The organism is Paractinoplanes aksuensis (genome assembly GCF_024137025.1).
GTDB lineage: Bacteria > Actinomycetota > Actinomycetes > Mycobacteriales > Micromonosporaceae > Actinoplanes > Actinoplanes aksuensis.
This window is the reverse complement of the sequence record NZ_JAMYJR010000013.1, coordinates 344,046-455,859: the sequence shown is the minus strand read 5'-3', so window position 1 is coordinate 455,859 and position 111,814 is coordinate 344,046. Positions and strand designations below refer to the sequence as shown.

General features: G+C 69.3%; 96 protein-coding genes and 1 riboswitch (1 of these 97 running past the window's edge). Of the genes, 30 read left to right on the top strand and 66 right to left on the bottom strand.

Annotated features, from left to right (window positions below):
- Window positions 1-151: 151 nt before the first annotated feature.
- Window positions 152-928 (top strand): inositol monophosphatase family protein, encoded by a 777-nt coding sequence (locus M1L60_RS14760; protein ID WP_253237974.1) that lies wholly within the window; start codon window positions 152-154, stop codon window positions 926-928.
- Here M1L60_RS14760 and M1L60_RS14755 read toward each other — a convergent pair.
- The 5 genes from M1L60_RS14755 to M1L60_RS14735 are packed head-to-tail and all read right to left on the bottom strand — an operon-like array spanning window position 864 to window position 5,973.
- Window positions 864-1,808 carry an alpha/beta hydrolase family protein gene (locus tag M1L60_RS14755; RefSeq protein WP_253237973.1) on the bottom strand — a complete coding sequence of 315 codons (945 nt, stop codon included), beginning with the start codon at window positions 1,806-1,808 and terminating at the stop codon, window positions 864-866. The genes M1L60_RS14760 and M1L60_RS14755 overlap by 65 nt on opposite strands.
- Window positions 1,805-2,275 carry a hypothetical protein gene (locus M1L60_RS14750; RefSeq protein WP_253237972.1) on the bottom strand — a complete coding sequence of 157 codons (471 nt, stop codon included), beginning with the start codon at window positions 2,273-2,275 and terminating at the stop codon, window positions 1,805-1,807. The genes M1L60_RS14755 and M1L60_RS14750 overlap by 4 nt, the downstream gene beginning before the upstream one ends.
- A 1-nt stretch (window position 2,276) precedes the next feature.
- A complete protein-coding gene (locus tag M1L60_RS14745; protein ID WP_253237971.1) occupies window positions 2,277-3,443 on the bottom strand; it encodes a macrolide family glycosyltransferase in 1,167 nt (388 codons plus the stop codon).
- Window positions 3,444-3,493: 50 nt separating this feature from the next.
- The gene (locus M1L60_RS14740; protein WP_253237970.1) at window positions 3,494-5,287 is read right to left on the bottom strand and encodes a sensor histidine kinase; all 1,794 of its coding nucleotides are present in this window, start codon (window positions 5,285-5,287) and stop codon (window positions 3,494-3,496) included.
- Complete coding sequence (locus tag M1L60_RS14735; protein WP_253237969.1) at window positions 5,284-5,973, bottom strand: response regulator transcription factor; 690 nt, start codon at window positions 5,971-5,973, stop codon at window positions 5,284-5,286. Before M1L60_RS14735 ends, M1L60_RS14740 begins: the two co-directional genes overlap by 4 nt.
- A gap of 92 nt (window positions 5,974-6,065) precedes the next feature.
- On the opposite strand from M1L60_RS14735, the gene M1L60_RS14730 reads away from it, so the two are divergent.
- Together M1L60_RS14730 and M1L60_RS14725 are read left to right on the top strand one after the other, a co-directional pair.
- Entirely contained in the window at window positions 6,066-7,118 is a 1,053-nt protein-coding gene (locus tag M1L60_RS14730) for a peptidoglycan-binding protein (RefSeq protein ID WP_253237968.1), read from the top strand.
- Window positions 7,115-8,293 (top strand): ABC transporter permease, encoded by a 1,179-nt coding sequence (locus tag M1L60_RS14725; RefSeq protein ID WP_253237967.1) that lies wholly within the window; start codon window positions 7,115-7,117, stop codon window positions 8,291-8,293. The genes M1L60_RS14730 and M1L60_RS14725 overlap by 4 nt, the downstream gene beginning before the upstream one ends.
- A 158-nt stretch (window positions 8,294-8,451) precedes the next feature.
- Here M1L60_RS14725 and M1L60_RS14720 read toward each other — a convergent pair whose 3' ends face one another.
- Both M1L60_RS14720 and M1L60_RS14715 read right to left on the bottom strand, forming a co-directional pair.
- Window positions 8,452-8,967, bottom strand: a complete 516-nt coding sequence (locus tag M1L60_RS14720; protein ID WP_253237966.1) for a hypothetical protein — start codon at window positions 8,965-8,967, stop codon at window positions 8,452-8,454.
- Window positions 8,967-9,530 carry a hypothetical protein gene (locus tag M1L60_RS14715; RefSeq protein WP_253237965.1) on the bottom strand — a complete coding sequence of 188 codons (564 nt, stop codon included), beginning with the start codon at window positions 9,528-9,530 and terminating at the stop codon, window positions 8,967-8,969. Before M1L60_RS14715 ends, M1L60_RS14720 begins: the two co-directional genes overlap by 1 nt.
- A gap of 257 nt (window positions 9,531-9,787) precedes the next feature.
- Here M1L60_RS14715 and M1L60_RS14710 point away from each other — a divergent pair, with 257 nt between their 5' ends.
- Entirely contained in the window at window positions 9,788-11,122 is a 1,335-nt protein-coding gene (locus tag M1L60_RS14710; protein ID WP_253237964.1) for a GH1 family beta-glucosidase, read from the top strand.
- On the opposite strand, the gene M1L60_RS14705 is transcribed toward M1L60_RS14710, so the two are convergent.
- The 3 genes from M1L60_RS14705 to M1L60_RS14695 form a co-directional block, all read right to left on the bottom strand.
- On the bottom strand, window positions 11,091-11,861 hold the full coding sequence (locus tag M1L60_RS14705; protein WP_253237963.1) for a SigB/SigF/SigG family RNA polymerase sigma factor: 771 nt from the start codon (window positions 11,859-11,861) through the stop codon (window positions 11,091-11,093). The genes M1L60_RS14710 and M1L60_RS14705 overlap by 32 nt on opposite strands.
- A gap of 147 nt (window positions 11,862-12,008) precedes the next feature.
- Window positions 12,009-13,022, bottom strand: a complete 1,014-nt coding sequence (locus tag M1L60_RS14700) for a 1-aminocyclopropane-1-carboxylate deaminase (RefSeq protein ID WP_253237962.1) — start codon at window positions 13,020-13,022, stop codon at window positions 12,009-12,011.
- Entirely contained in the window at window positions 13,019-13,651 is a 633-nt protein-coding gene (locus M1L60_RS14695; protein WP_253237961.1) for a GntR family transcriptional regulator, read from the bottom strand. Before M1L60_RS14695 ends, M1L60_RS14700 begins: the two co-directional genes overlap by 4 nt.
- Before the next feature lie 137 nt (window positions 13,652-13,788).
- Here M1L60_RS14695 and M1L60_RS14690 point away from each other — a divergent pair, with 137 nt between their 5' ends.
- Complete coding sequence (locus tag M1L60_RS14690) at window positions 13,789-14,745, top strand: LysR family transcriptional regulator (protein ID WP_253237988.1); 957 nt, start codon at window positions 13,789-13,791, stop codon at window positions 14,743-14,745.
- 103 nt (window positions 14,746-14,848) lie between these two features.
- Here M1L60_RS14690 and M1L60_RS14685 read toward each other — a convergent pair whose 3' ends face one another.
- The gene (locus M1L60_RS14685) at window positions 14,849-15,502 is read right to left on the bottom strand and encodes a CPBP family intramembrane glutamic endopeptidase (RefSeq protein ID WP_253237960.1); all 654 of its coding nucleotides are present in this window, start codon (window positions 15,500-15,502) and stop codon (window positions 14,849-14,851) included.
- Window positions 15,503-15,556: 54 nt separating this feature from the next.
- On the opposite strand from M1L60_RS14685, the gene M1L60_RS14680 reads away from it, so the two are divergent.
- A complete protein-coding gene (locus tag M1L60_RS14680; protein WP_253237959.1) occupies window positions 15,557-16,132 on the top strand; it encodes a TetR/AcrR family transcriptional regulator in 576 nt (191 codons plus the stop codon).
- Window positions 16,133-16,134: 2 nt separating this feature from the next.
- On the opposite strand, the gene M1L60_RS14675 is transcribed toward M1L60_RS14680, so the two are convergent.
- From M1L60_RS14675 to M1L60_RS14640, 8 genes are read right to left on the bottom strand one after another with little or no spacing between them, the layout of a single operon-like run.
- Entirely contained in the window at window positions 16,135-17,403 is a 1,269-nt protein-coding gene (locus tag M1L60_RS14675; protein WP_253237958.1) for a VWA domain-containing protein, read from the bottom strand.
- Window positions 17,390-18,526 (bottom strand): SRPBCC family protein, encoded by a 1,137-nt coding sequence (locus M1L60_RS14670; protein ID WP_253237957.1) that lies wholly within the window; start codon window positions 18,524-18,526, stop codon window positions 17,390-17,392. The genes M1L60_RS14675 and M1L60_RS14670 overlap by 14 nt, the downstream gene beginning before the upstream one ends.
- Complete coding sequence (locus tag M1L60_RS14665) at window positions 18,523-19,383, bottom strand: AAA family ATPase (protein WP_253237956.1); 861 nt, start codon at window positions 19,381-19,383, stop codon at window positions 18,523-18,525. The genes M1L60_RS14670 and M1L60_RS14665 overlap by 4 nt, the downstream gene beginning before the upstream one ends.
- Window positions 19,380-19,952 (bottom strand): nucleotidyltransferase family protein, encoded by a 573-nt coding sequence (locus tag M1L60_RS14660; RefSeq protein WP_253237955.1) that lies wholly within the window; start codon window positions 19,950-19,952, stop codon window positions 19,380-19,382. Before M1L60_RS14660 ends, M1L60_RS14665 begins: the two co-directional genes overlap by 4 nt.
- 3 nt (window positions 19,953-19,955) lie before the next feature.
- Window positions 19,956-20,990: an XdhC family protein gene (locus M1L60_RS14655; RefSeq protein WP_253237954.1), complete on the bottom strand. Its 1,035-nt coding sequence runs from the start codon at window positions 20,988-20,990 to the stop codon at window positions 19,956-19,958.
- 8 nt (window positions 20,991-20,998) lie between these two features.
- Entirely contained in the window at window positions 20,999-23,392 is a 2,394-nt protein-coding gene (locus M1L60_RS14650; protein ID WP_253237953.1) for an aerobic carbon-monoxide dehydrogenase large subunit, read from the bottom strand.
- Window positions 23,389-23,880: a (2Fe-2S)-binding protein gene (locus tag M1L60_RS14645; protein WP_253237952.1), complete on the bottom strand. Its 492-nt coding sequence runs from the start codon at window positions 23,878-23,880 to the stop codon at window positions 23,389-23,391. The genes M1L60_RS14650 and M1L60_RS14645 overlap by 4 nt, the downstream gene beginning before the upstream one ends.
- A gap of 2 nt (window positions 23,881-23,882) precedes the next feature.
- Entirely contained in the window at window positions 23,883-24,770 is an 888-nt protein-coding gene (locus M1L60_RS14640) for an FAD binding domain-containing protein (RefSeq protein ID WP_253237951.1), read from the bottom strand.
- A gap of 351 nt (window positions 24,771-25,121) precedes the next feature.
- Window positions 25,122-25,274: riboswitch (cyclic di-AMP (ydaO/yuaA leader) on the top strand.
- Between the two features lie 5 nt (window positions 25,275-25,279).
- On the opposite strand from M1L60_RS14640, the gene M1L60_RS14635 reads away from it, so the two are divergent.
- Window positions 25,280-25,747, top strand: coding sequence for a C40 family peptidase (locus M1L60_RS14635; RefSeq protein WP_253237950.1), 468 nt, complete (start codon window positions 25,280-25,282; stop codon window positions 25,745-25,747).
- 36 nt (window positions 25,748-25,783) lie between these two features.
- Window positions 25,784-26,161: a VOC family protein gene (locus tag M1L60_RS14630; RefSeq protein WP_253237949.1), complete on the top strand. Its 378-nt coding sequence runs from the start codon at window positions 25,784-25,786 to the stop codon at window positions 26,159-26,161.
- On the opposite strand, the gene M1L60_RS14625 is transcribed toward M1L60_RS14630, so the two are convergent.
- Together M1L60_RS14625 and M1L60_RS14620 are read right to left on the bottom strand one after the other, a co-directional pair.
- Window positions 26,149-26,559, bottom strand: coding sequence for a TIGR03618 family F420-dependent PPOX class oxidoreductase (locus M1L60_RS14625; RefSeq protein WP_253237948.1), 411 nt, complete (start codon window positions 26,557-26,559; stop codon window positions 26,149-26,151). The genes M1L60_RS14630 and M1L60_RS14625 overlap by 13 nt on opposite strands.
- Before the next feature lie 9 nt (window positions 26,560-26,568).
- Window positions 26,569-27,426: a helix-turn-helix domain-containing protein gene (locus M1L60_RS14620; protein ID WP_253237947.1), complete on the bottom strand. Its 858-nt coding sequence runs from the start codon at window positions 27,424-27,426 to the stop codon at window positions 26,569-26,571.
- A gap of 101 nt (window positions 27,427-27,527) precedes the next feature.
- Between M1L60_RS14620 and M1L60_RS14615 the strand changes: the two genes are divergently transcribed.
- Window positions 27,528-28,262: an SDR family NAD(P)-dependent oxidoreductase gene (locus M1L60_RS14615; protein ID WP_253237946.1), complete on the top strand. Its 735-nt coding sequence runs from the start codon at window positions 27,528-27,530 to the stop codon at window positions 28,260-28,262.
- 28 nt (window positions 28,263-28,290) lie between these two features.
- Here the strand turns inward: M1L60_RS14615 and M1L60_RS14610 are convergent, their stop codons facing one another.
- The 11 genes from M1L60_RS14610 to M1L60_RS14560 all read right to left on the bottom strand — a co-directional run bounded on the left by M1L60_RS14610 (window position 28,291) and on the right by M1L60_RS14560 (window position 40,352).
- Window positions 28,291-29,616, bottom strand: coding sequence for an AMP-binding protein (locus tag M1L60_RS14610; RefSeq protein WP_253237945.1), 1,326 nt, complete (start codon window positions 29,614-29,616; stop codon window positions 28,291-28,293).
- On the bottom strand, window positions 29,613-30,191 hold the full coding sequence (locus M1L60_RS14605; protein ID WP_253237944.1) for a hypothetical protein: 579 nt from the start codon (window positions 30,189-30,191) through the stop codon (window positions 29,613-29,615). The genes M1L60_RS14610 and M1L60_RS14605 overlap by 4 nt, the downstream gene beginning before the upstream one ends.
- 9 nt (window positions 30,192-30,200) lie before the next feature.
- On the bottom strand, window positions 30,201-30,761 hold the full coding sequence (locus M1L60_RS14600) for a TetR/AcrR family transcriptional regulator (protein ID WP_253237943.1): 561 nt from the start codon (window positions 30,759-30,761) through the stop codon (window positions 30,201-30,203).
- A gap of 421 nt (window positions 30,762-31,182) precedes the next feature.
- Window positions 31,183-32,370 (bottom strand): esterase-like activity of phytase family protein, encoded by a 1,188-nt coding sequence (locus M1L60_RS14595; RefSeq protein ID WP_253237942.1) that lies wholly within the window; start codon window positions 32,368-32,370, stop codon window positions 31,183-31,185.
- Between the two features lie 67 nt (window positions 32,371-32,437).
- Complete coding sequence (locus tag M1L60_RS14590) at window positions 32,438-33,367, bottom strand: glycosyltransferase family 2 protein (protein ID WP_253237941.1); 930 nt, start codon at window positions 33,365-33,367, stop codon at window positions 32,438-32,440.
- 478 nt (window positions 33,368-33,845) lie between these two features.
- Window positions 33,846-34,193 carry a hypothetical protein gene (locus tag M1L60_RS14585; protein ID WP_253237940.1) on the bottom strand — a complete coding sequence of 116 codons (348 nt, stop codon included), beginning with the start codon at window positions 34,191-34,193 and terminating at the stop codon, window positions 33,846-33,848.
- Window positions 34,194-34,227: 34 nt separating this feature from the next.
- Window positions 34,228-35,406 (bottom strand): cytochrome P450 family protein, encoded by a 1,179-nt coding sequence (locus M1L60_RS14580; protein ID WP_253237939.1) that lies wholly within the window; start codon window positions 35,404-35,406, stop codon window positions 34,228-34,230.
- A 17-nt stretch (window positions 35,407-35,423) separates the two neighbouring features.
- Entirely contained in the window at window positions 35,424-36,485 is a 1,062-nt protein-coding gene (locus M1L60_RS14575; protein ID WP_253237938.1) for a winged helix DNA-binding domain-containing protein, read from the bottom strand.
- A gap of 14 nt (window positions 36,486-36,499) precedes the next feature.
- Window positions 36,500-37,198, bottom strand: coding sequence for an alpha/beta fold hydrolase (locus M1L60_RS14570; RefSeq protein WP_253237937.1), 699 nt, complete (start codon window positions 37,196-37,198; stop codon window positions 36,500-36,502).
- Between the two features lie 98 nt (window positions 37,199-37,296).
- Window positions 37,297-38,679, bottom strand: coding sequence for an alpha-amylase family glycosyl hydrolase (locus tag M1L60_RS14565; RefSeq protein ID WP_253237936.1), 1,383 nt, complete (start codon window positions 38,677-38,679; stop codon window positions 37,297-37,299).
- The gene (locus M1L60_RS14560) at window positions 38,676-40,352 is read right to left on the bottom strand and encodes a SulP family inorganic anion transporter (RefSeq protein ID WP_253237935.1); all 1,677 of its coding nucleotides are present in this window, start codon (window positions 40,350-40,352) and stop codon (window positions 38,676-38,678) included. Before M1L60_RS14560 ends, M1L60_RS14565 begins: the two co-directional genes overlap by 4 nt.
- A gap of 160 nt (window positions 40,353-40,512) precedes the next feature.
- On the opposite strand from M1L60_RS14560, the gene M1L60_RS14555 reads away from it, so the two are divergent.
- Window positions 40,513-40,881 (top strand): hypothetical protein, encoded by a 369-nt coding sequence (locus M1L60_RS14555; protein ID WP_253237934.1) that lies wholly within the window; start codon window positions 40,513-40,515, stop codon window positions 40,879-40,881.
- Between the two features lie 3 nt (window positions 40,882-40,884).
- Here M1L60_RS14555 and M1L60_RS14550 read toward each other — a convergent pair whose 3' ends face one another.
- From M1L60_RS14550 to M1L60_RS14540, 3 genes are read right to left on the bottom strand one after another with little or no spacing between them, the layout of a single operon-like run.
- Window positions 40,885-41,490, bottom strand: coding sequence for a hypothetical protein (locus M1L60_RS14550; protein WP_253237933.1), 606 nt, complete (start codon window positions 41,488-41,490; stop codon window positions 40,885-40,887).
- A 10-nt stretch (window positions 41,491-41,500) separates the two neighbouring features.
- Entirely contained in the window at window positions 41,501-42,388 is an 888-nt protein-coding gene (locus tag M1L60_RS14545) for a pentapeptide repeat-containing protein (RefSeq protein ID WP_253237932.1), read from the bottom strand.
- 10 nt (window positions 42,389-42,398) lie between these two features.
- Complete coding sequence (locus tag M1L60_RS14540) at window positions 42,399-48,470, bottom strand: polymorphic toxin-type HINT domain-containing protein (RefSeq protein ID WP_253237931.1); 6,072 nt, start codon at window positions 48,468-48,470, stop codon at window positions 42,399-42,401.
- Between the two features lie 111 nt (window positions 48,471-48,581).
- Here M1L60_RS14540 and M1L60_RS48270 point away from each other — a divergent pair, with 111 nt between their 5' ends.
- A complete protein-coding gene (locus M1L60_RS48270; RefSeq protein ID WP_369077226.1) occupies window positions 48,582-48,728 on the top strand; it encodes a GntR family transcriptional regulator in 147 nt (48 codons plus the stop codon).
- Here the strand turns inward: M1L60_RS48270 and M1L60_RS14535 are convergent.
- Entirely contained in the window at window positions 48,660-48,830 is a 171-nt protein-coding gene (locus M1L60_RS14535; RefSeq protein ID WP_253237930.1) for a hypothetical protein, read from the bottom strand. The genes M1L60_RS48270 and M1L60_RS14535 overlap by 69 nt on opposite strands.
- Before the next feature lie 553 nt (window positions 48,831-49,383).
- Here M1L60_RS14535 and M1L60_RS14530 point away from each other — a divergent pair.
- Together M1L60_RS14530 and M1L60_RS14525 are read left to right on the top strand one after the other, a co-directional pair.
- On the top strand, window positions 49,384-50,433 hold the full coding sequence (locus M1L60_RS14530) for a helix-turn-helix domain-containing protein (protein ID WP_253237929.1): 1,050 nt from the start codon (window positions 49,384-49,386) through the stop codon (window positions 50,431-50,433).
- Between the two features lie 32 nt (window positions 50,434-50,465).
- Window positions 50,466-51,005 (top strand): HD domain-containing protein, encoded by a 540-nt coding sequence (locus M1L60_RS14525; RefSeq protein WP_253237928.1) that lies wholly within the window; start codon window positions 50,466-50,468, stop codon window positions 51,003-51,005.
- Between the two features lie 180 nt (window positions 51,006-51,185).
- On the opposite strand, the gene M1L60_RS14520 is transcribed toward M1L60_RS14525, so the two are convergent.
- Window positions 51,186-51,704 carry a hypothetical protein gene (locus tag M1L60_RS14520; RefSeq protein WP_253237927.1) on the bottom strand — a complete coding sequence of 173 codons (519 nt, stop codon included), beginning with the start codon at window positions 51,702-51,704 and terminating at the stop codon, window positions 51,186-51,188.
- A complete protein-coding gene (locus M1L60_RS14515) occupies window positions 51,701-52,462 on the bottom strand; it encodes a DUF7662 domain-containing protein (protein ID WP_253237926.1) in 762 nt (253 codons plus the stop codon). Before M1L60_RS14515 ends, M1L60_RS14520 begins: the two co-directional genes overlap by 4 nt.
- Window positions 52,463-52,667: 205 nt before the next feature.
- Between M1L60_RS14515 and M1L60_RS14510 the strand changes: the two genes are divergently transcribed.
- Window positions 52,668-53,237, top strand: a complete 570-nt coding sequence (locus M1L60_RS14510) for a DUF6642 family protein (RefSeq protein ID WP_253237925.1) — start codon at window positions 52,668-52,670, stop codon at window positions 53,235-53,237.
- A gap of 28 nt (window positions 53,238-53,265) precedes the next feature.
- Here the strand turns inward: M1L60_RS14510 and M1L60_RS14505 are convergent, their stop codons facing one another.
- The 8 genes from M1L60_RS14505 to M1L60_RS14470 form a co-directional block, all read right to left on the bottom strand.
- Window positions 53,266-55,395 carry a UvrD-helicase domain-containing protein gene (locus tag M1L60_RS14505; protein ID WP_253237924.1) on the bottom strand — a complete coding sequence of 710 codons (2,130 nt, stop codon included), beginning with the start codon at window positions 55,393-55,395 and terminating at the stop codon, window positions 53,266-53,268.
- Window positions 55,392-56,846: a serine/threonine-protein kinase gene (locus M1L60_RS14500; RefSeq protein WP_253237987.1), complete on the bottom strand. Its 1,455-nt coding sequence runs from the start codon at window positions 56,844-56,846 to the stop codon at window positions 55,392-55,394. The genes M1L60_RS14505 and M1L60_RS14500 overlap by 4 nt, the downstream gene beginning before the upstream one ends.
- Before the next feature lie 65 nt (window positions 56,847-56,911).
- Window positions 56,912-59,098 (bottom strand): UvrD-helicase domain-containing protein, encoded by a 2,187-nt coding sequence (locus M1L60_RS14495; protein WP_253237923.1) that lies wholly within the window; start codon window positions 59,096-59,098, stop codon window positions 56,912-56,914.
- Window positions 59,095-65,538 carry a DEAD/DEAH box helicase gene (locus tag M1L60_RS14490; RefSeq protein WP_253237922.1) on the bottom strand — a complete coding sequence of 2,148 codons (6,444 nt, stop codon included), beginning with the start codon at window positions 65,536-65,538 and terminating at the stop codon, window positions 59,095-59,097. The genes M1L60_RS14495 and M1L60_RS14490 overlap by 4 nt, the downstream gene beginning before the upstream one ends.
- Window positions 65,535-70,466: a DNA methyltransferase gene (locus M1L60_RS14485; protein WP_253237921.1), complete on the bottom strand. Its 4,932-nt coding sequence runs from the start codon at window positions 70,464-70,466 to the stop codon at window positions 65,535-65,537. The genes M1L60_RS14490 and M1L60_RS14485 overlap by 4 nt, the downstream gene beginning before the upstream one ends.
- The gene (locus M1L60_RS14480; RefSeq protein WP_253237920.1) at window positions 70,463-73,231 is read right to left on the bottom strand and encodes a helicase-related protein; all 2,769 of its coding nucleotides are present in this window, start codon (window positions 73,229-73,231) and stop codon (window positions 70,463-70,465) included. The genes M1L60_RS14485 and M1L60_RS14480 overlap by 4 nt, the downstream gene beginning before the upstream one ends.
- A 13-nt stretch (window positions 73,232-73,244) precedes the next feature.
- Window positions 73,245-74,306 carry a serine/threonine protein kinase gene (locus tag M1L60_RS14475; RefSeq protein ID WP_253237919.1) on the bottom strand — a complete coding sequence of 354 codons (1,062 nt, stop codon included), beginning with the start codon at window positions 74,304-74,306 and terminating at the stop codon, window positions 73,245-73,247.
- An 80-nt stretch (window positions 74,307-74,386) separates the two neighbouring features.
- Window positions 74,387-76,216, bottom strand: coding sequence for an N-6 DNA methylase (locus tag M1L60_RS14470; protein ID WP_253237918.1), 1,830 nt, complete (start codon window positions 76,214-76,216; stop codon window positions 74,387-74,389).
- Window positions 76,217-76,341: 125 nt separating this feature from the next.
- Here M1L60_RS14470 and M1L60_RS14465 point away from each other — a divergent pair, with 125 nt between their 5' ends.
- From M1L60_RS14465 to M1L60_RS14435, 7 genes are all read left to right on the top strand, one after another.
- Window positions 76,342-76,914, top strand: a complete 573-nt coding sequence (locus M1L60_RS14465; protein ID WP_253237917.1) for a DUF4352 domain-containing protein — start codon at window positions 76,342-76,344, stop codon at window positions 76,912-76,914.
- 157 nt (window positions 76,915-77,071) lie between these two features.
- Window positions 77,072-77,479 carry a hypothetical protein gene (locus M1L60_RS14460; RefSeq protein WP_253237916.1) on the top strand — a complete coding sequence of 136 codons (408 nt, stop codon included), beginning with the start codon at window positions 77,072-77,074 and terminating at the stop codon, window positions 77,477-77,479.
- Window positions 77,480-77,613: 134 nt separating this feature from the next.
- Window positions 77,614-79,419: a hypothetical protein gene (locus M1L60_RS14455; protein WP_253237915.1), complete on the top strand. Its 1,806-nt coding sequence runs from the start codon at window positions 77,614-77,616 to the stop codon at window positions 79,417-79,419.
- A gap of 10 nt (window positions 79,420-79,429) precedes the next feature.
- Window positions 79,430-80,023 carry a helix-turn-helix domain-containing protein gene (locus M1L60_RS14450; protein ID WP_253237914.1) on the top strand — a complete coding sequence of 198 codons (594 nt, stop codon included), beginning with the start codon at window positions 79,430-79,432 and terminating at the stop codon, window positions 80,021-80,023.
- Window positions 80,020-83,130: an ATP-binding protein gene (locus tag M1L60_RS14445; protein WP_253237913.1), complete on the top strand. Its 3,111-nt coding sequence runs from the start codon at window positions 80,020-80,022 to the stop codon at window positions 83,128-83,130. Before M1L60_RS14450 ends, M1L60_RS14445 begins: the two co-directional genes overlap by 4 nt.
- A gap of 9 nt (window positions 83,131-83,139) precedes the next feature.
- Window positions 83,140-84,009: a patatin-like phospholipase family protein gene (locus M1L60_RS14440; protein ID WP_253237912.1), complete on the top strand. Its 870-nt coding sequence runs from the start codon at window positions 83,140-83,142 to the stop codon at window positions 84,007-84,009.
- Window positions 83,999-84,577, top strand: a complete 579-nt coding sequence (locus M1L60_RS14435) for a hypothetical protein (RefSeq protein ID WP_253237911.1) — start codon at window positions 83,999-84,001, stop codon at window positions 84,575-84,577. Before M1L60_RS14440 ends, M1L60_RS14435 begins: the two co-directional genes overlap by 11 nt.
- On the opposite strand, the gene M1L60_RS14430 is transcribed toward M1L60_RS14435, so the two are convergent.
- The 3 genes from M1L60_RS14430 to M1L60_RS14420 all read right to left on the bottom strand — a co-directional run bounded on the left by M1L60_RS14430 (window position 84,574) and on the right by M1L60_RS14420 (window position 85,801).
- On the bottom strand, window positions 84,574-85,101 hold the full coding sequence (locus tag M1L60_RS14430) for a nuclease-related domain-containing protein (RefSeq protein ID WP_253237910.1): 528 nt from the start codon (window positions 85,099-85,101) through the stop codon (window positions 84,574-84,576). The two genes, M1L60_RS14435 and M1L60_RS14430, sit on opposite strands and share 4 nt — an antisense overlap.
- A gap of 131 nt (window positions 85,102-85,232) precedes the next feature.
- Window positions 85,233-85,595 carry a hypothetical protein gene (locus M1L60_RS14425; RefSeq protein ID WP_253237909.1) on the bottom strand — a complete coding sequence of 121 codons (363 nt, stop codon included), beginning with the start codon at window positions 85,593-85,595 and terminating at the stop codon, window positions 85,233-85,235.
- Window positions 85,596-85,603: 8 nt separating this feature from the next.
- Entirely contained in the window at window positions 85,604-85,801 is a 198-nt protein-coding gene (locus tag M1L60_RS14420; protein ID WP_253237908.1) for a hypothetical protein, read from the bottom strand.
- Window positions 85,802-85,872: 71 nt separating this feature from the next.
- On the opposite strand from M1L60_RS14420, the gene M1L60_RS14415 reads away from it, so the two are divergent.
- Window positions 85,873-86,946 (top strand): hypothetical protein, encoded by a 1,074-nt coding sequence (locus M1L60_RS14415; protein WP_253237907.1) that lies wholly within the window; start codon window positions 85,873-85,875, stop codon window positions 86,944-86,946.
- Between the two features lie 9 nt (window positions 86,947-86,955).
- Here M1L60_RS14415 and M1L60_RS14410 read toward each other — a convergent pair whose 3' ends face one another.
- Window positions 86,956-87,129, bottom strand: a complete 174-nt coding sequence (locus M1L60_RS14410; protein ID WP_253237906.1) for a hypothetical protein — start codon at window positions 87,127-87,129, stop codon at window positions 86,956-86,958.
- Between the two features lie 247 nt (window positions 87,130-87,376).
- Between M1L60_RS14410 and M1L60_RS14405 the strand changes: the two genes are divergently transcribed.
- Together M1L60_RS14405 and M1L60_RS14400 are read left to right on the top strand one after the other, a co-directional pair.
- Complete coding sequence (locus M1L60_RS14405) at window positions 87,377-87,646, top strand: hypothetical protein (protein WP_253237905.1); 270 nt, start codon at window positions 87,377-87,379, stop codon at window positions 87,644-87,646.
- 245 nt (window positions 87,647-87,891) lie between these two features.
- On the top strand, window positions 87,892-88,812 hold the full coding sequence (locus M1L60_RS14400) for a toll/interleukin-1 receptor domain-containing protein (protein WP_253237904.1): 921 nt from the start codon (window positions 87,892-87,894) through the stop codon (window positions 88,810-88,812).
- A gap of 15 nt (window positions 88,813-88,827) precedes the next feature.
- On the opposite strand, the gene M1L60_RS14395 is transcribed toward M1L60_RS14400, so the two are convergent.
- Complete coding sequence (locus M1L60_RS14395) at window positions 88,828-89,253, bottom strand: MarR family winged helix-turn-helix transcriptional regulator (protein WP_253237903.1); 426 nt, start codon at window positions 89,251-89,253, stop codon at window positions 88,828-88,830.
- 115 nt (window positions 89,254-89,368) lie between these two features.
- Here M1L60_RS14395 and M1L60_RS14390 point away from each other — a divergent pair, with 115 nt between their 5' ends.
- Window positions 89,369-89,944 carry a maleylpyruvate isomerase family mycothiol-dependent enzyme gene (locus M1L60_RS14390; RefSeq protein WP_253237902.1) on the top strand — a complete coding sequence of 192 codons (576 nt, stop codon included), beginning with the start codon at window positions 89,369-89,371 and terminating at the stop codon, window positions 89,942-89,944.
- On the opposite strand, the gene M1L60_RS14385 is transcribed toward M1L60_RS14390, so the two are convergent.
- On the bottom strand, window positions 89,934-90,527 hold the full coding sequence (locus M1L60_RS14385; RefSeq protein ID WP_253237901.1) for a hypothetical protein: 594 nt from the start codon (window positions 90,525-90,527) through the stop codon (window positions 89,934-89,936). The two genes, M1L60_RS14390 and M1L60_RS14385, sit on opposite strands and share 11 nt — an antisense overlap.
- Before the next feature lie 200 nt (window positions 90,528-90,727).
- Here M1L60_RS14385 and M1L60_RS14380 point away from each other — a divergent pair, with 200 nt between their 5' ends.
- Complete coding sequence (locus M1L60_RS14380; RefSeq protein WP_253237986.1) at window positions 90,728-92,875, top strand: ATP-dependent Clp protease ATP-binding subunit; 2,148 nt, start codon at window positions 90,728-90,730, stop codon at window positions 92,873-92,875.
- A 33-nt stretch (window positions 92,876-92,908) separates the two neighbouring features.
- Here the strand turns inward: M1L60_RS14380 and M1L60_RS14375 are convergent, their stop codons facing one another.
- From M1L60_RS14375 to rfbB, 7 genes are all read right to left on the bottom strand, one after another.
- Window positions 92,909-93,118, bottom strand: coding sequence for a hypothetical protein (locus tag M1L60_RS14375; RefSeq protein ID WP_253237900.1), 210 nt, complete (start codon window positions 93,116-93,118; stop codon window positions 92,909-92,911).
- 147 nt (window positions 93,119-93,265) lie between these two features.
- Window positions 93,266-94,018 (bottom strand): glycosyltransferase, encoded by a 753-nt coding sequence (locus M1L60_RS14370; protein WP_253237899.1) that lies wholly within the window; start codon window positions 94,016-94,018, stop codon window positions 93,266-93,268.
- A complete protein-coding gene (locus M1L60_RS14365; RefSeq protein WP_253237898.1) occupies window positions 94,015-95,076 on the bottom strand; it encodes a beta-N-acetylglucosaminidase domain-containing protein in 1,062 nt (353 codons plus the stop codon). Before M1L60_RS14365 ends, M1L60_RS14370 begins: the two co-directional genes overlap by 4 nt.
- A gap of 2 nt (window positions 95,077-95,078) precedes the next feature.
- A complete protein-coding gene (locus tag M1L60_RS14360; protein WP_253237897.1) occupies window positions 95,079-95,807 on the bottom strand; it encodes a hypothetical protein in 729 nt (242 codons plus the stop codon).
- A 264-nt stretch (window positions 95,808-96,071) separates the two neighbouring features.
- Entirely contained in the window at window positions 96,072-98,660 is a 2,589-nt protein-coding gene (locus M1L60_RS14355; RefSeq protein WP_253237896.1) for a hypothetical protein, read from the bottom strand.
- 148 nt (window positions 98,661-98,808) lie between these two features.
- Window positions 98,809-99,645, bottom strand: a complete 837-nt coding sequence (gene rfbD, locus M1L60_RS14350) for a dTDP-4-dehydrorhamnose reductase (protein ID WP_253237895.1) — start codon at window positions 99,643-99,645, stop codon at window positions 98,809-98,811.
- On the bottom strand, window positions 99,645-100,613 hold the full coding sequence (gene rfbB, locus M1L60_RS14345; protein ID WP_253237894.1) for a dTDP-glucose 4,6-dehydratase: 969 nt from the start codon (window positions 100,611-100,613) through the stop codon (window positions 99,645-99,647). The genes rfbD and rfbB overlap by 1 nt, the downstream gene beginning before the upstream one ends.
- A 46-nt stretch (window positions 100,614-100,659) precedes the next feature.
- Here rfbB and rfbA point away from each other — a divergent pair, with 46 nt between their 5' ends.
- The 3 genes from rfbA (at window position 100,660) to M1L60_RS14330 (ending at window position 103,919) form a co-directional block, all read left to right on the top strand.
- Window positions 100,660-101,532, top strand: a complete 873-nt coding sequence (gene rfbA / locus M1L60_RS14340; protein WP_253237893.1) for a glucose-1-phosphate thymidylyltransferase RfbA — start codon at window positions 100,660-100,662, stop codon at window positions 101,530-101,532.
- Window positions 101,529-102,155: a dTDP-4-dehydrorhamnose 3,5-epimerase family protein gene (locus M1L60_RS14335; protein ID WP_253237892.1), complete on the top strand. Its 627-nt coding sequence runs from the start codon at window positions 101,529-101,531 to the stop codon at window positions 102,153-102,155. The genes rfbA and M1L60_RS14335 overlap by 4 nt, the downstream gene beginning before the upstream one ends.
- Before the next feature lie 285 nt (window positions 102,156-102,440).
- Window positions 102,441-103,919, top strand: coding sequence for a sugar transferase (locus M1L60_RS14330; RefSeq protein ID WP_253237891.1), 1,479 nt, complete (start codon window positions 102,441-102,443; stop codon window positions 103,917-103,919).
- Window positions 103,920-103,963: 44 nt separating this feature from the next.
- Here M1L60_RS14330 and M1L60_RS14325 read toward each other — a convergent pair whose 3' ends face one another.
- From M1L60_RS14325 to M1L60_RS14295, 7 genes are all read right to left on the bottom strand, one after another.
- Window positions 103,964-104,449 (bottom strand): CAP domain-containing protein, encoded by a 486-nt coding sequence (locus M1L60_RS14325; protein WP_253237890.1) that lies wholly within the window; start codon window positions 104,447-104,449, stop codon window positions 103,964-103,966.
- A 166-nt stretch (window positions 104,450-104,615) separates the two neighbouring features.
- Window positions 104,616-105,746, bottom strand: coding sequence for a non-hydrolyzing UDP-N-acetylglucosamine 2-epimerase (gene wecB, locus M1L60_RS14320; RefSeq protein ID WP_253237889.1), 1,131 nt, complete (start codon window positions 105,744-105,746; stop codon window positions 104,616-104,618).
- Between the two features lie 2 nt (window positions 105,747-105,748).
- Window positions 105,749-107,005, bottom strand: a complete 1,257-nt coding sequence (locus M1L60_RS14315) for a nucleotide sugar dehydrogenase (protein ID WP_253237888.1) — start codon at window positions 107,003-107,005, stop codon at window positions 105,749-105,751.
- Window position 107,006: 1 nt separating this feature from the next.
- Window positions 107,007-107,762, bottom strand: coding sequence for a WecB/TagA/CpsF family glycosyltransferase (locus M1L60_RS14310; RefSeq protein ID WP_253237887.1), 756 nt, complete (start codon window positions 107,760-107,762; stop codon window positions 107,007-107,009).
- Between the two features lie 5 nt (window positions 107,763-107,767).
- On the bottom strand, window positions 107,768-108,955 hold the full coding sequence (locus M1L60_RS14305; protein WP_253237886.1) for a pectate lyase: 1,188 nt from the start codon (window positions 108,953-108,955) through the stop codon (window positions 107,768-107,770).
- Between the two features lie 306 nt (window positions 108,956-109,261).
- Window positions 109,262-110,155 (bottom strand): glycosyltransferase, encoded by an 894-nt coding sequence (locus tag M1L60_RS14300; protein ID WP_253237885.1) that lies wholly within the window; start codon window positions 110,153-110,155, stop codon window positions 109,262-109,264.
- Window positions 110,152-110,988, bottom strand: a complete 837-nt coding sequence (locus M1L60_RS14295) for a glycosyltransferase family 2 protein (RefSeq protein ID WP_253237884.1) — start codon at window positions 110,986-110,988, stop codon at window positions 110,152-110,154. Before M1L60_RS14295 ends, M1L60_RS14300 begins: the two co-directional genes overlap by 4 nt.
- 195 nt (window positions 110,989-111,183) lie before the next feature.
- Between M1L60_RS14295 and M1L60_RS14290 the strand changes: the two genes are divergently transcribed.
- Window positions 111,184-111,814, top strand: the 5' portion of a protein-coding gene (locus M1L60_RS14290; RefSeq protein ID WP_253237883.1) for an MFS transporter. The gene runs 593 nt beyond the window's last position; 631 of the gene's 1,224 nt are visible here — the first part of the coding sequence; the start codon lies at window positions 111,184-111,186; the stop codon falls past the right edge of the window.

Here is a 111,814-nt window from a genome sequence, read left to right as displayed (position 1 = left end):
GGACACACTGGCCGAGGCTGTACTCGCCCGCGCCGCCACGCTGACCACCCCGACGCGTGCCCTGGCCGAGGTGGCGTGGGGGGGGGGGCGCCCCGGGGCCCCCCCCCCCCCCCCCCCGCGACTGTGCCCGCGGCCCGATAGCGTGGCCGGCATGGAACGAGATCTTTCCGGCGTACGGGAACTCGCCTCTGACCTGGCCGTCCGGGCCGGGCGGTTGCAATTGGAGCGGCGCGACACGCTGCGGGTCGGCGCGCCCAAGGCCCACGCCAACGACGTGGTCTCCGACGTCGACATAGCCAGTGAGCGGCTGATCGTCGACGCGGTCCACGCGGCCTGGCCCGACGACGCCATGCTGGCCGAGGAGGGCAACGGCCGCAGGGGCACGAGCGGCTGGAACTGGGTGATCGATCCGCTCGACGGCACGCGCAACTACATCAGCCGTACGGGACCCTGGTCGGTCTGCATCGCGCTGTACCACGGCGACGAGCCGCGAATGGCGGTCGTCCACGAGCCGGTCGCGAACGAGACGTTCAGCGCGATCGCCGGCGGCGGGGCGTTCCTGAACGGCGAGCCGCTGCGCGTGGCGGGCGGCCCGCCGCTCGAGAAGGCGCTGGTCGGCGTCAGTTTCCAGCCCAACCCGGCCACCAAGGAGCGCGCGGCGCGGGTGATCCGGCAGTTGCTGCCCGTGTCAGGCGACATCCGGCGCCTGCCGGCCGCGCTGAACCTGGTCTACCTGGCCGCCGGCCGGCTCGACGGCGGCCTGGCCCTCGACACGAACCTGTGGGACATCGCGGCCGGCGCGCTCGTGGCCCGCGAGGCCGGCGTGACGCTCGGCGGCCACGGTACCGACTTCACCCCCGAACTCACGATCGGGGCCGCTCCGGAACTGTGGCCGGCACTGTCGGAACTGGTCCGCTCGGCGGCGTGATCGCGCCGATGATGGCCAGCACCTCGGTGATCGTGCTTTCGAGGTGGGCGTCGCTGAGGTAGCCGCGCGGGCCGACGTGGGTCCAGCCGGCGAAGCGGTGGTCGGTGACCAGGCCGGCCCGGCGGGCCCGGTTCCACGCGCTGCGCCGCCACACCGGCCAGCGCCGCGGGAAGATCCACGAGCCGACCCGCTCGACCCGGTCGCCGCTGCCGGTGATCCGGTCGACCCGGGCCACCTGGCTCAGGTCGTTCGTGCCGCTGTGGAACCCGCCGAGCAGGATCACGTGGATCGGGGCCCGCAGCCGGTTGTGCAGCGGGGTCACGGCGCCGGTGGCGAGCTGGGCGCCGCCCGAGTAGCCGGCCAGCACGACCGGGATGCCACTGTCCTCGCGATAGCCGGCCAGCCGCAGCTGGGCCGCGATCTGGTCGCCGACCGCGTGGTTGTACATCGGCCGGTAGCGGCGGTCGGCCGCGATGAAGACCTGCATGGCGTTGTGCACGAACAGCAGGACCCCGGCGTGGCGGCGCAGCCACCGCCACCCCGGGCGCTCGGCCAGCGGCGAGACCATCGGCGAGTACGGCAGCACCTGGCCGAGCACGCGCACGCCGGGCGCGCGGTCGACGACCGCTTGGACCAGGCGCCCGCTGTCGCGGCTGTCCCGGAAGCGGCGTTTGCCGATGCCGTCCAGATAGACCAGGTAAGCGGTGGGCGGCCGGTCCGGGCCGGCACCCCGGGCGTACGCCATGCCGTCGGGCCCTGCGATGGGCGGGCGATGCCATCCGGCCTGGTAGGCCAGCACCTCGTAGCGGGCCAGCAACGCCTCGGCCAGCAGCACCGGGCCCACTGCGAACAGCAGCAGCGTGACCAGCACGTCGGTCATCGGGTGGCCACCCGCACGGCGACCCGGCGCACCACGTCGATGGTGAGGCCCAGCCCGAGCCCGGCCCCGGCCACGCAGGCCGCGGTCGTCCACCAGCCGAGCCCCGTCGCGGCGGCCAGCGGCCCGGTCAGGCCGACCCCGACGACGGTCATGAGCAGCAGGTGCAGCAGGGGGCCGAGCAGCGGGAACGCGAGAACGGCGGCGAGCATGAGCGGGGCCGCCAGCTCCGGGGTCCAGGAAGGTGGTTCGGGGCCGGCCGGGGCGGCGGGCAGCAGCAGTTCGGCCAGCGTCCACGAGGTCAGCGGCCACAGCGCGAACACGGCTGCCTCGATCAGGCCACCGGTCAGGATCAGGCCGATAACCACCGGGCGGGCGATGCCGGAGCGGCGGGCGATCAGCGGCACGACGCGGCCGAGAGCCTCGGAGATCCCGGCCACGACCAGGACGACGATGACGGTCGCGGTCATGTCAGGCCGGCGCGAACTTCTGCAGTTCGTCGGCCGCCCGCCGGTAGCCGCCCGCCTCGCGCTGCTCGACGGCGAGCGCGGCCGCCGACTCGCGGAAGCGGGGCTCCTGCAGCAGGCGGCGGGCCTGGGAGCGTACGTAATCGGTGGTGACCTCGGCCGGGGTGATCGACAGGCCGGCGCCGAGGGTGGTGACCCGCTCGGCGACCAGGGGCTGGTCGGCGCCCTGGGGAATGACCAGCATCGGCACGCCGGCCGCGAGCGACTCGTTGACGCTGTTCATGCCGCCGTGGGTAACGAAGAGTGACGCCCGGTCGAGCACTTCGAGCTGGGGCACGGACCGCCGGGCGATCACATTGGCGGGCAACGGGCCCAGGGCGGCCGGGTCCACGCTGCCGGTCGAGATGATTACTGTGCCGCCCAGGGGTGCGAGGGCCTCGGCGAACAAGCGCAGCGGGGCCGGGCCGGCGTCGAACACGGTGCCCAGCGACGCGTACAGGAAAGGGCCGCCGGAGGGCAGGGGCTCGAAGTCGTGCGGGCGGGCGCCGAGGCTGGGGCCGACGAACTTGTACGAGTCGTCGAACGTGCCCGGCTGGAAGCGCCGCGACGTGTAGACGAGGTTGAGGTCGCCGCGGATCGTGCCGATGTCGACGAGCGGCACGCCCGTGCCCGGGTAGCGCCGCTGCAGTACGGCCCGCGAACCCGCGTAGCTGACCAGTTCGCCGGGCTGCGCCAGCACCGACTTGAGCATTGACCAGGAGAAACGTACGGGACTCGGCACGGTGTCGTTGAAAGCGAACGTCGTGTACGAGCAGACCGACGGGATGTCACGCACCCGGGCCGCGATCAGCCCCCACAGGCAGGCACTGTCGAAGACCACCGCGTCGGGCCGGTTGCGGTCGAGGTCGGCCAGAATTCCGGGCAGCACCCGGCGCGAGATCCGCGCGACCTCGGCGACCAGCCCGGCCGGCGTCGGCGGGTCGGGCAGCCGTTGTTCCCCACCGGCGTACGGAAGAACAGTCGCGCCGGTGGCCGCGATCTCACCGGCGAAGGCCGGGGTCGCGTGATACGTCACGACGTCCCCCCGCCGGACCAGCTCGGCGACGATCGGAAGAGTCGCGTTGACATGCCCGTGCATCGGAATGCTGAAGAAAGCGAAGGAGCTGGCCATGCCCCTATAGATCACCGCCCGCCCCGTTTCGTGACAGCGGCCGGCGGCGCTCAGGGCAATTCGAGGGTGAAGGTGGTGCCGGCGCCGGGGGTGCTGGTGGCGGTGAGGGTGGCGTTGTGGGCGTCGGCCAGTTGGCGGGCGATGGACAGGCCGAGGCCGCTGCCGCCGGTGGCTCGGCTGCGGGAGGTGTCGGCGCGCCAGAAGCGGTCGAAGATCTTCGGCAGGTGGTCGGGGCTGATGCCGATGCCGGTGTCGCGGACGGTGATCGTGGTGTCGTGGGCGTGGACCGTCACCGTGCCGCCGGCGGGGGTGTAGCGGATCGCGTTGGAGACCAGGTTGCCGAGCAGCTGCCGCAGACGGACGGGGTCGGCCGTGAGCACCGGGTCGCCGTCGGTCGCGGTCTCCAGGCGTACGCCGGCATTGTCGGCGGCGGCGCGGTGGGCCTCGGCCACCTGGGCCAGCAGGTCGCGCACCACGACCGGCGCGGGGTGCACCCGCAGCGTGCCGGCGTCGGCCGCGGCCAGGTCGCTCAGGTCGTCGATGATGTGCTGCAGTTGCACCGCCTCCTCGTGCAGCAGGGTGAGCAGCTGACCGTCCGTGGGGGCGAGGTCGTCCTGGGCCGCCTCGAGCCAGCTGCGGATGTTGGTCAGCGGGCTGCGCAGCTCGTGGGCGACGTCGCTGACCATGGCGCGGCGCTGGGTCTCGGCCCGGTCGCGGCGCTCGGCCGAGTCGTTGAGGGCGCGGGCCAGCCGCCCGATCTCGTCGTTGCGGGTCACGGGCACCGGCCGGTGCTCGTCGGCGGCCACCGTCAGCGCGCGCAGCGGGCGGACCAGGCGGCGCCCGACCAGCACGGTGACGACGATCGTGACCAGCAGGACAGCGCCGGTGGTGGCCACGATCCGGGTCGTGTTGGCCGGCGAGAGCGTGAACCGGGTCTGGTCGGCCCCGGCCTGGGGGTCGGTCACGAACAGCAGGGCCGGCGGGGCCACGTACTTGGTCAGCATGGCCCGCCGCGATTTCTCCACACAATTGCGTACGCGGGTGGCGCCGGCCGCGTTGGCCGGCTGGAACAGGGCCTCGGAGGCCACGAAGTCGGTGCTCGGCTTGTCGTCGTAGATCCCGGACTTGGCCAGCATGGGCGTGAAGTCGGGGCTGACATAGACCGTCAGGCTCACGCCGAAGTTCAGGCACTTCGCGGTCGACTCGCCCAGTTTCCGCAGCGCCTTGGCCTCGCTCGGCGTGGTCGTGTCGGACAGCGACGAGGCGCAACTCGCGGCGTCGGCATCGGCCACGGTCAGCACGATCGTCGGCCGCCCGTTCGGCAGCTGCTCGATCTGGCCCTGGCCGCGGGTCTTGCGGAGGCACGACATGGCGTCCTCGGCCGCTTTCTGCAACTGCGGCCGCTCGCCCGGCCGCACCCGGAACGGGCCGGCCGCCCGCGGGTCGATGCGGTCGTCGCCCCCGACCAGGCCCACGTCCAGGTTGAGCGGGTCGACCAGGGCCGACGGCCGGGCCGTACGCAGATCGGCCCGCCCGCCCGAGTCCGCGATCACGGTCCGGTCGGCCGTGGTCAGCGTGATCCGGCGCCCCAGCTTGGCCGCGCGCTCGTCGATCAGGGTCTGGGCGCCGGACCAGCGGGCGTGCGTCGCGGCGTAGCCGACCAGCAGGTCGTAGACGCCCTTCTCCTCGGTCAGCGACCGGCCCTGCTCCTGGGTGATGGCCCGGGTCGCCGTGCGGGCGGCCAGCCACGCCGTGGCCCCGATGGCCGCGATCGCGATCAGCACCGAGGTGGCCAGCAGCCGGGTCACCAGGCTGTGCCGCAGCGGCACCCGGGCCGGGGTCACGGCGTACCGGAAGCGAGTTTGTAACCCACCCCGTAGACCGTGACGAGCTGCGTGGGCTGCTGCGGATCGGCCTCGATCTTGCGGCGCAGGTTGAGCACGTGCATGTCGATCGTGCGCTCGGTCGAGCTGCGGTCGATGCCACGCGTGTGGTGCAGCAGCTGGGCCCGGGTGAACACGCGCTCGGGCTGGTCGGCCATGGCGGCCAGGATCGCGAACTCGCCCCGGGTGCACTCGACCGGCTCGCCGTCGACCGTCACGTGGTGGCGGGTCAGGTCGACGGTGAGCCGCCCGATCCGCCGCGAGCCGGACTCCTCGGGCCGGGCCGGCGCGCGGCGCAGCAGCGTACGGACCCGGGCCATCAGCTCGCGCGGGCTGTACGGCTTGGTCAGGTAGTCGTCGGCGCCGAGCTCCAGACCGAGCAGCAGGTCGTCCTCGGTGGCCCGGGCGGTCAGCATCAGGACCAGCACGTCGGACTCCTCCCGCAGGGTGCGGCACACGCGCAGCCCGTCCAGGCCCGGCATCATCACGTCGAGCACCAGCAGGCCGGGCTGCCAGCGGCGGGCCTCGTCGAGCGCGGCCCGGCCGTCGTGCACGACCAGCGTCTCGTGACCGGCCGCGGCCAGGTAGCGCCGCACGACCTCGGCCTGCCGGGGGTCGTCCTCGGCGACCAGCACTTTCGCGCACATGGCGGCGATGATAGGTCGCCCGGCAAAGCCCCGGGCCGGGTTGCGGCGATACCTGACAGGTTCCTGATGATCGCCGGACACGCTGATCGACCATGTCCTACCGCAAAACCATCACGGGCGCGCTGCTCGTGCTCGCCCTGACCGGCGCGGCGGCCTTCGTCCTGACCCAGGACCGCGAGCCCGGTCCGGCCCCCGTGGCCGAGCAGACCGAGCAGGTCGCGACGGTCAAGCTGGAACGCCGGGACCTGTCCACGACGACCTCGTTGTCCGGGCAGGTCGGCTTTGGCGCGGCCCGTCCGCTGGCCGGGCACGTCGCGGGCACGGTGACCTGGCTGCCCAAGGTCGGCGCGACGATCGAGCAGGGGCGGCAGTTGTTCCGGGCCGACGACGCGCCGGTGGTGCTGTTCTACGGCAAGATGCCGCTCTACCGGCCGATCGCCACGCCGCTCATGTCGGGCCGGGACGTGCGGATCGTCGCCGACAACCTGCGGGCGCTGGGATACCGGGTCGGCCCGCGCCCGGCCGGCACGCCGGCCGGCGAGAGTGTGCTGACGCCCGGCCTGGTCGCCGCGATCAAGCGGTGGCAGCGCGATCTGGGCCGGCCGGTCACCGGGACGGTCGCGGTGGGCGAGGTCGAGGTGCAATCCGGGCCCGTACGGGTGGAGTCGCTCACCGTGCAGCCGGGCGCGGCGGCCGCGGCCGACCTGATGACCGTCACCTCGACCCGCAAGCTGATCACGGTGTCGGCCGAGCTGGCCGACGCGGCCAAGCTGACCGCGGGTTCCCGGGTGATTGTCGTACTGCCCGACGATCGTACGATCAAGGCCCGGGTCAGCGCCGTCGGCCGCGACGCGACGGGGAACGAGGGCGACGCCCCCCGGCTCACGGTGTCGGTGACGGTCGACAACCCGGCCGGCCTGGCCAAGCTGGACTCGGCCGAAGTCAAGGTCAACTTCCCCGGGCGTACGGCGAAGAAGGTCCTGGCCGTGCCGATCGAAGCGCTCGTGGCCCTGAGCGAGGGCGGTTACGCCGTCCAGGGACCGCAGGGCCTGGTGCCGGTCAAGGCCGGCCTGTTCGCCGACGGCTGGGTGCAGGTCAGCGGGGCCGGCCTGACCGAGGACATGGACGTGGTGGTGGCCTCGTGAGCCCGCTCGACCTGCTGGGGCTGGGCGTGCTCGGGCTGCGGACCCGGCCGGCCCGGGCTGCGCTGTCGGGGCTGGGCATCGCGATCGGCATCGCCACCATGCTCGTGGTGACCGGCATCCCCGCGTCCAGCCAGGCCGCCCTGGTCGAGGAGCTCGACGCGCTCGGCACCAACGCCCTGCAGGCGGTGGCCCGGCCCGACGTCGACCCGCCGGCCCGGCTGCCCGAGTCGGCGGTCGAGATGGTCCGCCGGATCGGCCCGGTCACGGCGGCCAGCGCGGTGGCCAACACCCATACTTTCGTACGCCGGAACGACCGCACCGACCCGGCCGACGGACTCGGTCTGACCGTGCTCGCGACCCGCCTCGACCTGCTGCCCACGATCGACGCCCGGGTGCGGGCGGGCCGCTGGCTCACCCCGGCCACCGAGCGTTTCCCGGCCGTGGTGCTGGGCTCGGTCGCGGCCACCCGGCTCGGCCTGACCGAACTGGTCGCGGGCGCGCCGACCCCCCAGGTGATGATCGCCGACACGAAGTTCACCGTGGTCGGCATCCTGGCCACCACGCCGCTGTCGCCCGACATCGACCGCTCGGTGCTCGTCGGCTGGCCCGCGGCCAAGGCCCAGCTCGGCTTCGACGGCAGCCCGACCGTCCTGTACGTGCAGTGCGACGAGCCCGAACTGGAAGCGGTGCGGGCCGTGCTGGCCGAGACGGTCTCGCCGGAACGCCCGGGCGCGGTGGTGGTGACCCGGCCCTCCGACGCGCTGGCGGCCAAGCGGGCCACCGAGAACAGCTTCTCGGTGCTGTTCCTGGCCCTGGCCGGCGTGGCGCTGGTGGTCGGCGGCATCGGGGTGGCCAACACCATGGTGGTGTCGGTGCTGGAGCGGCGCTCCGAGATCGGGCTGCGGCGGTCGCTGGGCGCCACCCGCGGGCAGATCCGCAGTCAGTTCCTCACCGAGTCGGTGCTGCTGGCCACGCTGGGCGGTCTCGGCGGCACGACGCTGGGGCTGCTGGCCACGGTCGGCTACGCCCGCTGGCAGGACTGGCCGCTGGTCGTCCCGGCCGAGGCGGCGGTGGCCGGGGTGGCCGGCGCCGTGGTCATCGGGGTGCTGGCAGGCGTGTACCCCTGCGTCCGGGCGGCCCGCCTGACCCCCACCCAAGCGCTCGCAACCGTCTGACGACAAAGGTGCGGCGGCCGGTGTACGGCCGCCGCACCTTCGCAGTTCCGCGCCGGCCATCCGGCCGACTGCTGCACCTTCGCTATTTCGCGCTGCTGCACCTTGGCTATTTCGCGGCGGCTTCTCGCTCGCAATCCGGCCGGGCGCCGCCCCTTCCGCTACTTCGCGGCGGCTTCGCGCTCGCAGCCCGGCCGGGCGGCCAGGGCTCGCTGAACTTCCTTCTGGAAGGAGACCGTCACCCCGTCGGGTTCGATCGAAGCGTCGATCCCCTGAGCTTCCAGGCACTTCACCACCGCACGGGCGAAGTCCGCCGCCTCGGGATTGGTCGGGTCCTTCTCCCACGGTGGCAACGGATAGTAGAGCGGCTCGCAGATCCGGTCGGCCGCCTCGCCCTTCGCGACCTCGTCGGCCGTCATGGCCTTCTTGCGGCCGTTCGTGGCCACCCGCACGGCGAGAGCACCCTTCTCGTCCATGCACTTGTAGTAGCGAGTGAGCATGGCCTCGAACTCTTCCTCGGTGGTGTCGAGCCGCTCCCGCGGCCGCTCCGGCGGGGCCGAGGCCGGCGCCTGGCTGCTCAGGGTGGCCACCTTCGGCGCCGCCCGCTGCTCCGGCTCCTGACCGCAGGCCGACAGCGCGGTGAGGGCGACGGCGACCAGCGCATACCGCTTCCGCATCACTTCGCCCCGGCCGCGACCTGCCGCTCGCACTCCGGCGCGAGCTCCAGGCCCCGGCTGATCGAGCGGGAGTCGTTCTGCTCGCCGCCGAGGGCGATGCTGATGCCGTCGTCGGAGACCTCGACGTACTTGATGCCTTTGCCCTTGAGACAGGCGACCACCTCGCGCGCGAAGTCCCGTGCCTCCGGGTTGGCCGGATCCTTCTCCCACGGCGGCAGCGGCAGGAACTGCGGCTCGCAGATCCGGTTGGCCGCCTCGGTCTTGTCCATCTCGGCCTTGGTCGCGGGCCGCAACCCGCTGCCCGAGCCGGCGTCACCCTTCACGAAGCCGCCCTGCTCTTTCATGCATTTGTTGTACGGCCCGAGCATGGCCTCGTACTCCTCCGGCGTGGTGTCGAGCCGTTCCCGCGGCCGCTGCGGCTTGGCCTTCGCCTTGGCCGGGGCCGACGCCGCCGCACTCTCGAGCGTCGCCACCTTGGCGCCCTGTTTCGGCGGCGCCGTTTCGCCACCGCATCCCGCCAGCGCCACCAGCGCGATCGCGCCCACCATGAGGTGCCTGCGCATGGACCGTCCTCGCTTCCCGCCCGGGCCACTCCCGAGGCTTCGAACCCGGGGCGATCCCGGGCCGAGCGGTCAGCCTGGCGAGCGGAAGTCAGGAAGCTGTCAGACGCGGCGGGCGATCCGGTGGGCCGGGACTACGCGTCACACGGTGGCCTGCCCGATCGTGTCGCGGTCAGCAGCGTCCAGGGAGCGCTCGTCCTAGGCGAACAGGCCTACCCGGAACGTTGGACGGCGGCTCGGGAAGCCAATAGCCTCGGGGCATGGTCGATGCGCTGCCCCGCTTTCCCGAGGGTTTTCTGTTCGGCTGTTCGACGGCCTCCTACCAGATCGAGGGGGCGGTGCACGAGGACGGGCGCGGGCCCTCCATCTGGGACACGTTCGCGCACACCGACGGCAAGACGCTGAACGGTGACACCGGCGACGTGGCGTGCGACCACTACCACCGCTACGCCGAGGATGTCGAGCTGCTGGCCGAGCTGGGCGTCGGGGCCTACCGGTTCTCGATCGCCTGGCCCCGGGTGCAGCCGACCGGGTCGGGGGTGCCGAACGCGGCCGGGCTCGACTTCTACGACCGGCTGGTCGACGCGCTGCTCGCCAAGGGCATCGTGCCGGTGCCGACGCTGTTCCACTGGGATCTGCCGCAGACCCTGGAGGACAAGGGCGGCTGGCTGACCCGGGACACGGCCTCGTACTTCGCCGACTACACCTCGCACGTGGTGACCCGGCTCGGCGACCGGGTCCGCCGGTGGATCACGCTCAACGAGCCGATCGTGCACATGGCCCAGGGGTACGCGTACGGCAGCCACGCCCCGGGCCGCACGCTGATGCTCGACGCCCTGCCGGTCGCGCACCACCAGCTGCTCGGTCACGGGCTCGCTGCCCGAGCGCTGCGCGCGGCGGGCGCGGCCGAGGTGATGATCACCAACAACTGCACGCCGGTGTGGCCGGCCGCCGACGACGCGGGCGCCGTGACGGCCGCGGCCGTCTACGACGCGTTCCACAACCGGCTGTTCAATGACCCGGTGCTGCTCGGCTCGTACCCGGACTTCCTCGGCGCCGCGCTGGGCGACGTGGTCCGCGACGGCGATCTCGAGCTGATCAGCACGCCGCTCGACGCGCTGGGCATCAACTACTACAACCCGACCCAGGTCGGCGCCCCGGCCGAGGATTCACCGCTGCCGTTCGACCTGCAACCGATCGAGGGCTACCCGACCACCACGTTCGGCTGGCCAGTCGTCCCGGCCGGGCTCACCGAGCTGCTGACCGGGCTGCGCGAGAACTACGGCGACGCGCTGCCGCCGATCCACATCACCGAGAACGGCTGCTCGACCGCGCCCGGCGTCCACGACCAGTTCCGCGTCGACTACCTCGACGGCCATCTGCGTGCCGTGCACGACGCCATCACGGCCGGGGTCGACGTGCGCGGCTATTTCGTCTGGTCCCTGCTCGACAACTTCGAGTGGGCCGAGGGCTACAGCCAGCGGTTCGGCCTGGTCGAGGTCAACTTCGACGACCAGGCCCGTACGCCGAGAGACTCGTACCGCTGGCTGCAGTCCGCTCTTGTCACTGCTCGCCGAGGTGGCCCTTCAGCTTGACCAGGGCCCGGTTGAGCAGCCGGGAGACGTGCATCTGCGAGATGCCGACCTGCTCGGCGATCTGGGTCTGGGTCAGGTTGCCGTAGAAGCGCAGGTGCACGATCCGCTGCTCGCGCTCGTTCAGGGTGGCCAGGGCGGGCCCGAGCGCGACCCGGAACTCGGCCGCCTCGAACTCGCGGTCCTCGCCGCCCAGCGTGTCACCGAGCTCGGTCGTGCCGTCGGCGCTGACCGGGGTGGACAGGCTGGTCGCGTTGTAGGCGCGGGCGCCCTCCAGGCCCTCCAGCACCTCTTCCTCGGTGACCCCGAGGTGGGTGGCGATGTCGGCCACGGTGGCGGCCCGGCCCAGCTCGTTGCTCAGCGTCGCGTTGGCCGCGGTGATGGCCAGCCGCAGCTCCTGCAGCCGCCGCGGCACCCGTACGGACCAGGTCTTGTCCCGGAAGTGCCGCTTGATCTCGCCCACGATGGTCGGGATCGCGTAACCGGCGAAGTCGACGCCGCGCTCGGCGTCCCAGCGGTCGACCGCCTTGATCAGGCCGACCACGGCCACCTGGAACAGGTCGTCGGCGGGCTCGCCGCGGCCGGCGTAGCGCTGCGCGAGGTGGCGGCCCAGCGGCAGCCAGGCCTCGATCGCCCGGTCCCGCAGTTCGGCCCGCTCCGGATGCCCGGCCGGCAGCGCGGCCATCGCCGTGATCAGCTCACTGGCGGTGTCCGTGTCGGCTGAGACGGTGAGGACAGACATGTACGAGGCTCCTTCTCCGCGGGCGACCATCCCAGGCCACCGGCAACGCCCGCACCACTTGCCCGCCCCACCCCCTCCCTCAAACTCACCCGATCAGGTGGGAGATCACGAAAACCGTCCCATTCGCGGATCAGCCGAACGGCCCACTCAAGAGAACAGGGCGCTGTAGCCGTTCAGGGCGGGCTGTCCGCCCAGGTGGGCGTACAGAACGGTGGAGTCGCGGGCGATCTCGCCCCGGGACACCAGGTCGATGAGGGCGGCCATCGACTTGCCCTCGTAGACGGGGTCGGTGACCATGCCCTCGGTGCGGGCGGCCAGGCGCATGGCGTCCAGCGTGGCCTCGTCGGGGATGCCGTAGGTGCCGCCGTGGTAGCGGTCGTCGAGCAGGATCTCGTCGTCGTCGAGCTCGCGGGTCACGCCGATCAGGGCGGCGGTGCTGCGGGCGATCCGGGCCACCTGGGCGTGGGTCTCGGCCGGCTTGGCGCTGCCGTCGATGCCCAGCACGCGCCGGGGGCGGGAACCGGCGTCACGCAGGGCGGCGAACCCGGCGATCATGCCGGCCTGGGTGCTGCCGGTGACCGAGCACACGATGATCGTGTCGAAGAAGACGCCGAGCTCGGCTTCCTGCGCTTCCACTTCGTACGCCCAATTGGCGAAGCCGAGACCGCCGAGCCGGTGATCGGACGCGCCGGCCGGGATGGCGTACGGTTTGCCACCGGCCGCTTCGATGTCGCGGAGGGCCTGCTCCCAGCTCTCCTTGAAGCCGATGCCGAACTCGGAGCGGACCAGGCGCACCTCGGCCCCGGCCAGGCGGCTGATCAGGATGTTGCCGACCTTGTCGTACACGGAATCGGGCCATTCGACCCAGCTCTCCTGCACGAGCACGCACTTGAGCCCGGCCCGGGCGGCCACCGCGGCGACCTGGCGGGTGTGGTTGGACTGGACGCCGCCGATCGAGACGAGCGTGTCGCAGCCCTGGGCCAGCGCGTCGGCCACCAGGTATTCGAGCTTGCGGGTCTTGTTGCCGCCGTACGCGATGCCGGAATTGCAGTCCTCGCGCTTGGCCCAGACGGCGGCGCCGCCGAGGTGGTCGGTGAGACGGTCGAGCCGGTGCACCGGGGACGGGCCGAACAGCAGGGGGTAGCGCTCGAAGTTGATCATTCGGTTCCCTCTTCCAATGAGCGCCAGATGAGCGCCGTGAGGCGGGTCGCCTCGCTGACATCACCGGCAGCAGCGGCGGCGATCAAGTCGTCGTGCCGCTCGACGGAGCGGCGGGCGTGGTCGCGGCCGAACTGCAGCCGTTCGAGCCGGCGGATCAGCGGCGTGTAGCGCTCGATGGTGGCGGCCAGGGCGCGGTTGCCGCTGGCCCGCACGAGCACGCCGTGCAGGTCGTCGTCGGCCGTCATGGCGGCGTCGATGTCGCCGCGGCGGGCGGCGGACTCGAAGCGCTCGTTGGCGGCGCGCATCTCGGCCAGGTCGGCCGACGTGAGCGAGCCGACGGTGGCGGAGGCGGCCAGCTCATGCATCGCGCGGACGACGGCGGCGGCGTCGCGGACCTCGCTCGGCGCGACCCGGGTGACCCGGGTGTAGCTCTGCGGCTTGGTCTCGACCAGGCCCTCGTCGGCCAGCCGGGACAGGGCGTCACGCACCGGGGCCCGGGACAGGCCGAGCTGGTCGGCGAGCTCGGCGCTGTTGACAGCGGCGCCGGGCGCGAGATCGCCGCGGACCACGGCGTCACGAATCGCTTCGTAGGCCGTCTCACGCAGCAGCCGGCGGGGCACCCTCTCCACAACTGAAATGTTAGATGTCAGCTGATCCGCCTGTCCAGCCCTCGGATCTTGGGGCAGCTGGCGCCCAGGTAACCGCGATAGATTGCGAGAGAGACTCGGGAACGGCCTTGGGGGCGGAACATGGGTGAGCGCCGGTGATGACTCCGACCCAGCTGCGCGCCTACTCCGCCGTCGTCCGGCTGGGCTCGGTCAAACAGGCCGCGGCGCACCTGTCGGTGTCCGAGTCGGCGATCTCCCTGCACATCGGCCAGTTGCGGCGCGAGCTCGGCGACCAGCTCTTCTCCCGTACGGCGGCCGGGCTCGCCTTCACCCCCGGCGGTCTGCGCCTGGCCAGCCGGGCCACCGAACTGCTCGGCCTGCAAGACATCACGGTGCTCGAAGTGAGCGCGGCCGGCCGCGGCCGCCGTCTGCTCCGCGTCGGCGCCTCGAGCCTGTTCGCCGAGCACGCGGCCCCCGGCCTGATCGAGCGCTTCGCCGCCCGGGCCGACGACCTGGACCTGGAACTGAGCGTCCGCGACCCCGGTTCGTTCGAGGCGTTGCTGCTGAGCCGCACGATCGACATCGCCATCGGCCCGCCGCCCACGGTGCTCGACCCGGCGCTGACCGCCCGCCCGGTGATGAACTACCGCGTCGTGGTCGTGGCCGGCCCCGACAACCCGATCGTCCACCTGCGACCGTCGGCGGCCCAGCTGCGCGACCAGACGTGGCTGCTGGGCCCGTCGGCCACCGCCAGCTCGGGCGCGATCCCCGACCTGCTGGCCCGCCTGGGCGTCCCCGAGGATCGTCAGCAGATCTACCAGAGCAACGCCGGCGCCCTCGAGGAGGCCAAGCGCGGCAAGGGGGTCGCCCCGGCCCTCTCGTTCGCCGTGGCCCCCGACATCCGCAACGGCACCCTGATCCAACTGCCCAGCCCGCACGCCACCCTCGAGACCGTCTGGCACGCCCTGACCCGCCTCGACCAGGGCACCCCTTCGGCCGCGGCCGAACTGTGCCGCTTCGCCTCCACCCCCCGAGCCATCCAGGCCATGATGCGCGGCGCCGGCGCCAAGGCCGGCCACTTCCGCCCGTCGGTCCACGTGACCCTCTGGAGCTGACCCCTCGCCGCCCCCTCCGCGGGAGGCGCCGCTCCCGCCTGCCGGAGGCGCCGGTCCCCTCCGGCGGAGGCGCCGGTCCCGCCTGCCGGTGGCGCCGCTCCCCTCAGCGGGAGGCGATCGTGGGAATCAGGATGGGCAGGTTGATGGCCAGGTGCAGCAGCATGCAGGCGATCAGGTTGCGGCGCCGGACGAACAGCACGAAGAGCGCCACCGTGCCCGACGCCTGGTAAAGCAGCCACGACGGTGAGAAGAACACCAGGTGGGGCAGCACGAACAGCGGGACCGTGAGGGCCAGCGCGACCCAGGCGCGGCCGGTCAGCTCGGTCAGGCGCTCGATGGGATAGCCGCGATACAAGACCTCCTCGAAGACGGCGGCCGACAGGATGAGGGCCAGCACCGCGAGGACGGGCATCGCGGTGATGGTCGCGGTTCCCTCGTCGGGCGGGGGCGGGCGGATGACGCGGGCCAGCCAGGTCCAGGCCATGTGGCAGCCGAACAGGATCAGCGCCCACTCGAGGTCTTTGCCGCCGGGGCGGACCAGGCGGATGGAGTCGAGGCGGCGCCGCTCCACCCCGAAGATGTAGGCGACGAGCAGAGCCACCGCGAGGACGTTCCAGACGATCGACGCGGCCGGGCCGCCGACACCGAGGTCGGCGCCGGCCAGCCGGGCCAGCGGTGGCAGCCACATCGGGAGGTAGGCCAGCACCAAACCGACCAGCACGGTCACGGTCCGGCGGCTCCCCGCTTCGACTTTCATTTTGCTAGAGTAGCGGCTCTAGAGCGAATGCTCTACTAAAAGATGGGAGGCGGCATGGGACGCATCGTCGACGAGCAGCGTCACACCGAACGGCGCGAAGCCATCCTGAGCGAGGCCTACCGGCAGTTCGCCGTCTCGGGCTACGACCGCACCAGCACCGCGTCGATCTGTCGTGGGGCCGGCATCTCATCGGGCACGTTCTTCCATTACTTCCCGACCAAACTCGACGCCCTGGTCGGCGTCCTCACCTCCGGGCTCCAGCAGACGCGCCAGGCGCTCTCCCTGATCGAGACCGACGGCGGCGGCCTGCGCGCCGTCCTGGCGTACGCCGAGGGCCTGCGGGCCGAGATGGCCGACCCCCACTTCGGCGGCTTCGTGCACGCCGTGTCCGGCGTCGAACTGCTGCCCGAGGTCGCCGCCGTTCTCGACGACGAATCCACTCTGATCAGAGACTTCCTGACCCGCAACCTGTCGGAAGCTGCGGCCGACGGCGAGATCAGGGGCGACGTCTCCCCCACCCACCTGGCGCTGTGGACCCAGTGGCTGCTCGACGGTGCGGCCCAGCACGCCACCGACCATGCCGCCGGCGAAATCATCGAGGCCGTCCGCGCGCTGCTCGAGCCACCGTGAGATCAGCGGCGTGGAGCCGGACCCGACAAGTCCTGCAGCAGGTGAGCGGCCCGAGTGAGGTCCTGGAACGTGGCTGCGGGCAGCAGGCGGTCGCAGTAGGGCAGGGCTGCGGCCATGCCGGCGACGGCCGGGGCGAAGCCGGGGGCGCCGGCCCGCGGGTTGAGCCACAGGATGCGGTGGGCCCGGCGGCGCAGGCGGGCCATGGCGGCGTCCATGCGGTCCGGCGGGTCGCTGTCCCAGCCGTCGGAGGCGACGATCACCAAGGCGCCGCGCAGGGTGTTGCCATGGTGGGAGTCGAGCACGGCGGTCAGGTTGGTGGCGATCCTCGTACCGCCGAAGCGGTCGGTGACCAGGGCGCCGGCCCGGGTGATGGCCTCGGCGGCCGAGGCGTGGCGCAGGGTGGGGGTGAGACGGGTCAGGGTGGTGGCGAACGCGAAGACCTCGGCGTCGGCGACCAGGGTGAAGGCGCGCATCAGGTGCAGGTAGGCGGTGGCCTGGGCCCGCATGGACTCGCTGACGTCGCACAAGAGCACGGCGCGGCGGGGCCGGCGGACGGCGCGTTCGCGCACCAGGGCCACCGGCTCCCAGGCCGTGCGGCGGGCCCGGGCGATGGTCGGGCGCAGGGCGATGCGGCGGCCCGAGGGATCGGTCGCGTGGCGGCGGGTCCGGCGGGTGGGCCAGCGCGTGAGGGTGGCCCGCAACGCCTCGCCCAGCAGCTCGGTCCGGGCCGGGTCGAGGTCCTCGAAGGGCAGCTCGGCCTGGGCGGCCAGGGCGCTGGGGCGGCGTTCCGGGATGAGCGGGCCCGCGTCGGTGGGGTCGGCCGGGGCCACCGCGGGCGGCAGGGTGGCCCAGGGCAGGCCGCCGCCGTCGGTCTGCTCGCGGGCGTCGGCCGGGACGGGCACGTGCACGTCGTCCGGGCGGGCCGGGGCCGGGCCGGACTGGCGGGTCAGCGGCAGGGGCGGGGCGTCGGCGAAGACGGCCGCGAACACCTCGTCGAAGACGGCCAGGTCGGGCTGGCGGCGGACGAGCGCGATCCGGGCCGTCCAATAGAGGGTGCCGACCGACAGCGGCGGGCTCACCTCGATCGCGTGGACGAAGTCGCCCGTCTCGGTCAGGCCGGTGGGCAGGCCGGCCCGGCGCAGACGGTCGACCAGGGCCACGGCGAGGGCGGCCCGGTCGGTGCCGCGCAGCAGCACCGGCCGGGCCGAAGGCGGGCCACCCGGGCCGGGGAGCCGGGACGCCGCGCCGGGGGGAGGCTCAGCGCCGGCCAACGAGCCACACGATGACGGCGATGATGACCGCGACCACTACGCCGGCCGGGATCAAGCGCTTGTAGACGGAGCTGCCGGCCACGGCCAACAGGTCGAGCGCCTCGGGCTCCTCGTCGGCCGCGGCCAGCGGGCTGGCCGCCCTGGCCGAACCGGCGACCGGCGCGGGCGAGCCGTTGACGCTCGACGCTGTCGAGTCCAGCGAACCGTTGACGGCCGTCGTCGTCGGCGCGGGCGTCGTCGCAGCGGGCGTCGTCGCAGTGGGCGTCGTCGCAGCGGGCGTCGTCGCAGCGGGCGTCGTCGGAGCGGGTGGGGTCGTGGTCGCGGGTGGGGCGGTGACGCCGTCCGGCTCGGTTGTGGTGGAGGCGGCCAGGGGCTCGCTGCCCGCGACCGCGGGGGTTGCCGGCTCGGCCGCGCCCGGCTCGGCCGGAATCAGATTCGCGGTGAGCGTTTCAGGGCTGGGCTTGTCCGCGCTCGGCCGCTCGGCCGGCCCAGCGGGCGCAACAACAGCGGCCGTCGCCGGAACAGTGTCCGTGGCAGCAGCGGACGGCGCAGCAGCGGTCGATGCGGCAGAAGCGGGCGCAGCGGCGGTCGATGCGGCAGCAGCAGGCGCTGCGGCAGGAGCCGATGCGGTTGCAGCGGTTGCAGCGGTTGCAGCGGTCAAGTAGGCCGCGGCGGGCTGGTCGGTGGCCAGTTTGGCTTCCAGGTTGGCGACGAACTGGGCCAGCAGTTTGTTCGAGATCTCCTTGATCATGCCGCTGCCGAACTGGGCCAGCTTGCCGCTGATCTTCAGGTCGGTGTCGACGGAGACCAGCGTGCTGTCGCCGTCGGGGGTCAGGGACGCGGTGACCAGCGCCGACGCGTTGCCGCCGGCCCGGGAGTCGCGGCCCTTGGCGTCGATCACCGCGCGGTACTTCTCGTCGTCCTTCTCGGTGAACCGGGCCGTGCCGGCGAAGTCGGAGATCACCGGGCCCACCTTGACCTTCACCTTGCCCTGGTAGACGTCCCCGTCGACCCCGGTCAGCTGGGCCCCGGGCAGGCAGGGGGCGATCCCGGGCAGGTCGGTCAGCGCCTCCCACGCGCGCTCGATCGGGGTGTGCACGGTGAACTCGTTGGTGATCTTCATGGGGTCTCCTGGTGGACGGCGAGGGCGACGGCGGTCCGGTCGTCCGGGGTCTTGGCGATGGTGCCGAGGGTGCCGATGACCGCGGCGTCGGTCAGATCGGTAACGCCGAGTGCGGACAGGGCCGACACCCAGTCGATCGTCTCGGCCAGGCCGGGCGCCTTGTCGAGCTCGAGACCGCGTACGCGCCCGATGAACTCGGCGGCGCTGCGGATGAGCGGCTCCCGGGCGCCGGGCACCGACCTCCGGACGATCTCGGCCGCGCGGGCCGGGGCCGGGAACTCGATCCAGTGGTATAGGCACCGTCGCCGCAGGGCGTCGTGCAGGTCGCGGCTGCGGTTGGAGGTGAGCACCACGACCGGCGGCCGCAGCGCGGTGAACGTGCCCAGCTCGGGCACGGTGATCGCGGCCTCACCGAGGAATTCGAACAGCAGCGCCTCGAACTCGTCGTCGGCCCGGTCGATCTCGTCGATGAGCAGCACCGGCGGCGTCGGCCCGGCATGGCGTACGGCCTTGAGAATGGGCCTTTCCTGCAGGAACTCGGCGGTGAACAGGTCGGCGTCGGAGAGCCGCTCGTGCCGCGCCTCGGCCAGCCTGATGGCCAGCAGTTGCCGCTGGTAGTTCCACTCGTACAGGGCCTCGCCCGCGGTCAGCCCCTCGTAACACTGCAACCGGATGAACGGCGTGTCCAACGCGAGCGCCAGCGCCTTGGCCGCGGCCGTCTTGCCGACCCCCGGCTCCCCTTCGAGCAGCAGCGGCTTGCCGAGCCGCAACGCGAGGAACATGGCCATGGCCAGCCCGTCGTCGACCAGATAGTCAACCGCGTCAAGCCGGGTCCGTACGTCGGTAGCGTCGTTCACCGAGCCTCACCGGCCAGCAGACGCTCGTAGTCGTCGCGCGTGTCCACATCGATCGGCACCGGCCCGTCGATCGGCACCTCGGTCACCGGGTACGCGCCGGAGTGCAGCAGCTTCCACACCGCCTTATCGCCGTGCAGCCCCGCCAAAGCCCCGAACGTCTCCCGGCGGAACAGAAAGGGATGGCCGAGCCCGTCCTCGTAGCGCGCGACGGCGAGGGGCGTCAGCGCGTCCAGCACCGCCGCGACCGACGAGGCGAGCACACCGGGCTGGTCACCGAGCATCAGCACCAGCGCCGACTCGCTCACGAGCGGGATCGCCGACGAGACCGAGGAACCACAGCCCGACGAGTACGAAGGATTCTCGATCACCGTGCAGCCGGTGAGGTCGACCTGCTCGTGCACCTGGGTGGCCGACCCGCCGAGGGTGACCAGCAACTGGTCGAAGCCGCACGCGCGCGCGACGTCGAGGGTGGCGTCGAGCAACGTACGGCCGTGGTAGGGAAGCAGTTGCTTGGCCTCCCCCAGCCGCAGCGAACCGCCCGCCGCGAGCACCAGCCCGGTGACCCCCATCGGCTAACCGGCCACGAAGCTGTCGCGGCACCCCACCCGGCAGAACCAGTAGTCCTCGCCGTCGACGACGGCATGCGGGGTGGTGTCGTCGATGAAGACGGTCATGCCGCAGACCGGGTCGACGGCTTGCCGGGGCGGGCTCGCGGAAATCGTGATAACCGAAGGGGCGGCAGCATGATCATCCGCAACGTCGAGCCCACCCTCCCTGGGGGAGCCCCCGCTGGTCATTATCGCGGGGTTGGGCTTGATCGTGTCGGTGGCCTGTGGATAACCCTGGACTGTGGATACAGCGCCGTCGGGTTCCGGCGGGTGCACCATGTCGTCCGGCGAGGCCATGCCGTTGGCGCGTAGCTCGCGGACCACCTCGGCCAGGATCGAGAGCGCGATCTCCTTCGGCGTACGGGCCCCGATGTCGAGCCCGGCATGCGGGCGCACCCGGTCTCGTTCCGCCGGCGTGAGCCCCATCCCGTCCAGCACCACTGCGCCCCGCTTGTGGCTGGACACCAGGGCCACGTACGCCACCCCGGCATCCAAAGCAGCCCTGATCGCCCGCTCCTCGTCGCGGCCGAGCCCGGCCACCACCACGGCCGCCGCACCCTCGTACGCGGAAGCGGGTGTGACCTCGAAGTCGAGAAACTCAGCCAGCGAAGCCACCGCGCGCGAGATCGGCGTGCTGCCCACCACCCCGAGCAGGGGCTTGGGCAGCACGGGCCGCAGGAAGATCTCGATCGCCCCGCCCGAGTGGCACGGGTTGACCACCACCAGCGCGCCCGGCGATTCCGGGAACGCCGCGTTGTCTTCCGGCAGCACGCGCAGCAGCAGCGTGTTGCCGTCCTTCAGGGTGTCGAGGGCCGCCGCCCGGACCGAACTCTCGGCGCACACCCCGCCGACGAACCCCTCGATGGAGCCGTCGGCGAGGATCACCGCGTCGTCGCCGGGCCGCGCCGAGGTGGGTTCCTGGGCGCGGACGACGGTGGCGTGGACGAACGGCCGGCGGGCCTGCGCGAGGTCGGCGACACGTTCAGCTACAAGGGACATGGGTTACCTCAGATCGGCGGGGTGGCGCGGCCGCGCATGGCGTCCCAGACCCGGGACGGGGTGAGCGGCATGTCGGCGTGGCGGACCCCGTACGGCTTGAGGGCGTCGACCACGGCGTTGACGATGGCCGGCGGTGAGCCCACCGTGGCCGACTCGCCGACGCCCTTGGCCCCGATCGGGTGGTGCGGCGACGGGGTGACCGTGTAGCCGGTCTCCCAGTCGGGCACCTCGAGCGCGGTCGGGATGAGGTAGTCCATGAGGGACGCGCCGAGGCAGTTGCCGTCCTCGTCGAACGAGATCATCTCCATGAGGGCCATGCCGACGCCGTCGGTCAGGCCGCCGTGCACCTGACCCTCGATGATCATCGGGTTGATCCGGGTGCCGCAGTCGTCGACGGCGATGAAGCGCCGCACCTTGACCTGGGCGGTGCCGGGGTCGATGTCGACGACGCAGATGTACGCGCCGTGCGGGTAGGTCAGGTTGGACGGGTTGTAGCAGATCTGCGCCTCGAGGCCGCCCTCGACACCTTCGGGCAGGTCGCCGGCGCCATGGGCCCGCATCGCGATCTGCTGGATGGTGACCGCCTTGCCGGGGTCGCCCTTGACCTGGAACGAGCCCTTGACCCACTCCAGGTCGGCCACCGTGACCTCGAGCATGGCCGAGGCGATCAGCTGCGCTTTGTCGCGTACCTTGCGGGCCACCAATGCGGCGGCCGCGCCCGAGACGGGGGTCGAGCGGCTGCCGTACGTGCCCAGGCCGAACGGTGTCTGGTCGGTGTCCCCGTGCACGACTTCGATGTCGGCCGGCGGGATGCCGATCTCTTCCGCGATGATCTGGGCGAACGTCGTCTCGTGACCCTGCCCCTGTGTCTTCACCGACAGGCGTACGACGGCCTTGCCGGTCGGGTGCACCCGGAGTTCGCACCCGTCGGCCATGCCCAGGCCCAGGATGTCCATGTTCTTGCGCGGCCCGGCGCCGACGGCCTCGGTGAAGAACGAGATGCCGATGCCCATCAGCTCGCCCCGGGCCCGTTTCTCTTCCTGCTCGCGGCGCAGTTCGGCGTACCCGGCGATGTCCATGGCCTGGCGCATCGTGGGCTCGTAGTCGCCGGAGTCGTAGACCCAGCCGGTCTTGGTCGTGTACGGGAACTGGTCGGGCTGGATGAAGTTCTTCAGGCGCAGCTCGGCCGGGTCCATGTCGAGCTCGGCGGCCAGGCAGTCGACGATCCGCTCGACCAGGTAGACGGCCTCGGTGATGCGGAAACTGCAGGCGTACGCGACCCCGCCCGGGGCTTTGTTGGTGTAGACGGCGGTCATCTTGCAGTAGGCGGCCTCGATGTCGTAGCTGCCGGTGAAGACGCCGAAGAAGCCGGCCGGGTACTTGACCGGGGCCGCGGTGCCGTTGAAGGCGCCGTGGTCGGCCAGCACGTTGGTGCGGATGCCCAGGATCTTGCCGTCGCGGGTGGCCGCGATCTCGCCCCGCATGATGTAGTCGCGGGCGAAACCCGTACTGATGAGGTTCTCGGACCGGTCTTCCATCCATTTGACCGGCTTGCCGGTGACGATGGAGCCGACGATCGCGCACACGTAGCCGGGGTAGATCGGCACCTTGTTGCCGAAGCCGCCGCCGATGTCCGGGGCGATCACCTGGATCTTGTGTTCGGGCAGGCCGGCCACGATCGCGTACAGGGTGCGGTGGGCGTGCGGGGCCTGGGTGGTCGACCACAGCTTGAGCTTGCCCTCGACCGCGTCGAAGTCGGCGACCGCGCCGCACGTCTCCATCGGGGCCGGGTGCACGCGCGGGTAGACGATGTCCTGCTGGACGACGACGTCGGCCCGGGCGAAGACGGCCTCGGTCTCGTCGGCGTCGCCGGTCTCCCAGTCGAAGCAGTGGTTGTCGGTCTTGCCCTCGAGGTCGTCGCGGATCAGCGGGGCGTCGGGGGCCAGGGCCTGCCGGACGTCGATGACCGGGTCGAGCACGTCGTACTCGACGTCGATCAGCTCGAGCGCGTCGCGGGCCGCGTACCGGTCGTCGGCGACGACGAACGCGACCTCCTGGCCCTGGAAGCGCACCTTGTCGGTGGCCAGCACGGCCTGGACGTCGTTCGACAGCGTCGGCATCCAGGCCAGGCCCAGCCCTTTGAGCGTCTCGCCGGTGACCACGGCCTTGACGCCGGGCGCGGCTTCGGCGGCGCTGGTGTCGACGCTCACCACGCGAGCGTGGGCGAACGGCGAGCGCAGGATGGCCAGGTGCAACATGCCCGGCAGCTGCACGTCGTCGGTGAAACGGCCGCGCCCGCGCAGCAGCCGTGGGTCTTCCTTGCGCAACATCCGGCCGAATCCGACCGGCTTCTGGTCGTTGTCGTCGAACGTGCTGGTCCGGGGTTCTTCCACTGTGGTCATGCTTGCGCCCCCGCCTCTTGAGCAGCCGCCGCTTCGTGAACGGACGCCCAGCGCACCGACCGGACGATGGTCGAGTAGCCCGTGCACCGGCAGATCTGGCCGCTGATGGCCTCGCGGATCTCGGCGTCGGTCGGGTCGGGATTCTTGTCGAGCAGGGCCCGGCAGGTCATCATCATGCCCGGGGTGCAGAACCCGCACTGCAGGCCGTGGCACTGCATGAAACCCTCTTGGATCGGGTCGAGCTCGGCCCCTTTGGCCAAGCCTTCCACCGTACGGACCTCGTGCCCGTCGGCCATGGCCGCGAGCACGGTGCACGACTTGACAGGCTCGCCGTCGAGCCAGACCACGCACGTGCCGCAGTTGCTGGTGTCGCAGCCCCAGTGCGTGCCAGTCAGGCTCAGCGTGTCGCGCAGGAAGTGCACGAGCAGCAGCCGGCCCTCGATCTCGCGCGTCACCTCGACGTCGTTGACGGTCATCGTGACCTGCATGCTCAGCTCCTCGCCCGGGCCACGGCGGTACGCAGCGTCCGCCGGGTCAGCTCGTCGGCGAGGTGGCGCTTGTAGTCGGCGCTGCCCCGCTGGTCGGTGGCCGGGTCGCAGCTGCGCGCCGCGATCGCACCGGCCTGTTCGTACAGATCCTCGGCCGGTTCGCGGCCCCGCAGCGCGGCCGAGATCTCCGGGATGCCGGTGGTGTTGGGCCCGACCGCGGCCAGCCCGACCCGGGCGTCGGCGATGGTGCCGTCGCCGGCCAGCCACACCGCGGCCCCGGCCGACACCACGGCCCAGTCCCCGGCGCGGCGCTCGACCTTCTCGTACGCACTGCCCCCGCCCGGGCGCAGCGGGAACCGCACCTCGGTCAGCATCTCGCCGTCACCGACCGCCGTCTCGTACGGACCGACGTGGAAGTCCTCCATCGTCACGACCCGTTCGGCGCCGCCCGGCCCGCGGATGACGCAGCTCGCGTCGAGCGTCGTACACACGGCCGACAGGTCTTCCGACGGGTCGGCCTGGCACAGCGAGCCGCCCAGCGTGCCGCGGTTGCGCACGATCGGGTCGGCGATCACCCGCTCGGCGTCCCGGAAGATCGGGAACGCGGCGGCCAGCTCGTCGGACTCGAGCAGCTCCCGGTGCCGGGTCATCGCCCCGATGCGTACCTCGCCGCCGGCTCCTTCGCCCGCGAACCGGATATAGCCCAGTTCTGTGTGCAACGGGTTGATGTCGATCAGATAGTCGAAGTTCGCCAGCCGCAGCTTCATCATCGGCAGCAGGCTGTGACCGCCCGCGACGAGACGGGCTGAGCTGCCCAGACGTTCCAGCAGACCGATGGCCTGGTCCACACTGGTGGCACGCTCGTACTCGAACGGAGCCGGCACCTGCACGCTGCACCTCCTGCGATTGCCAGGCATCTTTCCTGAGCGCGGTCCAATGTCAACAGCTACCTAAGAGATGCCTTAGGTTGCTCTGCGTAGTTGAAGTGGTTGCGCTCCGAGAGCGAAATCGGGCTTGATCAGCATGAATTGGGTGACGAGGGTCACCGATACCGCCGCCGGAAATCGCACCGGTCACTCCCTGCTGATCCCCGATGTCCGGAACGACTTCCGCCGGGGATTCCGATCCGTGACAACTGTTGCGGCCGGGACGGCTGCGAAACCGTCAGGTTCGCCGACCCCGGCCGATCGTCAACCCGTGCCGCCCCGGGACGCCGAGTCCCGCCCACCTGAGGGCGGCCCGACCTGACATCGACAGGAAACTTCAGTGGGCGGGAACGGGGGAACCACAGCGCCGGCCTTTTCGAGCCGGCTCGGGGTGAAGTCGCGCGAGCGGCGGGCCGCCTTCAGGCCTAATCCGACAGCTAACCTCGCAGGCGGTTGAAGGACCGAGGATCGTCTTGTCTTTCCCGACGCTGCGCCGCCTGCTGCTCGTTCTCGCCGCCGCGGCCATCGCCTCCACCCTGCTCGTCGCCCCGTCACCCGCCGCCGCCTCGACCTCCGCCCTGGTCGCCCGCGGCACCAAGATCGTTGCGGCCGCCCAGGCACAGAAGGGCAAGCCCTACAAGTACGGCGCCCGCGGGCCGAGCGCGTTCGACTGCTCCGGCCTGGCCGGTTTCGCGTACGCCAAGGGCGGGATCAAGCTGCCCCGCACCGCGCAGGCCCAGTACCGCGCCGCCCGCAAGATCACCAAGGCCGCGGCCCGCCCCGGCGACCTGGTCTTCTGGGTCACCGGCCGCCGCGCATACCACGTGGCCGTCTATGCCGGCGCGGGCCAGGTCTGGCACGCCCCCAAGCCCGGCGACCGGGTCAAACTGGCCAAGATCTGGAACTGGAAACAGGTCCGCTTCGCCCGCGTCGGCGGCTGACCGATGAGTTCCGGGTGGTCGCCGGGTCTACCGCACATGACTTCGATTCAGCCCATCGCCAGCACACCGGACCTGCCCCGCCTGCGCGCCTTTTACGAGAAAGTGCTCGGCGCGACGCAGACCCTCCGGGTGCCCGACGAGGGCCCCGAGTTCTACATCGAGTTGCGCATCGGCGAATCCACGCTCGGCATCGTCCAGGAGGAGGGCACCGAGACCGGCGCACCCGTACGCATCATCCTGAGCGCCGACGTCGACGACGTCGACGCGCTGCTGCCCACGGTCGAGTCAGCGGGCGGGAGCGCACCCAACCAGCCCAACGACATGCCGTGGGGCCAACGGGTCGCCCACGTCCTCGACCCCGACGGCAACATGCTCAACCTGACCAAGTGGCTCGACGGGGCTCAGCTGCCGTAGACGCGGGTCGGGGTGATGAGGACGGCCGCGCGGCGCTGCTCTCGCATGGTGCGGTCGTACTCGTCCCAGTCGTCGTGGGTGCCGCCGGCCGCGGTGAAGATCTCGCGGAGCAGCAGTCGCAGCTCTTCGGCCTCGAGCTCCTCGGGGCCGGCTATCTCGGCCCGGCCCTCGACCGTCGCGTAGCGCCAGCCGTCGCGGAAGGCCACCGACAGCTGCGGGCGGACGCGCAGATTGGCCAGCTTGACCTGGCCGTACGTGACGAAGGCCAGCCGGTCGCCGACGAGGCCGGTGTTGACCAGCGACGACTGGATGGTCTGGTCGGCCCGCAGGGTCGAGACGATGGCCAGGCCGTGATCCCGGCGGCTCAGCTCCCACGCGGCGGACAGGGTGATTGCCATACCGGGAGCCTAGATCGGGACCTCCGGCGTGGCGAGCGTCAGCTGCCAGGACGCCAGCAGCGGCAGGGCCCGGGCGGTGTGCGAGTCGGGCTCGACCGTGTAGACGACCAGAACCTGGTCCGGGTCGTGGGGCGCCGTCACCGCCTCGATGCCGAAGGTCAGATCGCCGGCGACCGGGTGGTGGATGTGCTTGACGAGCGACGCGTGGTCGACGACCCGCTGGTCCGCCCACCACTCGGCCGCCTGCGCGTCCGCGGCCAGGATCTCGTCGATGGCCGCCCGGAGCTTGCGGTCGTGCGGCCGCCGCCCGGTCTCCCGGCGCATGGCGCCGACCGTGTTGCGCGCGATGACCTCCCAGTTGGCCAGGCGTTCACGGGCGGCCGGGTCGAGCAGCACCCACCGGGCGAGCACGGACCCCGGCGGCATCGGGTGGCCCAGCACGGCCCGCAACAGGGCGTTGCTCGCGAGCACCTCCGAGCGGACGCCCAGCAGCAGCACCGGGACGTGGTCGAGCATGGCCATCACCCGCAGCAGCCCCGGATCGGGCCGTTGCTGGGCTTCCGGGCCGGATGCCTTGCGCTCCCGGACGGGCGCGGCCAGATCGTGCAGGTGGGAGCGTTCGATCTCGTTCAGGCGCAGGGCCCGGGCCAGCGCGTCGAGCACCTCGGTCGAGACGTTCGCCTGCCGTCCCTGCTCGACGCGGCTGTAGTAGTCGGGGCTGAGCCCGGCCAGCACAGCGAGTTCCTCCCGGCGCAGACCAGGGACCCGGCGTGGCCCGGGGAACGGCGCTATCCCCGCCTGCGCCGGCGTGAGGTTGCTGCGGCGGGAGCGCAGAAAGGCGCCCAGGGCGGCACGGTCCGGCGGCATTGCTTCACCGTACGTCGTGGGCCGGGCCCGTGCCTGGTCATGCCGTGCCCAGGCAGAACGGGATCTGGCACCCGGACCGGCACTGCCCTGAACTGGGTGGCATGAGTTCATTGCAAGGACGTACTGCTGTCGTCACCGGGGCCACGAGTGGGATCGGGGCCGCCATCGCCACGGCGCTGACCGCGGCCGGAGCGGAGGTCGTGGCCGCCGGGCGCGACGCGCACCGGGGCCGGCAGCTCGGGGTGGCGCATTTCGTGCCGGTCGACCTGACCGGGACGTACGAGGAGATCAGGGAGTTCGCCGGGACCGCGACGACCAGGCTCGGTGGGAAGGTCGACATCCTGGTCAACAACGCGGGCATCTATCCGGCGACGCCGACGGCGGACCTCGCCGACCACGACCTCGATGCCATGCTGGCGGTCAACGTACGGGCGCCGCACGTTCTGGTCGGGGCGATGGCGCCGGCGATGGCGGCCCGCGGCTCCGGTGTCATCGTCAATGTCGGCTCGTGGATGTCGCGGGTCGGTGTGCCGTTCGCGGCCATGTACACCGCCACCAAGGCCGCGCTCGAGCAGATGACCCGGACCTGGGCGGCCGAGTTCGGGCCGCGGGGCGTTCGGGTCAACACGGTCGCTCCGGGCGTCACCCTGACGCCGGGCAACGAGGCCTTCCGGGAGATCCTCGACCGGCAGACCGCCGGAACGCCGGCCGGCGTTGTCGTACGCCCCCAGCACATCGCCGACGGCGTGGTGTTTCTCGCTTCCGACGCGGCGTCGATGATTCACGGCACCACGCTCGACGTCGACGGCGGCATCGTGACGACCCGGCTGGGCTAACGGTCGATGCGCAGCACCAGTTGCGGGCTCACCGCAGGGCTCCCTTCTGGACCTTGCCCATGGCGTTGCGCGGCAGCGCGTCGAGCAGCCGCACGGTCCGCGGCCGTTTGTGGGCGGCCAGGCAGTCGGCGACCCAGGCGATCAGGTCGCGCTCGGTGGCGCCTTCGGCCACGACGTACGCGGTGATCTGCTCGCCCAGGTCCGGGTGCGGGGTCCCGACGACGGCGGCCTCGCGGACCGCGGGGTGCAGGAGCAACGCGTCCTCGACCTCACCCGCGCCGACCCGGTAGCCGCCGGTCTTGATCAGGTCGGTCGAGGCGCGGCCGACGATGCGGTGCCAGCCGTCGGCGCCGATCGTGGCGACGTCGCCGGTGGCGAACCAGCCCTCGGGCCGGTCCTGGCCCAGGTAGCCGTCGAACAGGGTGGACCCGCGCACCTGCAGGTGGCCGATCGTGTCCGGCTCGTCCAGCGGGTCGCCGGCGTCGCCGACCAGGCGCGTCTCGACGCCGGGGACCGGGCGGCCGACCTGGCCCGGGCGGCGCTCGCCGTCGGCCCGGGCGCTCACCGTGATCAGGGTTTCGGTCATGCCGTAGCGCTCGACCGGGGCCTGGCCGGTCAGCTCGCGCAGCGAGTCGAAGACGGGGGCGGGCAGCGGCGCGCTGCCGGAGACGAGCAGGCGAGCCGGGCGCAGGGCGCGGGCCTCGGCCGGGGCGGCGCACACCCGCGACCAGACGGTGGGGACGCCGAAATACATCGTGCCGGGCGTGGCCGCGTACGCCTGCGGGGTGGGTTTGCCGGTGTGCGCGAGCCGCGAGCCGATCCGCAAGGGGCCGAGCACACCCAGCACCAAGCCGTGCACATGGAACAGCGGCAAGCCGTGCACAAGAGTGTCGTCGGGGGTCCACTGCCAGACCTGGGCCAGCGCGTCGAGGTCGGCGGCCAGCGCCCGGCGCGAGATGACGGCGCCCTTGGGCGGGCCGGTGGTGCCGCTCGTGTAGAGGATCAGGGCCGGCGCGCCGGGGTCGGGCTCGCCGGGCACACCGCGGTCGGGTCCGGCGACCCGCGCGTCGATCAGCTCGGCGCCCGAGTCGGCCAGGATGTGGGCTCGCTCCAGCTCGCCGGCGTCGGGTGGCACCGGTACGACGGGCACGCCGGCCAGCAACGCCCCGGTGATCACGACGATCGTGTCGAGGGTGGGCGTGGCCCGCACGGCCACCATGCGGCGCCCGGCGATCCCGGCGGCCACGGCCGACGCCCGTTCGAGCAGCTGGTGCCGCGACAGGCTCGAATCCGGGTCGCGTACGGCATCGGTCTGCTCGGCGGCGTCGTGCAGGGCTCCCAGCAGTCGGGTCACCGGGCCTCCTCCAGCCGGGTGACGAGCGGGGCGAGCAGGTCGTTGAGCTCGCGCACGAGCACGGCGACCGTGCGCTCGGCCAGATCGGGCAGCTCCGGACCGGCGTCCTCAGGGATCTTGGGCAGTCCGGCCAGCGGCAGCGGCGCCTCGGCGGTCAGGGTGGAGCGCAGGTGCGGGATGCGGCTGAGCTCCTCGGCCGAGGGCGTGAGGAACTGGCCGAACGTCTCGGGCCAGCCGCGCCAGCCGCGGTCCCGGGTCCAGTCGCGGGAGGCGGTCAGCTCGCCCGGCCAGGGCGCGACGAGATCAACGGCGACGGTGAGCGACCCGTCCCAGGTGTTGCGGCGGCACTCGGCTCGCAAAACGCGGCGGTGAAGTCGTACGAATCCCGGGTCGAGATGCGGGGCGGTGGCCAGCCGCCAGGCCACGCAGGCGAAGTTGACCGGGGAGATGTCGCCCCAGCAGTCGTCGAACTCTTTGGCGTGCACCCACACGTGTTCGGCGAAACGGCTGCGCCCGACGCCCGCGTTCTCCCGGTCGTAATGATCGTCGATCCAGGCAACGGTGAGCGCGGGCATCCGCCCACCCTACGGTTGTGGACGGAGGCCGTCGAAGACGATGGTGAGGACGCGGGCTCGCAGGGCGGCGCCCTCGGCGTCCAGTTCGGGGACTCGGGAGACGGCGAGCATGAGGGCGACCAGCTCGGCGACGGTCACGTCGGGGCGGATCGCACCCTGTTCCTGGGCCCGGGACAGCAGGGAGCCCAGCGCGCGCGGCAGCTGTTCGCGGGCCGGGGTGAGGGCGTCGCGCAGGTTGGTCGCGGCGAAGGCGTCGGCCCAGGCCTGTTTGCCCGCGGCCACCTCGGCCACCCGGCTCAGGAAGATCCAGATGGCCTGGCCCGCGTCGTCGGCCTCGACCAGTTGGTCGGCTTCCTCGCCGAAGCGTCTCAGGCGCTCGCGGAAGACCGCCTCGATGAGGGCGGCCTTGGTCGGGAAGTGCCGGAAGACGGTGCCGATGCCGACGCCGGCCGCGCGGGCGACCGCTTCCGTGGAGACCGCCGTGCCTCGCGCCACGAACACTTGCTCGGCCGCGGCCAGCACGCGGGACCGATTACGCAACGCATCAGCACGCGGCGCGCGTGCGGTCATGATTCACACTCCTGTCCGGTATGTCACTTTGAGAGCCGCTTGACCGTTCATCAGCCTAGCGTCCCCTTTGTAACGGAGTGATCACTCCACTTTAGACATTCGGGGTTGACGAAGAGTCTCTCCCGCGCGGCCCACCGGGGGCCTCCCCCACCAGTCCATTCCGCGCCGGCCCGCCGGCCGATCCCGCCGTCCACTCTTGTCGATGGCTGAACGCGGTCACCCCAGGTGACGGCGATCCGACCGCCATGGGAATCAGCCGAACTCTCCGCGCCACGCTCGGTGCGATGCCAGGCGACTCCGCTTAAGCATCCTAGGAGGCTAGGTTCAAAGGTGCGCAGCGGTATCGGAGAGTGTGGTTAACGAAACAAAGCGAGCGCCCGGCCACCAGAAGGCGGCCGGGCGCTCGGGGACCCGTTCAGGCTTACTTGAGCAGGCGCTCGTCCGCATCGAGGGACTTCGGCAGCGCGATGGTGATCCACTCGTTGTTGTCGGCCGCGGTGGCGCTGCGGCCGGTCGAGAACGGGAAGTTGTTGTCGTTGAGGACGGCGATCGTGCGGTCGTCCAGGATCACGACGTCCTCGATGGTCTGGAACGGGAACGTGAAGGTCGGGCCGAAGCCGCCGACCCGGCGCGGGTTGGCCACGTTCATCAGGTCGACCAGCAGCGTCTTGTCCAGCCGGTCGCCGCGCCGGGTGGCCAGGTAGATCTTCTTGACCACGGCCGTCGCGCCCTGGCCGTTGTCGCGCTCGATGATCAGGAAACGGTTCCGGTCGACGGCGATCGCGTCACCGATGGCGAAGTCCGGGTTGTCGAGCTGGTAGGTCCAGCGCTTCCCGGTGTATTTCTTGGCCCGCAGGTCGAACTCGTTGAGCCGCAGCGCGCCGGCCGGGTCCCCGGTGATCGAGCCCTCGAGCAGCGCGTACAGGTAGCGGCCGTCGGGCGACTGGGCCAGGCCCTCGAAGCCCTTGCTGCTGCGGGCGGTCGCCGTGGCGCCGGTGCGGGCGGCGGTCTCGGGCGCGGTCACGCCGTCGAGCGCGACCGGGGCGTCGAGCAGCCGGCCCGCGCGGTCGAAGTGCAGCAGGTACGGGCCGAACTCGTCACCGATCCAGAACGAGCCGTCGGGCCGCTTCTGGATCGACTCGGGGTCGAAGTCGGCGCCCGTCAGCACCCGGTCCGGGCGGGTCAGGGCCCACGGGATCAGCTTGTCCGGGTCGGTCAGGTTGACGCCGCCGAGCACGTCGACCTGTCCGGTGCGGAAGACCGGGGCCAGCCGCTGCACGCGCAGCAGGAAGTCGCCCGAGTTGGCCTGGTTGCCGTAGCCGTTGTCGGAGAGCACGTCGAAGGTGCCGTCCCCGTTGTCGGCGATCCCCGAGAAGCCCTGGATCGGCTGGTCCGCGAAGGGCGCGGTGAAGCCGTTGAGGTTGCCGGTGACCAGCGCGCCGGACTGCTCGCTGCCCGGGACGAAGGTGCCGGCGGGCAGCGCGGCCCAGCCGGTGAGCGTGGGCTTGGAGACCTGGTGGCCGGCCGCGTACGAGGCGGTGCCGGCCAGCGACAGGGTGAGGGCCAGGACACCGGTCCCGGCCACGAGGTTGCGGACGATCTTTCGCATGGCCGGAGGCTACGAAGCCCGGGTTAATCGGGATCGACCAATGGCTGACCGGACCGCGCGCAGCAGATCAAGCGCGAGTGGCGGCCAGCGCCTCGACGCCGCCGCCGACACCCGCCGCGGCCACCGCCGCGATCACCGTGACCGCCCGCAGCGCGTGGTAGCCGCCCCGGCCCAGGGTGGCCGCCTTGATGTTGCGGGCGACCGCGCGGGGCAGGGTACGGCGCAGGTAGTCCTGCTCGGCGCCGAGCTTCTGGTCGCGCGGCAGCAGACCGGCCATCTGCACCTTGCCCCGGCCCTCGGCGAAGCAGCGGCGCAGGAAGAACCGGAACGTCGACCGGTCGAGCGGCACGTCGTGCTCGATGACCGAGTCCGGCACGTACATCCAGTGGCCACCGGTCTCGGCGCTGATCCGCAGGCAGAGCTCGGTGTCCTCGGGCCGGTTCTGGTCGCCCAGCTTGCCGAAGCCGACCCGGAAACCGCCCACCCGCTCGAACGCCTCCCGGCGGATCATCATGCTGGCCGACCAGACATTGCGGATCTCGGCGATCGAGGTCGGCATTCCCGCGTACGACACCCCGACCGTCCAGAGCAGCTCGTCCGGCAGCCACGACGGGCGGTGGTCGGCCCAGGCCGGCACGATCAGTCCACCCGCGCCGACCACGGCCGGGTCGCTGAACGGCGCGGCCAGGTGACCGAGCCAGGTCGGGTGGGCCACGGTGTCGTCGTCGAGGAAGGCGATCAGCTCGGAGCGGGCGTGGAAGGCGCCGGTGTTGCGGTTGCCCGAGGCGCCCTGAGCCGACTCGTTCTCAAGCACGGTGACGCCGGCGAACTCGCCCTTGGCCCGCTCGAACAGCTCCGGGTTGTGATCGACCACGACGATGATTTCGACCGGCGTCACCAGCTGGGCCTGGGCGGAGGCGACCGTACGACACAGTGAGGCCCACCGGCGCTCGCTGTGCGTAGGGATGACGACGCTGACGTCGATACTGTCGGCCATGGCGGAACGCTCCTGAAGGCGTGGCGAAGCGAAGTTGATCAACCTGCGGTCGGGACCATACACAGCGAATCTATGATTCACATAAGAATCTGATCGACAGTCCCGACGCCATTGTTTCCACCACAAAAACGTACCCGGCAATGCCGGTTGTTGCGACGCCACCGCCGAAAACGGACGTTCCGTGCGCGGCCGGAACAATGACCGTTTTAGCAGCTCAGATGAGGTGCTTGGGTGCGCCGCGAAGTCGATTCGGACCCAGCGGGGTCCTTCCGTTCATTTCCCGGAAACCGAGAGCCGCCATTCGGCCGCCGAAGATCATCCGTTCACCTGACTCCGATCCGGGCGACGATCTGGTCGAAGACCCGGGCCCGCGGAAAAGGGCGCGAAATGGCGCGCTGCGCTTTGTCGCACGAATCACTGCCCGCAAGGTGAGCGGAGGCACGCAGAGCGACCGCCACACCCGGCGACAGGGGCTGGGTCAGCGCCAGAAGACGGCGACCGCGGCGTTGACGACGGTCAGCGTGATGATGCCGATGAAGTGCCCCTTGTTCACGGCCTCGCGCTTGCGCGGAATGAAGACCATGATGAAGATCAGGATCGCGATCAGCAGCTTGACGCCCAGCTTGACCGGGCTGGGCTCGTCATCCCCGCCACCCCGCAGCGGCGCGGCCAGGGCCAGCCCCGACAGCAGCTGGATCACCGAGCCCCACAGCACGGCCGGATTGATCCGGATCTTGCCGCTGAGCAGCTGGGCGACCGCCCCGCCGAGCAGCAGCGCGAACCCGATGAGGTGGACGAAGAGCAGGATCAGCCGGAGTGCTTCCACCCCCGGAAGCTTGCCAAACCCCCCGCCCCGCCGATCACTCGGGGCCCGTGGTCACCGGCAGCGTGAACAGCCCGCGCAGCAGCAGCCCGGGCCGCCAGGTCAGCTCGGACGCGGGTCCGGCCAGCCGCAGTCCGGGAAAGCGCTCGATCAGGGCCCCGAACGCGATCTGGGCCTCCAGCCGGGCCAGCGGGGCGCCCAGGCAGTAGTGGATGCCGTGCCCGAAGGCCAGGTGCGGATTCTGCGGACGGTCGAGCCGCAACTCGTCGGGGTCGGGAAAGCGGGCCTCGTCGCGGTTCGCCGACAACAAACCGATCACCACCGGGGCGTACGCGGGAAGGTTTTGACCGCCGATGGTCACGGGCTCACTGGTGATGCGGAAGGTCGCCGTCTCGACCGGGGATTCGTACCGCAGGAATTCCTCGATCGCGGTCGGCAGCAGGCCCGGGTCGGCGCGCAGCCGCTCCCAGCGGTCGCGCTCGGTGAGCAGCAGGGCGGCGCCGTTGCCGATCAGGTTGACCGTGGTCTCGTGGCCGGCGATGAGCAGCAGGAAGACCATCGAGATGAGCTCGTCCTCGTCGAGCCGGTCCTCGCTGTCGCGCACCTCGATCAGGCCGGAGAGCAGGTCGTCGCCCGGGTCGGATCGGCGCGCGGCGAGCAGACCGCGGATGTAGGCGACCATGGCCTGGGCCGCCCCGGGGAAATCGGCCTGGTAGGCGACGCCGCCGACGATGATATTGGACCAGCGGCGGAACGAGTCGCGGTCCTCGGCCGGGATGCCGAGCAGCTCGCAGATCACCTGGATGGGCAGCGGGAACGCGAACGCGTCGATCAGGTCGAACGGGCCGGACTGCTCGGCCATGAAGTCGAGCAGCGACGAGGTGATCTCGGCGATGCGCGGGCGCAGGGCCTCGATGCGGCGGGCCGTGAACGCGGCCGAGACCAGGCGGCGCAGGCGGGTGTGGTCGGGCGGGTCGACGGCCAGCATGTGGCGGGACAGGGCGCGCTCGATGGTGTCCGACGGATGCCCCTTGTTGCGGCCCTGCTTGGAGAACCGAGGGTCGGTCAGCGCCTGCCGGGCGTCGTCGTAGCGGGTGATCAGCCAGACGACGGCCCCGCTGGCCAGCTGGACCTCGCGGACCGGGCCCTCGCGTCGCCACTGCGCGTAGAACGGATGCGGATCGGCGTGGAACTCGCGGCCGGCCAGATTATCCATGACTGCTTCTCCCCCCGTCATTCGCGGACATCTATGACAGTACGTCCGTCGACGCCGTGCCACGCGAGCAGTTCCTCCGCCTCGGCGACCACCGGATCGACGTCGACCGGGTGGAACAGGAGCACCCGCAGGGTGTCGCCGGTCAGCGTCCACCTGCCGGCCACCCGCCCGTCGACCAGCAGGAACCGGGCACCCTCGACGCTGTGCCCGCGGTACGCGTGGTCGATGACCCGGCTGCGGTCGTCGAACCCGAGCACCACGTTGTCGAAGGCGGGCAGGAAACGCGGCGGCACCGGCTGATCCGGATCGGGCAGCGGCCCGTCGAGCACGTCGAGCAGCTCGCGACCCCGCTGGTCGCGGAAGCTGCGCAGTTGTGGGCGCAGCCGTTTGATCGACTCGCGCAGGCCGCTCAGCCCCGACCAGGCCCGGATGTCGGCCGACGCGGCCGGCCCGAATGCCCGCAGGTAACGCAGCACAAGGTCGTCGGCGGTGCCGGCCGGTGGCACCGGCCGGCCCAGCCAGGCCTCGATCGTCGTGTTGCGGGCCGGCGCCGACTTGCCCCAGACGCCCCGGGGTGGCACCTGCACCAGCGGCACGTACGAGCTGAGCGCGTCCCCGAGCACGCGGGCCGGCACCTCGGGCCACCGCTCACCGACGGCTCGGCCCACTTCGGACAGCAAGCTCGGCGTACGCGCGAAATGCGGCAACCCGGCCGCGGCCAACTCGCCCAGATCGACCCCTTCGAGGTCGCGGCGCAGCACGGCCCGCACCCGCGCCTCGAGCATCGGCTGGTGCAGTTCGCGCAGCTCGAGACAGTCCTCGGCCGTGACCAGGTGGATCGTGCGCCGCATCAGCAGCGTGCGCACGACCTGGCGGCTCTCGAGCAACTCGACCAGTTCGGCCGGCTCGAACCCGTCGAGCCGGCTCCACAGGCCGACGTACGGCTCGTGCGGTTCCTGCGCCTGCAGACCGATCAGGTGCCGCACCGCGTCGACCGCCGGCCCGGTGTGCCGGCGGTCGAGCATCTGGCGGGCGAGCAGGGCCCGGTTGAGCGCGCGATTGTCGAGCACCGTCGTCATGCGACGACGTTATTTCATGCGGCGGCCTCGCGGATGAGGTCGACCAGCGCGGCCGCCTCGGGAATCGCCACCGTGTGCGAGCCGCCGGCCAGTTCGACCGTGCGGCGCGAGCCGGCCCGCTCGGCCATGAAGCGGTGCGAAGCGACCGGGATGTTGAGGTCCTGGTCGCCGAACAGGAACCAGGACGGGACCGACTTCCAGGCCGCCTCGCCCGGGGACGCCTCGCCCAGCGCGCCCTCGGTGATCGGGCGCTGGGTGACGGCCCAGACGGCGGCGTCGGCGGGCGACGAGTCGGCGGCGAACTGGTGGTGGTAGACGTCCTGCTTGATGTACATGTCGGTGCTGCCGTCGGGCAGCTTGACCGGGTTGAGCGTCTCGCCGAGCGTGCTGCCCGGGAACTTGCCGGCCAGGTCGCCCGCGCTCTCGCCCTGGTCGGGGGCGAACGCGCCCACGTAGACCAGCGACTTGACGTTGGGTACGCCGGTGGCGGCGTTGGTGATGAGCATGCCGCCGTACGAGTGGCCGACCAGCACGACGTCGCCCTGGATCGAGCCGAGCGTGGCCCGCAGATAGTCGGAGTCGTACTTGACGCCACGCAGCGGGTTGCCCACGGCCACCGCCGGGTAGCCGTCCGCCAGCAGCAGTTTGATCACGCCGTCCCAGCTGGCCGACTCGGCGAACGCGCCGTGCACGAGGACGATGGTCGGTTTCATGTGCTCCCCCAGGTTTTTACGAGTGGATCGCCTTCACCTTGCCGTCTCCCATCCTCGTACGGGATCTGTAGAACGACTGGTTCTCTGCTCTGTGACGGTCATGACTTCACGGACAGGACGTGGACGCCCCAGGCCGGCAGGCCGACGACCAGGCCGCCGTTGTCCAGGTCGGCGCCGTCGCGGTCGAACACGCGGCCGTCGAGCAGATCGGTCAGGCGCCACTGCTTCCCGGTGGACGACCACGGCAGCCGTACGCGGGTCCAGACCTGCTCGTCGCTGAAGTTGATCACGATCAGGTGGCGCGAGCCGGCGCCCTGCCAGGTCCAGGCGAGCACGTCGGAGGTGTCGAGCAGCTGCCACTGGCCCGCGTCCTTGAACACGACCAGGCGGTCGTAGAAGTCGCGCAGCCCCTCGTCGACCGGCTCGTCGGGGAAGCGGCCCAGGAAGACCGGCAGCTTGACCCGGCGGCCCTCGAACTGGCCGTCGTGCCACAGCGTCGAGCCGGGCAGGGTGGCGATGGCGACCGCGGCGGCCCGTCCCCGCGGGCCGGGCAGGGCGGTGGCGGCACGCGGCTCGTCGTGGTTCTCGATGAACCGCAGCAGCTTGTTCTGGTAGTCGAGCCCGGCCGTCAGGTGGCCGCGGACGGCGGCGGCGTCCTCGTGGGCCAGCCGGTCGTACAGGCGCTTGTCGTAGCAGAGATCAAAGCCCTGCTGCTGCAGCGCGAACTCGGTGTCCCAGTAGGCCTCGGCGATGAGCAGGAAGTCGTCCGGCAGCTGCGCGAGGATCGAGGGCCAGAACTCCTCGGCCGGGCGCTCGCCGGCCCGGTCGCCCCACGTGCCGGCGAAGATGTCGTTGAAGACCAGCATGGCCATGTCGACCCGGACGCCGTCGCACTGCTCGGCGATCCGGCGCAGCGCGTCCCGGGTCGCCGCGCGCAGGCCGGGGTGGAAGGCGTTGAGCTGGGCGACGTCGGGCCAGGGCGGGAAGTACGGGTCCTTGCCGCGGGCGATGACGCGGTCACCGGCGGCGAACCAGCGGCCGGGGTCGTCGGCCAGGTCGCGGGGCGTGCCGTTGATGAACCAGTCGGGGTGCTCGGTGATCGCCGGGTGGTCGGGGGCGACATGGTTGGGCACGTAATCGAGGATCAATTTGAGTCCTCGGCTTTTCAGTTGGGCTCGTGCTTCTCTCAGCGCGCCGGGGCCCCCGAGGTTTTGGTCGACCACATAATTGCGTACGCAATAAGGCGAGCCGACAATGTCCGCCGGGGACAAATCGGGCAGTGCGGCGTGGAAATCCTTTTGCAGGCCGGCGTTGCCCGCGGCAATGGCCAGGCCGGCCGGGCTGCGTTCCCAGACGCCCATCAGCCAGACCGCGTCGAATCCGATCAGCTCGTCCCACACCTCGCCCGGCACGTCGGCCAGCGATTCCTGACCGAGTTCGGCGAGCCAGGGCCATGTGTTGATCTCGTAGATCGCCGTCATGCGCTGTCTCTTTCTCGTTGGCCGTAGGCCGCGACCGCGTCGTCGAGGGAGGGGTAGAAATGCGCGGGGTCGATGGTGCGGGTCAGCTCGTACCGGTCGATCTTCTCTTTGACCGGGTGCTTGAGTTCGGCGAACACGAGCGAGATGCCTTTTGCGTTGAGCTCCTCGTCCAGTTCCTCGAGCATGTCGGCCGCGGTGGTGTCGACGTCGGTGATGGGCTCGGCCGCGATGACGATCCATTTCGGCCCGGCCTGGGCGAGGCGTCGGATCTCCTCGCGGAAGGTGCGCGCGTTGGCGAAAATGAGCGGCGCGTCGAACCGGAAAATCACCAGGCCGCCGATGTGGGCGCCGTCCGGGTATTGCGCTACGTCGTGGTAGCCGTCGACGCCGGCCGGCTTGGCCAGCACCGTGCGGTACGGCCACCAGGCCCGGCGGAACACGTTGAGCACCGACAACGCGACCGCGACGGCGATGCCCGGCAACACGCCCAGCACGGCGACGCCGAAGAACGCGGCCGTGGCCAGCGCGAACTCGATGCGGCGCTGTTTCCAGAGCCGCACCATGCCGGGAATGTCGAGCAGTCCGATGGAGGCGGCGATGACCACCGCGGCCAGCATCGGCTGCGGCATGTCCTTGAGCAATCCCGGCACCAGCACGAGCATCAGCGTGATGGCGACCGCGCCGACCAGCCCGGTGACCTGGGTCTTGGCCCCCGACGCGGCCGCCACCGCCGTCCGCGACCCGCTGGTGCTGACCGGGAACCCCTGGAACAGCCCCGCGGCCAGATTGGCGGCCCCGATGCCGGCCATTTCCTGATTGCCACGCACCTCTTGCCCCGCCCGCGCGGCAAATGTCGAGGCGGTGGAAATGGTGTCGGTGACCGAGACCAGCGTGATGCCGACCGCCGCCGCGGCGAGCATGCCCAATTCGCCGAGGGTCACGATCGGAATGGTGAACGGTGGGAACCCCTGCGGCAGCGGCCCCACCACGTCGACGTCGTCCAGGCTGAGCAGAGTGACGGCCCCGATGGCCCCGACCACGGCGACCAGAATGCCCGGCACCTTGGGCAGGAATCTCTGCAGCACCAGAATGACGGCCAGTCCCCCGCCCCCGATGGCCAGGGCGGCGGGAACGGTGTCGCCCAGCCCGGTGACGAAGCCCTTGACGTCGGCGAAAAGGCCCTCGCCCTCGACCGAGAAGCCGAACAGTTTGGGCAGCTGCCCGATGAAAATGGTGACGGCCAGCCCGTTGATGTAGCCCAACTGGGTCGGATGTGACAACAAATCGGCCACGAACCCCAGCTTGGCCACGGCCGCGACCGTCATGAACAGCCCCACCAGAAGCGCCAGCACCGAGGCGAGGGCGACCGCCTTGCCGGGGTCCCCGTCGGCCAGCACGATCGGCACGACGACGGCCGCGATCATCGGGCCGAGCGCGGAGTCGGGCCCCAGCACGAGCACCTTCGAGGGCCCGAAGATCGCGTACGCGACCAGGCACAGGATCGACGTGTAGAGCCCCGTGATGGCGGGCAGCCCGGCCAGCTCGGCGTACGCCATGCCCTGCGGCACGAGCAGGGTCGTGAGCACCAGCCCGGCCATGACGTCCTTGGGCAGCCACCGAGCCTCATAGCTCGCCGCAGCCTGCACCCCAGGAACCCACTCCGAGCCACGCACGCTGTCACGGTAGTGGCTCAGGGACCCGTACGCCTGTCCGCGTCCACAGGTTGCCGAGTCTTCCCGTTGGCCGGACTACTACAGTCGCACCATGGACCAGCAACGGGCCGTCGTTCGGCTTCCTTATGTGACAGGCGGACCTATCAAGGTCGGTACGGTATTGAAACAGGAAGACGACCTGTACACCGTCAAATGGGACGACACGGGCGCTGAGCAGGAGGTGCACCTCGGCGACTACGAGACCGTGACCGTGCGGGAGTCCGTCCAGTTCCAGTCGCTGACCGACCCGGACGGGCTGCGCGCCGCGTTCGAGCAGGACCCGGCGACCGTGGTCGTGCGGGCCCTGCAAGAGACGCCCGAGCCCCTGACCGGCAAGGAACTGAAGGCGGCGATGACCGGCTTCGGCATTCCCGACGAGCGCTACCGGGGGGCCTGGACGGCCATCCGCAAGCAGCTCATGACCGATCCGCGGGTGGTCGTGGCGGGCACCGGCGCCGGTACCACGTTCGGGGGCGCCCCGGCCGCCTGAGCCCTAATCCCAGGTCAGCACCCACCACTGCCAGTCCGGTGGGGCGGGCGCCCAGGACGGGTCGGGGCGCCAGCCCACCGGCGGGGTCCATCCTTCGGGTGGACTCGGCCAGCCGGGTGGGACCACGAAGCGTACGCCGGTGGGTGCGGCCGGTATCGGCTCGTGCTCGTGCTGCTCGGCCGGCGCGGGCGCGGGGGCCAGCCAGCTCTCGGGCAGTTCGTGGGCCCGGGCTGCGTACAGGACGACCTCGGCCTTGATCCGGTTGCCCTTGACGATCGCCCGGGCCGCGGCCGTGTCGCCCTGCTCGGCCAGGTGGTGCAGGGCGGGCAGCAGCTCGCCGCTCATCCTCGGCGTGAGCTGGCCGACCCGGGCCCCCTCCAGGCGTACCTCGATCACGGTCCTGGACGTGCGGGCGCCCTGCTCGACGAGTTCGTGCAGGGTGACGTGGACCCAGCACTCGCCCTCGGGACGCAGGAACGGCGTCAGGTCGGCCAGGTGTTTCTCCTCGCCGGTGACCTGGATGGCGTTACCGGTGGGCAGCAGCCGGTGCCGGGCGCTCGGCGGCAGGTTCCGGCGTGAGTCCTTCGTACGGCCCGTGAAACCGATCATCCGAGATTACTCAACGCACAGCATCAATATCTTCGGCCGCGCGTCGCAGCATGGTGACCGCCAGATCCGCCAGTTCCGCGCCGCTCGGATAGCCGTCGACGAGGACATGCCGGGCCGTGGCCCAGCCGGCCGTCGCCCGCAGGCCGGGGCGCAAGGATTCGTGCGAGAGGAACCGTCGCAGGTCTTTGCCGGCCTGGTCGTCGCGGCCCGAGGAGAGCCGGCCCGCCCGTTCGGCCACGTCCTTGAAGTTCCGCGGTACGACGATCAGGTTGTCGCCCGGGGGGAACGTGACCTCGTCGAAGTCGACGCCGTCGAACTCGGGGTATTTCGCCTCGTCGGACTGGAACGTGACCCGCCGCAGCACCGCGCTGTCGTGGGCCCGCCCCAGGAAACGCGTTTCGATCAGCGCGCCGGTGAATACCGAGTCCTCGATGGTGCAGCCGGCGAACTCGGCCTTGGGCAGGGCCGGGAAGGTGCAGCCCGCGAAGTGGGTGCGCTCGGCCGAGAACTTCTTCATCTTGGCGCCGGTCAGGTCGACCGACTGCCACGTGGTGCGGGCCAGAATCGCTTCCTGCAGCGTCGCCCGCACCATCGTGGATTCGGCGATGGATCCGTCGGTGAACACCGCCCGGGTCAGATCGGCCCCGTCGAAACGGCAATCACGGAAATTGACGTCCTCGAGGTGGGCGCGGGCCAATGTGGCGTACTGGAGATCCACGCCGGCGATCGTGGGCGCCTGCGAGTCCAGGCCGCCGGCCGGGAAGCCCCGCAGGTCGAGCCGGCCCTCCACCGTGGAGAGCTCGAGGTCGAGCAGGGAGCTGCCGTCGGCCAGCCGCCGGAGAATCTCGGTGCGGAGATTTCCCGTACGCCAGCGGTCGATCAGCTCCCTGCGCGCCATGTCTTGACCCCTATCGAGTGGGCAGATAAATGCCCCGGCCGAACAACTTGGTGTATTTGCTGTGCGACTTCCAGCCACTGTCGGTGGTCATGTCCCACCATACGTTCCGGGTCGGATCGTGGAAGTCCGGACATTCCTCGAAGAGGCTGCAGATGTGCAGGATCTTGTTCAGCTTCGGGTCCTGTTCCACCCTTCGCTTGACGTGCTCGTCGATCACTGCCCCACGGTGCATCTCATAGGCCGACGAACCTCTCTCGCGGCCCCTCTTGGCGATAGCGCCCCACACCGCGCCCTGCCGGCCCGGGCTCAGGCCGATCAGACCGTTCTCGAAGTCGTTGACGACCGCGTCGACGTGCTCCTGCAGGCGTTCCGTGATGGCCTGGGTCGTCATGCAGTTGTGCACGAGGACCTGGTTGTGGCCGGCCTTCACGTAGTACGTGTGCGTGTTGTCGACGGTGAGGTTGTAGACCTCGGTCTTGGCCTTGTAGTCGCGCGTGGCCTTGACCGCGACCGTACGCCCGCCGGTGTCCCGCAGCTTGTCGCCGGGCTCGAGGTCGTCGGCGATGATCCAGCCCCGGCCGGGACTGTAGAACTTGTGGCCGGCGGTAGCGGTGATCGTGGCGCCGGCCACGGTCAGTTCGACCAGGCTCTTGTCCCCGCTGCCGGTGATCGACGCGACGACCTGCTGGGGCTCGCTGAGGCCGGTGGCCGCGTCGGTGGCCTTCACCGTGTCGCCGGGCTCGACCTTTTCGATCGGCTTGCTGGTGCCGTCGGCCATCAGCACGAGCGTGCCGGCCAGGAACGAGTTGGACAGTCGCTTGCTCGCGCCCTTGGCGACCTTGCAACTTTCCTCGGTCGCCGACTTGGCCTTGTTCCGGACTTTGTTGACGGCGTTCTTGGCCGTGGCCTTGGCCTTGCCGCCGATGTCCTTGGCCGCCTTGACCGTGTTCTCGACCTGTTTCGCGGCACCGGACTTCACCGCCGTCACCGGCGCGTCGACCAACTTCTTGATCCGCTGCGGGATCGAGGTCAGCGCGTTCCGGGCCGCCTTCAGATTGCCGTACGCGTCGATGAGGCGCCGCCCCACGCCGACGGCCTTGATGGCGACCTTGGCGGCCTTGAACATCTTGCCCCACGGCACCGCCTGCAACGCGGTCGAGATGCAGGCGACGATGTCACCCTCGGTGATGCAGGCCTTGGCGTCGTTGAAGCCGACCAGATCGAGGATGAGGTTGACGATCTCGTCGCCGATCTGCTTGACGAAGCCCTCGGCCTCGTCGACCAGCTTCTTCGCGTTGAGCCACTCCGGGTTGTCGACCTCGACCATCCCGCCGTCGGGCACGGTGGCGTCGGTGGTGGCGGCCCCCGCGTCCGCGTTGTTCATGCGGTGCTCGGCCGCGGTGACGCTGCCGTAGAACACGCCGCCGCTGTCCGGGTCCTCGCCGGTCGGGTCGGTCTGGACGGTCGGGCGGGCGTTCGTGTACGAGTACGACGACACCGCCGGGTCGGTCTTGGGCTGGGCCACCGGGTCGGTGGCGTCGAAGCGGCCGGTGCCCGGGTCGTAGTTGCGGGCGCCCATCGCGTACCGGCTGCCCTGGCCGGCGTCCTGGTAGGCGCCGGTGTACTGCAGCGGATTGACGGGCGCGTCGGCGGTCAGCTTCGAGCTCTCGGTGACCCCGAAGGCGTCGTAGTCGTACGACCATTGCGGGGTGCCGTCGGCCGACACCACGCCGGAGACGCCACCGAGCCAGTCGTGCAGGTACGAGTGCGCGGTCGCCCCGGCCATCAGACCGAGCGCCTGACCGCCCGGGTTGTAGAGATAGCTGCGCTGCTGGGTGGTGCCGCCGCCGGTCTGCGACTCCGCGGCCAGGATGGCGCGCGGGCCGGCGCTGTCCCACGACCACTTCTGCACGATCTGGTCGGCGCCGGTGCCGGTGACGGCCTGGATCCGGTTGCCGACCGCGTCGAACGTGTAGTTGGTGGTCTTGCCGTTGACGGTGGCCGAGGTCATCCGGTGGTCGAGCGAGTACGTGAATTTGTCCGACCCGGCCCGGGTCTGGTTGCCCTCCTCGTCGTACGCGAAGGTCCGCAGGTTGGCTCGCGAACCGGCCGTCGCCTCGATGATCAGCTGGTCGGCGGCGTCGTACGTGTACTTGGTGAGCGTGTTCTCGCCCGGTGCGGCCACCTTCTTGGTGGTGCGGTTGCCGACCAGGTCGTACGTGTAGTCGGTCCGGGAAGCGCTCGAGCCGGAGCAGGCCTGCGCCCCGAAGCACTCCGCGGTCAGCCGGTCGGCCTCGTCGTACGTGTAGGCCGTGGCCTCGGTGCTGGTCGGCTGGCCCGGCTCGCCCTTGGTCTCGGTGATCCGGGTCGGGTTGCCCACCTTGTCGAGCACCAGGTCGAAGGCGCTGAGCGTGGTGCCGCCCTTGGTCGCCTCGATGCCGGTCATCCGGCCGGCCCGGTCGTACTCGCGGTTCTCGACGACGCCGGTCGAGCTCGGGTAGGTGGTCCTGGTCAGGTTGTCGGCGACGTCGTACCCGAACTCGTAGCGCGCGCTCGTGCCGCCCTTGCTGCTGGTCAGCGCCGTGACGCGGTCGCCGTCGTCGTAGTCGGCGGCGATCTTCGTGCCGTCCGGGTAGCTGCGGTCGGTGATGCGGTCCTCGGCGTCGTACGTGTAGCCGAAGATCTCGTCGCCGCGGGCGACCTCGGTCAGCCGCTCGGTTTTGTCGTACGTATAGGACTGCACCCCGGTCGGGTCGGCCGCCGCGGTGAGCTTGTTCTTGGCGTCGTACCCGTACGTGTAGAGGGTGCCGTTCTCGCCGAGCTTCTTGCTGGTCAGCCGGCCCACGTTGTCGTACCCGTAGAAGATCGTGCCGTCCGGGTCGGGCCGGCTCGGCAGCAGCCGCGCGGTCCGCTCCTGCACCACCTGCGAGTTGGCGTCGTAGACGTACTCCCGCCGGCGACCCAGCCCGTCAGTCGTGGCCTCGGTGCGCCCGGCCCGGTCGTACTCGGTGAACTTCGAGCGCAGCAGCGGGTCGGTGCGCCGGACCTCCTGGCCGTTCGCGTTGTACTGGAAGGTCGTGGACAGGATCGTGGCGTCCGGCCCGGTGACCGAGGTCAGCCAGTCGTTGTCGTTGTAGCCGTACCTGGTCGTGTGGTTGTTGGCGTCGGTCACCGCGGTCACGCGGTCGTTGGCGTCGAACGACTGCTTGGTCAGGTTGCCCAGCGGGTCGGTCACCGAGACCTGGTTGCCGGCCTGGTCGTAGCCGTACTTCGTGGTGTAGTCGGCCGGGTCGGCGCCGGCGACGTTGCCCCGCGGATCGGTGATCTCGGTGGGCCGGCCGTCGTCGTCGTACTTCCAGGTGATGACGCCACCGGTCGGGGTGGTCTGCTTGGTCGGGTTGCCCACCTCGTCGTACTCGATGCCGGCATTGCCCCCGCCGCCCGGCGAGGAGCTTCCCGTACGCCGGTTGGCCCCGTCGAACGTGCTCGTCAGGGACTCGCCGTTCTCGTCGGTCATGCCGACGACGTTGCCGTTGTTGTCGTAGCGCACCGAGGTGCTGTTGCCGAGCTGGTCGACCTGCTCGTTCGGCCGGTCCAGCGAGTCGAACGCGGTGTCCACCTTGACCCGCGTCGCGTCCGAGCCGTAGGGCCGGTCGGCCTGCACCAGGTTGCCGTTGAAGTCGTAGTGGAACGTGCTGGTGAACAGCGCCTTCTGGGCCGCGTCGGCGTTGCCGATGGGCGCGACCTCGGTGGCCACCCGCCCGTTGGCGTCGTAGGTCCAGCTCGTGGTGAGCTCGAGCCCGCCCGGGTCGAGCGTCATCGACTTGCGCCGGCCGGCCGCGGTGTATTCCGTGGCGCTGACGTTGCCGACCGGGTCCTTGGTGAGGATCGGGCGACCGGCTTTGTCGTACGTGTGGTGGGTGTTGCCGGCCAGCGGGTCGGTCTCGACGGCGAGCTGGCCGAGCTCGTCGAAGGTCCAGCGGTACGGCAGCAGCTTGCCCGGCTTGCGCATCTCGACGATCTGGTTCTCGCCGTCGTACTCGTACCGGGTGCGGAACTTGTCCGGGTCGGCCCCCGACACTGTGCCGCGCGGGTCGACGACCGAACTCATCCGGCCCGTCTTGTCGTACGTCATAACGGTTTTACGCCCGGTCGGCATGCTCTCGGACGTCCGGTTGCCGTCGGCGTCGTACGTGTAGGTCGTGGTTTTGCCCCGAGGGTCGGTCCGCTTGACGACCTGGCCCTTGCTGTCGTACTCGTACTGGTAGCCGGTCTTCTGCTCCGGGTTGCGCTGACTGGTCAGCTCGTTGAACTCGTTGTACGTGTAGATCCACTTCTGCCCGCGACCATCGGTGTACTGGGTCTGGTTCCCGCGGTTGTCGAAGTCACTGGTCTGGGTGAAAGAGAAAGGCTCGGGCGCCGTACGGGTCCGCGGGTTGCCGTCCGCGTCGAACGCGGTCGACTCCTGGTTGCCCTTGGGGTCGACGACGAGGCTCTTCTGCAACTTGCCGTCATAACGCGTGTTGACCACGTCGTTGTTGGCGTTACGGCTGAACAGAAGCACGTTGTCGCGGTAGCCGTCGACCACCACGACCCCGTCCGGGTCGGTGGTGGTGGCCCGCTGCTGCCCGGCGTCCCAGGCGAAGGTGGTGACGCCGTTGAGCGCGTCGGTCTGCTTGGCGACGCGACCGGTGGCGTCGTACTCGTTGAGCAGTTGGCGGGTGCCCCGCGGGTCGTGCACGGTGGTCAGGCGCCCGGCGGCGTCGTAGCCGTAGGAGGTGACGCTGCGGCGGGCGTCCTGGGTCTTGAGCAGGCGACCGTCCTGGTAGTCGAACTGGGCGCTGCGCCCGTCGGGCATCGTCACCTTGGTGACCAGGCCCAGGTCGGTCCGGGTCTCGAACTTGACGACGCGGCCGCTCGGGTCGGTGACGCGGTCGAGGGCGCCGGTGCTCGTGTAGGTGAGCGTGACGCCGTCGCCGCGCGGGTTCTTGACGGAGACGAGCTTGCCGGACGCGTCGAAACTGAGGACTCGTCGGTCAGGCGGGGTCAGCTGCCAGCCGGTGTCAGTTTTGGCGAGCTTTGCGCGTACGCCGGCCGGGGCGCTGTAGGTGCCGTCCGCGCCACCGGTGTAGACGGCTTCGGCGCCGTCCTCGGCCCGCACCCGCGCGGCGCCGCCGTCGGCGGCTACGATGCGGACGTCGTACGAGGAACTCCAGCCCGGCCCGAAGAGGCCGCGCGCGGTGTTGCCGGAGGAGTAGTAGCGGGCCAGCCGGAACGGAATGCCGAAGCTCGGCATGGCGAAGTCCTGCTCGACCCGGGTGTACGTGCCGGTGCCGGTGTTGACCATCTGGCCGCGGAAGGCTTGAGCGCGGACTGTGGTGCCCAGGACGGTGGCGCAGCCGCAACCTACGGCCTGGCTGGCCGGGACTGAGGGTGGCGTCTCGACCCGCCGGGGCTTGGCCGGGGCGGACTCGGGGCTGCTCAGCTCGCCCTCGGCGGTGGCCACGGTGACGGTGACTGTGTAGGTGCGGGCGGGGTCGAGGACCCAGCCCTCGGCGGCGCCGAAGCTGCGGCAGTAGGTGGCTGGGAAGGAGCAGATGTTGAGGTCGGCCTGGGTGAGGTCGACTGAGCGCTGCTCGGTGGCCGACTCGACGTCGCGGACGGTGGCCCACCAGCGGTCGGTGGGACCGATGTCGGCGTTGAAATAGACGACCAGCGAGGTGTCGCCGAGCAGATAGCCCGGGCGGACGATGGGCTGGGTCGGTGGGGCCAGCTGCGCGTTGAGGCGCAGGGTTTTGACTGTGGCCTCACGCCGGTCGGCCTTGGCTGTGGTGGCGGCCTTCTGCGGCTTACCCGCGGCTTCGGTCGCCGGCGGGACGGGCTCGGCCGCCTGACCGGCCGGCAGACCGTGGTTCTTGGTGGCCTCAGGCGGCAGCCCGCGGTCGACCGGGCCCGCGCCTGGTGGGGCGGTGGGCGCCCTCTCCGCGACAGCGGCATTGGACGGTGACGGCACGGCCAGCATGGCCGCCGTGAGGATCGGGATGGCTAGATAGCACAGCCTGGAGCGCTGCGGCTTTCGCATGGCATTCCCCCGTGGATGCGATGGCAGTCCGCCCCACCCTTCCCCCATTGATAGATGTCAATCAATGGAACGAACGGTTCGGCCTGCTCCCCCGAACGCCCTAGGTAGGCGATGCATCGTTCACTCCGAAACCAGCTGGTCCAGGAGCACGGCGTCGCCCGCGGCACAGCCCGCAAGTCCCTCCAGCTACTACGCGAACGAGGCCTGGTCGTCACCGTCGTCGGCCGCGGCACTTTCGTCGCCCCCGCTGCCGAGTAGACGACCTGCCAGCCCCAGAAATCGCTCGTGCAAATCGAACGATCCCGTTGCGGAAAGATCATCGACCGCCTCGGCGAAAAAGAATCCGAGATAGACCAGCAATGAGGTGCGGTCATCCCGATATTCGGATCTCAGCGCAGCGCGTTTGACGTCACACGGCCACGGATGCCCGCAATCCCGGCACCTCCAGCCCGGCCGATCCGGCATATGCACAAGATCACTACCTGACCCGGCGTGCATTGAGCAACTCGGGCCGACTCGCTCCGGGACGCCGCACCGGCAACCGCAGGCTCCGCGAGAAGATCGCGACGGCGCTCTCCCTGCGCCAGCAGGGCCCCGCCGACTCACAGGCCAAGCAACGGCCGGTGGCGCTCGAGGTGACGTGCTCGTCAAGAACCGCCTGAGCCCTACTGAGCAGCCGGTCGGCTGAGATCGCGTAATACGTATCCCCCGTCATCCAACCTCACCTCCCTCTCATGGCGATTTCTCGCACTGCTGAAAGGACGGTACGATCGGCAAGTCGTGAGTGGAACAGACTGGCAGTACAGGTCAGAGACACACGGCAAAGCGATTCCGGGAGGACTTCTTGACGCGCAATTCGGCAACTCTGACTGACAGTCAGGGTTCGCGCGCGTCAGGGCTTATTTCGGGTTCCGTGCTGCGCCTGGCCCGACAATCGGCCGGGTTGACCCAGGAGAAACTCGCGGAAGTGCTGGAGGCTGACGTCACCACCATTCAGGGGTGGGAATCGGGTCGCCGGCCGCTCTCAGCCGTGAGCGCCGGCGACTTCCTTCGTTTGTGCAGCCGACTGTCGCGGCTGGGCGCTCCAGCCTCGACCGGGCTGCGCCTTCGTGAGGCGGTCGAGGCGGATCAGGTGCTCGCCACCGGCGTCACGGCCGGCGCGGCGTGGGTGAGCCCTGACAGCCATCCCCTGGCGGCCAGTGTCCACCGCTGGACGATCACGAATCTGATCCTCTGGCCGATCCTCAGCCGGACACCGCAGCATCTGCAGGAGTTCGTGCCACTCGTCGCACGACGTGGTCCCACACCCAGACATCCCGCACTCGGTGCCGAGGAACGCCAGCGGTTCCTCGACCACCTCCTGACGATCGCCGAGCGCGCCCGGCACAACGATGAAGCTCTTCTCCGCCGGCAAGCGGTCTACCTGCTGGGCTTCGACGGTCGGCCCGACACTGTCGGATGGCTCCGCCAAGAATGGGATCGGGCCGGACGCAAACGACCAGCCGATGGCAACATCGCGGAGCTGCTGGAGGCGCGCTCCGCCTCGGTCGCCTTGGCCGTGGCGGGAGACGGCACCCATCTGCACGACTTCGTCGCCCACATGACACATCAGTCCCAGCAGGTCGCCAACCTCAATTACTGGGCCTACTGGATCGGTGAGCTGAGCGCCGACCAGACCAACGACACATTCATGTTCGACACCGACACCCGCTCGTGGACCGGCATCCGGCTCCTCGATCACCTTCTGAAGCGACTCGACCCGGCCACTTCACACCTGCCGTTGAACCTGTCGACGCTGCACACCCTGATCGCTTCCCGGCCAACCCTGATCAACGACGCACCGGCCACGCGCGCGACGCTCACCGAGGTCCTCGATAGGCTCGCCTCCAGTGACACCCTGGGTCGCAGCGGACGAAACCAGCTCGCCGGCCTCCAGTACGCGGTGCGCATCGCCGACAGGTAGAGAGGGACCCCGTGGCAGAGGACGCTGAAGCCTTGGCCGGATTCGGCTACGAACTCGGCCTGCTCAAGCGCATCCGCCGCTCCGGCTGGTGGCATATCGGCGTCCGCGACCCCGAATCGGTCGCCGAGCACACCATGCGCGCCGCCCAGTTGGCCGCGCTGATCGCAGCCGAAGAGGGCGCCGATCCCGCCCGAGCCGCCTTTCTCGCCCTGTGGCACGACACCCAAGAGACCAGGACAGGCGATCTCCCCCATACAGCGACCGCCTACCTGACCAAGCCCGACCCACGCCAGATCACGGCCGACCAGACCGCCGAGCTCCCTCCCCAGTCCCAAGAGGCCGTCCGCGGCGCCGTCGCCGAGTACGAGGCGCGCGAGACCCTCGAAGCCCGATGCGCCAAGGACGCCGACAAGCTCGAGATGCTCCTTCAAGCCGTCGAATACCGCGAAACCGGCGTCAGCCGAACGGAAGGCTGGATCGACTCCGCCCGAAAGAGCTTCCACACCGAGACAAGCCGCAAAATCGCCGAAGCCGCGGTCACCCTGTCCCCGCTCTCGTGGCGCGACCGCTGAATCAGCGACGCACTACGTCGACGAGGTCCGCCTTACCGAGAATGCATCCGGGCCACCGGCGCTTCACGTACGCCACCGACCCGGTGCCGCGCTCCGCGCACCGCAGTGCTTTGGTCGGCGGCACTGAAGTGTGGCCGGACTTCGCTTTATGAAGCGTGTTCGCCGACATGGTCCGATCGGTCACGCGAGAAATGGCGGCAGCCAAACTCGCATATCCAGAGCTCGGAACCTATCGATGTCGTTCTGGATGGCCAGCCAGTTCGCGCGAGTGAACTGCAGCTGCTCAGCCTGCCGCGGATGACGTTTGCCGAGCGCTGCGCAGACAGGTTCCAGGTTCTTGGGGAAGACGACGACGCCGGCGATCTCGAACTTCACGATGATGACCAAGGCATACTGATCGACCTCTGAGATCAGGTGCACCAGATGCTCGTTCACCCATGCCGGTCCGGTGTTGGCCAAATAGCGCACCTGGACCCTCTGCCCATCGGCCAACACAAGATCGTGCCCGGCTTGAACTCGGCTGTTGGCGAGTGTGCCTCCCATCAACGCATGCACAAATCGCTCACTGAATTCCGCGAGCGGATCGCGGTTCGACATCGGCACGCCAACCTCAGCCAGAAACCTCTGCCGGGCCGGCCGGTACGCGTCAAGGGCAGCCGCCAGCTCTCGAGCCGTCGGTGACTTTTCGGGGCCAGTCATCCGAGGTTCACAATGTCCGCGCCGGCACCAGCCATCTCGTGGACGAGCGCCGCGTTCTCCCCTAGCAACCGGCCCGCCTTGTGGGCCAGGCTCAACGGTTGCTCCACATCTTTGAACCACACCGTCGCAGCGGTGGCGACGGCAACCTCGACCTTCCCACCGACGGCGAGGTGCGCCCGCAGAAGCGCGTTGATCCGCAGGCTGGTCTGCTGGCTGGGCCCGGGATTGCGATAGTTGCCGGCCAAACGACGACGAAGGTTGTCCGTCTCGCCAACATAGATCTGCGGACGCCTGCCGGTGACACTTCCGGTGAGGGTCAACCGATACAACCCCGCGGTCTGCTCGAGTCGCTCGAAGGTCAACTTTCCCTGGCCGTCAAGGACCACTGTCCCGGCGTCACACCACTGAATTCGCACCCTCACGTCGACCGGAGCGCCGACCGGCGCTCGTTCGACCGGCGTGGCCTGTGGCTGACCGACGCCGGCGAGGGGAACCCGGCCTCGGTCGTGGTAGGTCTCGCCGCGGGCAAACCGCACCCGCCGCCGGAGAAGCCAGACATGGTCGACATGGAACCCGGCGGCACGCCACGCCAGCGCCTGGCTCTGGCTGCCGTTGGCCCACCACTGCCGCAGATCCGCCGACTGCGGCAATCCACCGACAAGACGGCCTACGTCGTCGAAGTCGAACTCGACGATGTCCTGTCCGCGCCCCTGAGCGGATCTCAGAGCCTTTGTAAGTGGCTCATACTTGCCTGCCATCGAGACCTCCCCGCTCGGCAGTCTGCCGCGCCGCGCTTTCTGGGGGTACCCGCCGGGCACCTGAACTTAAGAATCGCGCCTCTCAGCCGTCAATGTGCCCATGGTTGGGGGCGATGACCAGGCAATCTCCCCCATCGCCCAAACCACCTGTTGCGCCCGCTGCGGATCGTCCAATAAGGTCGCAATCTCACATCGGAAGGCACTCATGAATGGGATATTTTGCGTCGAAGGGCAGTGGCACCGAAGCCTGACGGACCGCAGCTCGGTTCTGCCGACCCTGGAGCTTCTTGACAGACTGAAAATGTGCTCGTTCATTCACAAGGATGTTGCGACTCCTGAGGAATTGCACTACTTCCTCAAGCGCTGGACTGAGCGTCGGTATACTCGGTTCAAGGTAGGCTACTTCGCGATGCACGGCGAGGCGAGCCGACTGTGGGTCACCGACCAGAGTGCGGTTGAACTTGATGCGGTTGCCGAAAATCTCGAAGGCGGTTGCAAGGGAAAGCGCCTGTATTTTGCCAGCTGCTCGGTCATGCGGGCTTCTGACGCGGTTCTGACCAACTTTCTCGAGGTCACAGGCGCGGCGATGATCTGCGGGTTCGCTCGAGACGTCGACTGGATGGAGGCTGCGTCTTTCGAGCTGGTCTTGTTGAACCATCTCGTAAACGGAAATCGGGTCGATGCCGCCGAACGCACGATGCGATCTCAGCGCTGGGCACCCCTCGCGGATCATTTAGGATTCCGGATCCACTACGCCAATGGCCGCGTGGCGTAGTTTCGGACTTGTCAGCAGCGCGGCCAGGTCATTGCCTATTGCCGGGAAGAAACGGACTGGGCGTTCCATGCCAGAAGATGGCCAGGTCGTCCCGTGCTCGGGTAGCTGCCACGAACAGCAACGACCGATCTCGTTGTTGTTCTCGCTTGAACCTACGGGGGTCAGCATCCCGGTACCGGTTGATCACCTGACGCGGAACCAGGCCGTCGGAGACTCCTGCGATGATAATCCTCTGATATTCGAGGCCCTTGAACCGGTGCATCGTGCCGACGTGAACTCCGTCCGGGCGCTTCGGGCCGTCCGGGCCGATCTCGACCGAGTCGATACCTTCGGACTCCAGCGTGGCGGCCACGTCATTGGCCAGTTCCTTGGTCGGAACGCAGACGGCCACGGAACCATCCAGCGGCATGCTCCACTCCGCGAGCTGAGCCGCGATCAGTTCGCGTTCTTCCGACCACGTGGACGCACCACAGAGAATCGGCGAATCACCTCGGAGCAGCGAGCGATAACCGGCCAGGTCCTCCTGCCCGCCGTCGAGGTCGTCGTAGGTCTCGCCACTCATGATCTGCATCGCAGTGGCGAGGATCTGCCGCGTGGTCCGGTAGCTCAGCGTCAACCGGGACGAGCGACCCCGAATGTTGATTCCCAGGCTGCCCAGCGTCACTTGGTGGTCGTATATCCGCTGGTGTGTATCGCCTGTGAGGAACATGTCGTCCGGCGCGGACGGGGCCATGGCGCGCAGCATGCGCCAGTGGGCGGCGCTGAGGTCCTGGGCCTCGTCAACGACGACATGCCGGAAGCGGCGGGATCCGGCTTCGGCTTTCGTCGTCTCCAGCGCGGCCGCTCGAACCGCCACCTGTCGCCAGGTCCAGGAGTCCTGAGCCGCCAGCCAGCGGACGAAACGCTCGCTGAGTTCCCACACCTGGTCGCGCTCGATCCGGGTGAGGTTGCGGCCCCGATACGGACGCCGGGCTCTGAAGTAGGCGGTCCGGGTGGCCAAGGCCTGGCCGAGAATGACTTGCTCCCACTCCGACGCGAGGAAGTCCGCGTCCCAGGGGGTCTCGCCGACCTCGGTGGTCAGGAACTTGCGCCACAGTTGCGGCACCTGACCATCGTCAAGCTTTCGTTTGGGGGCGCCCGGGTCGAGCTCGGCCACGACGCGGGCCGCCAGCCGGTCGACGTTGATGACCTCGACCCGGTTCAGGACAGCGTCGCCGCCGAGCGTCGACAGCCGAGTTCGGAGGTCCGCGGCGAGGTTGCGATTGAACGTGGTCAGCAGGATCGGCTTGTCCGTGCCGGCCGGTAGCTGCTGGGCCAGGTGGACGACCCGGTGCAGGGCCACGATCGTCTTGCCGGTGCCTGGGCCGCCGCCGACCCTCGCCGGGCCGCTGTACCGGCGCTCGACCAACCTGCGCTGGGTCGGATGCAGGAAAACCTGCCAGCTCGAGAACGACTCAGCCAGCATGAACTTCAGCGCTTCGTCGTCGGTGGCGACCTGGCTGACGGGTCGGCGCACGGCGGCCTCAAAGTCCTCGACATCGACCGTTTCGCCGGCGCGGACCGGTTGGGTGATCTGTTCCAGCACCTCTTCATAAGATCGCCCGTCGAAAAGCGCGAAGAGGACGTCGACCGTGAGCTGCGGCGCCCGGTCCAGCAACGTCATCAGGTCGTCCTCGCCCACCAGCTGCCGGATGCGGGGAAGCAAAGGTTCGGACACACCGAGGGTGACGAGCTGCGCATCGGTGAAGTCGGCGAACAGCGGCTTGTCGCCCGGCCGCAGCGCACGGCCCACGATGCTGTCTCCGACCGGTTGCAAGTCGATCGCGTCGAGGTCGACGATCTCGATGCCGCCGGTGATCCGGTTGATCTGATACGCGTACTTGCTGAGGTCGTCGTAGACCGAGCCGCGATGGTCTACCCCGATCAGCAGGTACTCGCGCTCACCCACGTGCAGCAGCAGAGCTCGGAGATCACGCTTCACTCGCGCGGACATCAGCCGGCTGTCGCCGTGCAGCATCTTGAGGTTCAGGCCAGGCTGTTCCGGATTGTTCCGGAACTTGTGCATGAACTTGTAGACGGCACCGATGTCGGCTGGCGCGAGCTGCAGGATCTCCCGTTCGGCTCGCTCGATGATCAGCAGTGACGCCTGGTCGCTCATGATTCGACCCCTTCGGCGTGCGTGCTCCGGGCCAGCAGAAGGTCTACATCGCTCAACTCCGCCGAATCCGGATCACTCGCCCGGCGCAGGTCGGCGGCGAGACCGGTGAAGGTATGCGCCGCCTCGGCTCGCCGGCCGGCCCCCAGCTGCAGCAGGCCGATCTCTTTACGCAGGCGAAGGGATCGCGGGTCCCCGTCAGCGAGCAGAGCGGTCAGCCGGCTCATGGCCTGCGCCGATTGCCCGGTCTCGGCCAGGCAGATCGCCTCTCGGTAGAGGCAGTCGAAGCGGGAGTCGCCGGTCAGGTCGGCGGCCAGCGCGTGGAACACCGGCGCGGCCCGACGGAAGTCGCCGCCCTCGAACAGGGCCGCCGCCAGCGCCTGACGTACCTCGATCACCTCGGGGTCGGTGTTGCCGAAGGCCCGGCGCGCGTTCTTCTCGACGGGGGCCAGGACGGCAGCGGCTTGATCGAACCGCGATTGACCGGTCAGCCGCCGGGCGTCGGTCCGCGCCCGCACGAGATCCTGTCGGGTGACCGGAGGCACAGGCTCGGTCGCCGGCACAGACTCGACGCGAGGAGCCGGCACGACGGCGGAGATCTCGGGCCGGCTCAGCGCAGCTGCATAGAGGCGGGCCGGGTCGCGTCGAGCCTCACGGCTCAAAACGCCGTCAAGCGGACCGAGGTCGGCAGCGAACGGCAGCAGCCGTCGATAGACCTCCTCCGCCTCGGCCGGACGGTCCTCGGGCCTCTTCTCAAGCAGTTGCAGAACCAATTGTTCGAGTTCGGCGGGGACGTCCGAACGGAGCGATCGCAACGGCTCAGGGGTGTCGTGCACCTGCCGTAGCATGATCGTGTAAGGGACGGAACCCGGAAACAGCCTCTCACCGCTGAGCATCTCGTGCAGAGTGCACCCCAGCGCGTAAAGGTCGGTGGCTGGCTCGCTGTGATTGGCCTCCACCTGTTCAGGAGCCATGTAGGCCGGGGTGCCCACGTACTCCCCGGTCTGGGTGATCCGAGAGTAGTCGGCCAGCGTGGGAGCGACCGCGAGGCCGAAGTCGAGCACCTTGACGGCGCCGTTCGGCTCCAGCATCAGGTTGGCCGGCTTGAGGTCACGGTGCACGAGAGACTCGCGGTGGGCAACAGCGAGAACGGCACAGATCTGAGCCGCAATGGTCGCAGCCAACCCGATGGGCAGCGGCCCTTGCTCGGCGACGAGGTCGGCCACGCTGATGCCGTGCACTCGCTGCATCACGATGAACGGACGTCCGTCGTCGACTCCGACGTCGTACACCGCCGGTACGCCCGGATGGGCGAGCCGGGCCGTGATCCGGGACTCGCGGCGGAACCGTCGCCGGATGTGATCCTCGTCGGCGGTGCCGCGAGGCAGCCGCACGAACTTCACGACGACCTCGCGGTCCAGTTTGGTGTCGCGGCCGGGCCACACCTGGCCCATGGCGCCGCCGGGGAACGGAAGGCTCTCCAGCTCGTAGCGACCGTGGTTCAAGCTCCGGGTCGGCATCACAGAGCCTCCCGGTCGATGCCTGACCGGGCCGACGGCTCCGCCGACATTTGCTGCTGCACCAGGCGACTGGTGAGGAACGGGCTCGGCGTGCCGTGCCAGAACACGGCCAGTTCGTCGCGAGCGCGGGTGGCGGCCACGAAGAGCAACGAGCGATCCTTCTGTCGTTCGCGCTCGTACCGCTTGGGGTCGGTGGCCCGGTACCGGTCGATCATCAGGCGGGGAATGAGGCCGTGGCTCACCCCGGCGATGACCATCCGCTGATACTCCAGTCCCTTGAACCGGTGCATCGTGCCGATGTGCACCCCGCCGGCGCCCTTGGGGCCGTCCGGGCCGATCTCTGTCACCGCCAGCCCGTTCTCCTGCAATCTCGCCGTCAAGTCGGTGGCCAGCTCGCGAGTCGGCAGGCAGATCGCCATCGACCCGTCGACCGGACTTCCCCACGCCTTGACCTGGTCGGCGATGAGGTCGAGCTCCTGCGCCCAGGTGGCCGCGCCGCGGAAGACCGGCTGGTCACCGCGGAGCAGTGAGCGGTACCCGGCCAGGTTCTCCTCCCCGCCGTTGAGGTCGTCGTAGACCTCGCCGCTCATGACCTCCAGGGCGGCGGCCAGGATCTGCCGGGTGGTGCGGTAGCTCAGGGTGAGCCGCGTCGACCGCCCGCGGATGTTGATGCCGAGACTGCCCAGCGTCACATGGTTGTCGTAGATGCGCTGGTGGGTGTCTCCGGCCAGGAACATGTCGTCGGGACCGGCCGGCACCATGGCCCGTAACATCTTCCAGTGGGCCGCGCTCAGGTCCTGGGCCTCGTCCACCACCACGTGCCGGTAGCGGTGCCGCAGGAGGCTCCCGGAGCTTTCCTCCGCCGCCGCGTCACTGCGAGCGGCACGATCCATCTCTAGCCGGGCCGCCCGCTCGGCCACCTGGCGCCAGGTCCACATGCCCTGGCCGTCGAGCCAGTTGGTGAACCGCTCGGTCAGCTGCCACACCTGGTCGCGCTCGCCGCGGGTGAGGCTGCGGCCACGGTTCGGGCGGCGCGCGCGGAAGTAGTCGCTCCGTGAGTTGAGCACCTGGCCGAGAATGATCTGCGTCCACTCGGCGTACAGGAAATCGGCGTCCCAGTCCTTCTCGCCGGTCTCCATCAGGAACGTCTGCCAGAGCTCAGGCACCCGGTTGTCGTCGACGATGCGGCGGCCGGCCCCGATCTTGGCCTCGGAGACGACCCGGCTCGCGAGCTTGTCGATGTTGACGATGTCCACCCGGGCCGTGAGCTCCTGCCCGCCCAGGGCGATCAGCCGGGTCCGCAGATCGGCCGCGAGATTGCGGTTGAAGGTGGTCAGCAGGATCGGCTTGTCCGCGCCCGCCGGAAGCTGCCGCACCAGGTGCGCGACCCGATGCAGGGCCACGATGGTCTTTCCCGTGCCGGGCCCGCCGCCGACCCGGGTCGGGCCGCTGGTGGGCTTCTCGGCCAACCGGCGCTGGGTCGGGTGCAGGAAGACCTGCCACTGCTCGAACGACTCGCCCAGCACGGCCTGCAGCGCCTCGTCGTCGGAGAAGACCTGTGTGGCCGGGCTGTTCACGGCGGCCGCCAGGTCATCCGGGTCGACGGCGTCCTCCGCCTGGACGGGCGTGGTGATCTGCTCCTTCACGTCCTCGTACGACGTTCCGTCGGCAAGGGCGAACAGCACATCGGTGGTCAGCTGCGGAGCACGGGCGAGCAGCTCCGAGAGCTGCTCCGCCTTGGTCAGCGCGCGGATCTGCGGCAGCAGCGGCTCGGCCACCCCCAGCTCGACCAGCTGCATGTCGGTGAAGGCCTGAAAGAGGGGTACGGCGTCGGGCTCCGGTTTCACGACGGGAGCGAGGTCGATCACCTCGATGCCGCCGGTCACGCGGTTGACCCGGTAGGCGTGCCGGGCCAGCGCGTCGCTCACCTCGTCGCGGTGCTTGACCGCCACGAGCAGGTAATCGCGTTCACCGACCGCCAGCAGCAGGGCCCGGTGCGCCTTGTCGACCCGGGCCGACAGCAGTTCCGACCCCGCCCCCGCCAGCTGCAGGTAAAGCTCGGGGTCGCGCGGGTTGGCCCGGAACCGGTTCATGAACTCATAGACGGCGCCCTGGTCGGCCCGGGGCAGCTTGGTCATCTCCTTGTGGGCCCGATCCATGATCCGCAAGGTTGCTTCGGCACTCATCCGTGTGTCCCCTTGGTCGTCCCGATCAGTTCGGCCAGGTCGTCGGCCGACCAATCCACCGCGGTGCGCGCATGCCATCCGGCGGCGTGGTAAGCCTTGTCGCGGTCATCGGTCTCCGGGTCGTCCTCGTCCCCCGCCAGCACGATGGCGAGACGCCGGTCGGGCCACGCGAACTCGGCCATCCAGGCCTGATCGCCGAGCTCGTATCCGACCACAGGTACCGGCAGGTTGAACTTCACCAGGGCGAACATCAACCGCTCGAGCTCCGGCTCGCCGGAGTCCACATAGCGCAGAACCTGCTGCCAGGCGGGGTCGGCCTCGTCGGCAACCGGCGGTTCCACCGGCGGCGCGTCGGGGGCTACCCCGAGCCACGTTGCCGTCTCCTCGTCGAGATCGAAGGCACGCTGCGCGGCCATCAGGCCCGTGCCTTCACTCACGGCCAGCAGAGCCGGATCAAAGCTTTCCAGTACAGACTGAGCCAGCTGAACGCCGTCGCCGGTGCCGTCCAGGAATTGCACGATGTTGGCCCACCACAACCAACGGGCCCACTGCGTTTTGTGGTGCGGCGTCGTCACCGTGGCCGGACGGTCGTCGATGACGGTCAGCGCGGAAAACACCGGCGGTTTCGCTCGCTGGTCGATGACGAGCGTGACCGGAAAATCGGCGTTGTCCCGCGTACGGAACAGCCCGATCAATCCCTTCACCGGCGCCGGAAGCGAGTCACCGCGCAGTGAGGCCCGGATGCCGTTCCCGATGCTGCCGGAGTCGGCCAGCGTCTTCTCGGCCTTCGGCTGCTGCAGAAGTCCGCCGAGCGTCCCCGAGGCGCGGTGTCGCCACAGGTCGAGGTCCGGGTTCGCGAGGAAGTGCATCAGCAGATCCGCCGGGTTGGTCCAGACGTACCGTTGCAGGTCATCGGGTTCCGTGTCCGGGGCCAGCTGGCGATAGACGCCCCGGGCGGCCTGCTGGGCGAGGCCGGCGTAGGGCAGCCAGGCGTCAGCCTCCTGGTTCTCCTGCCAGTTCTTGATGTCGTCCCAGGTCATGGCGAACACCCGGTAGCCGTGGGCGCGGAGCCGGGCCCGCTTGTCGGCGTCGTCGGCGAGCCGGTTGTGCTCAGGCGACGCGTGGTACTTGAAGCCGTCGAGGTAGACAGCGACCGGCGCCGACGGCGCGTCCATGCGGCGGAAGAGCACGTCAGGCCGGGTGCCCTGAATCGTGTTCTGCAGTTTCATCTGCCAGTGGGTCACATCGCGCCCGTTGGGCGCGGTGAACCTGACGTCGGCGATCCGCGCGCCGTTCTGGTCGGTGGCCCGGTCGAAGCGCATGCCCGCCTCGGGGTCGTCGGCCCGCTGGATGAGCTTGCGCAGGAAGTTCAGCTCCAGCTCGCTCTCCACCTGGTGCACGAGCGAGATCTCGTTGGTCCGCGTGCCGGCCCGCACCTGCCAGTTGTCCAAGAGCCTTTCCAGTACGCCGAGCGCCTCCAGCCGGCTCATCAGCGGGAACTCGTCGTTGCGCGCGTAGCGCAGCAGGCAGCGGTGGCAGGCGGCCCGGCCCTCGTGCTGGCACACGCAGGCCATCAGGATGGCGCGGGCCTTCTTCATCACGGCCCGGAACCGGTCGGACGGCGCGAGCCGGTCAAGGTAGCCCGTACCCTGCGGCTGGGTGTCGTAGACGACCACGAAGTTGCGTGTGCCGCCGCTCTTCGCGTCCGGCATCGTCGCCCGGACCATGCGCAGGTGGGCCGGGTCCCCGCCGTACTCAGCCGCGATGCCCAGGCGCAGCGCTGCCGCGAACGACACCACCCGCTCGTCGATGACGTCGACGGTGCTGGGGATGAGGATGCGCAGCGCCTCGGTCTCCAGCTCGTGGGCCAGAACCAGCTCGACGTGCTTCTCCAGGTCGGGCGAGCGCCGGTACGGGCACCAGGGCCGGTGATGCTCCCCGCCGACGGCGACGGCCGTGCCCGCGGCCTGAGCCAGCACCGTCTGACTGGTGGCGGCCACACCGTCGACGGTCGTGCCGCCGCACGAAACGCAGGTGTGGAACGGGTTGACCCGCACCTCCTCGCCCGCGAAGAACTCGGCCGGCCGGTCGAACCGCTGCGCGCCCAGGTTGAACCGCCGCACCATGGCCCGCCGGGTGTAGTCGACCCCGAACGTCTCCTGCTCGTGCCGCCAGGACTCCTTCTCGATGTGGGCCGGGTCGACGTCGACCGCGACTGTGGTGGCGTAGTAGCGGCGCTCACGGTCGTCGCTGTCGTCGCGGATCGTGGCGTCGTCCCGCTTGTCCCGGCTGAGCACCCGGGTCGGCTGCAGCACGTTGAACAGCCGGCCGTGGTCGGCGATGCCCGGGTCCTCGCAGCGCGGGCAGGGGCTGGTGTCCTCAAGGGCCAGGTGCGTACGCACGTAGCCGCACCGGGCGCAGGCCCGCCACTGCCGATAGGCAGGCCGGTCGGCCGGGCCCACGTCCAAGCCGGAGATCTCGTGCTTGTAGCCGCGCACGTAGTAGGTGTTCCCCGGTGCGATCTCGGTCAGGGCCTGCTGGGCGGGCCGGTCGTAGTCACGCACCTCGGTGTGGAAGCGCCGGTCGTCGCCGGTGCGCTCCTCCCAGGTGAGGGTCGCCTCCAGCGACGTCCGGGTGTCGATCAGGGCGTAGTTCGGCAGCAGCCCCAGCTCGACCAGCGTGCCGTGGGCCGGCGCAGCGCCGAGTTCCCCGAGCTTCCGCCGTACGGCCCGCGCCTCGGACTTGAGCATCCGGATCTCGCGGGCGTGGTCGGGGTCGCTCGGCACCAGAGTCTTGGCCGCCTGGTCGATGTCCTTGAGCCGGGTCCGCAGGTCCTCCGAGCGCTCGTCCCAAACTAGTTCGGCCTCGGCCACGCGAACGGCCAGCCCGCTGTCGGCGAACTTCATGACCTGCCGCACTGCGGAATCCGACAGCTTGTCGCCGAACAGACTCAGAAACCCGTCGGCCAGCCGTACGCCGTCCGCCTGGGCCGCCGCGACGAAGCCGGCCAGCCAGCCACTCGGCCCGAACAGCACGTGCGCCTTGCGCGGCAGCGGCAGCACGCCGGACAGCCGGTCGCGGGCGGCCAAGTCGATCAGGTGGGCGATGTACTGCCGGCGCAGGATCTCGACCGCGGACAGGAAGCTGCCGGGCGGGATGATCTGACCGGCGATCATGTCGCGCGGCTCGGTCAGGTAGTAGCGCTCGCGCTCCGAGCGGCCGACCAGCGTGAGCACCAGCGCGTTGCCGCTCGTGCGCCCGGCCCGGCCGGCCCGCTGGACGTAGTTCGCCGGCCCGGCCGGCAGCGAGGCCAGCACCACGGCCGACAGCGCCCCGATGTCGATACCCATCTCGAGGGTGGGCGTACAGGAGAGCACATTGGGGTCGGTGTAGTGCTTGCCGTCGCGGAAGCGCTTCTCGACCGTCTCGCGCTGGGCCCGGGTCAGCATGCCGGTGTGCTCGCCGGTGACCACGCGGAAGACCCCGCTGTCGAGGTAGAGCCGCCGGTAGTAGTCGTCCGGGGCGGTGTCGTCGGGCGCCTTCCGCAGGAGGCCGGAGCAGCGATACTGGCGGCACGGCTGGCCGGCCCAGTCGTCGAGGCGGTCTGGATGCTCGGTCTGCTCCCAATGACAGGTGTCGCAGGCGATGCCGGCTAGGACGGCGGATTCGTTGTCGAGCCGGGTGACCCGGATGTGACCAGGCAACAGCCCGTACACGGTGTTGCCGTCGTCGGTCTGGCCGGATGAGACGACCTGGGCCGCCGCAAGCGTAGGCAAGAGCCGGGCCAGGTACGCGGAGGCGGCGTTGGCGTCGAGGCCGAGGCACCGCATCGTCCAGTCCTGATACCAGCCGCCCCGGGCCGGAATGGAGTCGAACATCGACTTCGACTGGGCGGCCGACATCAGGAACGCGGGCGCCGAAACGCCGTCGGGGAACGCCGGAAGACCCTGCGGTCGGCCACCCCAGATCTGCCAGCGCCGGCCGCCGCGCTTGAGATACGGCAGCAGCCACTCGTGATAGATCGCCCCACGGGTCCGCAGCCGTTCCAGCAGACCACGCAGGAAGGCCAGGTAGCGAGCATCGTCCGGCGGGAACAAGCCGGGTTCGCCGCGCTGGTATTCGTCCCGGCACAGCACGGCGGCGGCCTTCGGATCCTCCAGGAAAACCTCAACCGCAGCTGTGCGGGTGAGCTCAAGGGTGCGGCCCTGCCGGGTGCGTAGGCCCATCTCCATGATCGCCGCGAAGGCCAGCCGCTCGGCGACCAGCACCCAGGCCGCGTCGCTGCCCTGCGATTCGCCGCCCAGCAACTCGTCGACGCCCGGCTGGTCGTACAGGTCGGGCGGAACGACCGCGGACAGCACGTCCCGCTTGGCCGCGGCCCCGATCATGTCGGTGATCAGCTCGTCCAGCGTGACCGGCTGCCCCGCGGTGAGCCGGCTGGTCAGCAGGGCGCGCAGCGAGAAAGAGTGAGACCGGTTGGCGACGAACCCGGCCCGGTGCGCGGCGTCCTGCACGGAATCGTTGAACAGCAACGTCTTGCGCTCGGCCAGGCTCAGCTCACCACCGGTGAACAGCTGCGTGACCGCCACCGAGGCCAGCGTGGCCAGGCCCGCGCCGAGGAACCGGATGCCGCCATCCATCTCGCACGACGGGCAGCGGTCCTTGCCGGCGGCGTCGATCGAGCCCATGTCGACGAGCACGGCCAAGGCGTCGTCGCCGAGGTCGTGATCCTTGGCCGGGTCGAACGGGCGGACGTGCCGGCCGTATTCGAGGACGTGCAGATTCTTGTGCCGGTTCGCGGTGTTGGCGACGGCCGCCTTGACCTCGTCCTCGGTGGCCGCGATCAACGCCCGTACGCGGCGCTTGTCCCGCCCCACGCTGGAGCGATAGATCTTGTCGGGCTCGGTGGCCAGATCCTCCGGATGCCGCTCGGGAGAAACGGCCGACCAGCCCGACCGGCCGCAGTGCCGGCAGAACACGGCGGGCAGCCGGGCGAACCGGTTGTCGGCGATCACGGCGTCGATCTCGGGGGCGGACGGATCGAACGCCCGCGCCGGCTCCCCGTCCCAGCCGAACGTGGCCGCCCGCTCGACGCCCCGCAACAGCCGCGAGACGGAGCGGACCCAGAGGTGGGTCTCGATGTTGAGCAGCGGCCGGTGCTTGCCGTCTTTCCCCAGCTTCTTCGCGCGCGACAACAGCCCGACGAACCGCGCCAGCGCCTTGGCTGTCACTTCGGGAGGTGTACGCATCGGGCTGCCCCACCCGGTCACGTTCTTCCGCGGCAACACCTCGATGATCTCGTCGAACGTCCGCGCCTCGGTGCCGAGGGAATCGAGCAGAGCGCGGGTCAGCGGATGCTCACGCAGTAACTCGCCCAGCCGGATCGGGTCGTCCGCGCAGCGCTCCCCGAGCAGCAGCTCGGCCACCTGTTGCATCAGCAGCGGGTCGTTGTCGTCGAGGTCGGCCAGGTGCTCGGGGTCGGGCAGCGGCAGCCCGAAGTTTTGCCGCTGCAGGAACTCGGCCGCCGAGTAGCGGGACTCTCCCACCAGCGAGTCCTCGTCGAACGGCACGCCGAACACCTGCTCGGCAACTTCCCGGATTGCTTCACGCCCGTCCTTGCCACCGCCCTCGCCGAGCGTGGCCGAGGTCGCGACCGGACAGATCGACCCCAGCGGCCGGCCGGGCTCATCCAGCTTGAGCGCGGAAGCCAGTCGTCGCAGAAGCATCGCGACATCGGTGCCCTGCGCCCCGTCGTAGGTGTGAAACTCGTCGAGCACCACATACGCGGGTTCGGCCCCGTCCCACAACGGCAGGTCATCCGCCCGCTGGAGCAGAAGGTCAAGCATCTTGTAGTTGGTGATGAGAATGTCGGGCGGATTGCGTCGCATCTCCGACCGCTTGGTCATCACATGCGGATACTCAACGGCCGCAACGTCACCGATGTAGAGCCCCGCCGTAATCCGGTTGAGCGCCGGATCGTCCAGCATCTCGTTGATCCGCTGAGTCTGGTCGGTAGCGAGCGCGTTCATCGGATAGAGCAGGATCGCCTTGACGCCACCCCGCCCCAGCTCCCGCCGCCGCTGACAGTGATCCAACACAGGAATCAGAAACGACTCAGTCTTCCCCGACCCCGTCCCGGTAGTAATCAGCGCCGGCTCAGCACTCTTGCCTTTGGTCGACAGCCGCCGAAACGCCGCAGCCTGATGCACATAGGGCCCAAACTCCTTCGGCGCCCACTCCAACGCATCACGCCACTCGTCTTCGGCGGTCCGAAACGGCATCCGAACCCGCAGGTAGGGTCCCCGAAAAACGCCCTGCTCAGGATGCGAGAGAAACCTCTCCAGACCGTACCGCATCAGCATCTCGGACAACCCGAACGTGGTAGTCAGATACTGAGTCAGGTTCCGTCGCAGCGAGTCAGCTGCAACTGTAGGCCTCATGACGCCTGCCACCCGGCATCGATCGCATCCCGCAGGCGTTCGCTGAATGCCGCATGCGCCTCGACATACTCGAGCTCTCGGCTTGCCTTATAGAAGGGTCGCAAATATTCAACAGGAGGCGACACAGAATCAGGATCAAGTAAGTGAGCAACCAACTGCTCATAGTCGCCCTTTTCTTGCCTGTAGCCGAATGCATACGGGTCTGCAGAAATTCGTCGACCGCGAGCATCGAACCACATCTGCATCTCGCGATCATCGAGAATAGGGTATCGAGATCGGAGAATGGCGATTAGCTCGTCAGCACTAATACCGAGCCACACAGACACCAAGGCGTCTATCTCAACAAGCGCCGCCCTTCTTTCAAACTCCGTTCGCAATGCCACAGACTTGTCCCACGAATCCTGAACCTGACCCAACGGGTGGACTGCACCCCAGCCAACTACCCAATCATCTTTGACCCAGGAACGCCTGTACAGCTCCTCCCAGAGCGCCGCATAAGCTTCGGTTAGGCAGTTAAGCCGCAGTACACGAAGCAGCAAAGACTCGGAGAGCGGATGATCGAGCGAAGCAGCAGGCATGATGCTCGCGCCAGCAATATCTAGGTTGGTTTGACCGGCGATACGCAACACATAGTCGAGGGGAAGAGACGACCAAAACCCTGCATTTAGCGCAGTTTCGCGAGTTGTCGCAAATGCAGAAGAACGAACCGCATGAGTGTGAGCGGGGCCTGGAGAGATGATAGCGGCGAATAACGACCTCTCAGTGCTCTTAGGGTCAATCATCTGCCGCCAGGCTAGGCGATAGTATTCAGTATATCGACGCCCGCCCCACAGATCCTGACGCGACCGTGACGATGCTTCATTGCCAGCGATCTCATAGGTTGTACGAGGAACATAGTCGTTATCCAACGTTGTCAGATCAACCGAAGCCCAATCCTTACCATTTCGGAACGGATCATTGGGCTCCTTCGCGTGTGGCGTGGCAATACTAAGGTGGGAACCTTGCAGGATTACGTCAGCTAAAGACTTGGGTCGTCCGACTTCGTACCGGATCAAACCAAGATCCTTCCCCTCCTTTTCGCGATATCCGCGGGTCACGAAAGGATCCAGATCTCCAAGGCGCGGCGTGGCCACAGCAAGCGCCGCGATTGCACCCTGCTCTTGAGTAGTTATCGGATGAAGCAGAGGTGACTGATCCAAATCCGACGACAAATCACTGCCAACCCCCCTCCAAACATCAAGCAGCTCCTCGTCGACGAATACGAGCCTGGAGCGGTGCGGCCGAAGATCCCAGGCACCCTTATATTTCTGTCCAGGAATCGCGCCTTGACCATCATGATCGAGGGAGTCAATCAACACGTTAGCGCCGTAAAGTTGGCTCAGGTGCAAAAAGCCGATCTTCTTCGGAACTCCATAGATGTGGACACCGAAGTCCAGCGTTCGGCCAGCGTCAGAAAATGCCCAGTTGGCCGCGTTTACGAAAGCAGCGTGCAGTCTAAGCCGCCTATAACTGGACGCGCGGAGGTCACCCTCTTTGATACCACCGAAGTGACTGTCGGGATGAACGACGCCAGCAGTTCCGGCTTGGCCAAGATGAAGCCAGACCTGACACATGAATGCTCGATACAAGTCTGGCTGCGTTCCCGCCAAAAGTGGATAATTGACACCCACAGACAGAAACTCGGCTAGTCCAACCTTGCCGGTCAGATCGTTAATGTACCGACGCCGCACCACAGATGCTGCGAGAGCAGCGCTTTTACGGAAGCGCCATAGGTCCACATCCGGCTTGTGCGAAAGCTTAAACCATGGCTCTACCTCGGCCAAGGCCACCGAGTCTTCCCAACGGGGGCGGACCCACGGAGGATTCCCGACTTGCATCTCAAATCCGCCTTTGGCGAAGACGGAAGCAAAACATAGCTCCCAGTGAAAGAAGCCTTGATCTTCGGCAGTCTGCTCAGCGACTTGCAGCCAGGGAAATCGTTCGCCCAACGTCCAAACGGAGTCCACACCGATTAGAGGCTCTAGTCGCTCTTCGAACTCACTCATCTCTTCGAGACTGGCAAAGCTTCGGCCGTAGAAGTGCTGGGCGTCGTCATCGAGATCACGGCGGCCAACAACAGCTTCTGTGAAGGTCAGCCAGTCTTCGAGGCTAGCAAGTGGAACCTGCTTGCTTAGTTCGTGGGCAAAGGTCATTTTGCGGGTGCCGCCGGTGGCCTTCGTGGGCAGCTTGGTTTGTTGGGGCTGGACCTGGCCGAAGATGTCCGCGATCTCGTAGGACGCCGGCTCCTCGAACTCTGGCTCCTCGCGGACGTATGTGACCTCGACCGGGTTGGATGGGTACTTCTCGGGGTCGCTTCCGTCGAGCAGGCCTACCTTGTCCAGCGGCCAGAACCACAACGCACACCAGGTGTCCATCAGGATCTTCAGGCGCCAGTACGGCGTACCGGGCTCGGTCAGGTCTTTCATGATCTTTTCGCGCGGGACGGCGTCGTTGACCGGAGGGAGATCCTCGGCGCCCCAGACCTTGATGTCTCGGCGGATCTCCTGTTCGGAGATTTTGAGGCGCTGCTGCACCAAGTCCCACAGGAACTCGACGCGGCGGGACAGGGCCTGCAGCCGAGCCACCTGGGAGGGCTTGCCGCGCGAGCCCTTGGTGGACGGGACGCGCTTCATGGCGGTGCGCCACTTCTTCAGGCGTTCCGTCTCGTCGGGGGCCAGCTCGCGGGCTTCCTTCTCGCCCGCGACCGCTCCCCACCCATCGGCCGGCAGCAGGAAGTGGTGAATCGTGCCCTCGTCGATCGGGCCGTCGCGGAACGGCTTGTCTTGCGGGGCCGTCGTCAGCCACGACTTATCGGCTAGCTGGGCCGCGGTGTAGAGGCGCCGCCCACCGCCGATCAGCGAGTTTCCTCGTTGCAGGTGCAGGCCGAACCACGGGGCCTGCAAGCCGGCGTGCATGACGTTCAGCCACAGCGACACTTCGGCCAGCTCGACCGCCGTGCGGTTGAGGTCGACGCCGTAGCAATTGTGCAGCGCGATGTAGGCCTTAACCTTCTGCAGTTCCTCGTGATACTGCTCCGGGTCGAGGCTGACCTTCAACTCCTTCTGGCGCAGCTGCAAATACTTGGCTGCAACCTGATTGATGGCCTCGTTGAGGAAGGCTCCCGACCCCAGCGCCGGCTCGCAGATGGTCCAGTCGAGCAGCTTGCGCGCCGGAGTCTTCTCTCCCTCTTCCTCTTCGAGGCGGTACTTCAGCGCTAGCTGCACGGTCACCTTGGTCAGCGACTGCGGCGTGTAGTACGACGCGCTGGTCTGCCGGTCCCGACCCGCGAGCCGGTACACGAACTGGCCCGGCTTGTAAGTCACCCGGCTACGAACGCCGGTGTACGCGTTCTCCTTCTCCACGAACACTGAGTCGTCGTATTCGTCGACCTTGGACGCCGGGATCATCCACGAGCCGTCCTTCGGGTCGCCGCCCTTGGCCACCTCGTACAGGGTCTCGGTGGCGACGAATCCCGTGTAGGACATGAGGCCCTCGTAGACCGCGCCGAGTTGGTTGATCCCCAACTGGGCGTACGAGATGAAACCGCCTCGTCCCTTCCGGCTGCCCTTGCTGAGCATGAGGCGGCGCAGCACCTGGTAGAGGGTGGCGTTGCGCAGGCGGGTGTCGAGCTTGGGGCCGTTCTCGTCGTCGGGGTCGCTGCCGGGCAGGGGAATCAGCCGGCCGATGAGCTTCGTGAACTCGGGCAGGAACAGGTCGGACTTCATGGGCTCGAAGCGCAGCCCGACGCCCTCGCTGGCCTTCTCCCCTGTTTCCGCGCCGCCGCGCGGGCGGTGGCCCTCGTTGACCATCTTGAAGAGCAGATCGAGCGACTCATACAGGTGATACCCGCCCTCGGCCGAGGGGGCGAGCCGCCGCGAGATGAGGTCGCCGAGGCGGTCCAGGCTGTATCCCTCGACGTATTCGGGGTCCTTGACCGGTAGCACGCCGAGCTCGGGGCGGGCCTCGGCGTAGAGCAGGAACAGGATGCGGTAGAGGTAGCGCAGCGACTCACGTCCGAGCTCCTTGGCCAGCGCGTCGAGTTCCATGACGTCCTGCGGCTGGTGCCCGGCTGCACGGATCTGGTCGAGGACCTCGTTCGCGATGAGCTCGACCGAGACGCGCAGGCCCTCGCGCAGGTCGCTGGAGACGCCGACGGCGTGCTGCCGGGAGCCGTTGACCAGTTCGGCCAGTTCCTCGGTGCCGCCCTCGGCCGGTGGCCGCAGCGAGTCGGCGCCGAACAGGGCCGCGATGACGTCCAGTTCCTTGTCGTCGTTGCGGCCGTAGGCGAGGTCCAGGCTGACCGACAGGTAGCGGCCCTCGCCCCACACCGTCTTGTCGGCCAGGGTGACCACACCGCCGTTGAGCAGCAACACGTAGCGCGGTGGGTTGGGGGCGGCAAACAGCCAGGAGGCCAGCTTGGCCCCGGTCTGGATCTTTTCGTTCGAACCGAGCGACACCTCGTCGATCAGCCGACCCGCGTCGGTCGCGTCCTGGGCGGCGTCGGCGTCGACCGCCCAGCCGCAGTGCAGCGCGACGATACCGTGGCCGGTGCTGGTCTCGGCGTGGGCGACCGGGATCTCGTACTCCTGGCCGGCGCGCTCCACGGTCAGCGTCTGCGGCTGGGGGTCGTACCCGAAGGCTCTGAGCATTTCGAGGTTGTGCTTGCGTAGCCGCTCGGGGTCGAAGAACTCCTGATCGCTCAGCTCGGCCTTGGCGTCCAGATAGGCGCGACGGCGCTTGCGCAGGGCCGCACGCGGGGTCTCCCGGTCGGCCTTCTCCTCCTCGGCCCAGCGCTTGAGCAGCGTCCCCTTGATGGCGGTCGGCAGCACCTCGGCCAGGTAGTGCGCGGACAGGTATTCGCCGCGGTTGGTCAGCGATTCGAGGTTCATGCGGCACCCTCTCCGGGCTTGACGAGGACGGCGAGGACCCGCAGCAGCGGGTCGGGCACCGTTTCGAGACGGTCGACCAGGTCGTTCTGCTCACGGACGGTGCCTTCGACGCGCTTACTGAACAGGCTGGCCTTGCTGAAATCGGCGAGCTTGGCGCGGTAGGCGTCCAGCGGCTCGGCGTTGGTCTTCTCCCACTCGGCCCGCCGGCCGGCCAGATAGTCGCGCGCCGAAGCGACGGCGGCCGGGACCATCTTCTGGAGGGGCTGCAGCGGCACCGACTCGGCCCGGTTCACCATTTTCGGGCCGACCCCCGCACCAGCGAGCACCTCGTCCATCGGCCGCACGGTTCCGAGGCCGGGCAGGCCGGACACGGCCATCCACTCGACGACGGTCGGCTGGCCGAGCTTGTTCGCATAGACACCCTGCACGAGAAAGACGGGGCCGGGCACGTCAGCGGTGAGCACCGGCGCCTGCTGCCGCCCCAAGCGCATGAGGACCTTGTCGACGAGCCAGTCGATCATCGGGTGGACGTCGCTCAGGAAGGCGATGCCGGGCCAGCTGGAGGTCTTGGCCTGCCGGGCCTCGTCGAGCTTGCGCTGGGCCAGCTTGCGGTCGAAGGTCACCTTCAGCCGCAACTTGTCGCCTTCACGGTGCGCCTGCAGATAGGACTTCGGCAGGTCGGAGAGCCGATAGACCAGGTCGTCCGGGGCCAGGAACGTGGTCAGCTCTTTCTCCCGGCGCAGGTCGATGGCGTCCTCGGGCCGGTTGTCGTAGAGCTCGCGCAGCGCGGCCTCGACGAACTCGCTGGTGGAGGCGAACAGTTTGGGCACCCGTGCGACGGGGACGTCGGCCACGGCCGAGGTCTCGCCGACGCCAGCCATCAGGTCGGCGAGCACGTCGACCTCAAACCCTTGCTCGTACGATTCGTCGACCGTCTTGCCTTCGAGCAAGTCCTTGACGAGCCGGTCCTCCTCGGCCTCGGCGTCATGGATGCCGATGGCGGCTTCGACGCTGCCCAGGCTGCGATGCACGTTCGCTTCACGAACGAGGAGTTTGGCGGCGACGGTGTTGTCATCCTTCGCGTTTGTCACCTGCGAGGTGAGGATGAGCGCCCGGAATTCCGGCCGGTGCTGCTGGCCGTAGCGGTCGACACGGCCGTTGCGCTGCTCGATCCGGATCAAGCTCCACGGGATGTCGAAGTGGATCAGCTGATGGCATTGGCGGTGCAGGTTGACGCCTTCGGATGCCACGTCGCCGGTGACCAGCAGCCGTACGCTGCTGCCCTCAAGCTCGAAGTCCTGGAGGATCTGTTGTTCCTCGGTATCGGTGACCCCGCCGTGCAGGACACGGACCGCGTCAGGTCCGAAGCCGAGCCGTCCTGGCAGGACCTCGGCCAGCCACTTCAAAGTCGGCACGCTCTCGGAGAAGACGACCGCCCGTGTCTTGCTGCGCGGGCCCACCCCGATCGTCTTCAGCTCGGCCACCAACTGGTTCAGCTTCGTCGAATTGTCATCCTCGATCGCGGCGACCAGGCCCGCCAGCTGCTCGAGGCTCGCAGACTCGGTCGGGCCCAGGTCCTTCTTGGCGAGCCTCTTGGCGACGGTCGAGGCGAGCGCCTTGTGGGAGGAGAGAAAAGCCTTCAGCAGCGTGTACGGGAACAGCCGATGCTGGCCACGGACCGGCTCGTCACTCCATTTGCCCGTCATCCAGGTCTCGGTGAGCTCCCGGAAGACCTCCTCCTCCAGCGGCCCAGCGGCGCACTGCACGGGAACTGAAGGGCCGCGGTCGGCCCAGCGGTCGCCGATCTGGTCGCGCACCTCCGGGCTGATCTTCGTGCGCCGCAGGTAGAGGTGCTCGATGTCCTTCTTCACGTAGTTCTTCTTGTCGGCGATCGCGGCCGGGTCGAGCAGCGAGATCAGCTCGGCGAAAGACTCCTTGTCGCCGTTGTGCGGGGTCGCGCTCGCCAGCAGCAGGGCGTCAGTCTTACGAGCCAGCCGCTGGGCCAGCTCGTTCCGCTTAGTGCCCTTGTTGATCAGGTTGTGCGACTCGTCGATGACGACGGCGTCCCAGTCGATCGCGTCGAGGTGGTGGCCGAACTGCCCGGCGTCCTTGAGGGTGTCGACCGAGATGATGGCCCGCTTGAAGTAGGTGAACGGATTGCGCCCGGCCGGGATCTCCTGCTGAATCCGCTGGATGCCGACCGAGTCGAGCCGGACGAGCGGGATCGAGAAGCGGGTCCACAGCTCGCGCTGGAACTGCTCGAGCACCTGTTGCGGCGACACGACCAGGATGCGCTCGCCGCGCCCGCGCCGGATCAGCTCGGCCAAGATCAGCCCGATCTCCAGCGTCTTGCCGAGGCCGACCACGTCGGCCAGCAGGATGCGGGGGCGCAGGCCCGAGAGCGCCAGCTCGACCGGGCGTTGCTGGTAGGTCAGGGGGTCGAGCAGGAACCGGTCGGCCAGGGCCAGCCCGCGTTCGGAGCGCGGCAGCGGCGTGCGCCGCAGGACGGCCTCCAGGAAGAGGCGGCTCTGCCGGAACTGCGACGAGGTGTCCGCCACGAGCACGGTCTCCTCCGGCCGCATCGCCTGCACTTCGTCGAGCTCGGTGAAGAAGGTGGCCTCGAGGTCCTGGACGAACTCGGAGACCCCGACCGCCTTGATCATCGTGCCGTCGGGGGTGTCGGTCTGCACGCCGCGGACCAACCACTCCTCGTCGCGGACAAGAACCCGGACGCCGGGTGCCAGCGGGGCGTCTGCACTGCTCACGTGTGAACCCTTCTCACCATGTCGACCGGCGGGCGTACTGCCGGCGAAGTTTCTCGATCAGCCAGGTCACGTCGACCTCCACCGGAGTGCTTGGCGGCTCCTCGGGAGGGGTGACGGCAGGCCCGACCACGGCCGGTGGCGGCTGCGTCTCTTCGATCGGGTCCTCGGTCTCCCGTACGGGATCGGTCAGCTCTTCCGGAATTTCCAGCTGCGACCGATGAAACGTAGCCAGGGCGACCTCGGCCCGGATCGTGGCCACGGGACGACCGTCGGCGGTGGCGATTTGCAGCAGCCGCTCCCTGACATCGCTGAGAAGCGGCCTCGACTGGACGTCGTCGGCCAACATGGCTTTGGCCAGCGAAGAAATCTCAGGCGGAACACCGGTCAGGTCCGGCATGACGTCGGGGTTACCTACCTGGTATAGCAGCATCCCCTGGGACGGGGAATAGAGCGTGTGACCGGTGAGGGCGTACACAAGCGTGGCGCCCAAGGCATAGACGTCGACGGCCCTGGTCAAGTCCTTCTCACCGCGGGCCTGTTCCGGCGCCATATAAGCCGGGGTTCCCACGACCATGCCGGTCTGAGTGTGCCCGTCGCCGTCCTCCCGTTCGGTCAGAGTCGCCAGCCCGAAGTCGATAAGGACTGGTCCTTGCTGCCCGAGGATGAGGTTCTGCGGCTTGAGATCACGGTGCAGCAGGCCGGCCTGGTGGACCTTGTCCAGACCTTCGGCCAGCATGGCACCGATCATCGCCGTCGAGGCGAGCGGCAAGGTCCCGTGCTGCTCGACGTACTGCTTCAGGGTCAGCCCGTCGACGTACTCAACAGCGAGCCACGGCGGTTCCGCGTACGGATCAGCGTCTTCAAGACGCGCCACACGCGAGCCGAACACCGTCTTGAGACTCTCGACCTCCGAGGCGAAGCGCTGCTTCATGGAAATGTCGTCCAGCAGGTGCCCGTGGATCCTCTTGACGGCAACCTGGTCGGCGGTCGGCGACACGCCTAGGAACACGTCCCCCATGCCGCCCGATCCCAGCTTGCGAACCAGGGTGTATTCGCCGGCCATCTCCATTGCCATGCGGCCCGGCCCCTCCTCGTCCCCTTGTTCCGCCCGATCCCGGCGACGTACCCGTCGTCCGATTATCGGGAGCCATATTTCTATCTGATGGAACTTTCATCAATGCATTCACCCAGGCCCAGCAGGCCACCGGCCAGACCGTCAACGGCCTTTCGGGTGAAATCATTGCTGAGTTCGGCGGCTTTACGTACCGCATCGTCGAATTGATGCATCTGGCGGAAGATCTCTCCATGCTGTCGCTGTTCGGCGAGCGGGATGCGCGGCACCTGGGCGCGACGCAGATCGAAGCGATTGCTTCCGGACCCTCGGCTGGCCTGCCGTTCGTTGGCTGACGTGCGGAGATAGCCGGCCAGAAACCACGGGTCGAGCAGCTGAGGGTCGCACCGCAACAGCTGAACGCCACGGCCCAGCAGGAACCCGTTCTCAACGACGACCCGGGCCGTCAATGCGTCAGCCAGTACGGGAACCGCAATATCCCCTGGTTGCACGGTAATTTCGGGCGAGAGTGCGGTGTCAGCAGAGCCCGTCGGCGGGCGCCCGACCAGAATGTCGGGCGCCGTCCAGACTCGTTGCGTTGATGGATCGCCTGGGGTCGGCCGGACCGGACCCAGCAGTTGCACCGAGCCCGCCCTGAGCAGATCCCCGACCGACACGGTTGGGAGCGGCGTGGAGCCCCCCTCAACGTCTGTCATCGCAGACGGAACCAGCTGCTGAAGCGACTCGACAACGGCTCGAAGCTGGTTATGGCTCTCCAGCACGTCGGCGAATGTAGCTCCGGTCGTGACAGCGGCTGGCGCTCGCCGACCAGGCGATAAGTCGACTTCCTCGTCCAGAAGGTCGACCACAGGAACGCTATAGCCGACCTCATCAAGAATTGCGTCTATTTCCAGCGCGGACGCATCGATCAGCCGCACTTCAGGCGCCGGATCACTCACGCGCGAGAGCACCCATAAGTGCAGGCCGACCGCATGGGGCGCAGCAGCACCAGGAGGCAACGCGATGATCGACTGGACAGCACCGCGTCGCAGCAACTCGGCGCGAATACGGCGACCAGCACGCCTGCTCGCCGCAGACGGGGGCATCAGCAGCACCGCCCGTCCGCCCGGCCCGAGGTGGGCCAATGCGTGTTGCACCCAGGCGAGCTCGGGCTCGGTGCGCGGGGGCACGCCGAATTCCCAGCGGCGGTCGTAGCCGAGGTCCTCGTGGCCCCAGTTCGTGAGGCCAAAGGGCAAATTGCCAACTACCGCGTCCACGGTGAGATCGGGGAAGGCGTCGTGGCGCAGCGAATCGCCCGTACGGATCTCGCCATCGAGGTTGTTGGCAGTGAGCCACAGCGAAGCCAGCCGGGTGGCCGCGCCGTCCACGTCCTGCCCGTAGAGAGTTGTGGCTCCGGAGCGCACCGCCGCACGCAACAGGCGGCCGGTTCCACAGGCCGGGTCCAAGACCGTTCCATTGCGTACGGCGGCCAGGCTCACCATCAGGTCGGCGAGCGCATCCGGGGTGGTCACGGCGCGCTGGCCAGGTAGGTCGGCGAACCGGGTCCACAGCGCCTCCAGTGCCGCGCTCGGCTCGTTGGGGGCCAGCGCATCCAGTAGGGCTCGGAGGTCCTCGTACGGCAGCTGTTTGCGCCCCAGCAGGTGGTCGCCGGCCACGGCGAGGGCCTCGGCGGGGTCGCCGGCGGCGGCCAGGAGGCTGCGCCAGAGGCGGTCCTCGTCGGCTACGGCGGGGAGTTTGCCCTGGTCGGCCAGCCAGCGCTCGATGTCGTCGAGGTCGAACTGGGGGCTGGCGGCGGTGCCGCCGACCGGGGGCGGGAACGTGTCGTACCGCTTGCGCCAGTTGCTGACGGCGGCGCGGCCCACGCCGGCCAGGCGGGCGATGTCGGCCGCGGTGACTCTCGCTCTCTGCTGCACGTGTCGCAGTGTACACATCCGCTTCGTCAGAAGCTTGTTGACATAGTTGTCAGACGCTGCTTCCATTAACTGCGTCGCAGCGGACAAGCGCTGTGTACACAACCTCTTCGTTCGTTGGAGATCCCATGACTCACACCCCTAAGCACCGCGCCTGGCACTGGATTGCCGGTGGCGCCGCCGTTTTCATGCTGCTGGCCTGCGGTGGTGTCAGCGCGGGCGATGACACCACCGAGGCGGCCGACGAGCCCGCTGCGGCGGCGCCGGCGGCCAAGAAGACCGAGGCCAAGAAGAAGGACTCGATGCCGGGGCTGAACCAGCCGGCCAAGGACGGCGACTTCCAGTTCACGGTGACGGGAGTCAAGTGCGGCGTGGCCAAGGTGGGCTCGGCCTATCTCAACGAGAAGGCCCAGGGGCAGTTCTGCCTGGTCAGCGTGCAGATCAAGAACATCGGCAAGGAGGCACAGACGATGGTCGACTCCGTGCAGAAGGCCTTCGACGCCAAGGGCACCGAGTACTCGGTGGACTCGGGGGCCGCGATCTACGCCAACGAGGACCAGCAGGTCTTTTTCGAAGAGATCAACCCGGGCAACACGGCCAAGGGCAAGCTCGTCTTCGACATCCCCAAGGGCACCAAGCTGACCACCCTCGAGCTGCACGACTCGCTCTTCTCCGGCGGCGTCAAGGTGGCCCTCAAGTGAACCGGGGGCGGCAACCGAACTCGCTGGGTCACGCGCGGACAGGGTTCAAGCTTGGACCCTTCAACATCAAACTTCAGGTCGACTTCGAGTACGAGAAACCGGCGCCCGCCCCGGGCAGCGGGAAGAAGCCAGGTGGCACGACGAGGGGGCAGGCGACATGAGCGGAGAGACGAACCAGTTGGAGCGGCACGAGCCGGGGCTTCGGGTGTTCGCTGAGTGGACGCGGTCGAGTGAGGGGCCGCAGCGGCTCGTGATCGAGGCGCCGGTGGTGAACGATGCGGCGCTTCGGCGGTCGGCGCGGCACCTGGCGGACATGTCGGCCGAGCACTTCGGGCTGCCGGCCGTGGGGGCGCGGCAGGTCATGGTGCGGCGGTACACCGAGGACCAGTTGGCCTCGCTGCCGGACGGCGGCGTCGCCTATCACCGGGGGCTGCTCGACATCCGGGACGATCTCGGTGCGCGGGGTATCGAGAACACCGACCAAGTGCTGGCCTCGGCCATGCGCGTACCGGTGGAAACGCTTCGGGCCTGCCTTCGGGTCGCCGAGCAGCAGCTGGGGCGCTGACTTCCCACGGACGGTGCCACGGCCGGTGCAACGAAGCGGCGGCGCGGCGCTTTTTGAGCGGCGGTAGGAAAGCGGTAGATCGAGTCTGAAAGATGGTTGGCCGTACCGCCGCGAACGGTACGGGTGGGAGAGCGATGGACATCCGCGTCGACGAGGTGCCGCCGCGGGATCTGGGGATCCACAGTGCCATTCCGGGGGATGAAGGGGACGACGACCTGCCGGTTTATGTGCCGCGGGACTACGACTTCCGGTTGCGTAATGCGCTCGGGGTGAACGGGGTCGACCGGGGCGCCTTTGTGGTCATGGTGGGTGGGTCGTCGACCGGGAAGACGCGGTCGCTGTACGAGGCGGTCTACGAACTGGTGCCGAGGTGGGCCCTGGTGCAGCCGGCCGATGCGGCGGAGTTGCTCTTTCTCAAGGGTGCTCCGCCGCGCCGCAGCGTCGTGTGGCTCGACGAGTTGCAGCGCTATCTGGGGGCCGAGGAAGCCCACTGCATCCGGTTGCTGCGCCGGGCCGGGAATTGGGTGGTGGGCACGCTCTGGCCCGATCAGTACGCGTCGTGGACCGCGGGGCGCGACGACGTGCATCGCCTGGTCAAAACCGCGACTGTCGTCTCCGTGCCGGATGAATTGAGCCCGCTGGAGGAACAGGCGGCGGAGCTCGTCGCCGAACGGGACAGCCGGGTCCGGCAGGCGTTGCGAACACGCGACATCGGGCTGACGCAGGCCCTCGCCGGCGGTCCCGCGCTCGTGTTGTGCTGGGAGCAACCCGTCAATCCGTACGTCAAAGCCATCATCACCGCCGCGGCCGACGCCCACCGGCTGGGGGTGCAGTCGCCGTTGACGGAGTCGTTGCTGGTCGAGGCGATGGCCGGCTACCTGCACGGGCGTCAGCGGGTGCGTTCGCCCGGCGAGTGGCTGCCCGCGGCCCTCCCCCACGCCACCCGGCCCCAGTTCGGTGAGGTGTCCGCGTTGACCCCGGCCGACGGGGGCCGTCCGGGGCGTCTCGCGGGTTACACGGTGGCCGACTACCTGGCCCAGCATCTGCGCGGGATCCGCCGGGTCGAGCCCGTGCCCCACGAGGCCTGGCAGGCGCTGGTCACGCATCTCCAGCGACCGCCCGACCTGTGGCACATCGCCGACAGCGCCCTGGCCCGGCTTCGTTGCCGCTATGCCGAGGCGGCGCTGCGCCGGCTGGCCGACGAGTTCCGCGATTCGGTGGCCGCGTCGCGGCTGGCCGGTCTGCTCGTGCGGCAGGACAGGTTCGCCGACGCGGTCGACGTGCTCGACGCGGATTGGGGTGACGAGCAGATCCAAGACCAATTGGCCCGTACGCGCGAACTGCGCCAGCGGGTGGAGGCGATCCGCCCGCGGGCCCTGAGCGGCGACCCGGCGGCCCGGGAAAGGCTGGCCGACATCCTGCTCGACGGCGGCGAGTGCGACGACCTGCGGCAGCGCGCCCGGCGGCGGGACCGGCCGGCCGCCGAGCGCCTGGTCGACCTGCTCGTCGCGCGGGGCTGCGTACGGGAAATTCGCAAACGAGCGGAGCTGGGCGACTTCTACGCGGCCGAGGCGCTGTGCGATCTGTATGTCGCCTGGGGCGAGAAAGACCTGCTCGAAGCGCGGGCCCAAGCCGGTGATCAGGCCGCGCAGCTCCGAGTGTCCAAGGTTCATCAGCACCGGGAGAGCGCCGACGCCGAACTGGCCGAACTGCGGGCTGCGGTCGACGACGGCAATCCGGAGGCTGGGCCGCAATTGTGCGCGCTGCTTTTCGAATTGCGCGACGAGACCCGGCTCAAGGCCGAGCTGAACGCCGGCACCGCGGGGGCGGCCGACCGGCTCATCGCGCTCTACATGGCCCTCGACCGTTTCGATCCGGGGCGCCTCGCCCGGCTGCACGGCTACGGCTTCCACGCCGACGGCCGGACCGTCCACCCTTGAAAGGACTCCCATGCACGACCTGAGCTCGGCTGACTACGCCGTCCTGATTCTGCTGAAGAACGAGGGCCGCGAAATTTCGAACACCGAATTGAATCGGGTGTACGGGTTCCCGCTGGTCGGTGCGGCCTGCATGCGCCTCAACGGCACCGGCCTCATCGTTTCGGACACCAGCCGCCGCCCCTACCGGCACAGCCTCACGAAAAGCGGCGCCAAACTGCTCGACGAGCCGTTGTCCATCGACGACGACATCGTCGCGCCGAAAACCAAGCGGTCGCTGGGCGAGAAGATCCTGTGGGCCGCCCTGCTGAGCTATCACAATGTGCGTTCACCAGCAGCGCCGGCCTCGCTCGAAGAGAGAATTCGTTCCGCGTACGACGATCTGGCCGCGAAGCCGGGGGCCTGGATCACCCTGACCCAGTTGCGGCCGCTGCTGGCCGGCGTCTCCCGCGCCGAACAGGATCGCGCCCTGACCCGACTGCTCGACTCGGACGACGTACGCCTGGAACCGGAACCGCACCGGCACCGCCTGGGGGATGACGACCGCGCCGCCGCGGTGCGGATCGGCGGCGAGGAACGGCACAAGCTGGCGATCGGCGTGCGATGACCGAGGAGGAACGGGCCGCCCTGGCCGCGCTGCGCTTCAGCTGGGCGCAGGCCGCCGACGACGTGTGGCGGCCCTCGCCGTTCCACGTCGACGGGCTGCACCCGGCGGTGGTCCGCGACGTGCTCGACAGCCTGGCCGAGGCCGGGTTCAGCCCCGACGCGAACCCGATCGGGCTGGTGCTGGAGGGTCGGCACGGCTCGGGCAAGACACACCTGCTGGGCTGGGTGCGCGAGCAGGTTCAGCAGCAGGGCGGGTACTTCTTCCTGATCGGTCTGCTCGACGGGCGGACGTTCTGGGACGGCGTGCTGATCTTCCTGCTGAGCGGGCTGACCCGGACCGTGCCGGGCAGCGAGAGCCAGCTACGGCTGCTGCTGCGCCGGTTGTCGTCCAAGATCGGGGCGCCGCGGCCGGCCCGGCGCGCGGTCATGGGCGACAAGGAGCTGACGCGCGAGGCGCTCGACGCCTTTGCCGAAGGGCTCAGCGCGTACGACAGTTTTGTCGCCCACGAATGCCGGGACACCCTGCGCGCGCTGGCCCTGCGGGCCTCGGACGACGAGGACCAGCAGGACGTGGCGGACAGCTACTTCGACGGCGAGCCGATCACGGACGCGCTCCGGGCGTGGGGAATCCGCCGCCGGCACAAGCCACAGGACGTCGTACGGGAAATCTCGTGGCTCTTGGCTCTGACCGGGCCCTCGGTGATCGCCTTCGACCAGATCGACACGGCCATCGCTCAGATGGCGGTGCGCGAGGATCTGGCGCTCGAGGCGCAGAAGGCGGAGCCGCTGATCAACATCGCGGCCGGCCTCAGCGACCTGCGGGAGGTGACCCGGCGGACGGTGACGGTGGTCGCCACCCTGACCTCGACGTGGGAGCAGATCGAGGACAAGGCCACGGCGTCGTTCCCCGACCGGTTCCGGCGCTGCCCGTCGCTGCAGGGCATCCGGACGGTGGAGATCGCGCGGCTGATCCTCGAGAAGCGGTTCGCCTCGCGGTACGCCGACATCGGGTTCACCCCGCCCTATCCGACCTGGCCGGTGCGGCCCGGGGCGCTGATCGAGGCGATCAACTACACGCCGCGGCGGCTGCTCGTGGTGATCGACCGGCATGTGCGGGCCTGTCTCATCGCGGGTGAGGTGCGCGAGCTGGTCCGGCTCGAGGACGCGTCGGTCGAGACACGGGAGGTGGCGCCGTCGATCACGGCGCCGGTGGTGCCGGACGAGGCGCTGGCCCGCATCGAGGCCCGGTACGAGCAACTCAAGCGGGATGCCGATGTGACGTCGCCGTTGGAGCACGACACCGAGGACTCCGCGTTTCCGGAGCTGTTGTCGGCCGGGTTGCACGCGTGGATCGTCGAGCGCGGGGATCGGGGGGCGGCGTTCAGCGTGGATCCGCCGCCGAGTTCCCGGCCGGATCTGCATGCGCGGCTGCGGCGGGAACTGGATGAGCGTACGGAGGAGGAGCGCGAGAATTCGCCCGACCAGACGCGGACCGAGGATCAGATGCACTGGTCGTTCCGGGCCATCAGCGACACCCATCACGGGAACGCGGTGCTGAGCCGGATGCGGCGGGCACGGACCGCGGCGGGCCTGAGTCCGGGGGTGGACAAGCGGAAGCTCTTCCTCATTCGGAACGCGGGGTATTCGTCGTCGGCGCGGACCCAGGAGATTCTGGGCGAGGTGCGGCGCGACGGCGGGATGACGCTGTCCATCGAGGACGAGGACCTGCGGATTCTGACGGCGCTGCGGGATCTGCGGGAGGAGAATCCGAACGAGTTGCACGCGTGGCTCGTCAAATACCGGCCGACCGAGCAGCTTTCGCTGTTCAAGGAGGCGCTGGCCGAAGCCGTGGAGGGCGAGCAGGTCACGCCGAGGCGGGAAGATGGAGCCGGGTTCACGGCGGGAATGTCGGGCGACCAGAATTCCGTACCTCTGAGTCTGGAAGCTCTTCGCAAGCATGCGGCGATCTTTGCCGCGTCGGGTTCGGGCAAGACCGTGCTGATTCGGCGGCTGATCGAGGAATGTGCGCTGCTCGGGGTGTCGGCGATCGTGCTGGATCCGAACAACGACTTGGCCCGGCTGGGTGACGAATGGCCTTACCCACCGGATAAATGGGCGGTCTCGGACCTCGAACGGGCGCGGGATTACCATGCCGGCACCGAGGTCGTCGTGTGGACGCCGCGGCGGGAAGCGGGACGGCCGTTGAGTTTCCAGCCGTTGCCCGACTTCGCGGCCGTGCTCGACGACCCGGACGAATTCGGCGAGGCGGTCGATTCCGCGGTGGCCGCTCTGGCGCCGCGGGCGAATCTGATCGGGCGGACCATGCGGGCTCAGGCCGGGGCTGCGGTATTGCGGAAAGCGGTCGAACACTACGGTCGCCGAGGCGGTGGAAGTATGCGCGGGCTGATCGACGTGCTCGCGGATTTCCCCGACGGAGTCAGCCAATTGCGCGACGCTGGAAAGCTCGCGTCCGACGTGGCTCAGGCCTTGACCGCGGCCATGGACAACGACCCGCTGTTCGGGGGAACGGGCGCACCGGCCGATCCCGGAACGCTGCTGACCCCCTCCCCCGGCCGGAACGCCCGGATCTCGGTGATCAGCATGATGGGCCTGCGCTCGAACAAGGCCCGGCAGAGTTTCGTCAACCAATTGCAGATGAGCCTGTTCGCCTGGATCAAGAAGAATCCGGCCCGTGAAAGGCCGTTGCTAGGCCTGCTGGTGATGGACGAAGCGCAGGATTTCGCTCCGTCCGGTGCGATGACCGCCTGCACGCAGAGCACGCTGGCGCTGGCCTCCCAGGCCCGCAAATACGGGCTCGGCCTGCTCTTCGCCACCCAGGCCCCGAAGAACCTGCACAACCGCATCCCCGGCAACGCGGCCACCCATTTCTTCGGCCGGCTGACCGTTCCGGCCCAGGTCGAGGCGGCCCGCGAAATGGCCAAGGCGAAGGGCGGCGACGTGCCCGACGTGGGCGCCCTCACATCGGGCGAGTTCTATATCGCGCTCGAGGGATCGGCGCCCGAGAAGATCCGTACGCCGATGTGTCTTTCCTATCATCCGAGCTCCCCGCTCACCGACGAGGAGGTTCTGGCCCGGGCCCTCCGTTAGCATCGGGGCATGTCACGGCGGGTGGCGCTGGCCCTGGGCTCCGGTGGCGCGCGGGGTTTCGCGCACATCGGCGCCATCGAGGTGCTCGAAGAACGAGGCTTCGAGATCAGCGCGGTCGCCGGCTCCTCGATGGGCGCCCTGGTCGGCGGCGTCATGGCCGCGGGCCGCCTCAAAGACTTCCGCGACTGGGCCGTATCGCTCAAACAACGCGACGTCCTGCGCCTGCTCGATCCCAAATGGGCCGCCGCCGGCGCGATCGGCGCCACCCGCCTCATCACCCACCTGAACGAATTCCTGACCGACATAGAAATCGAGAACCTGCCGATTCCGTACACGGCAGTGGCCACCGACATCGAGGCGCGCCGCGAAGTCTGGTTCCAAAAAGGCTTATTACGTACGGCGGTCCGGGCGTCCATCGCGATCCCCGGCGTCATCACGCCCGTGGTCGTCGACGGCCGCCTGCTCGCCGACGGCGGCCTGCTCAACCCGGTCCCGATCGAGCCCACCGCGGCCTCCGGGGCCGACCTGACGATCGCCGTCTCCCTGCAGGCCCCGCGGGCGACGCAAGAGCCGGCCAGCCCCGTCCGCGCCACCGCGACCCCGCAGTGGGTCGAGGACATCCGCCAGCGCTTCCACACCAAGAAGGCACCTCCGGCCCTCCCCGACGGCCTGGGCATCGGCACTGTCCTGGGCCTGTCGCTGGACGCGATGCAAGACCTGATCGCCCGCTATCGCATGGCCGGCCTCCCACCCGACATCCACATCGCCGTCCCGGTCAGCGCCAGCAGCGTCATGGACTTCAGTCGCGCCGCCGAACTGGTCGCCCTGGGCCGCGAGCTGACCACCAAGGCCCTGGACGACGCCGGCTATGGGCACTGACATCGCCGGCGGGGTGGAGATCCGCCCGCACGGCCCGGCCTCACCCTGGCTCCTGGCCGACGTCGACCTGGACGACCTGCCGCGCCACTACGACGCCTTCGGCCTGCTGTTCGGCGTGCGCAACTACGCCGGCTTCGACCCCGTCGCCCCCGGCCGCGGCCTGCCCGGCGACGCCAGTCCCGAACTGCGCAAACTCCAGCTCACGGACGACGAGCACGACCACACCTGGGTGACCTGGACCGAACTGTCCCGCATCGACTGGGACGCACCGGCGCCCCGGGTCGACGACCGGATCCACAAGTACGAAGGCACGCGCTTCGTCGGCAAGTCCGGCTTCGGAGCCGACTGGCAGGCCGTGGCCGGCGAGTCGGCCGACCCCCGGGGCAGCAGCTACCCGGAGGGCACCGAGTGGCGCTCCGGCGACCGGATCTGGCGGGTGGAACGCCTCACCCAGTCCGACGTGCTGCGGACCGACCCGCAACTGGCCACCCTGTTCGACACCATGCGCAACCTGGCCAACCAGCACGGCCCCGACAACGTACGACTCGTCGTCTGGTTCGACAGCTAACGCCCACGACGGCGCTGGTGGAACTGGTGATCGCGTTCGATGAGGGCGACGATCGCTTCGCACGACTGCGGGTCCAGCGGGATCGCATAGCGTCCGATCGCTTCCAGCAGATGAGCGGAACGAGTGCCGACGACATCCGCCGACTGGTTCTCGAGCCGGCCCAGCTGCGCCTGCTCATGCATGATCATCACAGCGGTCCGGACCGGAACCGGGTGCCCGTTGCGAGCCAGCCAAGCCGCAAGATCAGCCGCTACCTCGGTGACCTGGCGTTCCCAGGTCCGGCCACCGGCGTCGACCGCCCAGCCCGTGTCGACCACATTGCCCCGCGCGTCGAGCTTCTCGTACCACCATTTCTCGCCCATGACGTGCAGTCGGATGCGACGCCGTTTCACCTCCACGGCCCAGATGCCGGCCGGTCCGACCAGAACGTGGTCGGTCTCGCCGCGCCGGTTGTGGTAACCGCGCAACATCACCCACGAGTCGTCCAAACCCAGGAGGCCGTGGACCAGGGCTTCCTCGCCCATCTGGCCGGCCGACTGCTGTCGAGCCCGCCCATCGATCGCTTGCCGGGCCGAGTCGGCCGCCTCCCATCGCTCAACGTGATTGATGCGTTACACATCGACACGCGTGCGCGAGAGCCCTGGTTCAGGGTCGGCTATTCGCCCAGCCATGAAAGGGATGGGGCGGGTTGCTCTTCCACGGCGCCGTCGCGGATCTGCCATGTGAAGGCGTGGCCGCGTTCGTCAGTGATCAGGAACAGACCGCGAGGGCGGTCGTTGTCCTCGTCGACCGGCGGCAGAGCGGCCAGCTCGTCCACTTGTGCGCGTAGCCAGGGCAACTCGCCCTCGCGGATGTCGCCGCCGTAGAAGAGGTACAGCGTCCAGTTGAAAGGCTTGGCCGGAAAGGCCCAGCCGCCGGAGTAGTGCCCGTCCTGGTGCCGCTGGATGATGTCCTCGGCACTGCTCCGCTGGGCGAAGTCGATCTCGACCCAGCCGCGAGCCGACGCGTACATTCCCATGCCGATGGCTACCGGGGCGCCTTGGCTACCCAGTAGAGCTGCTTGTGGCCTCTCGCCTCCAGCGTCGCCGCGACTTCGTCGGCCGCCGCGCGGGAGTCTTTGCGCACGACCTCGAACCGGTTGCCGTTGTCGTCCTGCCGCCACACGATCCACCGATCCGGTCGGCCATCATCGACAGGACCGGGCGCGAGGGAATCAGACGACATGACTCCATGATGCGCTGCGTGAGCCATCATGACACTGGGCGCCATCCGGGCCCGGAGAGGTGCCGAGTTCTGTGGTGAATGTGTTGCTCGACGAGCCGCGTGTATTTCTTTCGTACGGGACCGCGTCGCTCCTGTGCGGTGACGGCGTCGACGACTTCGACCTGGAGGCGCCCTGGGTCGACGAGAGCAACGGGCTGTGCGGCGCCGGTGTGCCGGGCTGTCTGCAGTTCCAGGTGGGCACGCACACCGGGTGGGTGCCGTTCCGGCTCGAGCTGCACGACGCCGAGCCGGCCCTCGACCCGGTGTGGGAGGAAGTCGTGGAGGTCTCCTTCACGGCGCTGTCGGAGGAAGCAGCACTGACCGGGCTGATGGCGGACGCCCACGAGTTCCGCATACCGGTCGGCGCTTATCGGGTCCGGTACTGCGTTCGCGGTTTTGAGGAAGCCGACCAGGTCGAGGAAACACCTGACTCGTACCTGCTGCAGTTCTGGCCGGGCCCGGCGGCGCCGGGCCGGATCGTCAAGCAGACCGGTGAAAGGGCGGCCTATTGGCATCGCGCGCGACGCACGCAGACCGAGCAGGAACAGCGGGAGGACGAACAGGCCGCGGCCGACGAGCTCGATCGGCAGGCGCGTGAACGATGGGGCGACCGCGTGCCGAACGAGCGGCTACGGCGGACCTCGGAGTTCGGCGTCGGCCTCTATCTCGATGCGCTTTCGCGACTCGACATGAATCTCGAGTTCGCGCTGGCCGAGACCGACGACCGGACGCACCGTCAGGTGGCCGCGTGGGGCGCGTTGCAGTGCCTCGAGGAGGCGGGTCTGATCGGACTGCCTCAGCTGGCGCCGGCCGTTGCCGCACTGCGCCGAGGCGAGCCCGCACCGCCGCCCTTCGACGACTCCGCCCATTGCTGGGGCGTGCTCGAACGGGTGAAACCGCCTCGGACGAGTGTGCCGGTCCCGCCCGACGGCGACTACGAGCAGTCACCCCAGGACTGGGCCATCACTATTCTGTTCCATACGGCCGAGGAAGATTCTTTGGTGGCCGCGATGGAAGTGGTCGTCTGCCTGGCCTTCGTGCATGGCCGCGACGGCTACCGCCCGGCCTTCGCCAACCTGCGGCGGCGGTTTCCGCAGTTGGGATGACTGTGCCGGTCAGTGGCCGAGGGGGACCCGGGCCAGGGCCGTGCGGGCCGAGACGGCCAGGGCGAACGTCCGGGTCGACATAGTCTTGAGCAGGTTCAGGCCGAGGGCGAAGACGAACCAGCCGGCGAGACGCTGATTGCCGGTCAGGAACGAAAACGGCAGCGAGCCGACCCAGAAGATCACCGCGAACAGCGCACAGCCGGCAACCGCCCGGACGGTTCCGGAGAGCTCGCGCCTCGCGGCGCTTCCGGGCGGTCAGGTACGCCGTCGAGCCCGGGGTCAGGCCGCCGGGCTCGGGGCCGCGGAAGCCGGGCGGGATCGGGTGGAACGCGTCCGCCGGCAGCCCCGAGCGGGTTTCGGCGGCCGTCCAGCTGCCGGTGCCGCCGCAGACGTTGCAGGGGCTTTCGGCCAGCACGGCCTGACCCCGTACGTGAAGCAGCCAGCCGATGCCGTCGCAGGCGTGACAATGGTCGTCGCCGGTGACCGCGCGCGGCCGGTGGAACGCGGGAATGTCGGTGAGCGTAAAGACCTGCCAATCAATGGCAGTGGTTCCCCCGTACGCGGCCTGGCCCTGCTCCTGGAACCGCCGGTGCAACTCGGCCGCATGCCGTTCGTGCTCGGCCTCGGCCGGCGTCCGGAAGAACGCCTGCAGGAGTGTGTGACCGCCCTCGACAATGGCAGCCGATCACCGGGCCGGTAGGCGAACTCAGCGAAACGCTGCCGGCGCCACGCGTTGACCTGATCCTGGTACACCTTCTCCACCGGAGTGGCCTGCACATCGATCAAAGGCGGCTCCTGCCGTGATCAGGGCGCTACTGAGCCTGGCTTACCGAACAGCGTCGCACAAATGGCCGATGTCGCCCAGGGCACCCGTAGCTTGATCGGATTCGGGCCGCTACCGTGATCTCCAGCGCATTCAGTGGACTTCGGCGAATCGAGTTCTCCGTGAAGCTCTTCCTCAGCTGGTCGAAGTCTCGCAGCAATCAGATAGCAGTCCTGCTGCGCGAATGGATTCCGAGCGTGATCCAGCGTGTCGAGCCCTGGATGTCCAGCGAGGACATCGACAAGGGGCAACGATGGGGTATCGAGTTGTCGGAGATGCTGGCCTCGACTTCACACGGACTGCTGTGCGTAACGGCTGAGAACGTTAGAGAACCTTGGCTCAGTTTTGAGGCAGGGGCTCTGGCGAAGTCTGTCTCCATCGCCCGCGTACGTCCGGTCCTGTTCGATCTTTCGCCGTCTGATGTGACAGGTCCGCTGGCTCAGTTCCAAGCAACCTCGCTCACGGACAAGGACGATGTCTACCGCCTGATGGCGTCATTGAACTCGGGCACCGAGAAGCCTATGGCCGACCCCCTCCTCCGAAAATCCTTCGAGCGGGCCTGGAGCGAGCTCGACGCCGCGGTGCGGGGCATGCTGCACGAATCGGCGGAGGACATCGTCGGCCCGCTCCGGCGGCCCGACGAGAAAATTGATGAGATTCTCGATCTGGTTCGAGACATCGAGCGTCGCCACAGAAGTGCAGGCTGGCGCCCCGCAACCACGGAGCCCGGCAATATCGTCGTCGATTTCTCCGAGATCAATCACCGACTGGGCGCAATGACGTACGACGTTCAGGACTTCAATTACGTCAGCGATTTCCTCAACCACTTGTTCTTCAATATCAAAGACTTCGTGCCAGCGTTCACTTTCGGTACGGTATGGCAGCTCAAAGACGTGAAACGAGACCTCGTTCTCCGCAGTCTGGAGACCGGCTGGTCCAAAGGCCTCGACCGTAAGATAGACAAGAGATTTCTTGTGGACGCGGGACTGCGACCGGGAATGATCCTCGCCGCACAGCGGATGGACACCGCCGGCGAGGACTAGCAGCGGCTAACCGCGTCATCGCGGCGATTCGGGTGGCTGTAGGTCGGGGTCGGCGCTCAAGGCGAGGTCCCACAGCGACCGGCGGAGCGCCTGCATCCGCCGGGCGCCGAGCACGGCCTGCCAGTCGGCCTCGATGCGAGCTTCCTCGGCCACGGCGATGGGTAATCCGGCCCGGCCGCGGGCAGTCAGCTGGATCAGGCGGGCCCGGCCGTCGGACGGGTCCGGGACGCGCTGCACGTAGCCGGCCGCCTCGAGGCCGTTGACCAGGGCCAGGGCGGTCTGCTTGGGGATGCGGGCGCGGTCGGCCAGGACGACCAGCCGGGTGCCGTCGAGGTCGATGCCGGCCAGCAGCCGGGCCTGGGCGCGGGTCAGATCCGCGAAGCCGGCCGAGGCAAGAGCGGCAAGGATGCGGTCCTCGGCCGTCCGGAAGGCGATGAACATCAACCAACCGGACGACACATCGCGGTCCACATTCAGCCTCTCCGGCAGTCCCGATCAAGACCGGGAATTAGTACCATCATCGTACTAGATGACGCCGAGGAAGGGAGCGGGCGTTGTGGACGACATCGAGGTCTGGGCGGCTGTCGACCAGCGCCGCCGCGCCATCGTGGAGCTTCTCAGAAGCCTGGACGCCGGCGAGTGGAACACGCCGTCACTGTGCCCAGGGTGGACGGTCAGAGATGTGGCCGCGCACCTGACGATGCCGGTGCTGACCATGCGGCAGATCGTCGCCCTGATCGAACGGTCGGCGGGACACCACCGCGCGTTCTTCGGCCTGACCTGCCGCGAGTCGCTCATCGACGCCATCGGCCACACCTTCGACATGGCCATCCCGCTGGGCCGCGAGATCCACTTTCCCGCGGCCGTGGTGGCCGAGGCCGCCGACCGAGTGGTCTCCTACCACGGTCGCGGGAACGCGAAGGTCTTCCGTTCGCTGCCGTGGGCGTCGTTCCGCCTCACCGCGACCGACCACGACTGGTCCGCGGGCGACGGCCCGCCCGTGACCGGCACCATGACCGACCTGTTCCTGCTGCTCACGGGGCGCGACGCCCGCATCGACGGCCTGCTTGGCCCCGGGGCCGACGACCTGCGGCGAGCCGCCGCCGCTTGCCGACCGGGCGTCAGACGGTGAGCAGCCGGTCGAGCGTCCGGCGGGCGGCCGGCAGCGCGCCCCGCAGGCTCACCGTGCGGAGTTCCTGGCCGAGCAGCCGAGCCGCGTCCCGTACGCGGGGATCCGAATTGTGCTCGCCGGCGGTGAGCGCAGTCTCGACGCGGTTCCACAGCCGCCACGTGTCGTCGTCGAGGAGCAGGCGGGCGGCCTGGTCGAGGGCGCCGCACGTGATGTCGGCCGCGGCCTCCTCGCCCAGGTCGGCCACCCACGACAGTTCCTCGGCGGCGGGCTTCAGGGCCGGCGCCTCGTGCTCGACCGTCGCGTAGAGCATGGCCAGCACCGTGCGCACGCCGTCCACCGTGGGCGGGAAGCGGCCGGCCAGGTGCGCGGCCCGGCCCAGCGGCAGGTCGACGGCCTCGCGCGTGTCGCGAACGCGGGCGTGGAACGGGCGCTGTTCGCGCTGGGCGAACACCACCGGCCGGCGGCCCTCGGCAAGCATCCGCGCGGCGACCGAGTAAGGCACTCCGAGCTGGGCGGCCAGGGCGCGGACGGCGCGGCGGCGGGCGCGGTCGGGTACGGGGTGACGGTGCTTGGTTCCGGTCATCGCGGGCCTCCCTTGCCGCCATCGTAGGACGGCGAGCGTTATGGTGAGGGGGCAGCGCGCCGGCACGAGCGTTGCGCGGCTCCCCACGCGGGCCGCGCGGACACGCCAAGAGGCTTCGACTCAGCGCATCTCACCCGTCACGCGATGAACCGCGTCTATCGGTGAGGTGCGTGGGCCCTCGCCGCGAGGACGTGATTGTCGTGTTCGAACGCTTCACCGACCGGGCCCGCCGAGTGGTCGTCCTGGCCCAGGAAGAGGCCCGGCTGCTCAACCATCACGCCATCAATTCCGACCATTTGCTGCTCGGTCTGATCCGCGAGGGCGACGGCATCGCCGCCCGGGCATTGGCCGATTCCGGCGTCACGTTCGAATACGTCCGCGGCCGGCTGGAAGAGGGCGACGAGCCGCCCGGCGTGCACATTCCCTTCACGCCCCAGGCCAAGAGCGTGCTCGAGGGCGCCCTGCGCGAGGCGCTCAAACTCGGCCACAACTACATCGGCACCGAGCATCTTCTGCTCGGTCTCCTACGTGACGGCTTTCTGCAAGATTTTCCCGTACGCCGGCACGTGCTCAGCCTCCTGCAGGCGTCCCCACCCCCGGCGCCGGCCGCCGCTTCACACCTACTCGACCAGTTCGGCGACAATCTGACCAAGCGCGCCGAAGAGGGCCGTCTCGACCCCGTCATCGGTCGCGACAAAGAGATCGAACGGATTGTCGTCGTGCTGTCGTGCCGCAAGAAGAACAACCCGATCCTGCTCGGCGAGCCCGGCGTCGGCAAGACGGCCGTGGTCGACGGTCTGGCCCAGCTCATCGCGCGCAACGAGGTGCCGGAAACGCTCACCGGCAAGCAGCTCTACACGCTCGACCTGAGCTCGCTGGTCGCCGGTTCCCGCTACCGCGGCGACTTCGAGGAGCGCCTCAAGAAGGTCGTGGCCGAATGCCGCACCCGCGGCGACATCATCCTGTTCATCGACGAGATCCACAGCCTGGTCGGGGCGGGCGCGGCCGAGGGCGCGATCGACGCCGCCAGCATTCTCAAACCGATGCTGGCCCGCGGCGAACTGCAGACGATCGGCGCCACGACCACCACCGAATACCGCAAGTACTTCGAGAAAGACAAAGCACTGGCCCGCCGTTTCCAGCCGGTTCAGGTCGACGAGCCCACGGTCGCGCAGGCCGTCCAGATCCTGCACGGACTGAAGGCGGCCTACGAGAAGCACCACCGGGTCTCGTACACCGAAAACGCTCTGACCGCTGCGGTCACGTTGGCCGACCGCTATATCGCCGACCGTTTCCTGCCCGACAAGGCGATCGACCTGATCGACGAGGCGGGCGCCCGCAGGCGCGGCCAGGGTGAGATCGGCTCGGCGCAGATCGCGGAAGTGCTGACGATTTGGACCGGGGTGCCCGTCCACGATCTGACCGAACGGGAATCGACCCGGCTGCTGCGCATGGAGGACGAACTGCACCGCAGCATCATCGGCCAGAACGAGGCGGTGGCCGCGGTGTCGCGCGCTGTCCGGCGTACGCGGGCCGGTCTGAAAGATCCCCGGCGCCCGGCCGGCTCGTTCATTTTCGCGGGCCCGAGCGGCGTCGGGAAGACATCACTGGGCCGGGCGCTGGCCGCGTTCCTGTTCGGATCGGAGGACGCCCTCATCCAGCTCGACATGTCGGAGTTCCAAGAGACGCACACCGTTTCGCGTCTGGTCGGGGCGCCGCCCGGCTATGTCGGCCACGACGAGGGCGGGCAGCTGACCGAAAAAGTGCGCCGCATGCCGTTCTCGGTCGTGCTGTTCGACGAGATCGAGAAGGCGCACCCGGACATCTTCCACACGCTGCTGCAGATTCTGGAGGACGGCCGCCTGACCGACGGCCAGGGTCGCACGGTCGATTTCAAGAACACGGTCATCATCCTGACGACCAATCTGGGTACCGGTGCGACCGCTCCGGCCGGCTTCGGCAGCCGGCGCGAACACCGCATCGACGACGCCCTGAAGAACCATTTCCGCCCCGAGTTCCTCAACCGGATCGACGAGACCATCGTCTTCCCGCAACTCACCGAACCCGAGGTCTTGCAAATCGTCGACGTGCTGATGACCCGGATCACCGCGCAGCTGAGCACCCGCGAAATCACCGTGGAACTGACCCCCGCGGCCCGCGAACACCTGGCCCGCAAGGGATTCGACCCGCTGATGGGCGCCCGCCCGCTGCGCCGAACCATTCAGCGCGAGATCGAGGACGCCCTGGCCGAGCGAATTCTGGTCGAGGCCCTGCACCCCGGCGACCACCTGACGATCGACACCGAGGGCGACGGCCTCACGTTCCGGAAACTGGAACCCGTGCACTGAGGCGGGCGGGGCCGGAAGGCCCCGCCCCGGCCGTCAGAGGCGCTGCGTCTCGGTGGTCGATTCGTGCAGCTCGGCCGTCGTCTCGGTCACGAACTTGCCGGTCTTGGCGCTGCGGTGCACCTCACGGTCACCGTCGGAGCTGCCGTCGACGTGCTCGGTCGTGGTGTGCTCAGGGTCGCGCTCGGCGGTGCTCTCCTTGACGAACTTACCGCTGCGGGTGCTCCGATTGACGTCGCGTTCCATGCGAACCTCCCAGTCTCGACTACCTCGTTCCCTCAGCTGTTCCCCATCGAGAACCGACAAAAACCACGAACCGTCGATCCACACTCCACGCAGCAACTTCGACGGATGGCCGGGGCGTCGAGCCGGCTACTCGCTGCCGTTACCGATTCAAGCCGGGCGGAATCGCGCTGCGATCAGGGATCTCAACGTGTCGTGCCGCCGCGCCGTCCGCCAAACGTCGCCGATCATCAGCCCCAGAAGGCGGAACGCTCGCATCAGGCCCAGATCTGCTCGGATGTCGCGCCACACGACGGGCGACGCCACAATCGTCATACCGGCCTTCTTGGCGAGATAGATCAGTTCGACATCGAAGCTGTAGCCATCGGTCGCCACACTGGCAGCTATCGGCTTGAGCCGGGCTGAGGAAGCCACCTTCAAACAACACTGGGTGTCACGCAGATCGGGAAGGACCGTCGCGCGCGTGAATACGCTGAAGAGCCAACTCGTCAGACGCCTGCTGGCCGGCCCCCGGCCGACCGTGACCGATTGCGGATGACGCCGATCACCGAGCACGAGCGCCGACGGGTTCTGTTGAGCGACACCGATCGCCAGCGCGATCGAGGACGGATCGATCGGCAGGTCCGCGTCGGTATACGCTATGTATCGCCCGGCGCACTCCTTGATGCCCGACCGCAGCGCAGCTCCTTTTCCCATTCTCACCGGATGCCGGATCATGCGAATTTCAGCCTCCGCGAAGGTCGGCCGACCGCCGTCGCTGCTACCGTCGTCCACTATGATTATTTCGTAATCCTCGACGAGCTCGTTCAGCTGACGGGCCAGTCTGGAAATCGTAACGGGAAGAGAAGCCGACTCATTATACGCAGGGAGCACCAAGGAAATCATCGGGCTCTGCGAGCTCATTCTCCTCCTTTGTCGCCGCGCTGAACCTCATGCAGCCACTGCCTCAATTCGGCAGCGTACGGAGAATCGTCTCCCGCCAGGGCCGAGGTGAGTTCGGATCTCGTCGCCGCCCATTCTTCATCAGCCGGGTCGAGTCGCCCGATGCTGGACCAGACGGTCTCACCGAGCCGGGCGCCCAAGGTCTCCGTGCATACCTGGCGTGTGACGGCACTCCAATCCTCGGAATCCGACCGGAGCGCCCGTGCGGCCGAGATAATCGGAATCTCTGACAGTCTCAACTGCTTCATGGGGTTGAAACCGATCAATTCAAGCTGATTCATGTTCTGCCGGACGTCGTCGATCTTCGGAATGAGACGCAACTGCGCCTGATAGCCTTGCCCATCGTTGACCGGGAAGTTGTACCAGAGGGCGGGCTTCCGCCGGTACTGTCGAGTTATCCCCGCCACAGAATGGTGGTCGATGCCCTCGCTCATGAGCGTGGAACCACTCCAGAAGATCGATACATCGCCGTCCACCTGCGACCAGGTTCGACGGTAGTCGTCCCGGTCGGACACCGAGATACCGACTTTACTGACATCGTCCGCATAGAGCGTCGGACACACGGCGACTCTCAGTTGTGAACGAAAAGCGGCGGCGACGGCGCGCGTGATTTCCACCTGTGTGTCGACCAGCAGGTGCCGGCCTGACATCGGAGATCCGTCGAAGCGCAGCAGAAGCATGTCGATGTCGCCCATGAATGGCGTCTTCATCAGCGTGTCGACGATGTCCGAAAGCTGCCGCTCCGACTCGACGGCGCGTTCGTCGGGGAACGCTGAGATGCCGAGCCTGATCCCCGCCGACCTGGCCGCCCGGGCCAGATGGGCGACTTCTTCCTCGCCAACTCCGTAGAGGTCGAGGGGAGCACGGCGATCATTCGGTTCCGGGCGAGAACCTATCAAATAGAAATCGAGCCCGTCGGCCGCCAGCCGCTCCATGAAGGCCTGGCGTTCCTGCCTCGACCGCTTCGTTCTCTTGGCTGCGTCGATGACGCCCACGGGAACCCGGTTCACTGCAATCATATTCAATAGTCTCTGGTGATTGAATGCACGATCCGCGACGTGGTGATATCGCGTTCGGCCACATCGGCGCGGACAAGCGTGCAGTGATGAGCGGTGCGCCCGATGTTCCGGATCGAGTTCTTGAACTCTTGTGACGATAGCGTGCGAGCAGCCGCCAAAGTGCCGACACGCAGGCATCCAGAGATGACGGTGACGCGTTTCTGCGGGTCGGCCGGATTCGGAAAACTGTATATCACGCCGAAGTCGGTGACTATCTGCGTACCGTCGAGAACCGGGGTCGCCGGCTCATGGCCGGCCACAACCACGGTGTACACATCAAATCTGGCGAGCACTTTCCCCTGGGCCTCCAGCGCCCGCAAGGCAGCCTTCGTCAGCGAATTCACATTCGGCCCGCCCACGAAGATGCAGTCCCGATTATTGGTTACCGATGCCCCGACTTCTTCCACCGTGGCCACCGATACCCTGGTAGCGGAATTATGGCTCAGTGCGTCGAGCGCCACGGCCAGCATCGCAGCGACGTCACCGGCCCGTATGATCCGATTGGCATCGCCGATGGCGGCCTGACTGCCACACACCACCAACGTCTCGCCGCGCGGCGAATAGATGATGAATTCACCGATTCCACGAAAGCGCCTGAATATCGACTGCCGCTGCCTGTAGAGGTATCCCAGAGCGAAGGCTATCGGGGCGGCGAGAATGTTTGCGAGTAAGCCAAGCATCCAGTTCGACATCGCTCAGTCCTTGCAGGGATCGAGTATCTGGTGCACGTCGTTTCCAGGTCCAGGCATTTCCGTGGCGCACAGAGCATGAGCGGATGTCTTTGACGCCGATCCGGTTTGGACGTTGACAGCCTAACACCAGGACAGCGCACCGGCATTACGCTCTGATCCGGCAAGTCAGGACGGCTTCATGCTCCAAGAAGTTGGGCTCCTCGTGCGACCTACGGATATCGGCCGGAACGTGCGTGGGCCCGGTTCGGCCCGGGGGGGGCCTGCTCAGGGCAGCAGGGTGCGGACATGGGTCAGGGCGGGTTCGGTCAGGGGGAACGTCACGGTGCCCTCGTGGTCCTGGCGTTCCAGGGTCCACTCGTGGTGGAGGCGGCGGATCGTCACCTGGATGTTGGGGGCCTCGCCGTGCCAGACCGCGTCGCCGCGGGAGGCGCCGTAGCGGGAGCGGGAGAGGGCGCTGATTTTGGCCACGCTCGCGCAGGCTCGGCAGCGGCCGTCGGGGGTGGCCCGGCAGTTGCCGCAAACCGGGCCGCCGCACAGGCTGCACGGGGTGGCGCCGTCCGGGCACGCTCGGCAGGTGTCGGTCAGGCAAGTAGCGCAGGTTCGCACGCTCGCCGCCAAGTGGTGGCTGCGGCACAAGTAGGCCTCGGTCAGCGGGTCGCCGCCGGCCGCGTCGGGCACGTGGCCCTGGGTCTCGCCCGGTTTCACCTCGTACGTGAGCTGCAGTTGGATGCCGTCGGGGCGGGACCAGACCTCCTCGACCTCGAGACCGATCGCGACCCGGGCCGTGCGCGGCGGGTCGGCGGTGACGAGCCGGGTCAGCTCGGCGATCAGCGCGGGCGGCAGGTCGGTCGGCGCCTCGGGAGCAGCGCCGGGCTCGCCGGGGGCCACCGCGGCCTGCGCGCGGGCGGGCGGCACCGCTTCGTCGGCCGGCGGTGCGACCACGCCGGCGTACCAGAGGCGGCGGTGCTGCCTCGTCGCGCCGGCGATCGTGATGCCGGTGAAGTCGTCGGCCGTGGTCAGGGCGGTGACCGAGGCGATCACGCCGGGGGCGACCAGGGCGGCGCCGACCAGCGCGCGGGTCAGGTCGTCGGGCTCCCCCGTGATCCGATGCCAGACCGGATCGGCGGCGTCGCGGCGGACGCCCAGCAGCGCGTGGGCGCCGACGCGGGCCAGCACCGCCTCCCACTCGCCGAGCCGGGCCTGCGAGACCACCTCGGGCTGGGGGTTCCAGTCGGCCTCGGCCCACCACACGGACGCTTCGGGCGCCGCCCAGGCCACCACCGTCTCCTCGGTCGCCGGGCCCGAAGCAGTCCGGTGTACGAGACCCCGTGCGTCCACCGCCACCAGGTCTTCCGTCCGCATGCGGCAGGCCACGAGCCGGGCCCCCGACGGGCCGCCCGGCGCTGAGGGGCCCGGGCCGCCCGCGATCGGCACCGGGCCACCCGGGAGCACGGCGGCCAGCGCGCCCAGCAACGTCTCGTCCGGGGTAGCTCCATCGGCGGCCGGCGGCGGGTCGAAGGTGCCGGCCGCCCGGGTCGCACCGGTCATGACGGCCCAGTGCAGCGCTGTGTCGTTCGTACGGGAAAGGATGAGCCAGTCCGGCGGCGCGGGCGCACTGGGTTGCTCGGGCAAGGCGTGAACGTCCACGTCACCGGCGCCGGCCAGGCGCGCCGCGGCGATCCGCAACGACAACAGCGGGTCGTCGGCCGCGGTGGTCCAGCGCACGATCTCCGAGCCGTTCAGCAGTACGACCTCCCGGCGATGCGCCCCGGCCAGTGTCACCACCGTGCCGCCGTCGTCGGTCGCGGTCAGCACGGTCAGCCCGTGGGCGCCCAACTCCTCGGGCAGGTCGCCGGCCGAGCCGGGAGCCAGCGCAGCACAGGTCAGGCAGAGCGTGTCGTCGCGACAGGTGCGGCAGACGTCGCGCGCGCAGATCCGGCACGGCTCCACGGCGAGCACCCGCGAGCAGGCCCCGCACGACTTGTCCCCGCACCGGTCGCAGCTGGTGTCGGGCCCCTCCACCCCGTCGCGGCAGGTGCCGCAGGCCGGGCGGTCGCACGCCTCGCAGGCGAACAAGCGGGCCACCTCGCGGCAGCACGGCCCGTACACGTGACCGCAGGCCGGGCAACCGGTGGCCCGGCTGATGTCGAAGAAGTGGCCGAGGCTGTCGACCGAGACCTCGCGATGCAGCGTCTCGCCGCTGGGCAGCGTGATCGCCAGCGGCGCGTCGGGCGCGAACGGGGCCCGGCCCTCGGGCTGGTCGAGCGGCCGCCCGGGCGCGACCTGATAAGTACGCGAGGTGCTGCCGTGCGGCGACTGCCACGTCTCCTCGATCTCGAGGCAGTCGGCCAGGGCCACGGTGTCGAGCGGCCGGTCGAGAGCGACCAGCGCGGCCAGAAGTTCCGGATCGGCGACGACCGGGGTGTCGTCGGGCTGCAGGCCGGCCTCGGACAGGCCGGTCACCATCGGCTCGCCGGTCGGGTCGGCCAGCACGATCGGGGCCAGTTTGCGGACTTTGCGCGCCACCTCGGTGCCACGCACCGGCGTGCTGAATTCGAGCCGGGTCGAGGCGGCCCGCCAGGGGTGCCGCACCAGCACGCGGTCGGGCGCCCCGGCCTGACGGGCCAGTTCGGCCTCGGCGTTCAGGGTGGCGCCGGGCCGGCCCGGCACGAAGAATCGGGTCCCGTCGCTCAGCCGGATCACGTACGAGCGGTGCAGGCCGTCCACCTCGACGCGGACCTCCCCGGCCTGCCCGCCGGCCACCGCCCGCGCACCCGCGACCGGCTCGTGCTCGGCGGCGGCCCACTCCACCGACCCCGACGTGAGCAGGGCAGCCTGCGATGACTCCGCCACGACTGTCCGCCCTCCGCCCTCGCCGATCGCAAAACTCGATCGTAGAAGGGCCGGCCTCGACCCGGATGCGCCGAACGGCCCCGGGAAACACCCGGCTGACGAGCGGCGCCGTCCGAACGACCGAAACCCGGTGGGCCGGGATCGCCGGTCAGGTGGTGAGCAGGGCGGGCATCGCCTCGGTCAGCATCGGACGCCAGTCGGGCAGCGGGGCGACACCGGACGAAGCCCACCGCTGATGGGACAAAACACTGTAAGCCGGACGCCGGGCCGGGCGGGGGAAGCGGTCGCTGGTCGTCGGCCGGACCCGGGCCGGGTTGAGGCCGGCCTCGGCGAACACGGCCTGGGCCAGCCCGAACCAGGTGGTCGAGCCGGCCGCGGTGCCGTGGTAGACGCCGGGCGCCGCGCCCGAGCGTGCCAGCGCCACCACCTGCCGGGCCAGCGCCCACGACCACGTCGGTGGGCCGGTCTGGTCGTCGACCACGTCGACCGTGTCGCGGTCGGCGGCCAGGCGCAGCATCGTGCGGACGAAGTTGGGGCCGTGGGCGCCGTAGAGCCAGGCCGTGCGGACCACGTAGCCGCCCGCGGCGAGCACATGGCCCTCCCCGGCGGCCTTGCTGCGACCGTACGCGTTGATCGGGGCCGGTGGGGCGTCCTCGGCGTACGGCGTGGTGGCCCGGCCGTCGAAGACGTAGTCGGTGGAGAGGTGGATGAGACGGCGGCCGGCCGCGGCGGCCAGATGGCGTACGGCGTCGCCGTTGACCGCGGTGGCCGCCTTCTCGTCGGCCTCGGCCCCGTCGACGTCGGTCCACGCGGCCGCGTTGAGCACGAAGCGGCCGCCGTCGGCCGCGGCCTGCACGGCCACCGGATCGGTGATGTCGAGGACGGCGTGGCTGGGCGCGAGCACGTCGGTCTCGCCCGCCTCGGCCAGGGCGGCCTGCAGGTCCTGACCGAGCATGCCGCCGGCCCCGGTGATGAGCCAGCGCATCAGGCGGTCTCCCGCGCCTTCAGGGGCTCCCACCACGACCGGTTGTCGCGGTACCAGGCGACCGTGGCGGCCAGCCCGTCGTTCAGTCCGATCTGCGGGGCGTACCCCAGCTCTTCGGAGATTTTGGTGATGTCGAGCGAGTAGCGCCGGTCGTGGCCCTTGCGGTCGGCCACCGGGCGCACCATGTCCCAGTCCGCGCCGCACGCTTCGAGCAGGCGGCCGGTCAGTTCGCGGTTGCTCAGCTCGGTGCCGCCGCCGATGTTGTAGACCTCGCCGGCCCGGCCCTTCTCGAGCGCGAGCTGGATGCCGCGGCAGTGGTCGGAGACGTGCAACCAGTCCCGCACGTTCGCGCCGTCGCCATAGAGCGGAACCTGCCGGCCGTCCATCAGATTTGTGACGAACAGCGGGATCACTTTTTCCGGGAACTGCCGGGGGCCGTAGTTGTTGGAGCACCGGGTGACCACGACGTCGAGGCCGTGGGTGCGGTGGGCGGCCAGGGCCAGCAGGTCGGAGCCCGCTTTCGAGGCGGCGTAGGGCGAATTCGGCTCCAGCGGCCACTTCTCGGTCCACGAGCCCTCGTCGATCGACCCGTACACCTCGTCGGTCGAGACGTGCACGAAGCGACCAGTCCCCGCAGCCCGGGCCGCATCGAGCAAAACCTGGGTGCCCAACACATTTGTGCGTACGAACGGCATCGCCCCAGCAATCGACCGATCCACATGCGATTCGGCCGCGAAGTGGACAATCGCGTCGTGGCCGGGCAGAAGCTCGCGCAACAGGTGGTCGTCGGTGATATCGCCCCGGACGAACCGCAGCCGTGGATGGGTCTGCGGGAGGTTGTCACGATTGCCCGAATAGGACAGTGCGTCGAGGACAGTAACGGTGGCCCCGGCACTATCGTCCTGAAGGAGGGCATGGACATAGGCCGATCCGATGAAGCCGGCTCCACCGGTCACGAAGATGTGCACGGCTGGCGAGTGTAGACAGAGTGGCAGCTCTGCGTAACCTTCGCTGGTGCGCGGAATTCTGCTCGCCGGGGGAACCGGCTCGCGACTCTGGCCCCTTACCATCGCGACCTCGAAGCAACTGATGCCCATCTTCGACAAACCGATGGTCTACTACCCGCTGACCACCCTGGTGTCGGCCGGGATCCGCGAGATCCTGGTCATCACCACACCCGAGGACCAGCCCCAGTTCCGGCGCCTGCTGGGCGACGGCAGCAGCCTCGGACTGTCCCTGTCGTACGCCGAACAGCCGGAACCCGACGGCATCGCGCAGGCCTTCCGGATCGGGGCCGACTTCATCGGTGACGAGCCGGTGGCGCTGATCCTGGGCGACAACATCTTCCACGGCGTCGGGCTGGGCCGGCAGCTGGCCCGCTTCCGCGAGCCGACCGGCGGGCGGATCTTCGCCTATCCGGTGGCCGACCCCGAGCGGTACGGCGTGGTCGAGTTCGACGCCGGCGGCCGGGTCGTCTCGATCGAGGAGAAACCGGCGGAACCCAAGAGCACGTACGTGGTTCCGGGGTTGTACTTCTACGACGCCGACGTGGTCGCGATCGCCGACAAGCTGGAGCCCAGCGCCCGGGGCGAGCTCGAGATCACCGCGGTCAACGAGGAGTACCGGCGGCAGGGCCGGCTCGACGTGACAGTGCTCGAGCGGGGCACGGTGTGGCTCGACACCGGCACGTTCCAGTCGATGGTGCAGGCGTCCGAGTACGTCCGGGTCATCGAGGAACGGCAGGGCCTGAAGATCGGCTGCGTCGAGGAAGCGGCCTGGCGCCTGGGTCTCATCTCCGACGACGAGGTGCGCGTGCTGGCCCGCCCGCTGCTCAAGAGCGGCTACGGCGAATACCTGATCCGGCTCCTGGAAGGCGGCCTGCGGTGAAGATCCGACCGTTGAGCATCGAGGGCGCGTACGAGGTGACGCCGGCCCAGCACGGCGACGATCGCGGCGTCTTCCTCGAGTGGTACCGCTTCGACGCGCTGGCCGCCGCGGTCGGCCACTCCCTGGATCTGAGGCAGGCCAACCTGTCCACGTCGGCCCGGGACGTCGTCCGCGGCGTCCACTTCGCCGACGTGCCGCCGGGACAGGCCAAGTACGTCACGTGTGTGACCGGCGCCGTCCTCGACGTGGTGGTGGATCTGCGGATCGGCTCGCCCACGTTCGGCGCCTGGGAGTCGGTGCTGCTCGACGACCGCGACCGGCGGGCCGTCTATCTGGCCGAGGGGCTGGGCCACGCCTTCTGCTCGCTGAGCGACGGGGCGACGGTGGCCTACCTGTGCTCGGCCACCTATCGGCCCGGCCACGAGCACGGGATCCACCCGCTCGACCCCGAGCTCGGCATCGTCTGGCCCACGGCGGCGCCATCGTTGTCCACGAAGGACAGCGCCGCGCCGTCGCTGACCGAGGCACGCGCCCGGGGGCTCCTCCCGCGCTACGACGAATGCCGGGACTTCGTGGCCGGCCTGCGTCGGGATCAGGACATTGACCGACCGGCTCCGTCTTGATATGTCGACCGCAATTCTGTGGGGGTGCGCGGCGATGCATGCCGAAATGGCCGGAGGTCCGTTGTGACCACTTTGGACACCGTTTCTGAGTGCCGCTCATCCGAACCGGCAAAGGTCTCGCACGGAAAGGCGTAGCGCGATCGGGCGACCATTCAGCAGTCTTTCTCTTGTGTGTCCGGCGCGTTACCGCGTGACCTGGGAGCACGGCCCGCCAGCCGGCCCCCGTCCGGGCCACAGCGTGGCGGTTGTCGATGACGGAGGCACCGAGTGCGGACAGTCGATACGATGTCGACCCTTGACCTCAGGGATCGAAAACCCCAGCTCACCAAGCTTCCGACCCCGGGGCGGGCCCGCTCCGGGTGGCAGAGCCGGTACGTGCTCACGCTGCACCTGCTCGACTTCCTGGTCGGGCTCGCGGCCGCCGGCTCGGCGCTGCTCCTGCGGTTCGGGGCACCCAACCGCGACCCGTTCGCCCGTGACTATTTGTTATTGACGTTCATAATTCCCTTGGCCTGGCTGACCTGCCTGACCCTCAACCGCGCTTACGAACCCCGCCACCTGTTCGTGGGCACCGACGAGTACGCCCGGGTATTCCGTTCCGGATTGGCCCTGACGGCCGGCCTGGCGATTGTCTCGTTCACATTCAACCTGCGTTTGGCCCGCGGCTACATCGTCATCGCGATCCCGCTGGCCGTGGTCGTGAGCCTCGCCGTCCGCTACGTCTACCGCCAGCTGCTGCACCGCCGCTGGGCCCGGGGCCGGCAGCTGCACCGGGTCATCCTGGTCGGGCACGAGCGGGCCGTGGCCGACATGACCCGGCGGCTCAGCCGCGAGCGTCACCACGGTCTCGACGTCATCGGCGCCTGCCTGCCGCCCGGCCGCCACCGGGACGGTTTCACGCTCGGCCTGCCGCCCATCTTCGGGGCGTTCGACGGCATAGCCACCGCGGTGGCCCGGGCCGAGGCCGACACCGTGGTCGTGTTGTCCTGTCCCGAGATCGACGGTCCCGCCCTGCGCCGGCTGGCCTGGCAGCTCGAGCGGGACGACATCGACCTCATCGTGGCCAGCACGCTGGTCGACGTGGCGGGCGACCGCACCACGATCCGGCCCGTCGACGGCCTGCCGATGCTGCACGTCGAGCACCCGCGGCTCAAGGGCAGCGCCCGGCTCGTCAAGGCCGCCTTCGACCGGGTCGGCGCGTTCGTGTTGCTGACACTCAGTTTCCCGGTGCTGGCCGTCGTGGCCGGCCTGGTCATGTTCGGCCCCGGCGGCCGCGGCCCGGCCGTGTTCCGGCAGGAACGCGTGGGCAAGGACGGGCGCCTGTTCACCCTGTACAAGTTCCGCACGATGGTGGTCAACGCCGAGGCCCGGCTCATCGAGCTGCGCAACCTCAACGACACCGACGGCGAGCTGTTCAAGATGCGCAAGGACCCGCGGGTCACCCCGGTCGGCCGGTGGCTGCGGCGATTTTCACTCGACGAGCTACCCCAGCTGGTGAACGTGCTGAAGGGCGACATGTCGCTCGTCGGCCCACGGCCACCGCTGGCCAAAGAGGTGGCCGGCTACCCGTCCGACATGCTGCGGAGGCTCGTGGTGAAGCCGGGACTGACGGGGCTGTGGCAGGTATCGGGGCGCTCCGACCTGTCGTGGGAGGAGTCGATCCGGCTCGACCTCACGTACGTCGAGAACTGGTCGCTCTCCATGGACCTGGCCATCCTGGCCCGCACGGTCAGCGCGGTCGCGCGAAGCTCCGGGGCGTACTGAGAAAAAAGGGGCCTCACCCGTGACGGGTGAGGCCCTTTGCTACGTCAGTAGCCGAAGTTCTGGGTGTAGTACGGGGTGCCGTTGGACGCCTTGGCGATGCCGATGCCGACTGCGATCGCCTTGCAGTTGAGGATGTTGGCGCGGTGACCCGGGCTGGCCATCCACGCGTTGACCAGAGCCGAGGCGCTGCTGAAGCCGTAGGCCACGTTCTCGCTCAGCGGGCGGTTGTAGCCGGCCGCCTTCGAGCGGGTGATGAAGGTCGACTTGTTGGCGCCGACGTGGCTCATCTTCTTGGTGCGGGCCTGGTAACCGCTGTGACCGGTGGCGGCGCGGGTCAGGGCCGGGCTCACGACGACAGCCTTGCACCCGTGGGCGGCGCGCTGCTTGTTGGTCAGCGTCACGATGTCGCTCTGCATCTTGGCCGTGGCGGTGACGGCGGCCTGGGCGGACGACGCGAACGCGATCACGACGAGCAGGGTGGCGGGGATCATCGCGATCAGGGCCAGACGCTTGGTGATCGAAGAACGCATCGATTGCCTTCCGGTAAGCGGTCCCGGTGTCTACCGGGGCTCTCACCGTTCTAGTTCGGCGCTGAAGCAGCCGACTTGGTGGCCGGACCGATGCCCTTCGGTTGCGCTCCGGTTGACGACTCCGGCCCGGCCCCGCGGAACGGGACCGGGCCGGTTCGCGTACCGGTCAGACCGCCGAACCGACCGCCGCGTCCCGGACGTCGGTCGGACGGAGCCGGACCGGCGACGCCAGATGCGCGAGCAGGACCTCGGCGATGCGGTCGCCCGCATGCCCGTCCCACAGCGCGGGCGCCCGCTTGGCCGGCGGATCGGCCAGCACCCGCCGGGCCTCGGCGACGATGCGGGCCGGGTCGCGGCCGACGACCACGTTGGTGCCCTCGGTGACGGTGATGGGCCGCTCGGTCGAGTCCCGCGTGGTCAGGCAGGGCACGCCGAGCGCGGTCGTCTCCTCCTGGATGCCGCCCGAGTCGGTCAGCACCAGCCGGGCCGTGGCCTGCAGCGCGATGAAGTCGAGATACCCGGCCGGGGGCAACAGCCGCAGCCCCTCGGGTACGCCGGCCGACTCGAGCCGGGCCGCCGTGCGCGGGTGCACGGGCAGCACCACCGGGAGCTCCCGGGCCACCTCGCCGAACGCCCGCAGCAGCCCGTCGAGCACGGCGGCGTCGTCGACGTTGGCCGGCCGGTGCAGCGTGGCCAGGGCGTACCCGCCGGCCGTGACCCCGTGCCGGTGCAGCGCGTCCGAGGACAGGGCCCGGTCGAGGTTGGCGTGCAGCGTGTCGATCATGACGTTGCCGGCCAGGTGGATCTGGTCGTCGTGGTAGCCCTCGGCCCGCAGGTTGTCGACGCCGTCGGGCGAGGGCGCGAACAGCAGGTCGCTGAGCCGGTCGGTGACCAGCCGGTTGACCTCTTCCGGCATGCTCCAGTCGCGGCTGCGCAGGCCGGCCTCGACGTGGGCCACCAGCACCCCGGCCCTAGCTCCGACCAGTGCGCAGGCCAGCGTCGAGGTGACGTCGCCGACCACCACGACCGCGTCCGGCCGCAGCTCGTCGACCAGCGGCTCGAACGCGGTCATGACCCGGGCCGTCTGCTCGGCGTGGGTGCCCGAGCCGGTGCCCAGGTGGCGGTCGGGAGGGCGCAGGCCGAGATCGGCGAAGAACACGTCGTTCATCGCGGCGTCGTAGTGCTGACCGGTGTGCACCAGCACCACTTCGGCCCCACGGGCCTCGAGCGCGTCCATGACCGGCTTGACCTTCATGAAGTTGGGCCGGGCGCCGGCCACGCAGATGATCCGGGGCACGCTCAGATCACCTCGACCTTGTCGCCGGACAGCCGGCGGCGGGTGTCGAGCACGCACCGGGCCTCGCGGCCGATCAGGTCGTAGTCGAACTCGTCGTGGTCGGCCAGCAGCACCACGGCGTCGGCCGCCCGCAGCTCGTCGGCGTCGGCCGCGACCATCGTCAGGTCGTCGGCGCCGTGCACGGCCTCGACCACGTGCGGGTCGGCCACCCGTACCTCGGCCCCCATCTGACGCAACAACTGCACCACGCGTACGGCGGGAGACTCCCTCGCATCACCGGTGTTCTTCTTGTAGGCCAGGCCGAGCAACAGGATCCGGCTGCCCGAGACCGAGCGCTGCCGCCGGTTGAGAACGTCGATCAGGCGGCGTACGACGTAATCCGGCATGTGGTTGTTGATGTCGTTGGCCAGGTCGACGAAGCGGAAACTCTGCCCGAGCGCGCGCTGCACCCGCCACGACAGGTAGGACGGGTCGATCGGCAGGCAGTGCCCGCCCACGCCGGGGCCAGGGGTGAACCGCATGAACCCGAACGGCTTGGTGCTGGCCGCGTCGATCGCCTGCCACACGTCGATGCCGAGGTCGTGCGAGATCATCGCGATCTCGTTGACCAGCGCGATGTTGACATGGCGGAAGGTGTTCTCGATGAGCTTGGCCAGCTCGGCCTCGCGGGTCGACGAGACGGTCACGGTGGTCTCGACGACCGTGTCGTAGAACTCCTTGACCCGCTTGAGCGACGTCTCGTCGATGCCGGAGACGACCTTCGGGGTGTTGACCAGGCCCCACGACGGGTTGCCGGGGTCGATGCGCTCGGGGCTGAAGCCGAGCGCGAAGTCGATCCCGGCGGTCAGACCCGAGGCCTTCTCGAGGATCGGGCCCACGACCTCTTCGGTGGTGCCGGGATAGGTGGTGGATTCGAGCACCACGAGCGTGCCCGGGCGCAAGTGGCCGCCGAGCATCTCGGCACAGGCTTCGACGTACGAAAGATCGGGCGCCCCGTCCCGCAGCGGCGTCGGCACCGTGATGACGGCGATGTCGAACCCGGCGCAGTCGGCCGCGTCGATGCTGGGGCGGTAGTGGCCGCCGGCCAGCACCGCGCGCAGCCGCTCGGCCGGGATGTCCTCGACGTACGACTCCCCCGCGACCAGCCGCCCGATCCGGGCGGTGTCGACGTCGTACCCGATCACCTCGTGACCGACCTCAGCCGCGCGGACGGCCAGCGGCAGCCCCACGTAGCCCTGGCCGGCGATGACGACTCGCATGTCAGTTCCCCTTGCGCATGTACTCGCGGGCGACCAGCCCGACGAAGGCGACGTTGGTGGTGAGATAGCGCCGGCCGAGGCGGCGAGGCTCTTGCAGGGCGCGGTAGAGCCACTCGCAGCCCATCCGCTGCCAGGCCACCGGCGCCCGCTTGACGACGCCCGCCAGCACGTCGAAGGAGCCGCCCACGCCGTGCACGACCTTGGCCCCGGTGCGGGCGCCGTGGGTGGCCACGAAGACCTCTTTCTTGGGCGAGGTCATGCCCAGGAACAGCAGATCGGCGCCGCTGCCCTTGATGGCGTCGGCGACCGCCGCGGATTCCTCGGCCGGGTAGTAGCCGTCGCGGTAGCCGGCGATGGCCAGTTTCGTGTGCTGGCGCCGGATCCGCTCGACCATGGTCTCGAGCACCTCGGGCTTGGCCCCGAGGAAGTAGACCGAGTGGCCGCGCAGCTCAGCCATGTAGAGCAGGCGCTGGAACAGGTCGATGCCGGCCACCCGCTCGGGCAGCGGCCGGCCCAGCACGCGGCTGGCCCACACCACCGACTGCCCGTCGGCCACGATCAGGCCGCAGCCGGTGACCGCGTCGCGCAGGGCCTCGTCGCCCCGCATCTTCACGATCTTGGCCGCGTTGACCACGCCCACCTCGAGCAGTTCGCCGGTGGCGACCGAGTCGAGGCAGCGCTGCACGGTCTCTTCCAAAGTCAAAGCATCCAGCGGTACGCCGAACAGGTCCCGCCGCAGCTCGGTGCTCGTCGTCATGCCGGTCACCGCCCCGCGCTCTCGGCCGTTGCCTGCTTCGCGGGCGCGTTGAGGGACGCCAGCCACGCGAAATAGAGCCAGCCGAACTCGTACGGCCGGCACTCGCGATCCAGGTCAGCCGGCTTGTAGACGCGGTCGACCAGCGGCAGCTTCAGCCCCGGCCGGACCTTGGTGGTGAGCGTGTGCGCGGCGCGGACGATCTTGCGTGGGTCGCCCCGGAAGACCTTGCGCACGGTCAGGCCCGGCTCGTCGAGCAGCATCGGTTCGCCGCCCGGGCCCAGTTCGGCCGGGCCGAGCAGCCAGCGCAGGCCCTTGCGGATCGGCTCGGCGTAGTCGCCGCCGCCGGCCTCGGCGAGGTCGAGCAGCGCCATCGGCCCCATCGCGTGCTGGTGCACGGTGTAGACCGGATAGCCCTCGACGACGTCACCGGTGCGGGCGTCGTAGAACCACCACCACTGCCCGTCCGGTCCCTGCAGGCGGCAGATCTGCTCGGCGGTGGTGCGGGCGGCGTCCAGCGCCTCTTTGTCAGCCCCTGAGTGGTGCAAACGGGCCAGGGCCTGGATCGGGTAGACCTGATCGGCGAAACAGGCCACGTGCTCGCGGTAGGGCTTCACGAGGCCGGGCCCGGTCACGTGCGGGAAGACCGGGCTGCCGGGCCGAACGCTGTCCAGCAACCGCTTCCGGGCCTGGGCCAGGTGCTCCTCGACGTCGGCCTGACCGCGGGCGGTGGCGAGGGCGGAGACCACCCAGGCCGCCTCCACGACGTACTCGGGAGCGGTACGGCGGTCGAACTCGCTCAACCGGAGCAAGGCGTCGGGCAGCAACCGGTGGCTCGTCTGAGCGGCGGCCCAGACCACGAGCGCGATGTCGCCCAGGTTGGTGCTGGTGGATTGTTGCTCGACCAGCCGCGCGACGAACGAGTCGAGGTCGTGCCCGCCGAGCAACGCGGGCTGCTCGGCCGAGGGCAGCCAACCCACCCCGAGGGCCACGATCGCGGCATATCTCAGGCTCTTCCCGGACAGATGCGCGCTGAACCCGGCATTTCCGGGCGTGAATACGCGAGTGAAGGCAAACTCGTCGCTTTCGGCGCGATACATGGCAGGTAGTCCGCGGGTGGCGAGCGCGATGAGCCGATTTGTCAGCTCGGCCGTCTCGCCGTCGAGGTGGACGTATCTCGCGGGTGCTGACGTCATGTCGTCCTTCCGGAGGTGCGAGCGGCCGGCGGGCCGGAAAGGCTTGCCCGCCAACGGTTCTGCGGAGCCGAACGTGAGGCTACTGAGGACGCTCGCCCCGTCGGAAGGTGTGACTACTAGCTGACAAGCCGTTACGACCCATTCGCACGGACCCACCCGATTACTCCGCCCGAGCGGGCCATCAACCACTCAGAACGGTCAATGTGGAATCAACGGTTCAGGTCGGCTCTTCGCCCGTTCCGGTGATGTCGGGCCGCACAGAAAAAGGCATGTGCCGGAGCACATGCCTTCGACGTGGACAAATGGTTACGGCGGCGGGAACGGCAGCCGGGCCGGACGGACGAGCGCGGCCACGGCCCGGCGGCTGCGCGGGTGTCCGAGCGCGGCCCGGGAGGCCTCCCGCAGGAAGACGGCCGACCAGAACATCGCGGTGGCCGGCGCGGAGTGCCGCATGCGGTAGAGCCGGACCCGGTTGACGGTGAGCAAACTCCACAACGCGGGCGAAACCCGTGACTCACCACCGATGTGGACGACTTCGGACTCGGCCACCAACTCGGTCGCGAAGCCGCGATCCCGGGCTCGCAGGGCGAATTCGGTCTCTTCCGAGTACAGGAAGAACCTTTCCTCCCACGGGCCACAGGCGTCGAGGCAGGCGCGCGACATCAGCATGACCGCGCCGGTGGCCCAGTCGGCCGGCCCGTCCCGGAAGTACGACTCGCGGTCGAGGACCGTCTCGCCCAGCGCCGGGAACCGGCCGGCCCGCTGACCGAGCACGGCCTCGCCGAACGCGCGGCGAACGGTGGGCTCGCGACGCAGCGAGTACGCGACATGCCCGTCCTCGCCGAGGATCCTGGGCACGGCGATGCCGACCCCCGCGCCCAACCGGCCCATCAGGGTGGCCACCGAACCGGGTTTCAGCCGCACGTCCGGATTGAGCAGCAGCACCGCGTCGTACGGCTCGGCCTGGCTCAAGGCCGCGTTGAAGGCCGCCGCGTAACCGGCGTTGCGACCGGTCTGCTCGATGTGGCACGCCGGCACCAGGTTGCGGGTGATCTCGACGCTGTCGTCGGCTGAGGCGTTGTCAGCCAGATACAGTCGCCAGTCGAGGCCGCGCAGACCGTCCTCGAGCGAGTGCAGCAGCCCCGGCAGCACGGCCGCGCTGTTGTAGCTCACCACGATGACAGCGACCCGGGAGCTCATGCGGCCCGGCTGCTCTCGTCGCGCAGCCACGTCGTGAAGTCGCCGCTGCGCACGGCCCGGCGGGCCCGCCGGCGCGAGTACACAGTGACGGCCAGGAACACCACGAGCTTGGGTACGGCCGACGGGCGGGCCCGCACGACGCCGAGCAGATCGGCCCGGGTCGTGCGGGCCGAGTCGACCGCGCCCGGCTGGGCCTGCTGAAGCTGGGTCGTGGCAGTGACCGAGCGGACCCGGCGCCGGACCAGGTCGGCCAGGGTGCGCGGCGGGTGCACGACAACCCGGGCACCCGAGACCACCCGCCGCTCGTCGGAGGTGAACGCGATCGAGGCAGCCAGATCGTCGCCCATCACGTCGGGCACGGCCCGCAGCCGCGGCCGGGCCTCGGCCGACACCGCGATGACCCCACGACCGAACAAGCCGTCCCGCACCACCGGGAGCTGCTGCCAGACGTCGTAGTACCAGCGCACGGGCCACGAAGAACGGTTGGTGGCGACGACTCTTTCCGGCGCGGCCGCGAGCACGCCCGGCTCGCGCAGAGCGGTCGCCAGCCGCCGGACATCATCGGCGCCGATCTCGACGTCGGCGTCCAGATAGACCACCTCGGACCCGGTGGCCCGCTCGTCCCCGGCCCGCAGAGCGGCGTACTTCCCCGGCGTCTCGAGCGGGACGACCTCGACCTCGAAGGACCTGGCCACCGCCGCGGTGTCGTCGGCGCATCCGTTGGGCACGACCACTACCTGGAGCTCGCCGGGCCGGGCGCCGGCCAGGAGCCCCCGCAGCAACCGTCCGATCACCGGCGCCTCGTTGTGGGCCGGGACAACCACGCTGATCACGCTCGCAGTATTGCGAGACGCGTCGATGGAAGCCACCCTCTGTCGCCAACCGAACGGCAGGACGCACCGGACGGCCACATCGGCCGAACCGTCGGATGTGGAGGCTCGGCCGGACGGCCGACTGCCGCGGGTACCCATTTGTGAGTCAAGGTGGAGCGGGCAATACCGGCGACAGCAGGAGAGGTAGGGCAATAGGTGTACGTCTCGGTACGCGATCGGCCGGCGGCCGCCGCGGGCCGCACCGGCCGGGTGGCGACCACCGTAGTTCTCCTCGGCGTGGTCAGCATGTTCACCGACATCTCGTCCGAGATGGTGGCTGCGGTCCTTCCGCTCTATCTGACCACCGCGGTCGGGCTCGGCTATCTGGCCTACGGTTTAGTCGACGGCATCTACCAGGGTGTCAGCGCAGTCGTACGGATCGGCGGGGGCTACGCCGCCGACCGGGGCGGGCATCCCAAATGGATCGCCCTCGTGGGGTACGGCGTGTCGGCCGTCAGCCGCATCGCGCTCCTGCCGGCCCACGGCTTCGCCGCCATAGCGGGGGTGATCTCGGCCGACCGGCTCGGCAAGGGCCTGCGGACGGCCCCGCGCGACGCGATCATCGCCGAGTCGTCCGACCCGGCCCAGCTCGGGCGCTCGTTCGGCGTGCACCGCACCCTGGACACCATCGGCGCCGCGCTCGGCCCGCTGATCGCCTTCGCGGTGCTCGCACTCGTACCCGGCAGCTACGACTCCGTGTTCGTCGTCTCCTTCGCGTTCGCGGTGGTCGGCTTCGCCGTGCTCGTACTCTTCGTGCCGGATGTACGCACCCGTGCGGCGACGGCCA

Excerpts from the sequence above, each read along its gene's own strand:
- M1L60_RS14595 (WP_253237942.1), bottom strand. The coding sequence starts at position 32,370 with ATGCGAAAGATCGTCCGCAACCTCGTGGCCGGGACCGGTGTCCTGGCC.
- M1L60_RS14760 (WP_253237974.1), top strand. The coding sequence starts at position 152 with ATGGAACGAGATCTTTCCGGCGTACGGGAACTCGCCTCTGACCTGGCC.
- M1L60_RS14735 (WP_253237969.1), bottom strand. The coding sequence starts at position 5,973 with ATGTGCGCGAAAGTGCTGGTCGCCGAGGACGACCCCCGGCAGGCCGAG.
- M1L60_RS14465 (WP_253237917.1), top strand. The coding sequence starts at position 76,342 with ATGACTCACACCCCTAAGCACCGCGCCTGGCACTGGATTGCCGGTGGC.
- M1L60_RS14425 (WP_253237909.1), bottom strand. The coding sequence starts at position 85,595 with ATGGGAATGTACGCGTCGGCTCGCGGCTGGGTCGAGATCGACTTCGCC.
- M1L60_RS14455 (WP_253237915.1), top strand. The coding sequence starts at position 77,614 with ATGGACATCCGCGTCGACGAGGTGCCGCCGCGGGATCTGGGGATCCAC.
- M1L60_RS14310 (WP_253237887.1), bottom strand. The coding sequence starts at position 107,762 with ATGACGACGAGCACCGAGCTGCGGCGGGACCTGTTCGGCGTACCGCTG.
- M1L60_RS14495 (WP_253237923.1), bottom strand. The coding sequence starts at position 59,098 with ATGAGTGCCGAAGCAACCTTGCGGATCATGGATCGGGCCCACAAGGAG.
- M1L60_RS14565 (WP_253237936.1), bottom strand. The coding sequence starts at position 38,679 with ATGACGGCGATCTACGAGATCAACACATGGCCCTGGCTCGCCGAACTC.
- M1L60_RS14750 (WP_253237972.1), bottom strand. The coding sequence starts at position 2,275 with ATGACCGCGACCGTCATCGTCGTCCTGGTCGTGGCCGGGATCTCCGAG.
- M1L60_RS14485 (WP_253237921.1), bottom strand. The coding sequence starts at position 70,466 with ATGAACCTCGAATCGCTGACCAACCGCGGCGAATACCTGTCCGCGCAC.
- M1L60_RS14645 (WP_253237952.1), bottom strand. The coding sequence starts at position 23,880 with ATGCAGGTCACGATGACCGTCAACGACGTCGAGGTGACGCGCGAGATC.
- M1L60_RS14685 (WP_253237960.1), bottom strand. The coding sequence starts at position 15,502 with ATGAAAGTCGAAGCGGGGAGCCGCCGGACCGTGACCGTGCTGGTCGGT.
- M1L60_RS14300 (WP_253237885.1), bottom strand. The coding sequence starts at position 110,155 with ATGAGCTCCCGGGTCGCTGTCATCGTGGTGAGCTACAACAGCGCGGCC.
- M1L60_RS14590 (WP_253237941.1), bottom strand. The coding sequence starts at position 33,367 with ATGGCCGACAGTATCGACGTCAGCGTCGTCATCCCTACGCACAGCGAG.
- M1L60_RS14360 (WP_253237897.1), bottom strand. The coding sequence starts at position 95,807 with ATGTCGAACTGGATGCTTGGCTTACTCGCAAACATTCTCGCCGCCCCG.
- M1L60_RS14460 (WP_253237916.1), top strand. The coding sequence starts at position 77,072 with ATGAGCGGAGAGACGAACCAGTTGGAGCGGCACGAGCCGGGGCTTCGG.
- M1L60_RS14715 (WP_253237965.1), bottom strand. The coding sequence starts at position 9,530 with ATGCGCAGGCACCTCATGGTGGGCGCGATCGCGCTGGTGGCGCTGGCG.
- M1L60_RS14395 (WP_253237903.1), bottom strand. The coding sequence starts at position 89,253 with ATGTTCATCGCCTTCCGGACGGCCGAGGACCGCATCCTTGCCGCTCTT.
- M1L60_RS14625 (WP_253237948.1), bottom strand. The coding sequence starts at position 26,559 with ATGGCAATCACCCTGTCCGCCGCGTGGGAGCTGAGCCGCCGGGATCAC.
- M1L60_RS14710 (WP_253237964.1), top strand. The coding sequence starts at position 9,788 with ATGGTCGATGCGCTGCCCCGCTTTCCCGAGGGTTTTCTGTTCGGCTGT.
- M1L60_RS14330 (WP_253237891.1), top strand. The coding sequence starts at position 102,441 with ATGTCGACCCTTGACCTCAGGGATCGAAAACCCCAGCTCACCAAGCTT.
- M1L60_RS14375 (WP_253237900.1), bottom strand. The coding sequence starts at position 93,118 with ATGGAACGCGACGTCAATCGGAGCACCCGCAGCGGTAAGTTCGTCAAG.
- M1L60_RS14440 (WP_253237912.1), top strand. The coding sequence starts at position 83,140 with ATGTCACGGCGGGTGGCGCTGGCCCTGGGCTCCGGTGGCGCGCGGGGT.
- M1L60_RS14305 (WP_253237886.1), bottom strand. The coding sequence starts at position 108,955 with ATGACGTCAGCACCCGCGAGATACGTCCACCTCGACGGCGAGACGGCC.
- M1L60_RS14445 (WP_253237913.1), top strand. The coding sequence starts at position 80,020 with ATGACCGAGGAGGAACGGGCCGCCCTGGCCGCGCTGCGCTTCAGCTGG.
- M1L60_RS14670 (WP_253237957.1), bottom strand. The coding sequence starts at position 18,526 with ATGAAGATCACCAACGAGTTCACCGTGCACACCCCGATCGAGCGCGCG.
- M1L60_RS14580 (WP_253237939.1), bottom strand. The coding sequence starts at position 35,406 with ATGGATAATCTGGCCGGCCGCGAGTTCCACGCCGATCCGCATCCGTTC.
- M1L60_RS14540 (WP_253237931.1), bottom strand. The coding sequence starts at position 48,470 with ATGCGAAAGCCGCAGCGCTCCAGGCTGTGCTATCTAGCCATCCCGATC.
- M1L60_RS14630 (WP_253237949.1), top strand. The coding sequence starts at position 25,784 with ATGACTTCGATTCAGCCCATCGCCAGCACACCGGACCTGCCCCGCCTG.
- M1L60_RS14500 (WP_253237987.1), bottom strand. The coding sequence starts at position 56,846 with ATGGGCCAGGTGTGGCCCGGCCGCGACACCAAACTGGACCGCGAGGTC.
- M1L60_RS14700 (WP_253237962.1), bottom strand. The coding sequence starts at position 13,022 with ATGATCAACTTCGAGCGCTACCCCCTGCTGTTCGGCCCGTCCCCGGTG.
- rfbD (WP_253237895.1), bottom strand. The coding sequence starts at position 99,645 with ATGCGCTGGCTCATCACCGGGGCCGGCGGCATGCTCGGTCAGGACCTG.
- M1L60_RS14745 (WP_253237971.1), bottom strand. The coding sequence starts at position 3,443 with ATGGCCAGCTCCTTCGCTTTCTTCAGCATTCCGATGCACGGGCATGTC.
- M1L60_RS14315 (WP_253237888.1), bottom strand. The coding sequence starts at position 107,005 with ATGCGAGTCGTCATCGCCGGCCAGGGCTACGTGGGGCTGCCGCTGGCC.
- M1L60_RS14655 (WP_253237954.1), bottom strand. The coding sequence starts at position 20,990 with ATGTCCCTTGTAGCTGAACGTGTCGCCGACCTCGCGCAGGCCCGCCGG.
- M1L60_RS14620 (WP_253237947.1), bottom strand. The coding sequence starts at position 27,426 with ATGCCGCCGGACCGTGCCGCCCTGGGCGCCTTTCTGCGCTCCCGCCGC.
- M1L60_RS14430 (WP_253237910.1), bottom strand. The coding sequence starts at position 85,101 with ATGGGCGAGGAAGCCCTGGTCCACGGCCTCCTGGGTTTGGACGACTCG.
- M1L60_RS14510 (WP_253237925.1), top strand. The coding sequence starts at position 52,668 with ATGAATGGGATATTTTGCGTCGAAGGGCAGTGGCACCGAAGCCTGACG.
- M1L60_RS14605 (WP_253237944.1), bottom strand. The coding sequence starts at position 30,191 with ATGCCCGCGCTCACCGTTGCCTGGATCGACGATCATTACGACCGGGAG.
- M1L60_RS14755 (WP_253237973.1), bottom strand. The coding sequence starts at position 1,808 with ATGACCGACGTGCTGGTCACGCTGCTGCTGTTCGCAGTGGGCCCGGTG.
- M1L60_RS14365 (WP_253237898.1), bottom strand. The coding sequence starts at position 95,076 with ATGATTGCAGTGAACCGGGTTCCCGTGGGCGTCATCGACGCAGCCAAG.
- M1L60_RS48270 (WP_369077226.1), top strand. The coding sequence starts at position 48,582 with ATGCATCGTTCACTCCGAAACCAGCTGGTCCAGGAGCACGGCGTCGCC.
- M1L60_RS14730 (WP_253237968.1), top strand. The coding sequence starts at position 6,066 with ATGTCCTACCGCAAAACCATCACGGGCGCGCTGCTCGTGCTCGCCCTG.
- M1L60_RS14615 (WP_253237946.1), top strand. The coding sequence starts at position 27,528 with ATGAGTTCATTGCAAGGACGTACTGCTGTCGTCACCGGGGCCACGAGT.
- M1L60_RS14705 (WP_253237963.1), bottom strand. The coding sequence starts at position 11,861 with ATGTCTGTCCTCACCGTCTCAGCCGACACGGACACCGCCAGTGAGCTG.
- M1L60_RS14680 (WP_253237959.1), top strand. The coding sequence starts at position 15,557 with ATGGGACGCATCGTCGACGAGCAGCGTCACACCGAACGGCGCGAAGCC.
- M1L60_RS14515 (WP_253237926.1), bottom strand. The coding sequence starts at position 52,462 with ATGGCAGGCAAGTATGAGCCACTTACAAAGGCTCTGAGATCCGCTCAG.
- M1L60_RS14545 (WP_253237932.1), bottom strand. The coding sequence starts at position 42,388 with ATGGCGCGCAGGGAGCTGATCGACCGCTGGCGTACGGGAAATCTCCGC.
- M1L60_RS14420 (WP_253237908.1), bottom strand. The coding sequence starts at position 85,801 with ATGTCGTCTGATTCCCTCGCGCCCGGTCCTGTCGATGATGGCCGACCG.
- M1L60_RS14435 (WP_253237911.1), top strand. The coding sequence starts at position 83,999 with ATGGGCACTGACATCGCCGGCGGGGTGGAGATCCGCCCGCACGGCCCG.
- M1L60_RS14520 (WP_253237927.1), bottom strand. The coding sequence starts at position 51,704 with ATGACTGGCCCCGAAAAGTCACCGACGGCTCGAGAGCTGGCGGCTGCC.
- M1L60_RS14490 (WP_253237922.1), bottom strand. The coding sequence starts at position 65,538 with ATGAGGCCTACAGTTGCAGCTGACTCGCTGCGACGGAACCTGACTCAG.
- M1L60_RS14385 (WP_253237901.1), bottom strand. The coding sequence starts at position 90,527 with ATGACCGGAACCAAGCACCGTCACCCCGTACCCGACCGCGCCCGCCGC.
- M1L60_RS14475 (WP_253237919.1), bottom strand. The coding sequence starts at position 74,306 with ATGGCAATGGAGATGGCCGGCGAATACACCCTGGTTCGCAAGCTGGGA.
- M1L60_RS14325 (WP_253237890.1), bottom strand. The coding sequence starts at position 104,449 with ATGCGTTCTTCGATCACCAAGCGTCTGGCCCTGATCGCGATGATCCCC.
- M1L60_RS14575 (WP_253237938.1), bottom strand. The coding sequence starts at position 36,485 with ATGACGACGGTGCTCGACAATCGCGCGCTCAACCGGGCCCTGCTCGCC.
- M1L60_RS14690 (WP_253237988.1), top strand. The coding sequence starts at position 13,789 with ATGACTCCGACCCAGCTGCGCGCCTACTCCGCCGTCGTCCGGCTGGGC.
- M1L60_RS14505 (WP_253237924.1), bottom strand. The coding sequence starts at position 55,395 with ATGAGCGACCAGGCGTCACTGCTGATCATCGAGCGAGCCGAACGGGAG.
- M1L60_RS14450 (WP_253237914.1), top strand. The coding sequence starts at position 79,430 with ATGCACGACCTGAGCTCGGCTGACTACGCCGTCCTGATTCTGCTGAAG.
- M1L60_RS14720 (WP_253237966.1), bottom strand. The coding sequence starts at position 8,967 with ATGCGGAAGCGGTATGCGCTGGTCGCCGTCGCCCTCACCGCGCTGTCG.
- M1L60_RS14650 (WP_253237953.1), bottom strand. The coding sequence starts at position 23,392 with ATGACCACAGTGGAAGAACCCCGGACCAGCACGTTCGACGACAACGAC.
- M1L60_RS14660 (WP_253237955.1), bottom strand. The coding sequence starts at position 19,952 with ATGGGGGTCACCGGGCTGGTGCTCGCGGCGGGCGGTTCGCTGCGGCTG.
- M1L60_RS14550 (WP_253237933.1), bottom strand. The coding sequence starts at position 41,490 with ATGATCGGTTTCACGGGCCGTACGAAGGACTCACGCCGGAACCTGCCG.
- M1L60_RS14600 (WP_253237943.1), bottom strand. The coding sequence starts at position 30,761 with ATGACCGCACGCGCGCCGCGTGCTGATGCGTTGCGTAATCGGTCCCGC.
- M1L60_RS14370 (WP_253237899.1), bottom strand. The coding sequence starts at position 94,018 with ATGAGCTCGCAGAGCCCGATGATTTCCTTGGTGCTCCCTGCGTATAAT.
- M1L60_RS14570 (WP_253237937.1), bottom strand. The coding sequence starts at position 37,198 with ATGAAACCGACCATCGTCCTCGTGCACGGCGCGTTCGCCGAGTCGGCC.